Annotated in this window: 118 protein-coding genes and 5 tRNA genes (2 of these 123 cut by a window edge); 76 read left to right on the top strand and 47 right to left on the bottom strand. The window is 58.1% G+C overall.

Annotated elements, in window-relative coordinates; all coding sequences use genetic code 11:
• Positions 1–678, top strand: partial view of a CoA transferase subunit A gene (locus tag RVM27_RS00845; protein WP_039178046.1) — the 3' portion only. 21 nt of this gene lie to the left of the window's left edge; the window shows 678 of its 699 coding nt (coding positions 22–699); its start codon lies off the left edge, out of view; it ends in the stop codon at positions 676–678.
• 21 nt (positions 679–699) lie between these two features.
• Positions 700–1,362: a CoA transferase subunit B gene (locus RVM27_RS00840; protein ID WP_039178044.1), complete on the top strand. Its 663-nt coding sequence runs from the start codon at positions 700–702 to the stop codon at positions 1,360–1,362.
• A 25-nt stretch (positions 1,363–1,387) separates the two neighbouring features.
• Here the strand turns inward: RVM27_RS00840 and RVM27_RS00835 are convergent, their stop codons facing one another.
• Positions 1,388–2,155 (bottom strand): VOC family protein, encoded by a 768-nt coding sequence (locus RVM27_RS00835; protein ID WP_096923023.1) that lies wholly within the window; start codon positions 2,153–2,155, stop codon positions 1,388–1,390.
• 131 nt (positions 2,156–2,286) lie between these two features.
• Positions 2,287–2,550: a GrxA family glutaredoxin gene (locus RVM27_RS00830; RefSeq protein WP_039178039.1), complete on the bottom strand. Its 264-nt coding sequence runs from the start codon at positions 2,548–2,550 to the stop codon at positions 2,287–2,289.
• 149 nt (positions 2,551–2,699) lie between these two features.
• Here RVM27_RS00830 and hybE point away from each other — a divergent pair, with 149 nt between their 5' ends.
• Both hybE and RVM27_RS00820 read left to right on the top strand, forming a co-directional pair.
• Positions 2,700–3,131: a [NiFe]-hydrogenase assembly chaperone HybE gene (gene hybE / locus RVM27_RS00825; RefSeq protein ID WP_498957163.1), complete on the top strand. Its 432-nt coding sequence runs from the start codon at positions 2,700–2,702 to the stop codon at positions 3,129–3,131.
• A 93-nt stretch (positions 3,132–3,224) separates the two neighbouring features.
• A complete protein-coding gene (locus RVM27_RS00820; RefSeq protein ID WP_189463032.1) occupies positions 3,225–3,998 on the top strand; it encodes a 3-hydroxybutyrate dehydrogenase in 774 nt (257 codons plus the stop codon).
• On the opposite strand, the gene RVM27_RS00815 is transcribed toward RVM27_RS00820, so the two are convergent.
• The 3 genes from RVM27_RS00815 to RVM27_RS00805 are packed head-to-tail and all read right to left on the bottom strand — an operon-like array spanning position 3,995 to position 6,266.
• Positions 3,995–4,534, bottom strand: coding sequence for a response regulator transcription factor (locus RVM27_RS00815; protein WP_189463033.1), 540 nt, complete (start codon positions 4,532–4,534; stop codon positions 3,995–3,997). The genes RVM27_RS00820 and RVM27_RS00815 overlap by 4 nt on opposite strands.
• A gap of 37 nt (positions 4,535–4,571) precedes the next feature.
• The gene (locus tag RVM27_RS00810) at positions 4,572–5,843 is read right to left on the bottom strand and encodes an ATP-binding protein (protein WP_287808565.1); all 1,272 of its coding nucleotides are present in this window, start codon (positions 5,841–5,843) and stop codon (positions 4,572–4,574) included.
• Positions 5,844–5,849: 6 nt separating this feature from the next.
• Positions 5,850–6,266 (bottom strand): hypothetical protein, encoded by a 417-nt coding sequence (locus RVM27_RS00805; protein WP_498957162.1) that lies wholly within the window; start codon positions 6,264–6,266, stop codon positions 5,850–5,852.
• 150 nt (positions 6,267–6,416) lie between these two features.
• Between RVM27_RS00805 and pyrC the strand changes: the two genes are divergently transcribed.
• The gene (gene pyrC / locus RVM27_RS00800; protein WP_498957161.1) at positions 6,417–7,454 is read left to right on the top strand and encodes a dihydroorotase; all 1,038 of its coding nucleotides are present in this window, start codon (positions 6,417–6,419) and stop codon (positions 7,452–7,454) included.
• 42 nt (positions 7,455–7,496) lie between these two features.
• Here pyrC and mtnN read toward each other — a convergent pair whose 3' ends face one another.
• Positions 7,497–8,204: a 5'-methylthioadenosine/S-adenosylhomocysteine nucleosidase gene (gene mtnN / locus RVM27_RS00795; RefSeq protein WP_287808569.1), complete on the bottom strand. Its 708-nt coding sequence runs from the start codon at positions 8,202–8,204 to the stop codon at positions 7,497–7,499.
• A 61-nt stretch (positions 8,205–8,265) separates the two neighbouring features.
• A complete protein-coding gene (gene folD / locus RVM27_RS00790; protein WP_096923019.1) occupies positions 8,266–9,126 on the bottom strand; it encodes a bifunctional methylenetetrahydrofolate dehydrogenase/methenyltetrahydrofolate cyclohydrolase FolD in 861 nt (286 codons plus the stop codon).
• A gap of 205 nt (positions 9,127–9,331) precedes the next feature.
• Here folD and RVM27_RS00785 point away from each other — a divergent pair.
• The 4 genes from RVM27_RS00785 (at position 9,332) to RVM27_RS00770 (ending at position 9,820) form a co-directional block, all read left to right on the top strand.
• Positions 9,332–9,408 (top strand) — tRNA-Pro (locus RVM27_RS00785).
• Positions 9,409–9,504: 96 nt separating this feature from the next.
• Positions 9,505–9,581, top strand: a tRNA-Arg gene (locus RVM27_RS00780).
• Positions 9,582–9,638: 57 nt separating this feature from the next.
• Positions 9,639–9,713, top strand: a tRNA-His gene (locus RVM27_RS00775).
• Positions 9,714–9,745: 32 nt separating this feature from the next.
• Positions 9,746–9,820 (top strand) — tRNA-His (locus RVM27_RS00770).
• Between the two features lie 89 nt (positions 9,821–9,909).
• Here the strand turns inward: RVM27_RS00770 and amt are convergent.
• The gene (gene amt, locus RVM27_RS00765) at positions 9,910–13,284 is read right to left on the bottom strand and encodes an ammonium transporter (RefSeq protein ID WP_498957160.1); all 3,375 of its coding nucleotides are present in this window, start codon (positions 13,282–13,284) and stop codon (positions 9,910–9,912) included.
• Positions 13,285–13,632: 348 nt separating this feature from the next.
• Here amt and RVM27_RS00760 point away from each other — a divergent pair, with 348 nt between their 5' ends.
• The 4 genes from RVM27_RS00760 (at position 13,633) to RVM27_RS00745 (ending at position 17,732) form a co-directional block, all read left to right on the top strand.
• Positions 13,633–14,874, top strand: a complete 1,242-nt coding sequence (locus tag RVM27_RS00760) for an NAD(P)/FAD-dependent oxidoreductase (RefSeq protein ID WP_498957159.1) — start codon at positions 13,633–13,635, stop codon at positions 14,872–14,874.
• A gap of 87 nt (positions 14,875–14,961) precedes the next feature.
• Positions 14,962–15,171, top strand: a complete 210-nt coding sequence (locus RVM27_RS00755) for a putative motility protein (RefSeq protein ID WP_039178020.1) — start codon at positions 14,962–14,964, stop codon at positions 15,169–15,171.
• Positions 15,172–15,322: 151 nt separating this feature from the next.
• On the top strand, positions 15,323–16,912 hold the full coding sequence (locus RVM27_RS00750; protein WP_287804521.1) for a peptide chain release factor 3: 1,590 nt from the start codon (positions 15,323–15,325) through the stop codon (positions 16,910–16,912).
• 46 nt (positions 16,913–16,958) lie between these two features.
• Positions 16,959–17,732, top strand: a complete 774-nt coding sequence (locus RVM27_RS00745; protein WP_287804519.1) for a TatD family hydrolase — start codon at positions 16,959–16,961, stop codon at positions 17,730–17,732.
• Between the two features lie 17 nt (positions 17,733–17,749).
• Here RVM27_RS00745 and ygfZ read toward each other — a convergent pair whose 3' ends face one another.
• Positions 17,750–18,700 carry a YgfZ/GcvT domain-containing protein gene (gene ygfZ / locus RVM27_RS00740; RefSeq protein ID WP_498957158.1) on the bottom strand — a complete coding sequence of 317 codons (951 nt, stop codon included), beginning with the start codon at positions 18,698–18,700 and terminating at the stop codon, positions 17,750–17,752.
• A 221-nt stretch (positions 18,701–18,921) separates the two neighbouring features.
• On the opposite strand from ygfZ, the gene RVM27_RS00735 reads away from it, so the two are divergent.
• From RVM27_RS00735 to RVM27_RS00710, 6 genes are all read left to right on the top strand, one after another.
• Positions 18,922–19,119: a hypothetical protein gene (locus tag RVM27_RS00735; RefSeq protein ID WP_039178013.1), complete on the top strand. Its 198-nt coding sequence runs from the start codon at positions 18,922–18,924 to the stop codon at positions 19,117–19,119.
• Positions 19,120–19,545 carry an OsmC family protein gene (locus tag RVM27_RS00730; RefSeq protein WP_498957156.1) on the top strand — a complete coding sequence of 142 codons (426 nt, stop codon included), beginning with the start codon at positions 19,120–19,122 and terminating at the stop codon, positions 19,543–19,545.
• Positions 19,545–21,569 carry an excinuclease ABC subunit UvrB gene (gene uvrB / locus RVM27_RS00725; protein ID WP_498957155.1) on the top strand — a complete coding sequence of 675 codons (2,025 nt, stop codon included), beginning with the start codon at positions 19,545–19,547 and terminating at the stop codon, positions 21,567–21,569. Before RVM27_RS00730 ends, uvrB begins: the two co-directional genes overlap by 1 nt.
• Positions 21,570–21,798: 229 nt before the next feature.
• The gene (locus RVM27_RS00720) at positions 21,799–23,304 is read left to right on the top strand and encodes a fumarate hydratase (protein ID WP_039178005.1); all 1,506 of its coding nucleotides are present in this window, start codon (positions 21,799–21,801) and stop codon (positions 23,302–23,304) included.
• Between the two features lie 121 nt (positions 23,305–23,425).
• On the top strand, positions 23,426–24,844 hold the full coding sequence (gene cls, locus RVM27_RS00715; protein WP_144982777.1) for a cardiolipin synthase: 1,419 nt from the start codon (positions 23,426–23,428) through the stop codon (positions 24,842–24,844).
• A 51-nt stretch (positions 24,845–24,895) separates the two neighbouring features.
• Entirely contained in the window at positions 24,896–25,813 is a 918-nt protein-coding gene (locus RVM27_RS00710) for a LysR substrate-binding domain-containing protein (protein ID WP_144982780.1), read from the top strand.
• Here the strand turns inward: RVM27_RS00710 and RVM27_RS00705 are convergent.
• Positions 25,810–26,904: a bifunctional nicotinamide-nucleotide adenylyltransferase/Nudix hydroxylase gene (locus RVM27_RS00705; protein ID WP_227408030.1), complete on the bottom strand. Its 1,095-nt coding sequence runs from the start codon at positions 26,902–26,904 to the stop codon at positions 25,810–25,812. The genes RVM27_RS00710 and RVM27_RS00705 overlap by 4 nt on opposite strands.
• A 178-nt stretch (positions 26,905–27,082) precedes the next feature.
• Between RVM27_RS00705 and RVM27_RS00700 the strand changes: the two genes are divergently transcribed.
• The gene (locus RVM27_RS00700; protein WP_498957154.1) at positions 27,083–27,913 is read left to right on the top strand and encodes a YihY/virulence factor BrkB family protein; all 831 of its coding nucleotides are present in this window, start codon (positions 27,083–27,085) and stop codon (positions 27,911–27,913) included.
• A gap of 149 nt (positions 27,914–28,062) precedes the next feature.
• Here the strand turns inward: RVM27_RS00700 and RVM27_RS00695 are convergent, their stop codons facing one another.
• The gene (locus tag RVM27_RS00695) at positions 28,063–29,016 is read right to left on the bottom strand and encodes a D-2-hydroxyacid dehydrogenase (RefSeq protein WP_287808817.1); all 954 of its coding nucleotides are present in this window, start codon (positions 29,014–29,016) and stop codon (positions 28,063–28,065) included.
• A gap of 199 nt (positions 29,017–29,215) precedes the next feature.
• Here RVM27_RS00695 and RVM27_RS00690 point away from each other — a divergent pair, with 199 nt between their 5' ends.
• From RVM27_RS00690 to RVM27_RS00630, 13 genes are all read left to right on the top strand, one after another.
• A complete protein-coding gene (locus tag RVM27_RS00690; protein WP_016913811.1) occupies positions 29,216–29,491 on the top strand; it encodes an FmdB family zinc ribbon protein in 276 nt (91 codons plus the stop codon).
• Between the two features lie 65 nt (positions 29,492–29,556).
• Positions 29,557–31,338 (top strand): aspartate--tRNA ligase, encoded by a 1,782-nt coding sequence (gene aspS, locus RVM27_RS00685; RefSeq protein ID WP_039177993.1) that lies wholly within the window; start codon positions 29,557–29,559, stop codon positions 31,336–31,338.
• Between the two features lie 99 nt (positions 31,339–31,437).
• Positions 31,438–31,989, top strand: a complete 552-nt coding sequence (gene ruvC / locus RVM27_RS00680; protein ID WP_287808816.1) for a crossover junction endodeoxyribonuclease RuvC — start codon at positions 31,438–31,440, stop codon at positions 31,987–31,989.
• Between the two features lie 69 nt (positions 31,990–32,058).
• Positions 32,059–32,664 carry a Holliday junction branch migration protein RuvA gene (gene ruvA, locus RVM27_RS00675; RefSeq protein WP_287808815.1) on the top strand — a complete coding sequence of 202 codons (606 nt, stop codon included), beginning with the start codon at positions 32,059–32,061 and terminating at the stop codon, positions 32,662–32,664.
• A gap of 83 nt (positions 32,665–32,747) precedes the next feature.
• Positions 32,748–33,785, top strand: a complete 1,038-nt coding sequence (ruvB, locus tag RVM27_RS00670; RefSeq protein ID WP_498957153.1) for a Holliday junction branch migration DNA helicase RuvB — start codon at positions 32,748–32,750, stop codon at positions 33,783–33,785.
• Positions 33,782–34,183, top strand: coding sequence for a tol-pal system-associated acyl-CoA thioesterase (ybgC, locus tag RVM27_RS00665; protein WP_039177985.1), 402 nt, complete (start codon positions 33,782–33,784; stop codon positions 34,181–34,183). The genes ruvB and ybgC overlap by 4 nt, the downstream gene beginning before the upstream one ends.
• A 112-nt stretch (positions 34,184–34,295) precedes the next feature.
• Complete coding sequence (gene tolQ, locus RVM27_RS00660) at positions 34,296–34,976, top strand: protein TolQ (protein WP_498941416.1); 681 nt, start codon at positions 34,296–34,298, stop codon at positions 34,974–34,976.
• 11 nt (positions 34,977–34,987) lie between these two features.
• Positions 34,988–35,425, top strand: coding sequence for a protein TolR (tolR, locus tag RVM27_RS00655; protein WP_016913818.1), 438 nt, complete (start codon positions 34,988–34,990; stop codon positions 35,423–35,425).
• 13 nt (positions 35,426–35,438) lie between these two features.
• The gene (tolA, locus tag RVM27_RS00650; RefSeq protein ID WP_498957152.1) at positions 35,439–36,539 is read left to right on the top strand and encodes an energy transducer TonB; all 1,101 of its coding nucleotides are present in this window, start codon (positions 35,439–35,441) and stop codon (positions 36,537–36,539) included.
• Positions 36,539–37,825, top strand: a complete 1,287-nt coding sequence (tolB, locus tag RVM27_RS00645; RefSeq protein ID WP_498957151.1) for a Tol-Pal system protein TolB — start codon at positions 36,539–36,541, stop codon at positions 37,823–37,825. The genes tolA and tolB overlap by 1 nt, the downstream gene beginning before the upstream one ends.
• 45 nt (positions 37,826–37,870) lie before the next feature.
• On the top strand, positions 37,871–38,410 hold the full coding sequence (gene pal / locus RVM27_RS00640; RefSeq protein WP_039177975.1) for a peptidoglycan-associated lipoprotein Pal: 540 nt from the start codon (positions 37,871–37,873) through the stop codon (positions 38,408–38,410).
• A 52-nt stretch (positions 38,411–38,462) separates the two neighbouring features.
• Positions 38,463–39,269 carry a tol-pal system YbgF family protein gene (ybgF, locus tag RVM27_RS00635; protein WP_498957150.1) on the top strand — a complete coding sequence of 269 codons (807 nt, stop codon included), beginning with the start codon at positions 38,463–38,465 and terminating at the stop codon, positions 39,267–39,269.
• 27 nt (positions 39,270–39,296) lie between these two features.
• Entirely contained in the window at positions 39,297–40,058 is a 762-nt protein-coding gene (locus tag RVM27_RS00630; RefSeq protein ID WP_498957149.1) for an NAD(P)-dependent oxidoreductase, read from the top strand.
• Between the two features lie 55 nt (positions 40,059–40,113).
• On the opposite strand, the gene RVM27_RS00625 is transcribed toward RVM27_RS00630, so the two are convergent.
• Together RVM27_RS00625 and ubiG are read right to left on the bottom strand one after the other, a co-directional pair.
• Positions 40,114–40,785 carry an HAD family hydrolase gene (locus RVM27_RS00625; protein WP_498957147.1) on the bottom strand — a complete coding sequence of 224 codons (672 nt, stop codon included), beginning with the start codon at positions 40,783–40,785 and terminating at the stop codon, positions 40,114–40,116.
• Positions 40,786–41,529: a bifunctional 2-polyprenyl-6-hydroxyphenol methylase/3-demethylubiquinol 3-O-methyltransferase UbiG gene (ubiG, locus tag RVM27_RS00620; protein ID WP_287807299.1), complete on the bottom strand. Its 744-nt coding sequence runs from the start codon at positions 41,527–41,529 to the stop codon at positions 40,786–40,788.
• A 181-nt stretch (positions 41,530–41,710) separates the two neighbouring features.
• Between ubiG and RVM27_RS00615 the strand changes: the two genes are divergently transcribed.
• From RVM27_RS00615 to RVM27_RS00590, 6 genes are read left to right on the top strand one after another with little or no spacing between them, the layout of a single operon-like run.
• A complete protein-coding gene (locus RVM27_RS00615) occupies positions 41,711–43,003 on the top strand; it encodes a nucleotide sugar dehydrogenase (RefSeq protein ID WP_287807297.1) in 1,293 nt (430 codons plus the stop codon).
• 9 nt (positions 43,004–43,012) lie between these two features.
• Positions 43,013–43,840, top strand: a complete 828-nt coding sequence (locus tag RVM27_RS00610) for a hypothetical protein (protein WP_287807295.1) — start codon at positions 43,013–43,015, stop codon at positions 43,838–43,840.
• Positions 43,841–43,881: 41 nt separating this feature from the next.
• On the top strand, positions 43,882–45,726 hold the full coding sequence (gene tamA, locus RVM27_RS00605; RefSeq protein ID WP_498941420.1) for an autotransporter assembly complex protein TamA: 1,845 nt from the start codon (positions 43,882–43,884) through the stop codon (positions 45,724–45,726).
• 9 nt (positions 45,727–45,735) lie between these two features.
• Positions 45,736–49,734 carry an autotransporter assembly complex protein TamB gene (tamB, locus tag RVM27_RS00600; protein ID WP_498957145.1) on the top strand — a complete coding sequence of 1,333 codons (3,999 nt, stop codon included), beginning with the start codon at positions 45,736–45,738 and terminating at the stop codon, positions 49,732–49,734.
• Positions 49,735–49,744: 10 nt separating this feature from the next.
• Positions 49,745–50,365, top strand: a complete 621-nt coding sequence (gene msrA / locus RVM27_RS00595; RefSeq protein WP_016913830.1) for a peptide-methionine (S)-S-oxide reductase MsrA — start codon at positions 49,745–49,747, stop codon at positions 50,363–50,365.
• Between the two features lie 31 nt (positions 50,366–50,396).
• Positions 50,397–50,903, top strand: a complete 507-nt coding sequence (locus RVM27_RS00590; protein WP_287805336.1) for a c-type cytochrome — start codon at positions 50,397–50,399, stop codon at positions 50,901–50,903.
• A 15-nt stretch (positions 50,904–50,918) separates the two neighbouring features.
• On the opposite strand, the gene can is transcribed toward RVM27_RS00590, so the two are convergent.
• A complete protein-coding gene (gene can / locus RVM27_RS00585; protein WP_498957144.1) occupies positions 50,919–51,566 on the bottom strand; it encodes a carbonic anhydrase in 648 nt (215 codons plus the stop codon).
• Positions 51,567–51,722: 156 nt separating this feature from the next.
• Between can and gorA the strand changes: the two genes are divergently transcribed.
• From gorA to yidD, 10 genes are all read left to right on the top strand, one after another.
• Positions 51,723–53,132, top strand: a complete 1,410-nt coding sequence (gene gorA, locus RVM27_RS00580) for a glutathione-disulfide reductase (RefSeq protein WP_287805331.1) — start codon at positions 51,723–51,725, stop codon at positions 53,130–53,132.
• A gap of 252 nt (positions 53,133–53,384) precedes the next feature.
• On the top strand, positions 53,385–53,963 hold the full coding sequence (gene ectA, locus RVM27_RS00575; protein ID WP_039177953.1) for a diaminobutyrate acetyltransferase: 579 nt from the start codon (positions 53,385–53,387) through the stop codon (positions 53,961–53,963).
• A gap of 96 nt (positions 53,964–54,059) precedes the next feature.
• Positions 54,060–55,328 carry a diaminobutyrate--2-oxoglutarate transaminase gene (gene ectB / locus RVM27_RS00570; protein ID WP_016913835.1) on the top strand — a complete coding sequence of 423 codons (1,269 nt, stop codon included), beginning with the start codon at positions 54,060–54,062 and terminating at the stop codon, positions 55,326–55,328.
• Positions 55,329–55,371: 43 nt separating this feature from the next.
• Entirely contained in the window at positions 55,372–55,764 is a 393-nt protein-coding gene (locus RVM27_RS00565; RefSeq protein ID WP_016913836.1) for an ectoine synthase, read from the top strand.
• Positions 55,765–56,020: 256 nt separating this feature from the next.
• Positions 56,021–56,857, top strand: a complete 837-nt coding sequence (locus RVM27_RS00560) for an ATP-dependent zinc protease family protein (protein WP_498957143.1) — start codon at positions 56,021–56,023, stop codon at positions 56,855–56,857.
• Between the two features lie 38 nt (positions 56,858–56,895).
• Complete coding sequence (locus RVM27_RS00555) at positions 56,896–58,419, top strand: inactive transglutaminase family protein (protein WP_498957142.1); 1,524 nt, start codon at positions 56,896–56,898, stop codon at positions 58,417–58,419.
• Entirely contained in the window at positions 58,416–59,414 is a 999-nt protein-coding gene (locus RVM27_RS00550) for an alpha-L-glutamate ligase-like protein (RefSeq protein WP_039177944.1), read from the top strand. The genes RVM27_RS00555 and RVM27_RS00550 overlap by 4 nt, the downstream gene beginning before the upstream one ends.
• 31 nt (positions 59,415–59,445) lie before the next feature.
• Positions 59,446–59,895 carry a transcriptional repressor gene (locus tag RVM27_RS00545; RefSeq protein WP_039177943.1) on the top strand — a complete coding sequence of 150 codons (450 nt, stop codon included), beginning with the start codon at positions 59,446–59,448 and terminating at the stop codon, positions 59,893–59,895.
• Entirely contained in the window at positions 59,895–60,365 is a 471-nt protein-coding gene (gene hisI / locus RVM27_RS00540) for a phosphoribosyl-AMP cyclohydrolase (RefSeq protein WP_498957141.1), read from the top strand. Before RVM27_RS00545 ends, hisI begins: the two co-directional genes overlap by 1 nt.
• A 64-nt stretch (positions 60,366–60,429) precedes the next feature.
• On the top strand, positions 60,430–60,702 hold the full coding sequence (gene yidD / locus RVM27_RS00535) for a membrane protein insertion efficiency factor YidD (RefSeq protein ID WP_237718584.1): 273 nt from the start codon (positions 60,430–60,432) through the stop codon (positions 60,700–60,702).
• Positions 60,703–60,714: 12 nt separating this feature from the next.
• Here the strand turns inward: yidD and RVM27_RS00530 are convergent, their stop codons facing one another.
• Together RVM27_RS00530 and RVM27_RS00525 are read right to left on the bottom strand one after the other, a co-directional pair.
• On the bottom strand, positions 60,715–61,131 hold the full coding sequence (locus tag RVM27_RS00530; protein ID WP_016913843.1) for a SufE family protein: 417 nt from the start codon (positions 61,129–61,131) through the stop codon (positions 60,715–60,717).
• A gap of 49 nt (positions 61,132–61,180) precedes the next feature.
• Positions 61,181–62,395 carry a tyrosine-type recombinase/integrase gene (locus tag RVM27_RS00525; RefSeq protein ID WP_498274344.1) on the bottom strand — a complete coding sequence of 405 codons (1,215 nt, stop codon included), beginning with the start codon at positions 62,393–62,395 and terminating at the stop codon, positions 61,181–61,183.
• Positions 62,396–62,615: 220 nt separating this feature from the next.
• On the opposite strand from RVM27_RS00525, the gene RVM27_RS00520 reads away from it, so the two are divergent.
• Positions 62,616–63,632 carry a DNA-binding protein gene (locus tag RVM27_RS00520; RefSeq protein WP_498957140.1) on the top strand — a complete coding sequence of 339 codons (1,017 nt, stop codon included), beginning with the start codon at positions 62,616–62,618 and terminating at the stop codon, positions 63,630–63,632.
• A gap of 89 nt (positions 63,633–63,721) precedes the next feature.
• On the opposite strand, the gene nfuA is transcribed toward RVM27_RS00520, so the two are convergent.
• A complete protein-coding gene (gene nfuA, locus RVM27_RS00515) occupies positions 63,722–64,327 on the bottom strand; it encodes a Fe-S biogenesis protein NfuA (RefSeq protein ID WP_016913846.1) in 606 nt (201 codons plus the stop codon).
• 234 nt (positions 64,328–64,561) lie between these two features.
• Here nfuA and metH point away from each other — a divergent pair, with 234 nt between their 5' ends.
• The 4 genes from metH to RVM27_RS00495 all read left to right on the top strand — a co-directional run bounded on the left by metH (position 64,562) and on the right by RVM27_RS00495 (position 71,902).
• Entirely contained in the window at positions 64,562–68,257 is a 3,696-nt protein-coding gene (gene metH / locus RVM27_RS00510) for a methionine synthase (protein WP_498957139.1), read from the top strand.
• Between the two features lie 29 nt (positions 68,258–68,286).
• Positions 68,287–69,576, top strand: a complete 1,290-nt coding sequence (locus RVM27_RS00505) for an MATE family efflux transporter (protein ID WP_498957138.1) — start codon at positions 68,287–68,289, stop codon at positions 69,574–69,576.
• A gap of 138 nt (positions 69,577–69,714) precedes the next feature.
• Positions 69,715–71,373 carry a nitrite/sulfite reductase gene (locus RVM27_RS00500; RefSeq protein ID WP_498957137.1) on the top strand — a complete coding sequence of 553 codons (1,659 nt, stop codon included), beginning with the start codon at positions 69,715–69,717 and terminating at the stop codon, positions 71,371–71,373.
• The gene (locus RVM27_RS00495; protein WP_498957136.1) at positions 71,360–71,902 is read left to right on the top strand and encodes a DUF934 domain-containing protein; all 543 of its coding nucleotides are present in this window, start codon (positions 71,360–71,362) and stop codon (positions 71,900–71,902) included. The genes RVM27_RS00500 and RVM27_RS00495 overlap by 14 nt, the downstream gene beginning before the upstream one ends.
• Positions 71,903–71,959: 57 nt before the next feature.
• On the opposite strand, the gene smrA is transcribed toward RVM27_RS00495, so the two are convergent.
• Positions 71,960–72,550 (bottom strand): Smr/MutS family protein, encoded by a 591-nt coding sequence (smrA, locus tag RVM27_RS00490; protein WP_498957135.1) that lies wholly within the window; start codon positions 72,548–72,550, stop codon positions 71,960–71,962.
• Between the two features lie 137 nt (positions 72,551–72,687).
• Between smrA and RVM27_RS00485 the strand changes: the two genes are divergently transcribed.
• From RVM27_RS00485 to RVM27_RS00475, 3 genes are read left to right on the top strand one after another with little or no spacing between them, the layout of a single operon-like run.
• Complete coding sequence (locus tag RVM27_RS00485) at positions 72,688–73,233, top strand: gamma-glutamylcyclotransferase family protein (RefSeq protein ID WP_498957134.1); 546 nt, start codon at positions 72,688–72,690, stop codon at positions 73,231–73,233.
• On the top strand, positions 73,230–73,859 hold the full coding sequence (gene wrbA, locus RVM27_RS00480; protein ID WP_096922985.1) for an NAD(P)H:quinone oxidoreductase: 630 nt from the start codon (positions 73,230–73,232) through the stop codon (positions 73,857–73,859). The genes RVM27_RS00485 and wrbA overlap by 4 nt, the downstream gene beginning before the upstream one ends.
• The gene (locus RVM27_RS00475; RefSeq protein ID WP_039177918.1) at positions 73,856–74,251 is read left to right on the top strand and encodes a DUF2069 domain-containing protein; all 396 of its coding nucleotides are present in this window, start codon (positions 73,856–73,858) and stop codon (positions 74,249–74,251) included. Before wrbA ends, RVM27_RS00475 begins: the two co-directional genes overlap by 4 nt.
• 2 nt (positions 74,252–74,253) lie before the next feature.
• Here RVM27_RS00475 and RVM27_RS00470 read toward each other — a convergent pair whose 3' ends face one another.
• A complete protein-coding gene (locus RVM27_RS00470; RefSeq protein ID WP_096922984.1) occupies positions 74,254–74,946 on the bottom strand; it encodes a cytochrome b/b6 domain-containing protein in 693 nt (230 codons plus the stop codon).
• A 165-nt stretch (positions 74,947–75,111) separates the two neighbouring features.
• Between RVM27_RS00470 and pdxH the strand changes: the two genes are divergently transcribed.
• Positions 75,112–75,756: a pyridoxamine 5'-phosphate oxidase gene (gene pdxH, locus RVM27_RS00465; RefSeq protein ID WP_096922983.1), complete on the top strand. Its 645-nt coding sequence runs from the start codon at positions 75,112–75,114 to the stop codon at positions 75,754–75,756.
• Between the two features lie 56 nt (positions 75,757–75,812).
• On the opposite strand, the gene RVM27_RS00460 is transcribed toward pdxH, so the two are convergent.
• Positions 75,813–78,560 carry a bifunctional acetate--CoA ligase family protein/GNAT family N-acetyltransferase gene (locus tag RVM27_RS00460; RefSeq protein WP_498957132.1) on the bottom strand — a complete coding sequence of 916 codons (2,748 nt, stop codon included), beginning with the start codon at positions 78,558–78,560 and terminating at the stop codon, positions 75,813–75,815.
• 106 nt (positions 78,561–78,666) lie between these two features.
• On the opposite strand from RVM27_RS00460, the gene RVM27_RS00455 reads away from it, so the two are divergent.
• Positions 78,667–79,608 (top strand): histone deacetylase family protein, encoded by a 942-nt coding sequence (locus RVM27_RS00455; RefSeq protein ID WP_498957131.1) that lies wholly within the window; start codon positions 78,667–78,669, stop codon positions 79,606–79,608.
• Positions 79,609–79,693: 85 nt separating this feature from the next.
• Complete coding sequence (locus RVM27_RS00450) at positions 79,694–80,326, top strand: helix-turn-helix domain-containing protein (protein ID WP_039177909.1); 633 nt, start codon at positions 79,694–79,696, stop codon at positions 80,324–80,326.
• Positions 80,327–80,353: 27 nt separating this feature from the next.
• On the opposite strand, the gene RVM27_RS00445 is transcribed toward RVM27_RS00450, so the two are convergent.
• From RVM27_RS00445 to RVM27_RS00425, 5 genes are all read right to left on the bottom strand, one after another.
• Positions 80,354–80,704 (bottom strand): TusE/DsrC/DsvC family sulfur relay protein, encoded by a 351-nt coding sequence (locus RVM27_RS00445; protein WP_096922980.1) that lies wholly within the window; start codon positions 80,702–80,704, stop codon positions 80,354–80,356.
• Position 80,705: 1 nt separating this feature from the next.
• The gene (tusB, locus tag RVM27_RS00440; RefSeq protein WP_498957130.1) at positions 80,706–80,987 is read right to left on the bottom strand and encodes a DsrH/TusB family sulfur relay protein; all 282 of its coding nucleotides are present in this window, start codon (positions 80,985–80,987) and stop codon (positions 80,706–80,708) included.
• 13 nt (positions 80,988–81,000) lie between these two features.
• Positions 81,001–81,363, bottom strand: a complete 363-nt coding sequence (gene tusC, locus RVM27_RS00435; RefSeq protein ID WP_081135660.1) for a sulfurtransferase complex subunit TusC — start codon at positions 81,361–81,363, stop codon at positions 81,001–81,003.
• A gap of 9 nt (positions 81,364–81,372) precedes the next feature.
• A complete protein-coding gene (tusD, locus tag RVM27_RS00430) occupies positions 81,373–81,762 on the bottom strand; it encodes a sulfurtransferase complex subunit TusD (RefSeq protein WP_081193163.1) in 390 nt (129 codons plus the stop codon).
• A gap of 101 nt (positions 81,763–81,863) precedes the next feature.
• Positions 81,864–82,541: a Bax inhibitor-1/YccA family protein gene (locus RVM27_RS00425; protein WP_039177898.1), complete on the bottom strand. Its 678-nt coding sequence runs from the start codon at positions 82,539–82,541 to the stop codon at positions 81,864–81,866.
• A 161-nt stretch (positions 82,542–82,702) separates the two neighbouring features.
• On the opposite strand from RVM27_RS00425, the gene RVM27_RS00420 reads away from it, so the two are divergent.
• Complete coding sequence (locus RVM27_RS00420; protein WP_016913866.1) at positions 82,703–82,876, top strand: hypothetical protein; 174 nt, start codon at positions 82,703–82,705, stop codon at positions 82,874–82,876.
• 41 nt (positions 82,877–82,917) lie between these two features.
• Here the strand turns inward: RVM27_RS00420 and RVM27_RS00415 are convergent, their stop codons facing one another.
• The 3 genes from RVM27_RS00415 to RVM27_RS00405 form a co-directional block, all read right to left on the bottom strand.
• Positions 82,918–83,082: a hypothetical protein gene (locus tag RVM27_RS00415; RefSeq protein ID WP_498957129.1), complete on the bottom strand. Its 165-nt coding sequence runs from the start codon at positions 83,080–83,082 to the stop codon at positions 82,918–82,920.
• A gap of 104 nt (positions 83,083–83,186) precedes the next feature.
• Entirely contained in the window at positions 83,187–84,185 is a 999-nt protein-coding gene (locus RVM27_RS00410; RefSeq protein WP_498957128.1) for an aldo-keto reductase family protein, read from the bottom strand.
• Between the two features lie 29 nt (positions 84,186–84,214).
• Complete coding sequence (locus tag RVM27_RS00405) at positions 84,215–84,667, bottom strand: alpha/beta fold hydrolase family protein (protein WP_498957127.1); 453 nt, start codon at positions 84,665–84,667, stop codon at positions 84,215–84,217.
• Between the two features lie 223 nt (positions 84,668–84,890).
• Between RVM27_RS00405 and RVM27_RS00400 the strand changes: the two genes are divergently transcribed.
• Positions 84,891–85,085 (top strand): hypothetical protein, encoded by a 195-nt coding sequence (locus RVM27_RS00400; protein ID WP_287805269.1) that lies wholly within the window; start codon positions 84,891–84,893, stop codon positions 85,083–85,085.
• 2 nt (positions 85,086–85,087) lie between these two features.
• Here RVM27_RS00400 and RVM27_RS00395 read toward each other — a convergent pair whose 3' ends face one another.
• A complete protein-coding gene (locus tag RVM27_RS00395; protein WP_016913871.1) occupies positions 85,088–85,270 on the bottom strand; it encodes a hypothetical protein in 183 nt (60 codons plus the stop codon).
• A gap of 76 nt (positions 85,271–85,346) precedes the next feature.
• A complete protein-coding gene (locus RVM27_RS00390; RefSeq protein ID WP_287805266.1) occupies positions 85,347–86,066 on the bottom strand; it encodes a DUF6694 family lipoprotein in 720 nt (239 codons plus the stop codon).
• A 214-nt stretch (positions 86,067–86,280) separates the two neighbouring features.
• Between RVM27_RS00390 and RVM27_RS00385 the strand changes: the two genes are divergently transcribed.
• Together RVM27_RS00385 and RVM27_RS00380 are read left to right on the top strand one after the other, a co-directional pair.
• The gene (locus RVM27_RS00385; RefSeq protein ID WP_016913873.1) at positions 86,281–86,553 is read left to right on the top strand and encodes a type II toxin-antitoxin system Phd/YefM family antitoxin; all 273 of its coding nucleotides are present in this window, start codon (positions 86,281–86,283) and stop codon (positions 86,551–86,553) included.
• Entirely contained in the window at positions 86,534–86,806 is a 273-nt protein-coding gene (locus tag RVM27_RS00380; RefSeq protein WP_016913874.1) for a Txe/YoeB family addiction module toxin, read from the top strand. Before RVM27_RS00385 ends, RVM27_RS00380 begins: the two co-directional genes overlap by 20 nt.
• Before the next feature lie 193 nt (positions 86,807–86,999).
• Here RVM27_RS00380 and RVM27_RS00375 read toward each other — a convergent pair whose 3' ends face one another.
• From RVM27_RS00375 to RVM27_RS00365, 3 genes are read right to left on the bottom strand one after another with little or no spacing between them, the layout of a single operon-like run.
• Positions 87,000–87,236 (bottom strand): N-acetylmuramoyl-L-alanine amidase, encoded by a 237-nt coding sequence (locus tag RVM27_RS00375; RefSeq protein WP_498957126.1) that lies wholly within the window; start codon positions 87,234–87,236, stop codon positions 87,000–87,002.
• 47 nt (positions 87,237–87,283) lie between these two features.
• On the bottom strand, positions 87,284–87,958 hold the full coding sequence (locus RVM27_RS00370) for a hypothetical protein (RefSeq protein WP_498957125.1): 675 nt from the start codon (positions 87,956–87,958) through the stop codon (positions 87,284–87,286).
• Positions 87,959–87,967: 9 nt separating this feature from the next.
• Complete coding sequence (locus RVM27_RS00365) at positions 87,968–88,711, bottom strand: hypothetical protein (RefSeq protein ID WP_498957124.1); 744 nt, start codon at positions 88,709–88,711, stop codon at positions 87,968–87,970.
• A 420-nt stretch (positions 88,712–89,131) separates the two neighbouring features.
• Between RVM27_RS00365 and RVM27_RS00360 the strand changes: the two genes are divergently transcribed.
• The 6 genes from RVM27_RS00360 to RVM27_RS00335 all read left to right on the top strand — a co-directional run bounded on the left by RVM27_RS00360 (position 89,132) and on the right by RVM27_RS00335 (position 93,810).
• Positions 89,132–89,233 (top strand): tyrosine-type recombinase/integrase, encoded by a 102-nt coding sequence (locus tag RVM27_RS00360; RefSeq protein WP_498957123.1) that lies wholly within the window; start codon positions 89,132–89,134, stop codon positions 89,231–89,233.
• A gap of 324 nt (positions 89,234–89,557) precedes the next feature.
• Complete coding sequence (locus tag RVM27_RS00355) at positions 89,558–91,066, top strand: tyrosine-type recombinase/integrase (protein WP_498957122.1); 1,509 nt, start codon at positions 89,558–89,560, stop codon at positions 91,064–91,066.
• A gap of 137 nt (positions 91,067–91,203) precedes the next feature.
• Positions 91,204–91,569: a hypothetical protein gene (locus RVM27_RS00350; protein WP_498957121.1), complete on the top strand. Its 366-nt coding sequence runs from the start codon at positions 91,204–91,206 to the stop codon at positions 91,567–91,569.
• 1 nt (position 91,570) lies between these two features.
• A complete protein-coding gene (locus tag RVM27_RS00345) occupies positions 91,571–91,915 on the top strand; it encodes a hypothetical protein (RefSeq protein WP_498957120.1) in 345 nt (114 codons plus the stop codon).
• 181 nt (positions 91,916–92,096) lie between these two features.
• Positions 92,097–92,471: a plasmid mobilization protein gene (locus RVM27_RS00340; RefSeq protein WP_423622038.1), complete on the top strand. Its 375-nt coding sequence runs from the start codon at positions 92,097–92,099 to the stop codon at positions 92,469–92,471.
• The gene (locus RVM27_RS00335) at positions 92,461–93,810 is read left to right on the top strand and encodes a relaxase family protein (RefSeq protein ID WP_498957119.1); all 1,350 of its coding nucleotides are present in this window, start codon (positions 92,461–92,463) and stop codon (positions 93,808–93,810) included. Before RVM27_RS00340 ends, RVM27_RS00335 begins: the two co-directional genes overlap by 11 nt.
• Before the next feature lie 9 nt (positions 93,811–93,819).
• Here RVM27_RS00335 and RVM27_RS00330 read toward each other — a convergent pair whose 3' ends face one another.
• The 6 genes from RVM27_RS00330 to RVM27_RS00305 form a co-directional block, all read right to left on the bottom strand.
• Entirely contained in the window at positions 93,820–93,999 is a 180-nt protein-coding gene (locus RVM27_RS00330; protein ID WP_498957118.1) for a hypothetical protein, read from the bottom strand.
• Between the two features lie 8 nt (positions 94,000–94,007).
• The gene (locus RVM27_RS00325) at positions 94,008–94,568 is read right to left on the bottom strand and encodes a hypothetical protein (protein WP_498957117.1); all 561 of its coding nucleotides are present in this window, start codon (positions 94,566–94,568) and stop codon (positions 94,008–94,010) included.
• A gap of 118 nt (positions 94,569–94,686) precedes the next feature.
• Positions 94,687–96,048: an IS1380 family transposase gene (locus RVM27_RS00320; protein WP_498956793.1), complete on the bottom strand. Its 1,362-nt coding sequence runs from the start codon at positions 96,046–96,048 to the stop codon at positions 94,687–94,689.
• A gap of 87 nt (positions 96,049–96,135) precedes the next feature.
• Positions 96,136–96,264 carry a hypothetical protein gene (locus RVM27_RS00315; protein WP_498957116.1) on the bottom strand — a complete coding sequence of 43 codons (129 nt, stop codon included), beginning with the start codon at positions 96,262–96,264 and terminating at the stop codon, positions 96,136–96,138.
• Between the two features lie 596 nt (positions 96,265–96,860).
• Positions 96,861–96,951, bottom strand: a tRNA-Ser gene (locus RVM27_RS00310).
• Between the two features lie 58 nt (positions 96,952–97,009).
• Positions 97,010–98,716 (bottom strand): potassium/proton antiporter, encoded by a 1,707-nt coding sequence (locus tag RVM27_RS00305; protein WP_498957115.1) that lies wholly within the window; start codon positions 98,714–98,716, stop codon positions 97,010–97,012.
• A gap of 268 nt (positions 98,717–98,984) precedes the next feature.
• Here RVM27_RS00305 and RVM27_RS00300 point away from each other — a divergent pair, with 268 nt between their 5' ends.
• Together RVM27_RS00300 and RVM27_RS00295 are read left to right on the top strand one after the other, a co-directional pair.
• Positions 98,985–100,070, top strand: a complete 1,086-nt coding sequence (locus RVM27_RS00300) for a type 2 periplasmic-binding domain-containing protein (protein WP_498957114.1) — start codon at positions 98,985–98,987, stop codon at positions 100,068–100,070.
• A gap of 21 nt (positions 100,071–100,091) precedes the next feature.
• Positions 100,092–100,598 carry a 3'-5' exonuclease gene (locus RVM27_RS00295; protein ID WP_498941443.1) on the top strand — a complete coding sequence of 169 codons (507 nt, stop codon included), beginning with the start codon at positions 100,092–100,094 and terminating at the stop codon, positions 100,596–100,598.
• An 11-nt stretch (positions 100,599–100,609) separates the two neighbouring features.
• Here the strand turns inward: RVM27_RS00295 and RVM27_RS00290 are convergent, their stop codons facing one another.
• From RVM27_RS00290 to RVM27_RS00280, 3 genes are all read right to left on the bottom strand, one after another.
• Positions 100,610–101,416, bottom strand: coding sequence for an alpha/beta fold hydrolase (locus RVM27_RS00290; RefSeq protein ID WP_498941444.1), 807 nt, complete (start codon positions 101,414–101,416; stop codon positions 100,610–100,612).
• A gap of 17 nt (positions 101,417–101,433) precedes the next feature.
• A complete protein-coding gene (locus RVM27_RS00285; RefSeq protein WP_498941445.1) occupies positions 101,434–102,102 on the bottom strand; it encodes a 7-cyano-7-deazaguanine/7-aminomethyl-7-deazaguanine transporter in 669 nt (222 codons plus the stop codon).
• 138 nt (positions 102,103–102,240) lie between these two features.
• The gene (locus RVM27_RS00280; RefSeq protein ID WP_498957113.1) at positions 102,241–104,157 is read right to left on the bottom strand and encodes a propionyl-CoA synthetase; all 1,917 of its coding nucleotides are present in this window, start codon (positions 104,155–104,157) and stop codon (positions 102,241–102,243) included.
• A gap of 276 nt (positions 104,158–104,433) precedes the next feature.
• Here RVM27_RS00280 and RVM27_RS00275 point away from each other — a divergent pair, with 276 nt between their 5' ends.
• The gene (locus RVM27_RS00275) at positions 104,434–104,754 is read left to right on the top strand and encodes an ArsR/SmtB family transcription factor (RefSeq protein ID WP_016913881.1); all 321 of its coding nucleotides are present in this window, start codon (positions 104,434–104,436) and stop codon (positions 104,752–104,754) included.
• 10 nt (positions 104,755–104,764) lie between these two features.
• Here RVM27_RS00275 and sohB read toward each other — a convergent pair whose 3' ends face one another.
• Positions 104,765–105,811: a S49 family peptidase gene (gene sohB, locus RVM27_RS00270; RefSeq protein ID WP_498957112.1), complete on the bottom strand. Its 1,047-nt coding sequence runs from the start codon at positions 105,809–105,811 to the stop codon at positions 104,765–104,767.
• 162 nt (positions 105,812–105,973) lie between these two features.
• Here sohB and RVM27_RS00265 point away from each other — a divergent pair, with 162 nt between their 5' ends.
• A complete protein-coding gene (locus RVM27_RS00265) occupies positions 105,974–106,285 on the top strand; it encodes an SCP2 sterol-binding domain-containing protein (RefSeq protein WP_016913883.1) in 312 nt (103 codons plus the stop codon).
• Between the two features lie 4 nt (positions 106,286–106,289).
• On the opposite strand, the gene nudC is transcribed toward RVM27_RS00265, so the two are convergent.
• From nudC to RVM27_RS00245, 4 genes are read right to left on the bottom strand one after another with little or no spacing between them, the layout of a single operon-like run.
• A complete protein-coding gene (nudC, locus tag RVM27_RS00260; protein WP_081194282.1) occupies positions 106,290–107,063 on the bottom strand; it encodes an NAD(+) diphosphatase in 774 nt (257 codons plus the stop codon).
• The gene (dnaQ, locus tag RVM27_RS00255) at positions 107,056–107,805 is read right to left on the bottom strand and encodes a DNA polymerase III subunit epsilon (RefSeq protein WP_498957111.1); all 750 of its coding nucleotides are present in this window, start codon (positions 107,803–107,805) and stop codon (positions 107,056–107,058) included. Before dnaQ ends, nudC begins: the two co-directional genes overlap by 8 nt.
• On the bottom strand, positions 107,793–108,275 hold the full coding sequence (gene rnhA, locus RVM27_RS00250; RefSeq protein WP_498957110.1) for a ribonuclease H family protein: 483 nt from the start codon (positions 108,273–108,275) through the stop codon (positions 107,793–107,795). Before rnhA ends, dnaQ begins: the two co-directional genes overlap by 13 nt.
• A complete protein-coding gene (locus RVM27_RS00245) occupies positions 108,268–109,056 on the bottom strand; it encodes a class I SAM-dependent methyltransferase (RefSeq protein ID WP_287804263.1) in 789 nt (262 codons plus the stop codon). The genes rnhA and RVM27_RS00245 overlap by 8 nt, the downstream gene beginning before the upstream one ends.
• Before the next feature lie 110 nt (positions 109,057–109,166).
• On the opposite strand from RVM27_RS00245, the gene gloB reads away from it, so the two are divergent.
• Together gloB and RVM27_RS00235 are read left to right on the top strand one after the other, a co-directional pair.
• The gene (gene gloB / locus RVM27_RS00240) at positions 109,167–109,934 is read left to right on the top strand and encodes a hydroxyacylglutathione hydrolase (RefSeq protein ID WP_498941447.1); all 768 of its coding nucleotides are present in this window, start codon (positions 109,167–109,169) and stop codon (positions 109,932–109,934) included.
• Positions 109,935–109,963: 29 nt separating this feature from the next.
• Positions 109,964–110,186: the 5' portion of a lytic transglycosylase domain-containing protein gene (locus RVM27_RS00235; protein ID WP_498941448.1), read on the top strand. Its footprint extends 1,001 nt past the window's final position; the window shows 223 of its 1,224 coding nt (coding positions 1–223); it begins with the start codon at positions 109,964–109,966; its stop codon lies beyond the right edge, outside the window.

Here is a 110,186-nt window from a genome sequence, read left to right as displayed (position 1 = left end):
GTATCTTCCTATGAAGAAGCAATGGAAGGCCTGGAAAGCGGCATGACCGTGATTGCAGGTGGCTTTGGCCTGTGTGGCATTCCCGAGAACCTGATTGCCGAAATCAAACGCCGTGCGGTCAATGACCTGACCGTGGTGTCCAACAACTGTGGTGTCGATGGCTTTGGGCTGGGTATCCTCCTCGAAGACCGTCAGATCAGCAAGATCATCGCGTCCTATGTAGGCGAAAACGCATTGTTCGAGCAACAGATGCTGAACAATGAAATCGAAGTGGTGCTGACACCGCAAGGTACGCTGGCAGAGAAGATGCGCGCAGGCGGAGCGGGCATCCCGGCGTTCTTTACAGCCACCGGGTACGGTACGCCGATCGGTGAAGGCAAGGAAGTGCGTGAGTTCGACGGTCGTCACTATATCCTCGAAGAGGCTATCAAAGGTGACTTCGCCATCGTCAAAGGGTGGAAAGCCGATCGTTACGGCAACGTCATGTACCGCCACACCGCCCAGAACTTCAACCCCATGGCCGCTACTGCCGGCAAGATCACCGTGGTAGAAGTAGAGGAGATCGTTGAGCCAGGCGAACTGGAGCCCAGTCAGATCCATACGCCGGGTATTTATGTGGATCGCATCATTCAGGGCACGTTCGAGAAACGTATCGAGCAGCGCACCGTGCGCAGCTAATCAACGACAAGAGGTGGCACCATGGCTTTGACACGCGAACAAATGGCACAGCGAGTGGCTCGTGAACTCCAGGACGGGTTCTATGTGAATCTGGGAATCGGCATTCCCACGCTGGTGGCCAACTATATCCCCGACGGCATGGATGTCATGCTGCAGTCGGAAAACGGCTTGCTGGGCATGGGGCGCTTTCCTACCGAGGAAGAAGTCGACCCTGACATGATCAATGCGGGCAAGCAGACCGTGACAGCACGACCTGGCGCGGCCATTTTCTCTTCAGCCGAATCCTTTGCGATGATCCGTGGCGGGCACGTGGATTTGACCGTGCTCGGCGCTTTCGAGGTAGACCAGGAAGGCAATATCGCGTCCTGGATGATTCCGGGAAAGCTCATCAAAGGCATGGGCGGTGCCATGGACCTGGTGGCGGGTGCCGATAACATCATCTGTACCATGACCCACGCTTCCAAGCATGGTGAGTCCAAACTGCTGGAAAAATGCTCGCTGCCGTTGACCGGGGCTGGCTGCATCAATCGAGTGCTGACTGACCTGGCTTACCTTGAAATCAAGGACGGAGCGTTCATTCTCAAGGAGCGTGCGCCTGGCGTCAGCGTCGAGGAGATCGTCGAAAAAACGGCTGGCAAGCTGATCGTTCCCGATCATGTGCCTGAAATGACCTTCGACGCATGACATGGGTGGCGTGGGTCAGTGAGACTCACGCCATTTCGCAGCGGGCATGGAAGGGCAGCAGGATTTCCGCCAGCCGCTTGTGGTCGTCTTCCACATGGCGCTGTGTCAGCGACAGCCCTCCGAGGCAAAGGCGGTGTTCGTCCCCATCGCTGAACACGATTTTTTGTGGCATGGCGGGGTAGAAACGATGATTCAGCAGGCTGGAGACCGAGAAAACCCCGTTTTGCTGGCTATCGAGGGCGTACAGGCCGACATGCTCCAACTGCAGGCCCAGCGAGTCCAGCGAGGCATTCAGCGTGGCGCAATCGAACCCGGCGTGGTGAAGCCGTGGCCCCATTACCGCCAGCCAGGCGGCCAGTGGATGGGCGGTATGCAGCTGTTGGTAGAGCGTCCAGCTGGGCATGGGCCATGGGCGGCCGCGAGACAGCAGATTGTGGCCCTTGCAGTCGGTTGGATGGCTCTGCCGTATCAAGGCGGTGAGTGCTTCTCTGGGAGCTTTGGAGAGCGTGCCCACCTGGAGTTCGGCGAGCACTAGCCAACTGCTGTCATCGTTAGGTGCCAGCAAATGAATCAGGAGCCCTTTGTCTGCCATGGCATAGTGGCCAACGGAACGATAGCCCATCCGTGCCAAGGGTATGCTGAGGGCATTGATGGCAAAAGGCCCGTGGTTGATCGTCACCAGCGTCAGGTATTCGGCGCTGGCGCTGATGGGCCATAGTCGGAGCGCCCCGATATCCGGATGATTATGGATATAGTCCAGCCAAAGCTGTTGTAAAAACTCCTCGCGCTGCATCGCCATTCCTCGCCGCCTGCTGACCTGAGTGAATCGAACACGATCATCGAACGCTCAGTATAGGCAAGCGAGTAGACGCTGTTTCAACGCGGATTAACGGAGGTTTTAACGCCCGAAGCGGCGAGGCCGGGCTAAGAAGCCAGCAGCTGCTTGTCGCGGACGAACTGGTCGAACTCGGTGTAACCGCCGATGTGCTGTTGGTCGATGAAGACCTGCGGGACGGTATGAATGGGTTTGCCAGCCGTTTTGGCGATATCTTCCTTGGTGACGCCTTCGGATGGCATGTCGACGTAGCGATAGCCTTCGATCTTGCCGTTGCTCTCCAGGTGTTCGGCAAGATGTTTGGCGCGTACGCAAAAAGGGCAGGACATACGCCCAAAAATAACCACGAACATGGTAATGACTCCGTTGAATAAGGTATGACTTGTGCAGTAGCGCCCATTTTGGCGTAGCCCGGCGTGTTTCGCCAATAGCAGCACACTACGCTATCCATAAAGCCCTACAATGGACGTCACGCGATCCGTGCATTTACAGGAGCATTCTCATGCAAGTCTTGCAGGCCCACGACTATGGCTATCTGGCCGAGTTGGCGACCAGCTACCGAGACGCATCGTTATCGGCGCTGAAAAAGGAGGCCCATTACAACCCGCGATTGAGTGTGGATGCGCTGTGCTTTCAATACAGCGACCTGCGGATCAGCGGCGCCAGCACGCTGGTAGGCGCGCTGATCACCCCGTGTGCATTATGGATGCTGGTGGTGCCCGAACAGGCAATGCTGCCGGCCCCTCTGGAAGAGTCTCACGTGGTCTCCTTGCCATCGGGCCGTTATCGCATGACGCTCGAGCGCTTGCCGAATGGTATCGAGTTCTATCAGCGCTGCATTCTGGATGACCTGAGTGAGCTTGAGAGTCTGCAAGAGGCGTCTCGGCTTGCCCAGCGTATGATGGAGCAGTTGATGTCATCTGCCACTCTCTGAATTTACTTGGCAGAAGGCAGAAGCCCGAGACAGCACCTATAGTTTTAAGTGTTTATATCTTCATTTCAGACACATCGATAAAAGGAAGCCTGCATGTCAGCAGATAAAGCGTCAACGCCCCGTGTTGCAGTCGTCACCGGTACCAGCAGTGGTATCGGTGCCGCCGTGGTCAAGCATTTTTGCGAGCAGGGCCACCAGGTCTTGGCAGTGGATTTCAACGAGGCGGGTCAGGAGGTGGCCGACCAGGCCGGAGCGGCGTTCTACAAGGCCGATTTGACCGACCCGGACGCCTGCCGTGGTGCCATTGCCGACGCCGTGAAGCGCTTTGGTGGCGTGGATATCCTGGTGAACAATGCTGGCATCCAGCACGTCGCGGCCATCGAGTCGTTCCCCGAAGAGAAGTGGCGGCAAATCATCGACCTGATGTTGACCGCGCCTTTCCTGCTGACTCAGGCCGCCTGGCCGCACATGCGTCAGAGGGGGTGGGGGCGGGTCATCAATATCGCTTCTATCCATGCGCAGGTGGCGTCTCCTGGCAAGGCGGCCTACATCAGTGCCAAACATGGCATGATCGGTCTGACCAAGACGGCGGCCCTAGAAGGGGGCGAGCAGGGCATCACGGCCAATGCCATTTGCCCGGCCTACGTCAAGACGCCGCTGGTCGACAATCAGATTGCCGACCAGGCAAAGCTCAATAACATGGATGAGCAGGAAGTGATCGAGAAGATCATGTTGAAAAACGCGGCGGTGAAACGCCTGATCGAGCCTTCCGAAGTGGCCCAGCTAGTCGCTTATCTGGCGTCGGATGCCGCTGGCGCGGTGACCGGTGCCAGCTGGAACATCGACCTGGGCTGGACTGCCCACTAACGGCGTACCGGGCGCTTCTGCAGCTTGCGCTGAAGCGTCCGGCGATGCATGCCAAGGGCTCTTGCCGTAGCCGAAATGTTGCCATCGTGCTCCTGTAGCACTTTCTGGATGTGCTCCCAGGTAATGCGGTTGATCGAGGGTGGGTTGTCGGCCAGCTCCACGTTGGGGTCGGCCTCCGGGTGTTCGAAAGCCGCCATGACGTCATCGGCGTCGGCGGGTTTGCACAGGTAGTTGATGGCTCCCAGCTTGATGGCTTCGACGGCGGTGGCAATGCTGGAGTACCCGGTCAGTACAACGATACGGCAACCCGGCACGGTATTGAGCAGCTCAGGCAGCAATTTGAGCCCCGAGCTGTGCTCGAGCTTCAAATCCAGCGTGGCCATGGTGGGCAGGAACTGCGCGGCGGTCGCCATGGCCTGGTCGGCGTCATGGGCTACCATCACGTCGAAACCACGGCGCGTCAGCGCGCGGCTCAGTACGTGACAGAACATTTCATCATCATCCACGATCAACAGGCGCTGGTCTTGGTTCTGCATGGCATCCTCGATGGTCTGACTTGGCACTGATGGCAGGCTAGCCCGGTGCGGAGCAGCGTGGCAGCGTCACTTCCGTCAGTGTTCCCCCTTCCGGGTGATTATACAGGCTTACACCACCACCAAACCGATTGATCGTGGCGTGAGTCAGGAAAAGCCCGATGCCCATCCCCTTGCTCTTGGTCGATACGAAGGTATCACCCAGCTGGTCGGCTATCGACATCGCAATGCCGGGGCCATGGTCGCGGATATCGATCACGACGCTCTCGTCCTGCCAATCCAGGCGAATGGCGATGTGCTCGGGGTTGGCATCGGCGGCGTTGTTGAGCAGGTTGGTGAGGGCCTGGTCGAGGGTGGCATCTACCGCAATCCATGGTCGTCCCCGCCGCTCGGCCACGTCGAAATGGTGGTTGACGTCAGGACGGATCACCAGCCAGCGTTGGACCACGCCTGCCAGCCATACTTCGGCGTCGAGGATCTCCGGCTCGGCCATGCGCCGCCGGTCGGCGTTGTTGACCAGATGCTGCAGCCGCGATTTGCAGATGTCCACCTGCTGGCGCAGAAGCGCGATGTCATCGGCAAGCGCCGACTCCTGGGCTGTGTCAGCCTGCATCTCTTTCAGCAGCACGGCCATGGTCGACAGCGGAGTACCCAGCTCATGGGCCGTGCCGGCGGCCTGGGTGGCCACTGCCAGCACCTGCTCGTTGCGCAGTGCGGCTTCCCGGGTGCGCGATAGCGCTTTGTCTCGGCTGCGTAGGGCATGAGCCATCTTGTAGATAAAAAAGGTCACGAGCCCTGCCGACAGGCCAAAGTTGAGCCACATGCCCAGTACATGCAGGCTTAAAGGGCCGTCACTGCTGATATGCCCCAGCTGCGGTATGGGGTGGTAGAAAAACATCAGGAAGGTGTAGCCGCCCATGGCACAGGCGGCAATGATCCAGGCGTGTCGCCACGGCAGTGTGGCAGCGGCAATGGTCACCGGCACCAGGTAGTAGGTGATGAAAGGGTTGGTAGACCCCCCGGAAAAATAGAACAGCAGCGTCAGCCCGGTGATATCTGCCAGCAGGTGGGCCAGATACTCGATATGGGTGACCGCTCTGGGGCGGCCCAGCCGCCACCAGGTGGCAATGTTCAGCATGCCCATGGCGATGACTACGCTGACCACCGCTGTGACCGGCAGATTGAACGCCAGCAGTTCGATGCCGACGATGATCGCCATCAGAAAGCCCGTCCAGGTGATCCCCCGGACGATGGTCAGCCGGACCAGGTTGCGGTTGGGCGTGGAGAGCGGCAGGGGCAGAGCGGTAGCCATGGACGATTACTTGTTCGATGTCTTGACGCTATGAATCACGAACTTGATGAATAGCGTCATGACGAAGGTTAGCCAACCCGCCGTTGCCAGCAGGTTGAACAGCAGTATTTTGGGTGGTAGCCAGGCAGTGCCCAGCAGCGTTTCCAGCAGGATATGGAAAAACATGGCCAGCAACAGGGGCAGGGCCAATGTGTGCATCCACATGTCGGTGCGCCGCTTGCGAATGTGGTAGCGCATCAGCAGATAGCGCAGCGGTCGGTGTGCCCAACTGAACAGCAGCAGTGCGCCTACCACGAACAACATGGCCAGCGTAGGCTCGGTACTCTGCTGATACATGGAAATGGAGATCGACCAGGCAAGGCCTAGCCACACCAACCCCTCTATGCTGGCAATGACATCCGCATAGCGTCGTACGTTCTGCATAAACAACAGCATCCTTGATCTTACAACGTGGCGTCATGATACGACACTTGGCTAGGCCTGTGGGGGTCGTGTGCAGATTTATCCCACGGGGCGATTGGGTATACTGTGCAGCCGTGACACCCCTCTTTCACTTTCAAGACAGGACTTGCCGTGGACGCTATCACGATCACTCGCCCCGACGATTGGCACCTTCACCTTCGCGACGACGAGGCGCTGAATGCGGTGGTAGGCCATACCGCAGCCCAGATGGGGCGGGCCATCATCATGCCCAACCTCAAGCCGCCGGTGACGACGACCGAGCAGGCCATGGCCTATCGTGAACGTATCCTGGCGGCCTTGCCGGAAGGCAGCGCGTTCGAGCCGCTGATGGTGCTGTACCTCACCGACACGACGCCCGCAGAAGAGATCGAGCGAGCTGTTGCCAGCGGTGTGGTCAAAGCGGTCAAGCTCTATCCGGCGGGGGCAACGACCAACTCGGCTTCCGGCGTCACCGATGTCGCTCATTGCGACGCAGCCATTGCCACCATGGCGCGGCTGGGAATGCCGCTGCTGGTGCATGGCGAAGTGACCGACCACGACATCGACATCTTCGACCGTGAAGCCGTGTTCATCGAGCGCGTCATGAAACCTCTGTTGGCTCGTCACCCGACGTTGAAGGTCGTGTTCGAACACATCACGACGCAGCAAGCCGCTGAATTCGTCGCTGACGCGTCGGACAATGTCGCAGCGACCATCACCGCTCACCACCTGTTGTTCAATCGTAACCAGATGCTGGCCGGTGGTATTCGTCCTCACTACTACTGCCTGCCAATCCTGAAGCGTGAGCAGCACCGTCAGGCGCTGTTGAAAGCGGCCACCAGCGGCAGTGCGAAATTCTTTCTGGGAACCGACAGCGCTCCTCACGCCAAGGGCGACAAGGAATCAAGCTGCGGCTGCGCCGGCGCCTATACGGCACCTGCCGCTATCGAGCTTTACGCGATGGCGTTCGAGTCGGTTGGGGCACTGGACAAGCTGGAGGCATTCGCCAGCCTGAACGGGCCGCGTTTTTATGGGCTGGCGCCCAATGCCGATACGGTTACTCTGGTGCGCCGGGAGTGGCAGCTGCCGGAAAGCTACCCTTATGCTGCAGGGCAGACCATCGTGCCTTTGCAGGCGGGTGAAACCCTGGCGTGGCAAATGGAGGGGTAAGAGGTGAACCCCCATCGCCTGGCGGCGATGGGGTTTTCAGGGTCATTCGCTGGCCAGCTTCGACAGCATCTGATTGACCATGCGTGAAGAGTGGTCGGCGGCCACTTCCAGGAACTGCTCGAAGGAGAGGTGGTTGTCACCGCTGCCCGGGATATCGGACAGAGCGCGAATCACCACGAAGGGGCAGCCATACAGATGACAGGTCTGGGCAATGGCGGCACCTTCCATCTCGACCGCCAGCATGGTGGGGAACTGGGCGCGGGTCTTGGCTACCCGCTCCGGGTCGGCCATGAACGAATCGCCGGTGGCGACCATGCCTTCTTTCACTGTCACTTCGCCCAGGGCGGCAATGGCGCTGCGTGCCACGCTGCGCAGGTGTTCACTGGCCTGGTAGGCCTCGGGCATGCCGGGCACCTGTCCCAAGGCATAGCCAAAGACCGTGGCATCCACGTCATGGTGGCGCACTTCATCCGAAATGATCACATCACCAATGGCCAAGTCCGTGGCAAAACCGCCTGCAGACCCAGTGTTGATGATGGCCTCTGGCTGGTAGCGCTCCAGCAGAATGGCGGTACCGACGGCGGCGTTCACCTTGCCGATGCCGGATTGGAGAATGACGACTTCCAGCCCATGTAATGTGCCGGTGTGAAATACGAAGCCTGCGTGCTCGGCACGCTCAGCATCCGCCAGTTGGCTTGCCAGGATGTTCACTTCTTGCGCCATGGCGCCGATGATACCAATACGTTGCACCGTGATGTTCTCCGCAGGTCAATGAGGCAGGGAGCTGCCAGTGTCTAGAGCGTGTCCGGGTTCAGCGCTGCTGGTCGTGGCGTTCAGCGGCTTCCAGCGTGTTTTCGAGCAGAGTGGCCACCGTCATGGGGCCAACGCCGCCAGGCACGGGAGTGATGTGGCTGGCGCGCTCGGCTGCCGCGCTAAAGTCCACGTCGCCGACCAGGCTGCCATCCTCTTGGCGGTTGATGCCCACATCGATGACCACCGCGCCGGGTTTGATCCACTCACCCTTCACGATGCCGGGTTTGCCCACGGCGACGACCACCAGGTCTGCACGGCTGACGTGACTTGCCAGGTCGCGTGTGAAGCGGTGGCAGACCGTTGTCGTACAGCCTGCCAGCATCAGCTCCAGGGCCATGGGGCGGCCCACGATGTTTGATGCGCCAACGATCGTGGCGTCCATGCCGCGCACGGCAATGCCGCTTTGTGCCAGCATGGTCATGATGCCTTTGGGCGTGCAGGGGCGCAGGGAGGGCAGCCGCTGCGCCAAGCGTCCCAGGTTGTAGGGGTGGAAACCATCCACGTCCTTGTCGGGACGGATGCGCTCCAGGATGGGCCTGGCATCGAGGTGTGCCGGTAGCGGTAGCTGTACCAGAATGCCATCGACGCTGGGGTCGGCGTTGAGTTCGTCTACCAAGGCTTCCAGGGCAGATTGCGTAGTATCGGCGGGCAGGGCATGTTGAAACGAAAGAATGCCTGCCTGCTCACAGGCGCGGTGCTTGTTGTTGACATAGACATGTGAGGCAGGGTCCTCGCCGACCACGACCACGGCTAGTCCGGGTGCACGCACACCTTCCTGCTGACGCGCCTGGATTCGGGCGGCAACGCGTTGACGGACATGCGCGGCGATGGCTTTGCCATCGATGAGTTGGGCGGTCATGTAGTGAGATCCCTATTGAAGATGGAGAAGCTAATAAAGGATACGGCTCGGTAACCGAGCAATTCGGCTGCGCAATTTTCGCATGGCAGGGCGGTCAGGCAAAGCATCTATCGAATCAAACACTTTATGTGTTGACATTAGAATCAGAAATAGTAATATATGCCTCGCTTGAGACGGGACACGCAGCAGCGGTCAAGGCAAATATCGGGATGTAGCGCAGTCTGGTAGCGCGCCTGCTTTGGGAGCAGGATGTCGGGGGTTCGAATCCCTCCATCCCGACCATTTACTTGAAGCCGATTACTTGAAGTCAAAAGTAACACTGCCTTCCAAGCTTTGGTTGTGGTCAAGTGCTCATCGGTATCTCTGGATACATTATGTGCGCCTATAGCTCAACCGGATAGAGCAACGGCCTTCTAAGCCGTAGGTTGCGGGTTCGAGTCCTGCTGGGCGTGCCATCAAGAAGACGGTCTCGTTTTTTCCAGTCGGTATTATCAAGCATCTGTTTTGTCATGGTGGATGTAGCTCAGTGGTAGAGCCCCGGATTGTGGCTCCGGTGGTCGTGGGTTCGATCCCCATCATCCACCCCATCGACAAGACGTTCTGCAGTACCCAGGTTGTGGTGGATGTAGCTCAGTGGTAGAGCCCCGGATTGTGGCTCCGGTGGTCGTGGGTTCGATCCCCATCATCCACCCCATTAACCTGATTGTCTCTCCCTCGAAGTTCTACTCTCATATCAACTCTTTTATGTCTTTTGCCAATTCTCTATGGTCAAGCTGTACGTGATCATCTTGGCATGACTTTGATGTTGTTCCCTTCTGCACGTGTTATTTCCGTTGGCTTGCCCAGCAGATACCCTTGTGCATAGTCGATGCCCAGTGTGCGCAATTTATCCAGGGTCTCTTGCGTCTCCACGAATTCAGCGACCGTTTCGATATGCAGCGCTTTGCCTACCGCATGAATCGCTTCGACCATTGCGCAGTCGATGGGGTCGTGGTGCAGGTTGCGGATGAAGCGGCCATCGATCTTGAGATAGTCGACCGATAGCTGTTTGAGGTAGCCAAACGACGAGAGTCCCGTACCGAAATCATCCAGAGCGAATTGGCAGCCCAACGATTTCAGTGTCTGAATCAGCTCGCTGACTTTCGAGAGCTGGGCGATGGCGGCGCTTTCGGTAATTTCGAAACACAAGCTGCCTTCAGGCAGCTTGGCGGCACGTACCTGCCGAATCAAGTCGTTGCAGAAATCGCTATCGGATAACGAATCGCCCGACAGGTTGATGCCCCAGTGGCCAATGGCGTCGGGCTCCGCGCTGCGATAGCGGTCGCTCAGCCAGGCGAGCGTGTTGCGAATGACCCAGCGGTCGATACGTGGCATGAAGTGATAGCGTTGTGCCGCGGGTAAGAAGCTTCCGGGGGCAATCAACTGGCCATGCTCTTCCAGGCGTATCAAGATCTCCTGATAGCCTTTGTTTCGCGTGCATACCGGGTGAACCGGTTGCGCGAACAGACGGAAAGTGTCGTTATCCAGTGCATTTTGCAAGCGCTGTACCCACTGCAGCTCTCCGTGCCTCTCCAGCAGCAGGCGGTCGTCGGGCTGGTAGCAGTGAATCCGGTTGCGGCCTGCCTCCTTGGCGCTATAGCAGGCGGCATCGGCTGCGTGGAGTGTTTCCGCCAGACGCCGAGGTTGCGTCGGAGTAATGGCAACGAGCCCGATACTGACACCGATGCCGAAGGTGTGCTCTTGCCAGGCAAAGCGAAACTGCTCGATGTCGCTGCGCAGCGCTTCGCAAATCAATTTGGCTTTTTCCAGGGGGCAGTCGGGCAGCAGCAGCGCAAACTCGTCGCCTCCCAGGCGTGCCACGGTATCGCTGTTGCGGACATGCGCTTTCAGCTTGCGAGCCACTTGCCGGAGCAGTTCGTCACCCGCCTGATGACCACAGGTATCATTGACGATCTTGAATTGGTCGAGATCCAGGTAGCATAGGGCATGGTCGCTTTCCGTCTGTGTCAGCAGCTTGGCAAGGAGGGCCTCGAAGGCGCGTCGATTGACAAGCTCGGTCAGGTTGTCGTGGGAAGCTTGATAGCTGAGTTGTTCGGAGAGCTTGCGCGTCAGGCTGACATCCTGAAAGACCACGACGGCACCCAGAGTAATGCCGCTGCGCGAGCGAATAGGCGAGGCGCTGTGCTGGATGGGGTAGCGCTTTCCATTGCGGTTCAGCAGCATGCCGGGGTCGGTGTATTGCAGTGGGCGGTGCTGGGTCAGGACATGACGAGCCGGATTGTTGATTGGTTCGTCGCTATGTTCGTCACGCAGCTGATAGATACGGTGAATCGGTTTGTTCAAGGCTTCGCTGGCGTCCCAGCCGGTCAAGCGCTGCGCTTCGCTGTTCATGAAGGTAATGTTGCCACTGGCATCGCAGGTGATCACCCCGTCGCCAATGGAGGCGAGCGTGGTGCGAGCAAGGTCGCGCTCTCGATTCAGCTGCTCTTGCAGCAGTTTTCGCTCGGTGATGTCCCGCACCATGCCTGAACGTTCCGAGTGTGACCCCGCAGCCCCCTCGCTGACCTGGATTTCGAGATAGCGCACTTGCTGGTCTTCGGTACGTCGCTTGATTTCCAGACGTGTGCCGGGGGTCAATGGCCGATGAGGAAGCAGCGTGGTGATGGGTTGCCCGACGAGCTGCTGTGCCTGAACGCCGAACAGTGCTTCAGCGCCGGGGTTGAGGCTGGTGAGCGTGCCATCTGCCTGCCAGGTCAAGACGCCGTCACGCAAATTACGCAGCATGACCCGGGTATGGCCCACGGCGCGCTCAAGCGCGGCGGATACTCGATTGTAGCTGGCAGCGATTTCCCCTACCTCGGTAAACGGGTCGGCATCGATGCGCTGGCGCATGTCCCCCTGGCGCTCATGCTGGCGCATGTGTTCCAGAAGTTGATGCAGTTCGTTCCGGGCACCGTGTTCTGCCAGGTTGAGCCCCATTTTCTCTGCCTCCGGTGAAACCCGCAGAGGCATGATGTGCTTGCTCGCTTGCAGCAGGAGCCAGGCGACGCCAAAGCTCCATGCGCCGCACACGATCACGCCCATGAGCTGAACATTAAACTGCTCCCAGCGGCTCAAAGAGGTTCCCAGCGCCTCCAGGTTAGCCACCCAGGGCAGTGCCAGCGTGCCCCAGATGCCGGTGACCAGGTGGGCGGGAATGGCGCCTACGGCATCATCGATACGTTTTTTGAGCAGCCACTCACTGGCCGCCACCATCAGCACGCCGCTAATGCTGCCCAGCATGAAGGCCGCGTGTAGCGACAGGGCATGAGCGCCTGCCGTGACTGCGACAAGGCCGGCAATGGCACCGTTGATGGCATACATCACATCGGCATAGCGGCGAATGCGCCAGCCCATCAGCATGGACGACAGAATGCCGCCTGTCGCGCCCAGCAGGGTGTTGGCGATAATGCCAGGAATGGCACTGGTCAATGCCAGGGTACTGCCACCATTGAAGCCAAACCAGCCCAGAATCATGAACAGTGCGCCCAGCATGGCCAGCGGCAGGTTGCCCGCTGGAAAAGGGTTGGCGTTAACGCCGTCGCGAAAGCGCCCGGTGCGGGGGCCAATCACCAGAACGGCGGCCAGGGCCACCCAGCCGCCCACGCTATGCACTACCGTGGCTCCGGCAAAGTCGACGAACCCACGAGCGGCCAGCCAGCCGGGCGTGCCACCGAGTAAGCCCCCCCACGCCCAGTGGCCAAACACTGGGTAGATCAATAGTGCTATCCAGAAGGCTGTCCATAGGTAGCCCAGGAAAGGCATGCGTTCAGCCACTGCGCCCGCCACGATAGTGGCTGCGGTGGCGCAGAACATGGCTTGAAAGATGAACACGGTCATCAGCCAGGAGTTGCTGGTCTCCATCTCCCAGCCGAATAACGACAGCCCTAACCAACCCCCTTGGGAAACACCGAACATCATGCCAAAGCCAATCAGCCAGAAAACCGTCACCGAAACCGCAAAGTCGGCCAGGTTTTTCATGGCGACGTTAATGGCATTCTTGGTGCGGGTAGTGCCTGCCTCCAGGCACAGGAATCCCGCTTGCATGACGAACACCATGGCGGCGGCCCACAGCACCCATAAGGTATCGAGAAGCCTCATCTCCAGAATCATTGCCATGTGCGGGTCCTTGTTGATGCTTTTGTCGCTGCCTGGTGCAGGGTTTGCACTGCATTGGTGCTTCGGGGGTGGGTAAATGCGTCACTGTCGGGTGACGAGAGCAGGAATCCCCGTCGGCGTGACGAACGCTTTCAGCACTGCTAATGTGAATCAAGCAAATGTCATGCCGTGGCTAGTGAACTCCTCCTTATTTTGGTTTTTTACGTGATTAAAAACTGAAATATAGGTAAAAAACGGTATTTATGACTGTGCAATTGCTCTTTGAATGGTGATATTTTTCAATTCACTGAAGTGCTGCCGGGGAGAGTGCTGGTAGCACCATCATCTTTCGGAAAGGAGTGCATCAAAATGGCGCGTCAAACAGTGGTTTTAGGGGCAGGGATGGTCGGCGTCAGTGTCGCCTGGCAACTGCAAAAGCGCGGTTTTCAGGTCACCTTGATCGATCGCCGCCAGCCTGGTCGTGAAACCTCGTTCGGTAACGCGGGCATTATCCAGCGTGAGGCGGTACGGCCATATCCGTTTCCTCGCGATATGAAAACCATTTTGAGCGTGCTGCCTAACCGTCGTGTCGATATTCGCTACCGGCCCACCGGCATGATCAAGGCGGCCTCTCCGCTGCTCAGTTATTGGCACCACTCGTCGTCGCGGCTCTACAAGAAGATCGTCCCGGAGTACGCCTCGCTGATCCAGCTGTGTCTCGACGCCCACGCGCCGATGATCGAAGCGGCAGGTGCCGATGCGTTGGTACGTCGCGAGGGCTGGCTGGAGATCTATCGAACCCCCGAGAAGCTGGCCAAGCGTGTCAAGGAAGCAGAGGAAGCCCGCGATCTCTATGGTGTGCAGTTTGCGGTGCTCGACCGCCAGGGGGTTGCCGAAAAAGAGCCCCAACTGGGAGAGCAGATCATCGGGGCCATCCATTGGCTGGACCCCTGGACCGTTGCTGATCCCGGTGGTCTGGTAGCGGCCTACGCCGAGTCGTTCGTGGCTTTGGGTGGCCAGCTGGTACAAGCGGACATCACCGACGTCAGCCAGCAGGGGGCGCAGTGGCAGGTGAGCACCGCCACCGACACTTTCACGGCAGATGACGTAGTGATGGCGCTAGGGCCCTGGGCGGGAGAGTGGATGAAGCCGCTGGGCTACCACTTCCCGACATTCGTCAAGCGTGGCTACCATATGCACTACGCCACACAGCCCGATACCAAGCTGCATTACTGGCTGATGGATGCGGAAGTCGGTTATCTTCTGGCCCCCATGAATGCAGGCGTGCGGCTGACCACGGGAGCGGAGCTGGATCGTCTGGAATCGCCTGCCGACGAAGAGCAGCTAGGGGCGGCAGAGAGCGTGGCGCGAACCATTTTTCCGCTGGCCGATCGCAAGGACGAACGTGCCTGGAAGGGCGCGCGTCCTTGCCTGCCGGACATGAAGCCGGTAATTGGCCCTGCACCACGCCATCCTGGCCTGTGGCTGGCGTTCGGGCATGGTCACCAGGGCTTTACGCTGGGGCCTGCTACCGGCCAGCTGCTGGCCGACATGATGGAAAATAAACCGACAGCCATCGATATGGCACCGTTCCGCGCGGACCGCTTCTAGATGTCAGGTCGCTTTCCGGTTTGCTTGGCGTCTGGAAGGGATGTTTGCTAGGCTGTAGATGAAATTCCGCCAGATGGAGGTTCCGCAATGGATGTCGCGGTCAGTAATACGGTCAGCACTGCGCTTTACATGAACCAGGCGCAAACGGTCGAGCAGGCGCAGATGCAAATGTTCAGAGATGCGCTGGAGCAGCAAGCCGATCAGGTCACGGAAGTATTGGCTTCGGCCGATGCGGCAGCGCAGCCTGAGCTTGCTCAGGAAGGTAGCGTCGGTACGCAGATCAACACCTTCGCCTGAAGCTCTCGCTTTTTGATCCCCAAACGCCGACCTTGTCGGCGTTTTTTGCTTTGGTATGCCGCAGGCAGGGAGTTGCGTTACCATAGGCGCACCCCGTCACTTGTCTGGCGCTTATTTGGTTATTACGCAGTCCCCCTATTTAGAGAACTCCATGTCTGACGCTCAATTAGCGCGCGAAGCAGAGCTACGCCGCACCTTTGCCATTATTTCCCACCCTGACGCCGGTAAAACGACCATCACCGAAAAAATGCTGCTGTTCGGAAACGCCATTCAGATGGCCGGTTCGGTGAAAAGCAAGCGCAATGATCGCCATGCGACATCCGATTGGATGAAGATGGAGCAGGAGCGGGGCATTTCAGTGACGACGTCGGTCATGCAGTTCCCCTACGGCGGGCGAATCGTCAACCTGCTGGACACTCCAGGACACGAGGACTTCTCGGAAGACACGTACCGCACCCTGACCGCCGTCGACTCCGCACTGATGGTCATCGATGGGGCCAAGGGTGTCGAAGATCGCACCATCAAATTGATGGAAGTGTGTCGACTGCGTACCACGCCCATCCTCACCTTCGTGAACAAGATGGACCGCGATATTCGTGACCCCATCGAAGTCATGGATGAAGTGGAGACGGTGCTCAACATCCAGTGCGCCCCGATGACCTGGCCCATTGGCATGGGGCGGCACTTCAAGGGTGTCTATCATCTCTACAACGACGTGATTCACCTCTATACCCAGGGGCAGGGCAGCCGTATCCCTGACGACAAGCGTATCGAAGGGTTGGACAACCCGGAGGTGGATGCCTTTCTGGGCGAAGAGCAGGCCGAAGAGCTGCGCATGGAAGTCGATCTGGTGCGCGGCGCTTCCCATGAGTTCGACCTGGAAGCCTATCGTCGTGGCGAGCTGACCCCGGTCTATTTCGGTACCGCCATGGGTAACTTCGGCGTGCGTGAAATGCTGGACGGCTTCGTCGAGTACGCGCCATCGCCGCAGCCCCGCGAGACCGATACTCGAGAAGTCACGGCCAAGGACGATCGCTTTACCGGTTTCGTTTTCAAGATCCAGGCCAACATGGACCCGAACCACCGTGACCGCATTGCCTTTCTGCGGGTGTGTTCCGGCAAGTACGAAAAGAACATGAAGATGCGCCATGTGCGCATTGGCAAGGACGTCAAGATTGCCGATGCGCTGACCTTCATGGCCTCGGACCGCTCCCACGTGGAGGAGGCCTGGCCCGGCGATATCATCGGCTTGCACAACCACGGCACCATTCAGATTGGTGACACCTTTACCGTGGGTGAAGACATGCGCTTCATGGGCATCCCGCACTTTGCGCCGGAGCTGTTCAAGCGCGTGCGCCTGAAAGACCCGCTGAAGATGAAAGCACTTCAGAAAGGCCTGCAGCAGCTATCGGAGGAAGGGGCTACTCAGGTCTTCATGCCAGTGGATAACAATGACCTGATTCTTGGCGCAGTAGGTACGCTGCAGTTCGACGTCGTTGCACACCGCTTGAAGGAAGAGTACAAGGTCGACTGTCTCTACGAAGGCGTCAATGTGCAGACGGCTCGCTGGGTCTATTGTGACGATGCGAAGATGCTGGAAGAGTTCAAGCGCAAGGCAAGTGCCAACCTGGCAATCGACGGCGGTGGCTACCTGACCTATATCGCCCCGACCCGGGTCAATCTGCAAATGACCCAGGAGCGCTGGCCGGATATCCGTTTCCAGCCGACCCGAGAGCACTAACTTCAAGACTCGCCTCAAGACGCCTACCCAAACGAGAGCGCTTGCCATGCTCATTGACGCCCACTGCCACCTGGATGCCGCGGAGTTCGATGAAGACCGAAAGGCCGTCATCGCCGCAGCCAGGGCCGTGGGCGTCAAGGGTTTCATCGTGCCTGCCACGGTTCGCCAGCGCTGGCAGCAGGTGCTGGCGCTGGGCGAGAGCGAAGGGGTCAGCATCTGCCTCGGACTTCACCCCTATTTCATTGCCCAGCATCACGCCGATGACCTGGCGGCGCTGGAGGCGCTGGTCAAGCAGCAGCTGGCCTGCCCGGAAACCGCCCTGGTGGCGATTGGCGAGTGTGGTATCGATGGCCGCTTCAGCGAGAGTCTCTCGCAGCAGTGGGAATATTTCGATGCCCAGCTCGGTATCGCGAGCCGTTGTCAGCTTCCCCCCGTCGTGCACTGTGTGAAGGCCAACGATGACGTGGCCAAGCGGCTTCATCAATGGGCACTGGCGAGGCCCGGCATGATCCATGCCTTTGCCGGTTCCTACCAGCAGGCCGCAAGGCTTCTGGATGCGGGGTTTGTACTGGGGCTGGGAGGCGCCGTCACCTACGCTCGTGCTCAACGCCTGCATCGTGTGGTGGCCTCATTGCCGGATGACGGGTTCGTGCTGGAAACCGATAGCCCTGATATGCCGCTGAGTGGCTTCCAAGGGCAGCGCAATGAACCTTCGCGCGTGAAGCACGTCGCTGAGCAGGTGGCTAAGCTGCGTCAGCAATCGCTGGAACACGTCGCAGCGCTGAGCAGTGCCAACGCTGCGCGCATTTTTGGCCTGTGAGTGCCGTCTCGCTGGCGTTAGCTCAATTGAGCCGCTAGTGCCTCAGGGTCCAGGCGCTCAATGGGGTAAGGCAGCGCGTGCAGGCTCACTGGCTGCGCTTGCCAGTAGACGGAGATCTGTTCCTCCGCCACTTTGGTATTCATGACCGCCAGCAACTCTATCTGCTGCTCGTCACTGAACGCGCTGTTGACGACTTCACCCAAGGCTTTCCCTTCCTGATCCACCAGGCTGTCGCCTATCTGGGGTAATGCGCTGGCGCTCACGTGCGCATACACCAGGCGTTTTTTGACCTGGCCGCGAAAGTGCGCCCGAGCGACAACTTCTTGCCCGGTATAGCAGCCCTTTTTGAAGCTGATGCCGCCCAGTGCTTCCCAGTTGAGCATTTGTGGCAGGAAGTGATCCTGCTGTGCCGCCGTCAACCAGGCGAGGCCGCTACGGATATCCGCCAGCTGCCAGGCTTGCTGTTGCGCCTCTTGCGAAACATGCTCTGGGGGTGTGGTTTCCAGCATCAGCAGCCAGCGGGCAGTACCCGGCATGCGCAGGGCGGTGCCCGAAGGGCTGGTATGGTGGGCATAGGCTTGATCGGGCAACGTCACGCCTGCCTGCTCCAGTAGCGTGGCGTCGGGGGCGCTGCTGCCCACGAATGTCACGGACGTGGCAATCGTCAGCTCGGTCTTGTAGAAAGCAGCAAATTTTTTGAGGTGGTTGGCCAGAGACTCGGCCAGCGAGGCGTCGAGAATCAGGCGATAGTGCTGTGGCGCCAGGCGCAGCAGTTGGGCGTTGGCCAGCATGCGCCCCTTGGGAGTGCAAAAGCAGGTCAGGGGGGCGAAATGTCCATTGGCGAGGCCGACTTGGGCGCTGGTTTGACCCTGGAGAAATTTTTCGGCATCAGGGCCCGTGACGTCCAGCGCTGCCAGGTGCGTCAAATAAACGGTACCGGTGAAAGGGTGAGTCTCGGCGGTGGCCATGGTCTCTCCTGAAGATGAATGCTGCGCGGCATGGAGTGAAAGACGCGGCGCGGCGATAGGTTACGCTAGGTGCGGGCAGTGGGCTGCAATTGCAAGCGCACTTGCGCGTGCTAAACTTCAATTCCGCGTATCGGTCTTGCACAAGAATTTTGCGTCGTATCGCCGATCGATCCCGCTAGCATATACTTAACAAGACTCATTAACACATAAAAAGGCAACGCATGGCAGTGCAATCACTCAGTTTTCAAGGGGTTTCCAACGCTGATCAGGTCAACAAGATCACCACGGCATTGATGATGCTGGATGGGGTGGACAGCGCCGAAGTAGGGCGTCATGGCGCCGAAGTGGAAGGGCGTGCCAAGCGCGACGCGCTGATCCAGGCGGTCGAACGGCTCAAGCTACCCATCAAGGTGTCGTGAATGCATCCGCCTATCGTGGTGATCAGTGAGCGCAACCGGGCGTTTCGTCAGCGTATCGAGGTCAATGGCCTGGAAGACCTCTACGCAGACGTACCCGCAGTGGTGGGTGGCGATGAAAGTGCGCCGGACCCTCACGACTATTTCGATATCGCTTTGGGAACCTGCAAGGCCATTACCGTACAAATGTATGCCAAGCGCAAGCAGTGGCCGTTGGAAGGCATTACGGTCACGGTGCAGCGAGACGACCAGGATGAAAAGAAGGGCGTTTACCGGCTGGCCGTTCAGCTCGAACTGCACGGTATCAGCGACCCTGAGCAGAAAGCCAAGCTGGAAGAGATCAGCCACCGATGCCCCATTCAGCGGTTGATGACCCAGGCCACCATCGAGATCACCACTCGCACCGAGTGGCCATCCCAGGAGCCATGATGAGCAAGGAATTTCGTCTGCAGTCAAAATTCAAGCCTGCGGGCGACCAGCCCACCGCGATCCGCAGCCTGGTAAGCGGCCTGGAGTCGGGCCTTGCCCACCAGACGCTGCTGGGCGTTACCGGCTCCGGCAAGACCTTCACCATGGCCAACGTGGTGCAGCAGCTACAGCGGCCGACCATCGTCATGGCGCCCAACAAGACGCTGGCGGCCCAGCTGTATGGCGAATTCAAGTCGTTCTTTCCCGACAACGCCGTCGAATATTTCGTCTCCTACTACGACTACTATCAGCCGGAAGCATACGTGCCTTCCTCGGACACGTTCATTGAAAAAGATGCCTCGATCAATGATCACATCGAGCAGATGCGGCTGTCCGCCACCAAGGCGCTGCTGGAAAGGCGTGATGCCTTGATCGTCGTGTCGGTATCGGCGATCTATGGTCTGGGTGACCCGGATCAATACCTGAAAATGCGCCTGCACTTTACCCGCGGCGAGCTGATCGATCAGCGTGCCTTCCTGCGCCGATTGGCGGAGCTGCAGTACACGCGCAACGACATGGATTTTCGTCGCGGCACCTACCGTGTGCGTGGTGATGTAATCGATATCTTTCCGGCGGACGCCGACGAAGAGGCCGTACGGGTCGAGCTCTTCGACGACGAGATCGATTCCATCCGCCTGTTTGACCCGCTGACAGGGGATATACGTGGCCAGGTGCCGCGCATGACGATCTACCCGAAGTCGCACTATGTCACCCCCAGGGAAACCATCCTGGAGGCCATCGATGCCATCAAGGGGGAGCTGAAAGAGCGGCTCGAGTGGCTGAGAAAGCATGAGCGGCTGGTGGAAGCCCAGCGCCTGGAACAGCGCACTCTCTACGACATCGAAATGATGCTGGAGCTGGGTTACTGCAACGGCATCGAAAACTACTCGCGCTACTTGTCTGGCCGTGCTCCTGGCGAGCCGCCGCCGACATTTTTCGATTACCTGCCCGACGATGCGCTGCTCTTCATCGATGAGTCCCACGTCAGCGTGCCCCAGGTGGGTGGCATGTACAAAGGTGACCGCTCCCGCAAGGAAACGCTGGTGGAGTACGGCTTCCGCCTGCCTTCCGCGCTGGACAACCGGCCGATGAAGTTCGAAGAGTGGGAGTCGATTTCGCCACAGACCATCTTCGTCTCGGCCACCCCGGGGCCTTATGAAGCAGAGCATGCCGGTCAGGTGGTCGAGCAGGTGGTGCGCCCCACGGGGCTGCTCGATCCGCAAATCGAAGTGCGCCCTGCCAGCACCCAGGTCGACGATCTGCTGTCCGAAATCGGCTTGCGCACTGCAGTGGGCGAGCGCGTGCTGGTAACTACGCTGACCAAGCGTATGGCCGAGGATTTGACCGACTATCTCGATGAACACGATATTCGGGTGCGATATCTGCACTCCGATATCGATACTGTCGAGCGGGTGGAAATCATCCGCGATCTACGGCTGGGCAAGTTCGATGTGCTGGTGGGGATCAACCTGCTGCGTGAAGGGCTGGATATTCCGGAAGTATCGCTGGTCGCCATTCTGGATGCAGACAAGGAAGGTTTCCTGCGTGCCGAACGTTCGCTGATCCAGACCATTGGCCGCGCGGCGCGTAATGCCAACGGCAAAGCGATTCTCTACGGTGATCGGATTACCGACTCGATGCGTAAGGCCATCGATGAAACCGAGCGCCGCCGCGCCAAGCAGATGGCCCATAACGAAGAGCATGGCATCACGCCGACCACCGTGACGCGTTCGGTGGCCGACATTCTCGAAGCCGCCCAAACGCCCGGCAAGAAGAGCACCCGCCGACGTGGCAACGAGCGCAAGGTGGCCGAGCCTGAGGGTAGCTATGACGTGGCGTCCATGAGTCGCCAAGACCTGCTGGCGGCCATCAGCAAGTTGGAAGACGCCATGTTCGAGGCCGCCCAGAACCTGGAGTTCGAAGAGGCGGCGCGGTTGCGTGATCAGGTGCACCGCATGAAAGAACAGCAGCTGGCGCTGGGGTAGGCGATGCCTGAAGGTCCTGAAATCCGGCGAGCCGCGGATCGTATCGAGAAGCAGCTTGGTTATACCGTTATCTTGTCTGTTGATGATTCGTCAGACCAAAGCCTTACGCTCAGAGCAGTAGCGTGGGCCTGTATTGGCTGCCGTGGCTGTTTCAATACGGTATACTTCCCGCACACTTAGACGACCGAGAAGGTCGCGCTCAGCACGATAACCGAGGAGCTGTTCATCCATGACCGTGATTCGCCAGGACGACGTGATTCAAAGCGTTGCCGATGCTCTGCAGTACATCTCTTACTATCATCCCAAGGATTTCATCGATGCCATGGCAGCCGCTTATGAGCGCGAAGAGAATCCGGCGGCCAAGGATGCCATTGCTCAGATCCTGATCAACTCACGGATGTGCGCCACGGGCCATCGCCCCATCTGCCAGGACACCGGTATCGTGACGGTATTCGTGCATGTCGGCATGAACGTGACCTGGGAAGCGGACCTCAGCCTGGATGACATGATCAACGAAGGCGTGCGCCGGGCCTATCAATTGCCCGATAACGTTCTGCGTGCGTCGGTTCTGGCCGACCCGGATGGCAAACGCCAAAACACCAAGGACAATACGCCCGCCATCATCCATCACAAGATCGTGCCTGGCGACAAGGTCGATATTCACGTGGCAGCGAAGGGCGGCGGTAGCGAGGCAAAATCGAAGTTTGCCATGCTCAACCCTTCCGACAGCGTGGTGGATTGGGTCATGGAACAGTTGCCCAAGATGGGCGCTGGCTGGTGCCCGCCCGGCATGCTCGGTATCGGGATTGGTGGAACCGCCGAAAAGGCCATGGAAATCGCCAAGGAAGCGCTCCTCGATCCTATCGACATCCAAGACCTTCAGGCACGTGGCCCCAGCAACCGGGCAGAAGAGCTGCGTCTGGAGCTGTTCGACAAGATCAACAAGAGTGGTATCGGTGCCCAGGGGCTGGGCGGCTTGACCACGGTGCTGGATATCAAGGTCAAGGATTATCCCACCCATGCGGCCAACAAGCCGGTGGCCATCATTCCCAACTGTGCGGCGACGCGTCATGCACACTTCACTCTGGATGGTTCCGGTGCCGTCTCGTTGCCAGCTCCCAAGCTGGAAGATTGGCCGGAAATCACGCGTGAAGCGGGTGATAACGTCAAGCGCGTGAATCTCGATACGGTCACTCCCGAAGAGGTCAGCACCTGGCAGCCAGGCGACACGCTGCTGCTCAACGGTAAACTGCTGACCGGTCGCGATGCGGCGCACAAGCGTATGGTCGACATGATCTCCAAAGGTGAGCCGCTGCCGGTAGACATGAAAGGTCGCTTCATCTACTACGTCGGGCCAGTAGACCCGGTAGGTGATGAAGTCGTGGGGCCTGCAGGGCCAACGACCGCCACTCGTATGGACAAGTTCACCCGTACCATGCTGGAAGAGACCGGGCTGCTGGGGATGGTAGGCAAGGCCGAGCGTGGCCAGGCGGCCATCGACGCGATTCGCGACAACCAGGCCGTCTATCTGATGGCGGTCGGGGGCTCTGCCTATCTGGTGGCCCAGGCCATCAAGAAGTCTCGTGTAGTAGGCTTCGAGGATCTTGGAATGGAAGCCATCTATGAGTTCGAGGTGGAAGACATGCCGGTCACGGTCGCCGTCGATAGCCAGGGCACGTCGGTGCACCAGACGGGGCCTGCCAAGTGGAAAGAAATCATTGCCCAAAAGGCCTGATGGCCGATTGGCAACCTGTGTGACCAGATGAGTGATCGGAAGCCCCGTCCCAGGCGGGGCTTCTCCGCATGGTCGCTATAGAAAAACAGCAAGATGTCCTGATGATGACGAGGAAGCGTTAATGGCCTCATGGCTGCTAGGCACGGCGATCATGATGATCCACGTTCTGGGGATGGTCTCGGCAGTAATGGCGTTGATGTCCAGTCGGACATCCCAGGGTGCCGTCGCGTGGATCATTTCACTGCTGACCTTTCCCTATATCGCTTTACCCGCCTACTGGTTTTTTGGACGCCCCCGCTTCTATGGCTATGTGACCGCACGCGGTGCAAGAGATACGGTGCTGCGCAGAGTCTTGGTGCGCTATCGTCACAACATCAAGCCCCACGTGGTCGAGTCCACCAATACCGATATCAAGGCCGTTGAGCAGCTGGCGATGATGCCGCTGACCCGAGGCAATCACCCGCAGCTGCTGATCGATGGGCAAGCAACGTTCGACAGCTTGTTCGAAGGCATCGCGCAGGCTCGGCACTATCTGTTGCTGCAGTTCTTCATCGTGCGGGATGATGCGCTGGGACGTGAGTTGCAGCAGCATCTCGTAGGCGCGGCCCAGCGCGGTGTGCGTGTCTATTTTCTCTACGATGAAATTGGCAGCCGCAAGCTGCGAGACGGTTATTTCAAAGAGCTGAAACAGGCAGGTGTCGAAGTGACCCCGTTTCGATCGTCGCGTGGCATCAAACACCGCTTCCAGCTCAACTTCCGCAACCACCGCAAGATTGCCGTGGTGGATGGGGAGCAGGGGTGGGTAGGCGGCTTCAATGTCGGCACAGAGTATCTGGGGCAGAGCAAGAAGCATGGCCCTTGGCGCGATACTCATCTGTTACTGCACGGTCCTAGCGTTCTCGGCCTCCAGGAAGCGTTCTGGGAGGATTGGCACTGGGCCACAGGGGAAGTGATTACGCTGAACTGGCACGCGGCACCCGCCGCGGGGCATGACCAACAAGTGGTCATCGTGCCGTCGGGGCCTGCGGACAAGCAGGACACGGCAGGGCTGCTGGTGCAGCAGCTGATTCACAGTGCCAACGAACGTTTCTGGGTCACCAGCCCGTATTTCGTGCCGGACCAGGGCGTTCAGGATTCATTGAGACTGGCGGCCATGCGCGGTGTAGATGTGCGTGTGATGATCCCGGAGCGGCCGGATCACTTGCTGGTTTTCCTGTCGGCGTTCTCGTTCTTGCCCGACATGCTCAAGGCAGGTGTGAAAATATACCGTTATCAGCCTGGCTTTTTACACCAAAAAGTCATGCTTATCGACAACAGCTCGTCTGCCGTCGGTACGGTCAATCTGGATAATCGCTCGTTCAGATTGAATTTCGAGATTACCGCCTTCATACCCAGCGCTGATTTTACCCGACAGGTGGCCGAGATGCTGGAAGCCGATTTCGCCCAGTGTCGACGCGTTACCCTCGATGAAGTCAGCCAGCGGCCAATGTGGAAAAAAGTCGTATCCCGCGCCGCGTACCTGATGTCACCCGTCCAGTAGCCGCTGGGCCAGCCGCGATCACAAAGAACCAATAAACAAAGGGAGTGTTGGGTGAATCTTGAAACAAAATGGTTAGAAGATTTTGTGGCACTGGCCAACACGCGCAGTTTTTCTGCGTCTGCCAGGCAGCGCCATGTGACCCAACCTGCCTTTAGTCGTCGCATCAGGGCGCTGGAACAAGCGGTGGGAGTCACCTTGGTGGACCGCTCGACGACACCCATAGGGCTCACCTCGGAAGGCCAGCTTTTTTTGGTCACTGCGCGCAACCTGGTAGAGCAACTCAATGAATCACTCAGCCATTTGCGTGGCCTCTCGATTGCCAACGAGGCGCTGGATATCGTGGCCGCGCACTCCTTGGCGTTGAGTTTTTATCCGCCCTGGATCTCGCGGCTGCAGAAGGGTTTGGGCGAACTGCCGACGCGGTTGGTGGCCATGAATGTGGGCGAGGCGATTCACGTTCTGCGGGAAGGCAACTGTGACCTCATGTTGGCTTACTATGACCCGTTTGCCACCATGCAGCTGGACGCCGAAGTGTTCCCGTCTTTTTCGATTGGCAAGGTCAAGATGTTGCCCGTGTCGCTCCCTGATGAGCAGGGCAAGCCGCTGTTCTCGCTGCTGCGTGATCAGTCGATTCCCTACCTGGCCTACACACAGGGTGCTTTCCTGGGGCGTAGCGTGCGCATGCTGCTGAAGAACGATCCGCTACGCATGAAGCTGCGCACGGTGTACGAAACGGCCATGGCCGAGGGCCTGAAGGGCATGGTGTTGCAAGGAGTCGGCGTGGCCTGGATTCCCGATTTCTGCATCCGTGAAGAGCTGAAGAGCGGTCGGCTGGTTCGGGCAGGAGATGAGGGGTGGGATATTCCTCTGGAAATCCGTTTGTATCGTTGCTCGCTGGTGCACAAGCCCGGGGTAGAGCGCCTATGGCGGCAAATGATGAAGCTGCCGCGCGATTTTCTGCAGGGCTAAACGCCGCCCAGGTTGGCCGGTAGCCCTAGAAAGTTTTGAATGATGAAGAAGTGGTCTTCAAACAGACTTTCCGGCTCCAGGTCGGCCAACGCCACCCAGCGGGCATGCTCGCCGCCTTTGACCGGCTTCAGGCGAGGTAGCTGCTGGTCGGGGGTCAGCGCAAAATAGAAAGCTTCGGCGAGCGTTCGCCCTCGCCAACTGCGGTGTGGCTCATCGAACAGACGCTGGCCGCGTAGCGAGCCCTTCAGCACCGGTTCCGGCACTTTGAGCCGCAAGCGTTCGCGCAGCTCGCGCAGGCAGGCATCCAGCAAGCGTTCGTGAGGGTTGATGAAGCCGCCGGGCAGCGCGAACAGCCCCTTGCCAGGGGCGGCAGTGCGCTTCACCAGCAATACATGGCCAGATTGCACCACCACGGCATTTACCGTCACGAAGATGGGCGGGTAAGGGGCTTTTGCCCAGGCCTGGCGATACTGGTCCAGCAAATGCTGCTCCTCCAGCAACTGATGATAAGCATCACCCTTGCAGAACTGTCCTACGCTTCTGACCACCCCCGGGGGAAGATCATGATAAGCGCCAGTGCTCAGATAGTCGCCGGTGGCGTCCGGGGAGCGAAACAGCCGTTCTCGAATCTGGCTGGCTGAAATGCCTTCCACCAGCGGAACGCTGACCGATTCCCACTGAGGAAACAGCGAAAGATAGTAGCTCGATTGGCCACGGCTGGCTCCGATCAGTCCGATACGTGGCAGACGAGCCTTGGCGGGGGTAGCCAGGTCACGCACCTTGCGTTGCACATCCCGCACCCAGACATCGTCATTGTAAAGGGCATCCAGCAGGGGCGTGATTTCCAGGCGGCGGTTCTCGGCTTCGTCGAATCCCGAGCGGATCATGGCTTGGCGTTCATTGAAGTGCCAGGGATTGCGTAACGAACGCGCTTGCCATGAAGAGCCGACCATGACGATGACCTGACGCGCCTGTTTGAGCGCTTCGCGGATGATGGCCAAATGCCCCAGATGTGGCGGCTGAAAACGACCAATGAAGACTAGGCAGTCAAACTCATGGTTCGAAGGGGGGAGGGCAGCATCCGGTGTCATGGGGTGTCCTTGCGCGCTGGTCAGTTGGCCATCAGGCGTGGCCATTATGGTCAGTGAGTCACTTCTGTGCAATGCATCAAACCCTGCGCTCAACGGTTTCATTCGGTATGCTTACCTATTGATAGTGATAGTGGCGTTATAAAAAAGGACGCTGGGAATGGTTTTAAAGGGAATAACTATGCTGAAGCGCACGCTCGTTTTCTGGTGGAACGTGGTACAAGATGCAATCTCTCTATGGCTGGAGCGCAATGCCTTCAGCTACGCTGGTTCGCTGGCGTTCTATACGCTTTTTTCGCTGGCTCCGACGATCATCATTGCCGTCACCGTGATCGGGGTGGTGCTGGGGGAAGATGCTGCTCAAGGGCAAATCGTGGCACAGCTTCAAGGCACGTTAGGGGCCGAGGCTGCCCAGGCGGTGGAACAGGCGGTTGCCACCACGGTCTTTGCTCAGATGCAGTTTTCACTCAATACCATCTGGGGCGTCACGGCCAAGCCTACCAGCAACAGCGCCTTCATTTTCATCAAGACGCGCCTGCTGTCGCTGACCGTCGTGCTTTCGATTGGCTTCATTCTGCTCGTCTCTCTGGTGCTGGGCGTTTTCCTGCGCAGCATGCTGCACGCCACCAGTGACCTGCTGCCCATCGCGACCATCGTCACTACCACTGCCGAGTCGCTCATTTCGCTGGCCATGGTGACCTTGCTGTTTGCCACTATCTTCAAAGTGCTGCCCGATGTGGTATTGCGTTGGCAGGACGTGCTGATCGGCGCGCTGGTGACGGCGATTCTGTTCACGATAGGCCGCAGCCTGATCGCCATCTATCTGGCCTATACGGCCACCGCATCTACCTATGGTGCCGCGGGCTCGGTAGTGATGATCCTGCTGTGGGTCTACTACAGTTCCTTGATACTGTTGTTCGGTGCATCGTTTACCCGTTCGCTGCTGCTGCGCCGAGGGCGCCCTCTGGTGCCCCGCAACAGTGCGGTATTAGTACGCCAAGAATTGCTTTGATGAACAGGAGGTTGCCATTGTCGCAGTGCTGTCTGCGTGGAATGGTGCCTGGGAAGGTTCAAGGGGCCAGGGTGACCCACGTATCAATGGAACCCCTGGCCCTACATCACGCTTCTGGTCATTTTGCGACGTTTTGACGTATTGCCGCCTCAGGCGGACTGCTCTGCCTGCCAGTCAGTGATGTTTTTCGCCGACAGCAAGACGATGTTCTGACGCGCTTCGGGGGTGATCCAGGCGTTATGCGGCGTGACGATCAAATTGAGCGGCTCTCCTGTTGCCAAGGCATCCAGCAACGCATGCCCCTGGCGGGGGGGCTCGGCGGGCAGCACGTCAACGGCCAGCCCGCCCAGCGCTCCTTTGCGCAGCGCCTCCAGAGCGGCCTCTTCGTCGATGATGCCGCCGCGCGCGCAGTTGACCAGCAGCAGTGAAGGCTTGGCCTTGGCCAAACGCGCTTGATTGATCAAATGTCGTGTGTCGTCGTTCAGGGGACAGTGCAGGCTGATGACATCGGCGTTGGGCAGCAGGTCGTCCAGAGCCGGGCGCTTATCGGCGGCTTCGTTGCCAGGACGCGCGGCGAAGGTTACTTGCATGCCGAAGGCCTCGGCCAGACGAGCGACTTCCGAGCCCAGTTCGCCACTGCCTACCATGACCAGTTGCTTGCCAGCCAGCTGCAGCGTCGGGTGGTTCTGAAGGCAGAAGAAATCACTTTTCTGCCAAGCTCCTGCGGCGATATCTGCCTGATAGCGCGGCAGGCGATTGGCCAGCGACAGCATCAGCATTAGAGTGTGCTGAGAGACACTGGCCGTGCCGTAGGCGGAGACGTTCTTGACGACGATGCCATGAGCTTTGGCTGCGTCAAGATCGATATTGTTCAATCCCGTGGCCAGGACGCAGATCAGCCGTAGCGAAGGCAACTGCGACAACGTGTCGGCGTCCAGTGTGACCTTGTTGACGATGGCAATATCCGCGTTTTTCAGGCGCTCGCGGGCCTGCTCTGGGGTGCTTTGTTGATAGGTTTCCAGGTGATCGACGGCCTCACGAATCGGCGTCAGGTCGATATGGGGGCCCAGGCTTTCTGCATCCAGCATTACCGCATGAGGCATGTTGTTTTCTCCATTGGCTGCCAAGTGGCGCTTGGCCTTGCCCGGCAGGGGGCACAAAAGGGTATAATGTTCGCGCTATCAACCGCAGTCTTGGAATTTATCCCAGCAGGCCACATATTGTCAGCTCGGCGGCCTAGTCGTTCGCCACTTTTCTGTAAATATCAGTCTGTTGACGTTGTGCTTTTCAGGAGCCCTCAACATGCCTATCTATGAGTACGAGTGCAAGGCCTGCGGCCATCGCATGGAAAAACTACAGAAGGTCAGCGCTGATCCGCTGACTCAATGCCCCGCTTGCCAGCAGGATGACCTCGAACGGCTGGTGTCTGCGGCAGGCTTTCGTCTGGCCGGTGGCGGCTGGTACGAAACCGATTTCAAAACCGGTAGCAAAAAGAACCTTGCTGCTGGCGGTGGCTCGGCTGGCTCTTCGTCCAGCGACACCAGCACGCCATCCCCCAGCAAAGGCGCCGCGGCTTAGCCGCGGCGGTCAGCCGAGGTAGTTGGCGACCCCTTACATAGTCACGCAACAGAACAGGAAGAGACATGCGCAGCCATTATTGCGGCCAGCTGAACGAAACATTGGTGGATCAAACGGTCACCGTCTGCGGTTGGGTACATCGCCGTCGTGATCACGGTGGGGTTATCTTTCTCGACATGCGCGACCGCGATGGGATTGCGCAATTCGTCGTCGACCCCGATACCGCCGAGGCGTTTGCTAATGCCGACCGTGCGCGCAGTGAATATGTTCTGCGTATTACAGGGCGTGTTCGCCTGCGTCCCGAAGGCACTCAGAACCCCAACATGCCGACTGGCATGATCGAAGTGCTGGCCAAGGAAGTCGAGGTGCTCAACACTGCCCTCACGCCGCCTTTCCAGCTGGACGAGCATGGCAAGGTGGGTGAAGAGGTGCGCTTGAAGCATCGTTACATCGACCTGCGCCGGCCGGACATGATCGAGAAGCTGCGCCTGCGTTCACGTATTTCGCACAGCGTTCGTGCGTTTCTCGAAGGCCAGGGGTTTCTGGACATCGAAACGCCCATCCTGACCCGCGCGACACCCGAAGGTGCCCGCGACTACCTGGTGCCGAGCCGCACCCATGCGGGTAGCTTTTTTGCACTGCCGCAGTCGCCGCAGCTGTTCAAGCAGCTGCTGATGGTGGCGGGCTTTGACCGCTACTACCAGATTGCCAAGTGCTTCCGTGACGAAGACCTGCGTGCCGACCGTCAGCCAGAGTTTACCCAGATCGATATCGAGGCCTCGTTCGTCGAGGAAAACGATATCATGGGCATCACCGAAGCCATGATCCGCCAGCTGTTCCAGGAAGTGCTGGATGTCGAGCTGCCGGAGTTCCCGCGCATGACTTGGCAGGAAGCCATGGATCGCTTCGGCTCCGACAAACCGGACCTGCGCATTCCGTTGGAGCTGACGGATGTCGATGACCTGATGCAGCAGGTGGATTTCAAGGTGTTCTCTGGTCCTGCCAGCGCAGAAGATGGCCGTGTAGCTGCCTTGCGTGTGCCGGGTGGAGCGAAGCTGTCGCGCAAAGAGATCGACGAATACACCAAATTCGTCGGTATCTACGGCGCCAAGGGCCTGGCCTGGATCAAAGTCAACGAGCGCGCCAAAGGGCTGGAAGGCCTGCAGTCGCCCATCGTCAAGTTCATGGAGAACGTCGTCGAGGAACTGCTCGATCGCGTGGGTGCAGAAGATGGCGACATCATCTTCTTCGGTGCCGACAAAACGCGCATCGTCAACGAAGCCATCGGCGCACTGCGTGTCAAGCTGGGCGCTGATCTGGCCATGTATACCCAGCCCTGGGCGCCGCTCTGGGTGGTCGATTTCCCGATGTTCGAAGCCGATGATCAAGGCCGCCTGAGCCCGCTGCACCATCCCTTCACGGCGCCTTCCTGCACGCCGGAAGAGCTCAAGGCCAACCCGGCCGCCGCACTATCGCGTGCTTACGACATGGTATTGAACGGTACCGAGCTGGGCGGTGGTTCCATTCGTATCCACGATCAGTCCATGCAAAGCACCGTGTTCGACATTCTCGGGATTGGCCAGGAGGAAGCGCAGGAGAAATTCGGCTTCCTGCTGGATGCCTTGCAGTACGGTGCACCGCCCCATGGTGGTTTGGCTTTCGGTCTGGATCGCCTGGTCATGCTGATGGTCGGTGCCAAAACCATCCGTGAAGTGATCGCCTTCCCGAAAACGCAAAGCGCTGGCTGCTTGATGACCGACGCCCCCGGCGAAGTCAGCCCCGAGCAGCTCAAGGAGCTGAGCATTCGACTGCGCCAAAAGGCCAAGGCAGAGACCACAGGCGAGTAAACGCTCTGTCGTCTGCCAGAGGTAGCCAACACCGACGCTCTGCGTCGGTGTTTTGTTATGTGTCACCTTATCTGCCATCGCGTTACCAGGAGTCAGTACATGGAAGGACATCAGTCCGTGGCAGTCGTTCGGATCATGGGTATCGACCCTGGGTCACGGATTACCGGCTACGGCGTCATTGACCTGATCGGCATGAAGCCTCGCTATGTGGCCAGCGGCTGTATACGTACCTCTGATGGGGTGCTGGAGCAGCGTTTGGCGCAGATCTATGCCGGGCTCGGGGAAGTGATCGGCCTGTATCGACCTGAAGCAGTCGCGGTAGAGCGTGTGTTCATGGCCAAGAATGCCGACTCGGCGCTAAAGCTGGGCCAAGCCCGAGGCGCCGCGCTGGTATGCCTGGCCAACCATGGGCTGAGTATTTCCGAGTATGCGGCTCGGCATATCAAGCAGGCCGTCACAGGGCATGGGGGTGCCGAGAAAACACAGGTACAGCACATGGTGACGACGCTGTTGCAGTTGACCGCCACGCCTCAAGCCGATGCGGCCGACGCGCTGGCCATTGCCTTGACCCACGCGTTCGCCGGAAGTGGTCGAGTGCCCCCCGCGGCCAAGCAGGGCAAACGGCGCTCTACGGGGCGTTGGCGGTTATAGTCGTTACTGGTCATCTGTACAGAGTCGCTTTATAGTGGCTTACCGTTTTCACTACCCGCGAGCACCCCTATGATTGGTCGGTTAACTGGTTTATTGATCGAGAAGCATCCCCCCTGGATCGTGGTGGATGTCCAAGGCGTTGGCTACGAACTGGAAGCCTCCATGAACACGCTGGTGGCGCTGCCTGCGCCAGGTGAAAACGTCTCGTTATATACGCACTTGACCATTCGCGACGATGCCCATTTGCTGTATGGCTTCGGCCGTGAGCATGAGCGTGCGCTGTTTCGCGCCTTGATCAAGGTCAGTGGTGTAGGCCCCAAACTGGCGCTGGCGATTCTTTCGGGGATGGATGAGGACGCCTTCATGCGCTGCGTGCGTGACGATGACAGCAAGGCATTGACCCGTTTGCCTGGGGTGGGCAAAAAGACGGCCGAACGGCTGATCATCGACATGCGTGATCGCTTTCCCGACTGGGAGCAGAGCCACGCCCCGTTGGCCCTGGAGGCCACCAGTGGCCGTCCAGCCCCGCGCGACAGTTTGGCCGATGCAGAGGCAGCGCTGGTCAGCCTCGGCTACAAGCTGACCGAAGCTGCTAAAATGCTGGCCGATGTAGATCCTAATCAATCCACCGAAGCGTTGGTCAAGGCGGCGCTGACTCAGCGCATGAGTGGCTGAGCGCAACGCAAACCCCACTTGATACACCGCGTGCCGGACCTTGTGTCTCTCCGGCGTTGATCAGATCCAGTAGAAGAGTTGCCATGCTAGAACATGACCGATTGATCGCCGCTGAACCGGAGCATGGGGAAGTGCGCATCGATCACGCCATTCGGCCCAAGCGCCTTCGGGACTACATTGGCCAGCCCCGAGTCCGTGAGCAGCTGGAAATCTTTATTGGCGCGGCCAGATTGCGGGAAGAGAGCCTCGACCACACGCTGGTGTTTGGCCCACCAGGCCTTGGCAAGACCACGCTGGCCAATATCATCGCCACCGAAATGGGGGTCGGCCTGAAGTCGACTTCCGGGCCGGTGCTCGAGCGGGCCGGGGATCTGGCTGCGATGCTGACCAACCTGGAGCCGGGTGACGTTCTGTTCATCGATGAGATACATCGCCTATCCCCCGTGGTGGAAGAAGTCCTCTATCCCGCCATGGAAGATTTTCAGCTCGACATCATGATTGGTGAAGGGCCTGCGGCGCGCTCCATCAAGCTCGACCTGCCGCGCTTTACGCTGGTGGGAGCGACCACGCGAGCAGGGCTGCTGACCTCGCCGCTGCGCGATCGCTTCGGTATCGTCCAGCGTCTGGAGTTCTACAACCTCGAAGAGCTGACGGAAATCGTCGCTCGTTCGGCACGCCTGCTAGGCGTGGAAACCAGTCGAGAAGGTGCGGTGGAGGTTGCCCGTCGCTCGCGGGGGACGCCTCGCATCGCCAATCGCCTGCTGCGCCGCGTCCGTGACTATGCCGAGATCAAGGGCAACGGGGTGGTCGATGTGACCCTTGCCGATGCCGCCTTGAACATGCTCAACGTCGACCATCATGGCCTGGACCATATGGATCGCCGCCTGCTGCTGGCCATGATCGACAAGTTCGACGGTGGGCCTGTCGGGGTCGATTCGCTGTCGGCGGCGATTGGCGAGGAGCGCGATACCATCGAGGACGTGATCGAGCCTTACCTGATTCAGCAGGGCCTGATGATGCGTACGCCACGTGGTCGGGTGGTGACGCGCCAGGCGTGGCAACATTTCGAGCGTATAGTGCCCGACAGTGCCATGAATGCAGAAGGGGAGCGGCGGCCATGACCGATGGTTTTGCGATGCCAGTGCGCGTTTACATAGAAGATACTGACGCGGGCGGTATTGTCTACTACGTTAACTATCTGAAGTTTATGGAACGCGCCCGCAGTGAATGGTTGAGAGAATTGGGGCTGAATCAGCAAACGCTGCTAGACGAAGGGACGCAGCTAGTGGTATACCGCATTGCCTGCCGCTATGCCAAGCCAGCACGTCTCGACGATGCGCTGACCGTAACGGCCACCATGGCCAATCAAGGCCGTTGTCGAATGACATTCGAGCAGCAGGTGTGGCGAGACAAGGAACTCTTGTGCTCCGCCACAGTCGAGATAGCCTGTTTGAGCGCTGATACCTTACGGCCCAAAGCGTGGCCTGCATCGCTCGATCTTTCTGTGTCGGCTCACTAGCCGACCCTCAGTGTGATCTCGTGCTAGCTAAACCCGGTGAAATGACCACCGCTACCCATGTCGCCATGTCGACGCCAATAGATTGAAGAGGGCAACTGTGAACGATAACACCATGTCCATACCCCACTTGATAATGAGTGCCAGCACCGTCGTGCAGCTCGTCATGTTACTGCTGGTGGTGGGGTCGATCCTCTCTTGGGTGGTGATTTTCCAGCGCAGCATGGCATTGCGTCGTGCCAAGCAGGAGTACAATCAATTCGAAGAGTCATTCTGGTCGGGTGTCGACCTCAATGAGCTGTACCGCGAAATTCCTGCCGATGACCCACGCCACGGCGCGGAGCATATCTTCCAGTCCGGCTTTCGCGAGTTCAACCGTCTGATGCCCAAGACGCGTAACGTCGACACGATCCTCGAAGGCGTTCAGCGCAGCATGCGCGTTGCCTGGTCGCGGGAAGAGGATCGCCTTACCCAACACCTGATTTTTCTGGCCACCGTGGCATCGGTCAGCCCTTACGTCGGCCTGTTTGGTACTGTGTGGGGCATCATGGGCTCCTTCCAGTCGCTTTCCATGACCCAGCAAGCCACTTTGGCCACCGTGGCGCCCTGGATTGCTGAAGCCCTGATCGCCACCGCCATGGGCCTTCTGGCAGCGATTCCTGCTGTTATCTTCTATAATCGCCTTTCCAACGAAGCCTCTCGCCTGTTGGGCAAGTACGAAAATTTTGCTGAAGAATTCCATGCGATCCTGCATCGCAACTTGCAAGGTCGTGACGGCAAGCCCGATGCCCGCTAAAGGAGTTCGTCATGCAAGGTTCGTTTAATCGCGGCGGCAAGAAAAAGCCCATGGGGGAGATCAATGTCGTCCCCTTCATCGATGTCATGCTGGTGCTGCTGGTCATTTTCATGATCACGGCGCCCATGTTGACGCAAGGCGTACAGGTGGATTTGCCGCAGGTCACTTCGGAACCTATCGAGACTCAAGAAGACAGTGATCCGATCATCATTTCGGTGGATCGTGACGGTGGCTACTTCATCACCTTGGGTGAAGACACCAGCAATGTCTCTTTGGAGCAGATTTCCGAACGCGTCATTGCCATTCTCCAACGGCGACCTGGCACCCCTGTCATGGTCAGGGGCGACCGTAGCGTGCCTTATGGCCAGGTCGTCATGTTGATGAGCACCCTGCAACGCTCTGGTGTGGCGAACGTTGGGCTGCTCTCAGAGCCGCCGCAAGATGGCTAAGGGCGAGTCACCGATGGCAGTGAAACCACCACGCGACCCCCAGGATGTCGGCTACACATTGCCGACGGTTCTGGCGATTGGCGTGCATCTCGTCGTGATTGCGTTCACGCTGATTCGGCTACCCAGCACGCCTGCAGAGCCCGACTCCTCATCGATCGTGCAGGCCACTTTTGTCAGCACGGAAACCTTTACCGATCAGGCGCAGCAGGTCACCGAGCAGCAGGCCGCGCTGAACAGTGCGACCGAGCCGGCCGAGAGCGAGCCAGCACCTGAAGCACCTAGCCCCGCAGAGCAGGCAGCTGAAGCAGAGGCTGCCGCGGCGGCACAGCGCGAGGCAGAAGCCGCAGCCCGTGCAGAGCAGCAAGCCCGTGAGCTGGCCGAAGCCCAGGCTGAGGCCGAAGCAGAAGCCCAGCGGCGTGAGCAGGAAGCTCAGCGGGCAGCAGAAGAGCAGGCTGCTGAGCAGCGCGCCCGGGAAGAAGCAGAAGCCCAACGCCAAGCCGAGGCGGAAGCCCAGCGGGAAGCCGAAGCAGAAGCCCAGCGCCAGCGGGAAGCCGAAGCAGAAGCCCAGCGCCAACGGGAAGCCGAAGCAGAAGCCCAACGCCAGCGGGAAGCCGAAGCAGAAGCCCAGCGCCAGCGGGAAGCCGAAGCAGAAGCCCAACGCCAGCGGGAGGCTGAAGCAGAAGCCCAGCGTCAGCGGGAAGCCGAAGCCCAGCGTCAGCGTGAGGCTGAGGAGAGACGTGCTGCCGAAGCGGCAGAAGCGGCCATGCAGCGCCAGTTGGCGGGTGAAGCCGAAGCGGCTGCCAATGCTCAGCAGGCCCAGCAGGCGGCAAACAGCTTTATCAACATCGTGCGGCGAGCCGTTGAGCAGGCCTGGGTCATTCCGCCGGGAGCAAGCAACTCGATGAGTGCTACCATACAGGTAAGGCTTGGACCATCGGGCGAACTGCTTGCCACATCGGTGGTCACTTCAAGTGGCGACAGTGCCTTTGACCGGTCGGCAATGCAGGCGGTCGAACATGCAGCACCGTTTGGCGAGTTACGCGACTTGCCAGCGGATCAGCAGCGCAATTTACGTCAATTTAATCTGCGATTTACCCCGGGGGATGTTCGCTGATGCAAACGTTGAGCAAAGTGTGGCTTTTTTGCGTACTGCTGTTGATCAGCAGTGTGGCAAGCGCAAACCTGACCATTGAAATAACCCGTGGCAGTGACCGTGCGCTGCCCATTGGCGTGGTCCCGTTCGAGGGAGGCGAAGACTTCCCGGAAGACGTGGCTCAGATCATCCAGGACAACCTCGAGCGCAGCGGCTTCTTTTCACCGCTGGATAGAGGCGCCATGTTCGAGCGCCCCAGCCAGGCCAGCGACGTTCAGTTCGGCACCTGGCGTTCCTTGGATGTCCGCTATCTGGTAGTAGGCCGAGCGCGCCAATCGGGCAGTGGCTATGAGCTGCAGTTCGACCTGATGGATATCAGTGGTCAGCGTCCTATCCTGAGTGAAACCGTCACCGCCAACAGTAATGATCTGCGTGGTGCGGCGCACTATATCAGCGATGAGATCTTCGAAGCGATCACGGATATTCGTGGCGCATTCTCCACGCGCATTGCCTATGTGACTGCGCAAGGCGTGGGCGACAACATGCAGTTCGGCCTCTACGTGGCCGATGCCGATGGCCGCAGAAGCCAGCAAGTGCTGACCTCTGACCAGCCCATCATGTCGCCAGCATGGTCACCGGATGGACGTAAACTGGCGTATGTGTCTTTCGAGTCTGGCCAGGCCGCCATCTACATTCAGGACGTGGCCACCGGCCAGCGTGTGCAGGCGACGTCGTTCGACGGCATCAATGGCGCGCCTACCTGGTCGCCCGATGGCCGTCGCATTGCCATGTCGCTGTCAAAGGATGGTCAGCCTGAAATCTACATTCTGGATGTGGCCAACCGCTCCGTTGAGCGTGTCACTCAAAGCAACAGTATCGATACCGAGCCCGCATGGTCACCCGATGGCCGCAGTCTGATTTTCACTTCTGACCGCAGCGGTGGGCCGCAGATTTATCAATATTCGCTGGGTAGTGGCGAAACTAATCGCATTACGTTCACAGGTAACTATAATGCCCGTGCCCGCTTCTCTCCCGACGGTGAAGAGATCTTCTTCATCCATCGTTCAAGCCGGGGTTATCAGGTTGCCAAGCAGGATCTTGGGGGTGGTCGCTTAGTGGTCTTGAGCGAATCGACAAGAGATGAATCTCCTAGTGTTGCACCGAACGGTACCATGGTAATCTTCGCTACCCAGCAGGGTAGTGCGGGTGTGCTCAGTGCCGTTTCAGCCGATGGCCGTTCATCGTTCAGGCTGCCAGCAGCACAAGGCGAAGTGCGTGACCCTGCATGGTCACCTTTTTTAAATTAACGAATGAACAGCACTAAACTCTGTTTTCAGGCAAGGAGTCTGATTATGCAACTTAAGCCGTTGGCTCGCTCATTGGCAGTAGCGTTATCTATCGTAGTTATCGCTGGCTGTTCCAGCACCGGCGGATCCCAGGACGGGGACGCCTACGGCAGCCAGTCTGGCAGCAGCGTAGGGTCTGGCACGTCGGGCGCAGGTGCGGGTGGTCAGTATGGTTCCACCACTGGCTCGGGTGCTGGTCAGCAAGCCGACTCGCGTATTCCCGAAGTGCGTACCATCTACTTCGATTTTGACCGCGATACCATCAAGAGCGAGTACGAGTCGGTCGTCATGGCCCACGCTCGCTACCTGCGTGCCAACCCGAACGCGCGCGTCGTTCTGCATGGTCATACCGACGAGCGCGGTACGCGTGAATACAACATGGCCCTCGGCGAGCGTCGTGCCGGAGCCGTGCAGCGCTTCCTGAACATTCAGGGCGTTTCTCCTTCACAGATGAGCGTTGTCAGTTACGGTGAAGAGCGTCCGGCGGTAAGCGGTCAGAGCGAAAGCGCTTACTCTCAGAACCGTCGTGTAGTCTTCAACTACTGATAGCGTTGGCGTGCCTGTTATCAGGCATGCCAATGGCCCTTCGGAGCTATCAATGAATCACAGTCTCAAACGCTATTTTGAGAGGCTGTGCGGTGCGGGAGCCTTGGTGCTCCCGCTGTCCGTATTGCCCTTATCCCTGCTCTCTGCTTCAGCCGTTGCCCAACAGCCGCTGGTGCAAGACCTCTCTTCCGGTTCCTCGGGTTTCTACCAGCAGACGCAGCGTCAGGAGGCGTCGGGTGGCAATCTGGTGCTGTTCAATCAGGTGCAAGAGCACCAGCAGGAAATCCAGCAGTTGCGAGGCCAGATCGAAGAGCTGCGCCACCAGTTGGAACAGCTGCGTAGGCAGTCTCAGCAGCAGTATCTGGATATCGAAGACCGCCTGATGAGTAGCGGCCCCAGTCAGATCGAGCAGTCCACGCCTCAGGTCGAACCGGAAATTGCCGAGCAGGTGGCCCAGGCCCCATCGGCCCGTAATGTCAGTGACGACGCTCAGGCCGATTACCAGGCTGCTTTTGCTCATGTGCAGGCGCGCCAGTTCGGCGATGCCATTGCGGCTTTCGAATCGTTCGTGGCCGACCACCCGGACAGCAGCCTGACTGCCAATGGCCATTACTGGCTGGGCGAACTGTACGCGGCAGAAGGTGAGTTGGACGCGGCAGATCAGGCCTTTACACGTGTCATCGAGCAATACAGTGGCAGCTCCAAAGTGCCTGATGCGCTTTACAAGCTGGGACTGGTCAAGGCGCGTAAAGGGGAAGCGGCACGCAGTCGTGAGCTGTTGGAGCAAGTGCGTGACGACTACCCGCAAAGCAGCGCTGCTGGCCTTGCCAATGATTTTCTCCGTCAATCAGCCGGTTAATCGGCTTTCTTGGATCAAGGAATCCTCATGAACTGCAAAATCGACTATCAACCAGCGCTTGGCTTGCTTGAAAACCGCGTCGTGTTGGTAACCGGTGCGGGCGATGGCATAGGGCGTGTTGCAGCGCTTGAGTATGCCAAACATGGGGCAACCGTGATTTTGCTTGGTCGTACCATTGCCAAGCTGGAGCGCGTTTACGATGAAATCGAAGCTCAAGGCGGTCCTCAGCCAGCCATTTTCCCGTTGAACTTCGAAGGCGCTACGTTAAAAGACTTCCACGACATGGCCGAGACGTTGAACAACGAGTTCGGTCGGCTGGATGGTTTGTTGCACAATGCAGGGCTGTTGGGCCGTATCACCCCCTTCGACCAGTACAATCCCGAGCTGTGGGAACAGGTCATGCAGGTGAACATCAACGGCCCCATCTGGATGACGCAGGCGCTGTTGCCGCTGCTGCAGGCGTCTGATGACGCGTCGGTGATCTTTACCTCCTCTAGCGTCGGTCGTAAAGGTCGTGCTTATTGGGGCGCCTACTCAGTCTCCAAGTTTGCCACCGAAGGGTTCATGGAAGTGCTGGCAGACGAGCTCGAAAATCAGCCGCATGTGCGGGTGAACACGCTCAATCCTGGTGCCACGCGAACCCAGATGCGGCGTTCGGCCTATCCTGGCGAAGACCCGCTGACGCTGCGCACGCCAGAAGAGATCATGCCCACCTACCTATGGCTGATGGGCCCGGACAGCCAAGGGGTCAGCGGCCAGAAGTACGATGCCCAGCCGCCGCGTAGTTGATTTGCCTGAAGGGATGCAGCAAGTGCGCCACCGGCCCCATGGGCCGATGAGCATGTCACTGGGAGTGGTGGTCGTCTAACGCGGCCACCAGCTCCTCGCACGTCGCAAACCAAACATCGGCAGGCCACTGCTGGTAGTCGTCCTCTTCGCTGATGTAGCCATAGCCCACCGCTACGGCCAGCATGCCAGCCGCTCGCGCTGCCTGCATGTCCCTGACATGATCGCCTATGTACCAACAACGCTCGGGTGCTACGCCCAACCGCTTGGCAGCTTCCCATAGAGGCTCGGGGGCGGGTTTCTTGACGCTCAAGTCATCGGCACACAGCAGTGCCCCAGGTGTGAGTTCCAAGGCATCCAATAACGGAACGGTATAGCGCCGTGGCTTGTTGGTGACGATTCCCCAAGGGCGAGCGTGTTCTTGCCAGGCATGCAGCCACACGTCCAGTGGAGAAAACAGGCGGCTGTGTACGGCGACTTTCTGCTCGTAGGCATCGAGTAGAAAGTCACGCGCCTGCTCATGCTCGTCACTGCCGCTGTCAAGACCCAGAGCCAGCGTGACCAGAGCACTGCCACCATTGGAGACCTGCCCGCGAATCTGTTCGAAGGGCAGGGCCGTGAGGCCATGATGGGCTCTCAAGGCATTGGTGGCGGCGGCCAGATCCGGCGCTGTGTCCACCAGCGTGCCATCCAGGTCGAAGATCACGGCGTGGGGGGCAGTAGGGCGCATCTATTCGCTCACCTTGCGACAGTGCATCATGTAGTTGACCGATACGTCATGGGCCACCAGGCGGTAGTGTCGTGTCAGCGGGTTATAGGTCAAACCGCTCTGCTCACGCACTTCCAGCGAGGCGCTACGCGCCCAGTGGGCCATTTCGGAGGGGCGAATGAATTTTGCATAGTCGTGGGTGCCACGGGGAAGTAGCTTGAGCAGGTATTCGGCACCGACGATAGCGAAGGCGTAGGACTTGGGCGTACGGTTCAGCGTAGAAAAGAAAACGTGGCCGCCTGGCCGTACCAGTCGACTGCAGGCACGGATGATAGAAGCCGGGTCTGGCACGTGCTCCAGCATCTCCATGCAGGTGACCACATCGAACGTGTCAGGCTGCTGGGCAGCCAGTGCTTCGACACTGATGTGCTGGTAGTCGATAGCCACACCACTCTCTTCAGCGTGCAGTCTGGCCACTCCCAGCGGTGCTTCGCCCATGTCGATACCGGTCACGCGTGCGCCACGGTGCGCCATGGCTTCGCTCAAGATGCCGCCCCCGCAACCTACATCCAGCACTTGTTTGCCTGCCAGGCCAGCGCGAGCATCAATGAAATCCAGCCGCAAAGGGTTGATGTCGTGCAGTGGCTTGAACTCACTGTGAGGGTCCCACCAGCGGCTGGCAAGTGCTTCAAATTTGGCAACTTCTGCCGCATCAACGTTGCCCTGTAGGCGGTCAGTGGTGCTATCCTGAAGAGTCGATGACATGGTATGGCTCCCTGAGCAAGTCGGCAATAAAGCGGAGAGGGCAATGCCTTGCCCATCACCCTTCTATCGTTGAGTATGGGAGTATTCTAACCACTCTCGGAGCGGAACGCATGAAAAGGAGCGAGGCATGATGCCCAACCCCCTATTTTATCGACGGTTGTTTGCCATGGAGAGCCTTTGAATGCGGGTATTACTGCACGGTAGCGAGCTGAGTGCCGCCACGGCGGCTGCCGCCCTCGCCTGGGTAGGTCATCAGGTGGACTGGCTGTTGCACGAAGACATGCCCTGGTCATCGTTGGCTCAGGTCGACTGGCTGCGCCGTGAGCCTTCGCTCATGGCGCAGCTGGAACAGGCTTTGGCGTCGGGGCAACTGCGCGTCATCGAAACACTCGACTCGTCTCACGCGCCCGATGTGGTCTGGCTGGCTCTGTCACCTAGCCAACGTGATTCTGCGCGCCATCTGCTCAACAGTTCCACGTTTGCGGATTATCAAGGCGGCGTGCTGATCAATAACTCGACTTTCCCTGTGGGTGAAACCGAGCGCCTTCATGCGTTGATGGGCCATCAGCATAGCCGTGTGGCGCTGCCTGACACGTTGGAAGAAGGCCGGGCATGGTCCGCTTTCACTCGGCCGGTGCGTTGGCTACTGGGCTGTGATGATGCTCACGGTGAGCAGGTCACGCGTGAGTTGTTGCGGGCCTTCAATCGCCGCACCGAAGTGTTTCAGCGTATGCCCTGTCGAGCGGCTGAACTGACCAAGCTGGCCATCAATGGTATGTTGGCCACGCGTATCAGCTACATGAATGAAGTTGCTGGCTTGGCGGATACCTTGGGTGTGGACGTGGAGCATGTGCGCCAGGGGATGGGGGCGGATAGCCGAATCGGTTTCGAATATCTCTATCCCGGCTGTGGTTTTGGTGGCCCCAATTTCTCCCGTGATCTGATGGGCCTGGCCGATGTTCAATCGGCGCATGGCCGTTACTCTGCTTTGCTGGAGCAGGTCATGGATATCAACGAGCAAAAGAAAGAGACCTTGTTCAGAAAATTGTGGGCGTTTTTCGATGGTAACCTGGCGGGCAAGACGATTGCCGTGTGGGGGGCTGCCTTCAAGCCGGGAACGGCACGAATCGACCACGCCCCTGTGCTGACACTGCTGGAAGCCCTTTGGGCGCAGGGCGTAACGGTCAAGGTGCATGACCCGGCAGCGCTGCCGGCCCTGCATGAAGCCGTCGGCCAGCGCGATGACTTGATTACCGTCCAAGGCGACCCTTACCTGGCGTGCCAAGGGGCAGATGCCTTGATGCTGGTGACGGAATGGAAGACCTACTGGAACCCGGATTGGCATCGCCTGGCGACGCTGCTGGGCGAAAAACTGGTACTGGATGGCCGCAATATTTATGACCCTGCTTTTGTTGCCAGCTGTGGCCTACACTACCGGGGAATTGGACGTCGCGCCGACCCGATGTTGCCCTAAGGAAAAATCATGTCTGACGCCACCTCATCACCTCGTATCGTGCCGGATGTCGACCAGAGCTTCACTGCGCAGCACTTGCGGCATCGCAAAGGCCCCAGGCTCTGGCCGTTATGGTGTTTCCTGATGTTGCTCGTCGTGGCCTTGGCTGGGGCATCGGTGCTGTTGTGGTACGAGCGTGAAGAGCTCCTGCGACAAGTCAACCGGGTGAGTGGCGAGGTCTCCAATCTTCATGCAAGATTGGACTCGGGTGACACCGATACCCAGGATGAGATAGCCTTTGTACAGGCTCAAATGGCCACACTGTTCCAGGAGCAGGAGCAACTTGCCATTGCGCTCTCCACCACGCGTGAAGAGTTGTATGGCCTGCTCACTGACCATGAGGCCAGTGCCTCCAGTGATGCGCTGAACTCCGTCGCTCAGCAGTTCGAGCGTCTGGAGGAGCAAGCTGCCATGCGAGACAACCAACTGGCAGCGATTCGTGCCTCGCTGAATGCGCTGGAGCAGGTAGGGACTTCCGGTAGACAAAATCTGCTTGAAGAGGTGTCTTATCTGGAACAGTCCTTCGGCCAACGACTCGAGCAGCTGGAGCAGCAACTGGCCAGCGAGCAGGCTGTCTTGGCCGAGCAGCAGCAGTGGCGTGATACCATGGAGCAACAGCTTGCCCAGCTCTCTGAAGCGCTGGAGGATGACACCACCGCCACGTTTGCAAGCCAGTCCGAGCTGGCGTCACTGGAAGCCGAGTGGTCGCAGCGGTTGGCGACCCTCGAAAGCGATGTGCGACAGGTGCGGCAAGCCCAACTGGCCTTTAGCGCACAAATGGAGATGCTGCGTAACTAGCACGCCACACGCCGATAATTTGGGGTTAGGGATAAAGACGCATGGGAAGACAACGGCAATGGCCTGGCATGGTGCGCATGGCTTGTGCACTACCGTTATTGGCGGCTTCGGTGTCGGTATGGGGGCTGGAAGCCAACATCAGCGGTGTCGATCAGCAAGTGCGTAACAATATCGATGCCTATCTGGAAAACATCGACGCCGAGCAGTACACCGATGTGCGCTTGGAAGGTGAAATTCGCCAGCGCACTCAGGAAGCCATGCGGGTATATGGCTATTACCAGCCCGAGGTGCGTGTCTCTCTCGAAGAGACTCCGATTGCCGTTCGTATCGAGCCTGGGCCACGGGTGAAGATAGACGTACTCGAGATCAACGTCACTGGCGATGCGGCGGATGACCCCCCCTTCCAGGAAGCGCTAGACGACTTCCCGCTCAAAGTGGGAGACCCTTTGCGTCACGCACCCTGGGATCGACTGCGCAACCAGTTTTCCGGGCTGGCCATCGAGCGTGGCTATTTCGACTGGGGGTTTTCGGACCGCCGTATGGAAGTACGTCCCTACCTGGAAAGTGCCAGACTCTACATGGGGTTCGATAGCGGGCCTCGCTACCAGTTCGGCAACACGCTGATTACCGGTAGTCACATCGACCCTGAACGCCTGCGACAGATGCAGACATTCGACGAAGGCGACCCTTACCTGGCGGAGTCCCTGGCCCTCTACAACCAGCGCCTGGCCGAAACCGGCTGGTTCAGCTCGGTGTCGGTGCGACCACGCCTTGAAACCGCTCGGGAACTGATCATTGCGCCGCCAACGGGAGGCTCCCCCTGGTGGAGCGAAGCCGTGGCCTCACAGCCTGTTCGGCCGCGTATCAGCGGTGCGGCACTGGCCAGCGCGCTGAGTCTTCATAGCCGCGACGATACGCGCCTTCCTGTTGATGTCAACGTGCAACCCGCCGACCGCCATCAGTACGAGGTGGGGATAGGGTTTGCCACCGATGTAGGCCCCAGGCTGCGCTTTGGCTGGCGTCAGCCGTGGATCAATCCGTTGGGCCACAGTCTGGAACACAATCTCTACCTCTCAGCGCCGGAACAGCGCTTCACCGGGGTGTATAACATCCCGCTAGAAGACCCGATCCGCGATAACTATCGCCTCCAGTACGGCGTGCGCAATATCGATGACAGCGATACCCGCTCACTGCAGGGTACGGTCGAGGTAGCGCGTCGCTGGGAGTTCGAGAACCGCTGGGTGCAAACGCTTTACTTCAGAACCACCTATGAGGACTTTACCCAAGGGGGCCAGGCCGACCAGGTATGGCTTTTCTATCCCGGCATTCAATGGTCGCGCACACGGACTCGCCCCCAGCGCTTTCCCCTCTGGGGGGATCGCCAGCAGCTGTCACTGGAATACTCCGACAGTGCCTGGGGCTCCGATGCCGACTTTGCCCGTCTGACGGGAGACACCGAATGGATTCGTATGCTGGGCAGCGACAACCGCTTCGTGGCTCGCCTGAGCATCGGGGCTATCGAAACCGATGACTTCGACAAGCTGCCCCCATCGCTGCGCTTTTTTGCCGGTGGGGATCGCAGCGTGCGCGGTTACTCCTACGAAAGCCTATCGCCCCGTAATGAGCAGGGTCGTTTGCGCGGCGGTCAGCAGATACTGACGTCCACCCTGGAATATCAGCGCCGTGTGACAGGCGACTGGTGGGGCGCTACCTTCATCGACAGCGGTGATGCATTCGATAACTGGGGCCCCGAAGAGCTGAAAACCGGGGCAGGGGTAGGTGTGCGCTGGGTATCGCCGGTGGGCCCAATACGTTTTGATGTTGCGCACCCGTTCGACAACGACGATGACTACCGAGTGCACTTTTCGATCGGACCAGAATTCTAGGAGAGCTCTTTGGCCAAGGTTGATGTAACGACACCCCCAAACCGCGAGATGCTCTCTAGTCGGCGTCGCCTATGGCTGACGCTATGGAGTCTGCTGCGTTTAATGATTCTGTTGCCCCTTTGGGTGCTGGGCCTGGCCGCCCTGTTGCTGGGTGTGGCGCTGTCCCCCTGGGGCACGGCACAGCTGTTCTCACAAGGGGAACAGCGCGGCTGGTTCAGCTATGAACAGCAGGAAGGGGCGCTGCTGGAGAGCTTTCGGCTTCAGGGCTTTCACTTGGCCATGGGGGGCACGCAGGTGACCCTGGATGAGGTAGAGCTTGCCTGGGCCGACGATTGTCTGCTGTCAGGTAGGCTGTGCCTGGAAAGATTGCACCTCTCGGGCGCCGATATCCGCCTGTCTGCCAGCGATGCACCTGAAGAGCCCGACAGCGAATCCACGCCCCTTTCGCGTATTCACCTGCCATTCCCTATCGAGCTGCGTGATATCGATCTCAGTGACGTTCAACTGCACCTGGCCGATGGCACCCATGTGGCCTGGGAACGCTTTACCACCTCCCTCTCTGGCGCACAGCAGCAGCTCATCATCGAGCCGACGCGCCTTGAACGCCTTGCCGTTTATCTGCCGCTTTCACCGGGTGGGCAGCTCACAGAGGATATCGACACGCCGCTCACCGCCGTCGGTATCGATAGTGCCATCCAAGTGAATCAGCCCCACGACGAGGAGCCAATAGCGGGTTCCCCGGCACCGCGTGAACGGCTGTCGCTGCCTGCCATCGAGCTACCCATCGATGTGGCGATCACGTCGCTGTTGGTCACCGATGTCAGCGTGGCCGGTGCGTTCACCTATGACGTGGAGCGAGTACTGCTGGCCGGACATGCTGAGCGTGACAACGTGGTGCTTTCTGCGCTTGAAGTGGATACCCAAGATGCCACGGCACGATTGATGGCGGAGGTAACGCTGGCAGACGATTACCCGTTGGAGGCCGAGTTGCAAAGCGTACTCCTGTTGCCGGAACTCTTCCCGGCCTTGAGCGGAGAAACGCTGACGCTAAGGCTTTCTGGCTCGCTGGCGGACCTGTCGGCGGAGCTGGATGTGTCTGGGCAGATCAACGCGACCCTGGCGGCCGAGGCAGATGTCCTCGCGCCTGATGTGCCCTTTACCGCGCGTTTGCAAAGCGAACGCGTCGAGTGGCCGTTGGAAAGCATGGAGCGTGATGCAGATAACACCTACGTGGCGCAGGCGTTGGATTTGACCATCAACGGCAACTTGGATGCCTACGACGTCAGACTGCTGGTCGATACCCAGGCACCTCAAGTGCCGGGTACCTCCATCGACTTGACCGGCGAGGGTGACATGACTTCCTTTCGCTGGGCGCCTTTGAATCTGCGTATCGAAGAGAGCCGCTTGACCAGCGAGGGCCAAGTGAACTGGGCCGACGCACTGCGCATCGATGCCAATGTGCAATTGAGTAACCTGGATCCCTCGCTATTCGTCGATCAGCTGGAAGGCAACCTGAATGGGCGCATTACTGCCAGTGTTCAGCAGCAGGGAGAGCGTTGGGACATCGCTCTCCCTGAGCTGGCCATCGACGGTGAGCTGCAAGAGTATCCGCTGACGCTGACGGCCGCGCTGGAGGCCAATAGCGATCTGGAAGTCGATATCGAACGACTGCTGTTCACCCAGGGTAACAACCGCTTGACGGCTTCCGGCCAAGTGAGTGAACAAGCCATGTCGCTGCAGGCGGATATTGCGCTCACCGAACTGCAAACGCTGCATCCGGAGCTGGCAGGGCGCCTCAATGGTGATCTGCGTGCCACCGGTAGCTTCAGCGCACCCGCGCTGGTCGCAAGGCTGACCGGCAACCAGCTGAGATTTGTAGAGAATCGTATCGACAACCTGGGTCTGGCAGCCAATGTACAAGGGATAGATGATCCCTCCTTGCGTATCGAACTCGATGCTCAAAACGTCAATGCTGGTGGTCAGGCCTTATCCAATCTGGCCATCAATCTGAACGGGCGCTTGTCCCAGCACACCCTGAACGTCACTGTCGACGGTGCGCCAGGCAACGTGCTCAGCGCCGCATCGCTCGCCCTGAGCGGGCGCTTCAATCAGGCCGCCGAGCAGTATCAAGCCCGGCTGATGCCGCTGGAGCTGGACAGTGAGGCGGGCAGTATTCGCCTCGAAGCGCCGCTGGATATCGGCTACAACCTGGCCAATGGCCAGGCGCGGCTGTCGCCATTCTGCTTGCGGCGGCTGGAAGGTGGCCTGATCTGCTCGGATGACCCCATGACAGCGTCGGCAGAGCAAGGGCAGGCCAGCCTCCGGCTCAGCGAAGTTCCCATGGAAATGCTCGAGCCTTTCCTGCCCGAAGAGTGGAGCTTCGAAGGTGCCACGACCGCTGAGCTGGCGGCCAGCTGGCGTCAGGGTGGCGCGCGCTGGCAAGCCAACGTGCAGGTACTCAGTGAGCTGGCGATCACCGCCATCAACGATTACGGCCAGCCGGTGGCCCTGCCGGTGTTGAGTCTGGATACCCAAATCGAGGCCAATCAATCACAGGCCGATGCCAACCTGCTGCTCTCGCTGTCCGAAGCCGGAGAAATAACCCTCGATCTTTCCGTCAACGACCCCTTGGATCAAGGAGCCTTGGCAGGCGAACTGCGTGCCAACAATGTCTCCCTGGAACCCTATCGTCCGATGATGCTGGGTATGGACCGCCTCGAGGGGGCGTTGAACGGCAGCGTCCAAATTGGCGGTAGCACACAGCAGCCCGACCTGCAGGGGCAGCTCGCCTTGCGTGGCCTGCGAGTACATGGCCCGGACATCCCGGTGGGTGTTCAGGACGGTGAATTCGGCATCACCTTCGATGGCGAGCAGGGGGATATCGACGGCTTCGTAGCCGCCGAAAGAGGCCGGTTGAACATCAGCGGCGAAGCTTACTGGCCAGCCAGCGATGCCTGGCGGATCGGGATAGATCTCAATGCCACTCAGGAGCCCCTGCTGGTGGTACTGCCCCAGTTCGGCCGCCTGGAAGCCGCACCAGACATTCGTGTACGCATTACTCCAGAGCGTTTGCAGGTCAGGGGCAATGTCGACCTGCCCTGGGCGCGGCTGGAAATAGGCGATTTGCCCTCGTCGGCCACCTCGCCCAGCCCCGATGAGATCATCATTACCGAGCGTGATGATCGAGAAGCCGAACAGGCGCGCCAGCGCGCCATCGAGGCGGGTGAAGATCCCAGCGCCGCACAGGAATTGGCGGCCACGGGCATGGCCATCGATGTCCTGATTACCTTGACCCTGGGTCGCGACATGCAGATTTCCGCCTACGGCCTCGAGTCTGGTTTAGGGGGTAGCCTGGAAATACGCCAGGAGAGCGGGGTGCTGCAGCTGTTTGGTGACGTAAACTTGGTGGATGGCCGCTTCCAGGCCTTTGGGCAGGACTTGCTGATTCGGCGTGGACAACTGCTGTTTAGCGGTCCGCCTGGCTTGCCAGTGCTGGATTTCGAAGCGATTCGTAATCCGGACATTACCGAAGACGAAGTCATTGCCGGGCTGCGGGTCTCGGGCAACGCCGAAGAGCCGAACGTCATGATCTTTTCCGAACCCTCCATGGACGAGACCCGCGCGCTTTCGTATCTGTTACGTGGTCGTGCCCCTGACGCTTCGGGTGGCGGCATCGATAGTGCCCTGACCACGGCACTGATCGGCATGTCATTGGGTCGTACCGGAGGGGCCGTCGGCTCGCTGGGACAAGCCTTCGGGATCGATGACCTGACGCTGGATACCACTGGTGCGGGCGATGAAAGCCAAGTGGCGGTGAGTGGCCAGCTGACCGATGACTTGCGCATCAGTTACGGGGTAGGCATTTTCTCACCCATCGCTGAGCTGACGCTGCGCTACACCCTGTGGCGGAACTTGTACCTCCAGGCGGTGTCTGGTGCGAATCAAGCGGTTGACCTGATTTACACCTTTACCCGCTCGGGCGATCCTTACGTCTATCCGCAGCAATAGGAGAACATCGATGTCGTTTTTTACATCTCGCCAGACGGCACCCGAAGGCCGCAGCACGCCTATCGAGACCAGTGAGGTGCATACCGTGACGGGGGCGTCGCTGCATCCGCCATTTCCGGCTGGCTGCGAGGAAATCGTGCTGGGGATGGGCTGCTTCTGGGGCGTGGAGCGCCTTTTCTGGCGTCAGCCCGGTGTGGTCGTCACAGCTGCCGGTTATGCGGGCGGTACCACTCCCAACCCTACTTATCAGGAGACCTGTACCGGGCTTACCGGGCACACGGAAGTCGTGCGGGTCGTTTATGATCCGAGTGTGATTGGTCTGGAAAAGCTGCTGCAGATTTTCTGGGAAGAGCACGACCCTACTCAGGGAGACCGTCAGGGCAACGATATCGGCAGCCAGTACCGTTCAGCGATCTTCACCACCACGGCGCAGCAGTTGGCGCGTGCCCAGCAGAGTGCCGCTGAGTTTCAACAAGCGCTGGAAGCGGCGGGCAAAGGGCGTATCACCACGGAAATCAAACCGCTGGACACGTTCTACTATGCCGAGGCGTACCACCAGCAGTACCTCGATAAAAATCCCGGTGGCTATTGCGGGTTGAAGGGCACGGGCGTGACCTGTGCGATTGGCTAACAACGATGACCGTTTGAACAGGATAACAACGATGTGGCGACGTGGACGTGACTATCCATGGCTGATTAACATGGCGGGGTGTGCGCTGTTGACGCTGGGGTCGACGACTCAGGCCAGCACGCCGGACATGCCGACAACGGTAGAAGATACGCCGTTTGCCAGTGAACGAGAAGCCGTGATATGGCGCCAGGATGAGTTGAAAGACCTGGAGCGGTTGCTGCGCCAGCTGCGTTTTGACCTGGTCAATAATCGTGATGCTCGTGGGGCCGAACCTCGCCTGGAGGAGCTGCAGCAGAAAGCCACGCAAGCGCACTTCCTGCCTGCCTTCATCGAAGGCACCCATGGGCGTGGTTCCGATGCTCGGCCGGAAATATGGCAGGAGTGGGAAGACTTCTCGGCGGGTTTCGTTGACCTGGAAGAAAAAGTAGCCGACCTGGTGGAGGCCGCACAGCAGGAGGATTACCGTGCCGCTACGCGGGCCTTTTCGGACGTGAGTCTCAGCTGCCGGAGCTGCCACCGCGCTTATCGCTACAACTAGCGCGATGGCCTATGCTCAATCGCCCGACTGAACGCGGTCGATGCGGTAGAGGGTTTCGACCTGTTCGAGCCCGCTTATGGTGCAATCGAGGTCTTTCACCCGGCCATCGTCCAGGCCATATACCCAACCATGCACCGAGATCTCCTGGCCACGCTGCCAGGCGCGCTGGAGGATCTTGGTGCGACACAGGCTGTTCACTTGCGCCTGTACGTTGAGTTCACACATTCGATCGATTTGCGCGTCGATAGGCAGGGCTTCCAGCGTTGGGCGGTGCTGGTTGTACTGCTCACGCACCGAGTGCAGCCAGTAGTCTACGACGCCGCACTCGCCTCCGGTGACGGCGGCCTTGATGCCCCCGCAGCCGTAGTGGCCAACGATCATGATATGACTGACCTTGAGGACGTCGACGGCATACTGCACCACCGACAGGGCGTTCATGTCGGTATGGTGCAAAAGATTCGCGACGTTGCGGTGAACGAACACTTCGCCAGGCGGCAACGCGATGATCTGATTGGCCGGTACGCGGCTATCGGAGCAGCCAATCCACAAGTAGTCTGGCTTTTGTTGGCTCGAGAGGCGCTTGAAATAATCAGGGTCTTCCTGACACATCCGCTCGGCCCAGGCGCGGTTGTTTTCCAGCAGCGTGGCAATTTTATCGGACAATTGAGTCTCCCAGGAGCACGAGTTCCATCGTAGAAGCAGCATGCCGATGCTGCCGAGGGCGTACAGAGTAACGAGTTTTATGCGTCTCGTCAGTTCCAGATCAATCGGGGGTTGCCTATCAAGTGCGGCAGCTTCAAGCAAGGAGTAGAAGCAACCATGTCAGAAACGATGTCAGACACCGGGTCAGCCAAAACGGCGCATGATTACGATTTACTGGTGATTGGGGCGGGATCGGGGGGGGTGCGTGCCGCGCGCATGGCCGCCGCGACGGGCGCTCGGGTAGCGGTAGCTGAGGATCGTTACCTGGGTGGCACCTGCGTCAACGTGGGCTGTGTGCCCAAGAAGCTTTACTCCTACGCTGCGCATTTTCACGATAGCTTTGACGATGCGGCAGGTTTTGGCTGGCAAATGAGTGCGCCACCGACCTTTGACTGGGCCACCTTGCGCGACAACAAGACCAGCGAAATCAAGCGTCTCAATGGCATTTACCAGCGTATGCTGGAAGGTGCGGGCGTCACGCTGCTCAATGGCCGTGCACGGTTGGCAGGGCCGCACCAGGTTGTGTTGACCCAAGAGGGTCAGGAAACCACTTACAGTGCCGAGAAGATCCTGCTGGCGACGGGCGGTTGGCCATGGGTGCCCGAGTTTCCGGGCAGCGAACTGGCGCTCACCTCCAATCAGGTGTTTGATCTCGAACGCTTCCCTGAGCGTTTCCTGGTGCTGGGGGGCGGCTATATCGCGGTGGAGTTTGCCAGCATCTTCAATGGGCTGGGGAGCGACACCCACCTCATTTATCGCGGTGAGATGTTCCTGAAAGGGTTCGATCAGGAAGTCCGGGAGTTCACCCGCGCGGAAATGGCCAAGAAAGGCGTCAATCTTCATTTTGGTGTCAACATCGCTCGTATCGATGCGCTGGAGTGTGGCGCGCTCCGAGTGGAGCTGACCAACAGAGACGTATTGGAAGTCGATGCCGTGCTGGCAGCGACGGGTCGAAAGTCCAATACGGCAGGACTGGGACTCGAGGCGCTGCAGATCGAGCTTGATGCAGACGGCAAAGTACCGGTAGACGCTCGATTCCAGACCCGTGTGCCCTCCGTTCTAGCGCTGGGAGATTTGACCGCGGGCCCAGAACTGACGCCTGTCGCGCTGGCAGAAGCCATGCAGCTGGTCGACATCCACTTCCATCAGCGGCCCCCGCGGCCACTGGATTACCACACGATACCGACCGCTGTTTTCTGTCATCCCAATATCGGCACGGTAGGGCTCTCCGAAGAAGCCGCCAGAGAGCAGTTCGACGGCATTCGAGTCTATCGCACCGATTTCAAGCCCATGAAGCACACGCTTTCGGGGAGCGATGAGCGTGTGTTGATGAAGTTGATCGTCGACGATGCGACTGACGTCGTGGTGGGGGCTCATATGGTAGGTGAAGAGGCGGGGGAGCTGATCCAGGGTGTTGCCATTGCCGTGCGCGCAGGGCTGACCAAGGAAGACTTCGATCGTACCGTGGGCATTCACCCCACGGCGGCAGAAGAGTTCGTCACGCTAAGGACTCCCTCACGCTACTGAGCGTCGGCTTGGCCAGGGGCATTAGTGTCAAAAAAAGAGGCGAGCGGAAGCTTGCCTCTTTTTTTGTCTCGCGCATACGCGTGGGTGTTCTAGACTCAGTGAATCGTGATCGTGCAGGCCAGTCCTGTGAGCGGCAGGGCCACTTTGATAATCCTGGATTATGGAAAACCTTCGGATAAATAATATGATTTTTGAATTGCTCATAATCAGCTGTTATAATGAAGCTCAAATTCGCTACAGCGAAGCATAACCATGAGTACGCCTATCAAGCCTTTTACACCCTCAGCAGAGCTCGCCAGACCCACCGTGGCCGATGCCGTCGTGGGCCATGCCGAAGCGCCGCTGTTCATTCGCAAGCCCAATGCCGATGACGGTTGGGGCATCTACGAGCTGGTCAAGGCGTGCCCGCCGCTGGATGTCAATTCCGCATATGCCTATCTTTTGCTGGCAACCCAGTTTCGAGATACCTGTGCGGTGGCCACCAACGAAGAGGGTGAGATCGTCGGCTTCGTCTCAGGTTATGTGAAAGACAATGCCCCTGATACCTACTTCCTGTGGCAAGTTGCCGTAGGCGAGAAAGCGCGTGGTACAGGGCTTGCACGGCGGCTGGTAGAGGCGATCATGTCGCGTCCTGAACTGGATGACGTGCACCACCTCGAAACCACCATCACCCCTGACAATCAGGCATCCTGGGGGCTCTTTCGCCGCTTGGCTGCCCGCTGGCAGGCCCCGTTGAACAGCCGTGAATACTTTTCGACCGAGCAGCTCGGTGGAGAGCACGATCCGGAAAACCTGGTAAGAATCGGCCCGTTTCAAACTGGCAGTCTCTGACAGCTTTCAAGGTTAACGGTTTTCCCGCTTGTGTTGCCCCGGCTGCCACTTTTTGCCGATCAGGCCAACCAGACCCGACTGATAAGGAGGTCGCTTATGCAGACCCAGACGCTCGAACGCATGGAATCCAATGTTCGTACCTATTCACGTTCTTTTCCTGTCGTCTTCAAAAAGGCCCAGAACGCACGCCTGACCGATGAGAATGGGCGTGAGTACATCGATTTTCTTGCCGGTGCCGGAACGCTCAACTACGGTCATAACAACCCGCACTTGAAGCAGGCAATGATCGACTATCTGGCTACGGATGGCGTCGTACATGGCCTGGACATGTGGACCAGCGCCAAGCGTGACTACCTCGAAACGCTGGAAAACGTGATCCTCAAGCCACGTGGTCTGGACTACAAGGTGCATCTGCCTGGGCCTACCGGCACCAACGCAGTGGAAGCGGCCATTCGCCTGGCCCGTGTTGCTAAAGGTCGCCATAACATTGTGACCTTCACCAACGGCTTCCACGGTGTCACCATGGGCGCACTGGCCACCACCGGTAATCGCAAGTTCCGCGAAGCCACCGGCGGTATTCCCACTCAGGGCGCCAGCTTCCTGCCGTTCGATGGCTACATGGGCGAGCACGCCGATACGCTGGATTACTTCGAGAAGCTGCTCAACGACAAGTCGGGTGGTCTCGATGTTCCGGCCGGCGTCATCGTCGAGACCGTGCAGGGGGAGGGCGGTATCAACGTGGCGGGCCTGGAGTGGCTCAAGCGCCTGGAACAGATTTGCCGTGCCCACGACATTCTTCTCATCGTGGACGACATTCAGGCAGGCTGTGGCCGTACCGGCAAATTCTTCAGCTTCGAGCATGCAGGCATCACGCCAGACATCGTGACCAACTCCAAGTCGCTGTCAGGTTTTGGCTTGCCGTTCGCCCACGTATTGATGCGCCCGGAGCTCGACAAGTGGAAGCCAGGCCAATACAACGGTACGTTCCGTGGTTTCAATCTCGCCATGGTGACTGCCACGGCGGCGCTGAAAAAATACTGGTCCAACGATACCTTCGAACGCGACGTTCAGCGTAAAGCACGTATCGTCGAAGAACGTTTCAAGGCCTTGGCAGCGCTGCTCAGCGAGAACGGCATGCCTGCTACAGAGCGCGGTCGTGGCCTGATGCGTGGTATCGATGTGGTCTCGGGTGAGATTGCCGACAAGATCACCAGCACGGCTTTCGAGGAGGGTCTGATCATCGAAACCAGTGGCCAGGATGGCGAAGTGGTCAAATGTCTGTGCCCGCTGACCATTCCAGATGCCGACCTGCTCGAAGCGCTGGATATTCTGGAAGCGTCGGTCAAGAAAGTCATCAACGCTTAATGGAACGGCAGCCGCCTTGGCTGCCACGTTATGGAGTACGCCCATGATCGTTCGTAATATCGAAGAAGCTCGCAAGACCGACCGTCTCGTCACGGCCGAAAACGGCAACTGGGATAGCACGCGCCTGGTATTGGCCAATGACGGCGGCAATTTCTCGTTCCATATCACGCGCATCTTTGAAGGGACCGAGACTCATATTCACTACAAGCACCACTACGAATCCGTCTACTGCATCGAAGGCGAAGGCGAAGTGGAAACCCTGGCAGATGGCAAGATCTGGCCCATCAAGCCAGGTGACATCTACATCCTCGACCAGCACGATGAGCACTTGCTGCGTGCCCACAAGACCATGCACTTGGCCTGTGTGTTCACGCCGCCGATTACCGGCAACGAAGTGCACCGTGAAGATGGATCCTACGCACCCGCTGACGACTGATCGTCGGACGTAGGTGTTTGCGGCCTGGCCTGGTGCCAGGCCGCTTTGCGTCAGTCGTCGGTTGGCGCCACTTGCAGTTCTGCCTATGAGCGTTCATCCACGTCTTTTCAGACACATAAGTTCGCATAATATATATTATGTTAAATAGTGTGCCACAAACACCTTGCGAGCCCATGAAAAGCCGCCGTGACGTTGGACAAGCAGATACCCTTCTCCTTATCATTCGTGCTCTTATTGTTTAAGGATATCCCTCGTTATGCGCTCAGGTGTTTTATGGCTAATGGCCGGTTTGTCGATGTCGCTTGCAGGCTGTGCAGTGACGCAGCCCGAATCGAATGAGCCCCCGCCACTAAGCGAGGCGTCGTTCAACACGCGTATCCTTGAACTCGAATCCAGCTTGCAGCAACAGTGTCAGGCTTCTTCGGCGCTCAATGAACAGCAGCTTGCCCAGCAGCGCACGCTGACCGCCGACGTGCGCGAAGTGGGAAGCCTCCTGCGCCTGCTGCGTGACGATGTCGCCAATCTCGAAGCTCGTGGTGAGGAGCCCGTGATCATTCGTGAAGAGTGTCCGACAGAAGCCGTCGAAGACGGCAAGACGCTGCTTGGGCGCAGCGAATGGGTCGGCTTTCCCGGCATCGGTACGTACCTCAAGGCCCGAGTGGATTCTGGCGCCAATACTTCCTCGCTGTCCGCCTCGGACATCACGCGCTTTGAGCGTGACGGTGAAAACTGGGTGCGCTTCAAGCTGGCACTCAATGAAGACGATGTGGTCGTAGATCGCGTTCGGGACGAGTGGATCGAGGCGCCCATCCAGCGTCGTGTCAGAATCGTGCAAGCTTCTGGCGAAGAGTCGCGTCCGGTGATCTCGCTGCTGATGACTCTGGGGCCGATCCGCGAGAACGTCGAGTTCACCCTGAACGACCGTACCCATCTGGATTTTCCGGTGCTGCTGGGTCGCCGCTTCATGATGGACATTGCCACCATCGACGTGGCGGAAACCTACCTTCATGAACGCCCCGAATTTCCAGGCGGTGAACCTTCTGAGCAGGCGGCTGACGATGAAGCGGCCGATCAAGACGATACCGAAGAGTAATATCACTCCCCTGCCGCTTTACGCTGAAAGGAATCATCATGTCCCGGTTACCATTTTATTTTATCGTTGGGTTGCTGCTGTTGGCAGGTATTGCCACCAGTGTGCATAGGCATCTGCAGTTCGAAATACCCTGGTTTCCGGGTGAACAGCGGCAGGTATGGGAAATCGAAGCCGTCATCAATTTCAATGCGCAGAACGGGCCGGTGCAGGTAGACTTCGCGCTGCCTTCTCATCAGGCGGGTTACCGCGTATTGACTGAAAATACTGCGTCTTCCGGCTATGGATTGGCGTACCAGGCCGATGAGATGGGTCGTCAGGCGCAGTGGACCATTCGTGACGCGGCCGGTAGTCAGCAGCTTTACTACTCCGTGCAGATGCTGGTATCCCCCGACGCTCGCTCTCCCATTCAAACGCCACCAGGGATCCCCAGCATTACCCCTTGGGAAAGCCCCTATGACACGGCCGCCAGCCAGCTCATCGAGCGTGCCTGGGCGCGTAGCGCCAACAACGCGACCTTTGCCCGCGAGCTCATCCTCGACATTACTGGCGAACGCCAGGGGGAAAATGCCCGTCTATTGCTGACCCAGATGCAGCCCTCTGCGCTGATCGTGCGCCTGCTCAACCAGGCGGGCGTTCAGGCCCGTGAAGTGAGTGGCCTGCTGCTCGAGGATGGACGGCGTCGCCAGAACCTGAGTAGCTGGATCCAGGTATTCGACCAGGCCGCCGAAGAGTGGGCGTTGTTCAATCCTGCCACCGGCGAGCGCGGTCGCCCTGAGAACCTGCTGCTCTGGGAAACCGGCGGGCGTGCCGTGCTCGAAGTACAGGGCGGTACCAACTCGCGAGTATCGTTCTCCATGCTGACCCACAATCAGCCTGCATCAGCGGCGGTTCGCAACCACTACTCCGATGATACGCTGCTCAACTTCTCGATTCACAGCCTGCCCCTGGAAGAGCAAGCGCTGTTCCAGACGATTCTGCTGATCCCGATTGGCGCGCTGGTGGTGGTCTTCTTGCGCGTGCTGGTGGGCGTGAAAACGTCGGGCACCTTCATGCCCGTACTGATTGCCCTGGCCTTTATCCAGACCACCCTGTTGACCGGTCTGATCGGTTTCCTGCTGATCGTCAGCGTTGGTCTGATCATCCGCAACTACCTTTCCTACCTCAACCTGCTGCTGGTGGCGAGGGTGTCGGCGGTGATCATCACGGTCATCGCGATCATCTCCATCTTTACGGTACTCGCCTACCGCATGGGCCTGAGTGCGGGCCTGACGGTGACCTTCTTCCCGATGATCATTCTTGCCTGGACCATCGAACGCATGTCGATCCTCTGGGAAGAGGAAGGCCCCAAGCAAGTACTGATCCAGGGCGGCGGCAGCCTGCTCACGGCGGTGCTGGCTTACCTGGCCATGAACAACCCCTGGGTGCGCCACATCACCTTCAACTTCCTTGGCGTACAGCTGATCCTGATGGCGTTCATTCTGCTGCTGGGCAACTACACCGGCTATCGCCTGCTGGAACTGCGTCGCTTCAAACCCATCACCGATGACGAGAAGCCCTCATGAGTTGGTTCGAAAACTGGACCTGGCCGACCAGGCTGAGGGATAAAGGCATCATTGGCATGAATCGGCGCAATATTCGTTATATCGGCCGATATAACGCGCGCCATCTTTATCCGCTGGTGGATGACAAGCTCAAGACCAAGCTGCTGGCCGAGCAGTACGGCATTACCACGCCCAAACTGATCGGTACCGTGACCACGCAATTCGGCGTCAAGCACATGAGCGAGATGCTGGTAGGTCACCATGGTTTCGTCATCAAGCCCGCCAAAGGCAGCGGCGGCAAGGGAATCCTGGTGATCGAGCGGGTCGAGGATGGCCTGTTCTTCAAGCCCAGCGGTGCTTCCTTGACCATGGAAGATATCGAGCGACATGTCTCGAACCTACTTTCGGGGCTCTATTCGTTGGGGGGCTCCCCTGACGTCGCGGTCATCGAAACGCTGATCAACTTCGACGAGAGCCTGCTGGAGTATACCTACGAAGGCGTGCCGGACATTCGCGTCATCGTGTTCAAGGGGTATCCGGTCATGGCCATGATGCGCCTGTCCACGGCGGCCTCGGATGGCAAGGCCAACCTCCACCAGGGAGCAGTGGGTGTAGGGCTGAACATCGCCACGGGAGCCGCGCTGCGCGGTGTGCAGTTCGACCGCCCCTGCTTCAGCCACCCGGACACCGGGCATGATCTGGCTAGCCTGGTGGTACCTCAGTGGGAAACGCTGCTGCACCTCGCAGCGGGCTGCTATGAAATGACCGGGCTGGGGTACCTCGGCACCGATATGGTGCTGGATCGGGAGCATGGCCCCATGCTTCTGGAGCTGAACGCGCGCCCTGGCCTGGCCATCCAGATGACCAATGGCGAAGGCCTGCGCCGCCGCCTGGACTTGATCGAACGGCAGCCAGATAACGTTCCCGTTGCCAAGCGGGTTGCGTTTGCCCAGCATCACTTTGCGCGGCGAAGCGAGCTGGTGGAAACGCCTGACACCTCTTCGGCAAGCGCGTAGACTAGGCCCATGATGTTCAACGAGCTGTCCAATGACTGAAGCCAACACGTTACTGCAACAAGCCGAGTCTCAGTGCCACACTCGCGGTGTACGCTTTACCCCTATCCGCCGCCGGGTGCTGGAGTTGATCGCCGAAAATGGTGGCGGCCTGAAAGCCTACGACCTGCTGGATCAGCTCTCCACGGAGCATGCCGCCGCACGGCCACCGACGGTGTATCGGGCGCTGGAGTTCCTGATCGACCAGGGGCTGGTGCATCGCATCGAGTCGCAGAACGCTTACGTTGCCTGCGCCTGCCCGGAGCACGTCCACGGCTTTCAGCTGTTGATTTGCCGTCAGTGTGGTTATGTGGAAGAGCTTCATCTGGACGAAATCAGCGACCAGCTGGCTGCGCTGGCCAAGCGCCAGGGCTTTCATGTAGAGCGCCAGACCATCGAGCTTCAGGGCTTGTGCCAGGCGTGCCGACCTGCGAGTAACGCGTGATGTCCATAGTCAACCAGTACGACGGCGATCTGTTCAAGTCGCTGGAGTCCGCCTCCCCTTCAGACACGCTGCCCGATGTGGCGACCATCCTGGCCTCGGTGCGCTTCAATTCGGATGGCCTGCTGCCTGCCATAGCACAGCAGCACGACAGCGGCGAAGTGCTCATGATGGCCTGGATGAACCGGGAAGCGCTGGAAGAAACGCTCACTACCCAACGAGTATGCTACTACTCTCGCTCTCGTCAGGCGCTCTGGCGCAAGGGTGAGACGTCCGGCCAGCAGCAGCATCTGAAAAGCGCTGCGCTGGATTGCGATGGCGATACGCTGCTGCTGCAGGTAGACCAGACGGGGCCCGCGTGTCATACCGGCAGGCGCAGCTGTTTTTACGTGGCGGTGGATGCCCACAAGGCCGCCATCACCAGCGAGCCCTTGATCGACCCCGCCACGCTGTATGGCAAAAAAAGCCCTTGAAGGCACCCTCTTGAAAGCGCTGAAGGTGGTAAAGAACGCGTTGATCAAGGGAGTGTCACTATTGATGGTCGGCCTGGTTCGGCTTTATCAATATACGATCAGCCCGCTCTTGGGCCCCCGCTGTCGCTACTGGCCCAGCTGCTCGTCCTATGCCATCGAAGCCATCCAGGTGCATGGCCCTTTCAAAGGGGGCTGGATGGCGCTCAAGCGCATCCTGCGTTGCCACCCCGGCAGCGCGGGGGGCATGGACCCGGTGCCGGGCGGCCGCAGCGAGCAGCTTTGCAAGGAAGATGATGGCTGCTGCTCAGGCCCCTCCTCCAAACCTTCAGAGCATTAGCAAATTGCTTATCTAATGCTGTTTAGCCACCTGATAGATGCGCTCCAGCATGGCATGCAGGCCGTTGCTCCGGGTGGGTGACAGGTGCTTGTCCAATCCCAGATCTGCCAGAAAATGCGGCTCCGTCTGCTGGATTTCCTCTGCCGTGCGCTCGCTATAAATGCGCAGCAGCACCGCGATAAGCCCCGAGACGATGGCAGCGTCGGACTTGGCCTTGAAGATCAAGCGGCCGCCCTGCTCTTCATGGCACATCCACACGTTTGACTGGCAGCCTTGAATCTTGAATTCGTCGGTGATTTTGTCAGCGGGAAACGCCGGGAGCTGCTTCCCCATATCGATGATGTACTGGTAGCGATCCATCCAGTTATCGAACATTTCAAACTCTTCGACCAGCTCTTGTTGGGCGAGCTCGGCACCGGAAGTGGTCATGGTGGTTCCTTTTCAGGGTAAGTGCGTTGAAGGCCAACATTATAACGGTTCAAGGCTGTTCTAGGGGTGCTGTTTTCAAGCGATGCCGCTGCTGCTGCTCATGCCACTCATGGGCTTCGGTGTGCAGGTAGCGGCTGGTGGTATCCAGTCTTGAGTGGCGGGCGTTTTCTGCCAGGTAGCGCAGGCTGACACCCGCCTGGGCTTGATGGGTAATCGAAGTGTGGCGTAGCCAGTGGGGCGTAGCCATGCGTAGCGCATCGATATACTCCCTCTTGCCCCCTTCTGCTTCAAGGGCCATAGCAGCATCACCGAAGGCCTCCTTGATCAAACGATAGAGCTGGTTGTCGCTGATGCCGCGCTGCTTGTCCAGCGCGCGGATCAGCGGGCCATGTTCGCTAACACCGGGCAGGCCCGCTAAGCCCAGCGCCTGCCGCCACTGTTGCAGGCACGCCTGCATGTCCTCGGGCAGCGGTATGCGCGCTTGCTTGCCGCCCTTGCCAATCACATGCCACCACCAGCGCCCTTCACTGACCCGAAAATCGGCCATGGTGGCGTTGGCCATCTCATAGATACGCGGCGCCAATAGGTAGGCAAAGCCGAAAATGAAGCGATGCCGCGCATGCTCATAGCGGCCGCGTGCATCCGCGGGCATAGGCCGTGTATTCAGCCACGTCCATAGCCAGTCCCATAGCGGTCGCTCCAGGTAGCGTTCGATACGTTGGGTCTGATTATTGAGGCGGCGCGATTTGTCGCGCATCAGCACGAATGGGTTGTGGCCTACCCACCCTGCTTCCACTAGCCAGCCAAACAGCCCTTGCAGGATGACGAGGGTTTGACGTCGACTGGCCGGTGACAGCCCGCCGCGAAACGGTCGCCAAGCCGTATGGTGGCGTGGTTTGGAAGGTCCTACCCACATCTCCCTGGGCTGCGGGTTTTCCAGAAATGCCTCGAAGTCCCGCAACGTTTCACGGTTCACCTCCCTTAGCCCGCGCCCCTGACTGCCCAACCAGAGCAACAGCCGCTCCGCTTCACGGCGATAGCTCTTCAGGGTTTGCGGGCTGTCCTGGTACTCCGCCAGCCATTGCGCAACGGCCTGATAGTCGGTGTCGGCCGCCACATGGGGCGTTGCTGAATCGGTGGTTGTTAGCCTGCCCCCTATGTCGGAAAACACGTCGGCACTGCCCTTCCGCTCGGCCATCTCCAGCCCGTTGGCGAAGGTCGCAAGGTGCGTTGAGTCGTAGAGCGGCACAGGTGGCTGGGTCATGGTGGTAACTCGCGCTATCAGAGCGCTCAGCATCGCCTTTTTGACACATAAATTCAAGATAATATGGGTAATCTTGAATTTATAGGTTTTAAAATAAATAATATTACGTTTTATGTAATACGTAATAATTGAGTTGAGTCCGTTTTTACACGACAATGGCGCACAGCAAATATCCATCCTGAACACTTCAGGCGCGACTCACTTCAAGGATCAAACAGGCATGGCTCGGAACGGCATTCAGTACGGTGATGTGCAGCAGGCAATCGATACCTTGCTGTCACGTGGCGACACGCCAAGCGTGCAGCGCATACGCGATGTGCTGGGGACCGGCAGCTTCACCACCATCAGCGAACACTTCCGCACCTGGCGGGCGGCGCGTGAGCAGAATCGTGACGTGCCCCCACCCAAGGGCGTCCCGGAAGTGGTGGCCAATGTGGCCAGTGAACTATGGAGTGAAGCGCAGGAGCTGGCCAACGAGGCACTGTCGCACTATCGCGAAGAGGCCAACAGGCAAGTAGAAAGTGCTCAGCAGGACGCCGCCGAAGCACGCCAGCAGGCCGCCAATGCCGAGCAGCGAGAAAGCGCCCTGGCGGAGCACCTGCGCCACACCGAGCAGCGCCTGGAGCAGCTGCATCGTGAGTTGGCCGAGTGTCAGGCCCGCGAGCGGCACTGGCAGCAGCAGGCGCAGCAGGCCACAGAGCATGCCGAGCAGCATCTGGCAGACCTGCAAGAAGCCCAGCGGTTGCTGACGGCCACTCAACAAGAGTGTACTGCGCAGCTGGAGACTCGGCAGCAGGCATGGGAGGAGCGCCTCGCACAGGAGGAGCAGCGTAACGAAGCCGCCGAGGCGCGTTTGATGGCGCTACTGGACACTCTGCGCCAAGAGCGTGCCAACGAAGAGAAAGCGCTGCAGAAACGCCTGCAGCAGTGGGAAAAGCGTAGCCAAACACTGGAGCAGGAGTTGCGCAATAAAAGCGATACGGTCAGCCGTTTGCAGGTGGACAACGGCAAGCTCGAGCAGCAGCTGCAAACGCATCAGGGGCATCAGGAGACACTCAAAGCCGCACTGGAAACCGCTCAGCGTAATCTCGATCAGGCAAGGCAGGCGTTAGAGGTCGAGCAGCAGCAGTCGACAGCGCGTGAAGAGTGGCAGCAGCAGCTATGGCAGCGGATGGAAGCCATGCAGGCACAGCTGGCATCACTGCCGGAGGCCATGGCCCCTAAATCGCAGGAGTGAGCAGATACAACAACGCCCGGCAGCGTGGCTGCCGGGCGTTGTTCATGGAAAGTGCTAAATAACAGCGTTGCTGCCAAGCATGGCCGCCATTAACGATAGTAGGCGTTGCTGGTATCGGTGTGGTCGGTGACGTCACGAATACCCGCCAGCTCGGGGATGCGCTCCAGCAGCGTTTTTTCGACGCCATCCTTGAGGGTCAGGTCGACCGCGGCACAGCCTTGGCAACCGCCACCAAAGGCCAGGATGGCCATTTTATCTTCGGTCAGCTCGACCAGCTTGATCTCACCGCCGTGGGCCGCCAGCCCGGGATTGATCTCGCTGTACAGGATATAGTTGATGCGATCTTCCAGCGGGCTGTCCGCATTGACCTTGGGCATCTTGGCGTTGGGTGCCTTGATGGTCAGCTGCCCACCCATACGGTCGGCATTGAAGTCCACCACGGCCTCTTCAAGAAACGCCAGGCTGTTCTTGTCGAGAAACACGTTGATCTTGTCAAGCTCGAGCTTGACGTCGGTGGGCTCTTCTTCACCCGGGCGGCAGTATGCCAGGCAGGTTTCTGCATAAGGCGTGCCCGGTTGGGTAATGAAAATACGCACGGCAATGCCTTCGACGTTCTGCTTTTCCAGCAGCTCGGCGAGGTAGCCCTGTGCGCTATCAGTGATGTCAATGCCCGGCGCTTCGATAGTCGTGGTCATAAGGGATGTTATCCTCCCGTGGTAGTGGCGTTGCCACTTCACATGTCATTTGTGCCTATGGTAAGCAAAACCACGTTGCGACACAATCCCGACCGTTTTAGTCGGCTATTGGGCGAGCGGCATGGCTTACTTGCTGCCCTTGCGAGCACCCTTTGGTATGATAAGCCCGCTCACTCATGACGACGACAACAAGAATATCCTTTTCGACCGAGACGCTGGAGAACTTCCCCTGCCATGGCCGCTAGTGATTTGACTGCATCCCTTACCCAACGCCTGACCCAACGCATCCTGATTCTGGATGGCGGCATGGGTACCATGCTGCAGAATGCCCAGCTCAGTGAAGAGGATTTTCGTGGCGAGCGTTTTCACGACTGGCCTTCAGATCTCAAGGGCAACAACGACCTGCTGGCCCTGACCTGCCCCGACGTGGTGGCCCGTATCCACCGCGACTACCTGCTGGCAGGCGCCGATATTCTCGAAACCAACACCTTCAACAGCACACGACTTTCCCAGGCCGACTATGGCATGGAAGACTTGGTGCCCGAGCTGAACAGGGAGTCTGCCCGGCTGGCCAGAGAGGTGTGTGATGCCGTGGCCGCGGAAACCGACATCCCCCGCTACGTGGCAGGCGTGCTGGGGCCTACCTCGCGTACCGCATCGCTGTCGCCGGACGTCAACGACCCCGCCAAGCGCAACGTGACCTTCGACGAGCTGCGTGAGAATTATTACGAAGCCGCCAACGCGCTGATCGAGGGTGGTGCCGATCTGATCATGATCGAGACCATTTTCGACACGCTCAATGCCAAGGCCGCCATTTACGCCCTTGAAGAGCTTTACGAAGATCTGGGCCGTCGTTTGCCGATCATGATTTCGGGGACCATCACCGATGCGTCCGGGCGCACCCTGTCAGGGCAGACCACCGAAGCCTTCTGGAACTCCATTCGTCATGCCCAGCCCCTCTCGGTGGGCCTCAACTGTGCGCTGGGGGCCGAAGAGCTGCGCCCTTACCTGGAAGAGCTGGCCACCAAGGCCGATACCTTCGTGTCGGCACACCCCAATGCGGGCTTGCCGAACGAGTTCGGCGAGTACGACCAGACGCCAGAAGAGATGGCGGCCATCGTGGGCGAGTTTGCCCAGAGCGGTCTGGTCAACATCATTGGCGGCTGCTGTGGCTCGACGCCGGAACATATCCGCGCCATTGCCGAGGCCGTTCACAGCATGGCGCCCCGTCAGGTGCCCGAGCGCCGTCGTGCCTGCCGCCTGGCGGGCCTGGAGCCTTACAACATCGAGGCCGACTCGCTGTTCGTCAACGTGGGTGAGCGTACCAACGTGACCGGCTCGGCCCGCTTCAAACGCCTGATCGTCGAAGAGGACTTCACCACGGCGCTGGAAGTGGCGCTGGAGCAGGTCGAGAGTGGCGCGCAAATCATCGACATCAACATGGACGAAGGCATGTTGGAGTCGCAGGAAGCCATGGTGCGCTTCCTCAACCTGATTGCCGGGGAGCCTGACATTGCCCGGGTGCCCATCATGATCGACTCCTCCAAGTGGGACATCATCGAGGCGGGCTTGAAGTGCGTGCAAGGCAAGGCGGTGGTCAACTCCATCTCGCTCAAAGAGGGTGAAGCGGCGTTCCGCGAACAGGCCACCAAATGTCGTCGTTTTGGTGCGGCGATCGTCGTGATGGCCTTCGACGAAGAGGGCCAGGCCGATACCTTCGCCCGCAAGGTGGAAATCTGTGAACGCGCCTACCGCCTGCTGGTGGACGAGATAGGCTTCCCGGCGGAAGACATCATCTTCGACCCGAACATCTTCGCCATCGCCACCGGCATCGAGGAGCACAACAACTACGCCGTCGATTTCATCGAGGCCACCCAGTGGATCCGTGAGCACCTGCCCCATGCGATGATTTCAGGTGGCGTCTCCAACGTGTCGTTCTCGTTCCGTGGCAACAACCCGGTGCGGGAAGCCATCCACTCGGTGTTCCTCTACCACGCGATTCGCGCCGGGCTCACCATGGGCATCGTCAACGCCGGCCAGCTGGCGGTTTATGATGACCTGCCCGCCGAACTGCGTGACGCCGTCGAAGACGTGGTGCTCAACCGCCGTGATGATGGCACCGAGCGGTTGCTGGACATTGCCGACAAGTACAAGGGAGATGGCAGCGGCGCAGCCAAGAAGGAAGATCTGGAGTGGCGCAGCTGGCCGGTCAACAAGCGCATCGAGCATGCGCTGGTCAAAGGCGTGACGGCGTTCATCGAGGAAGATACCGAAGAGGCCCGCGCCCAGGCTGAACGCCCCATCGAGGTCATCGAAGGACCGCTGATGGATGGCATGAACGTGGTCGGCGACCTGTTTGGCGCGGGCAAGATGTTCCTGCCCCAGGTGGTCAAGTCGGCCCGCGTCATGAAGCAGGCGGTGGCCTATCTGATCCCGTTCATCGAAGCGGAGAAAAGCGCCGAGACCCAGGCCAAGGGCAAGATCGTGATGGCCACGGTCAAGGGCGATGTCCACGATATCGGCAAGAACATCGTCGGCGTGGTGCTGCAGTGTAACAACTACGAAGTGATCGACCTGGGCGTCATGGTGCCCACCGAGAAAATTCTCCAGGCCGCCATTGACCACAATGCCGATATCATCGGCCTATCGGGTCTGATCACGCCTTCGCTGGATGAGATGGTCCATGTGGCCAAAGAGATGCAGCGACGCGGCATGAACCTGCCGCTGCTGATCGGCGGTGCGACGACCTCCAAGGCGCATACCGCCGTCAAGATAGAGCCCCAGTACGACCACCCGGTCATCTACGTCACCGACGCCTCCCGCGCCGTGGGCGTGGCCGGCAAGCTGCTGGCGCCCAACCTCAAGGCGGCCTACGTCGCCGAGATTCGTGAAGAGTACGAAAAGGTCCGCGAGCGCAACGCCAAGCGTCGTCCCAAAGCCGCCGACCTGGACTACACCCAGGCTCGCAAGCGGCGCTTCCGCACCGACTGGGCTACGCATACCCCTGTGGCCCCCCGGCAGCCGGGTTTGATGACCTTCGACGATTACGACCTGAACGAGCTGGTGGAGCGCATCGACTGGACGCCCTTCTTCATGAGCTGGCAACTGGCCGGCAAATACCCGAAGATTCTCGACGACGAGATCGTGGGTGAAGCGGCGCGCAGCCTGTTTGCCGATGCGCAGGTGATGCTGCGCAAGCTGATCGATGAAAAACGCGTGCAGGCGCGGGGTGTGATTGGCCTGTGGCCTGCCAACAGCGTGGACGACGATGTCATCGAAGTCTATGCCGACGAATCCCGCACCCAGGTCGTCGAGCGTCTGCATCATATACGTCAACAGACCACCAAAGGCCGTGACGGCATCTGTTACAGCCTGGCTGATTTCATCGCCCCCAAGGAGAGCGGCAAGGCTGACTGGATCGGGGGCTTTGCGGTCACCACGGGCCATGGTGTGGATGAGCTTTCCAAAGCCTATGAAGCGGCGGGAGATGACTACAATGCCATCCTGGTACAGGCCCTGACCGATCGTTTGGCGGAGGCCTTTGCCGAGCGTATCCATGAGCGGGTACGCAAGGAGTTCTGGGGCTACGTGCCGGAAGAGACGCTGGACAACGAGGCCTTGATCGCCGAGAAGTACCAAGGCATCCGCCCTGCCCCCGGCTATCCTGCCTGCCCTGATCACACCGAAAAAGCCACGCTGTTCCGGCTGTTGGAAGCCGAAAAGAATACCGGGCTCGTGCTGACCGAGAATTTTGCCATGTGGCCAGCGGCAGCGGTGTCCGGATGGTACTTTGCCCATCCGCAGTCGAAGTACTTCTCCACCGGCAAGATTACCCGTGACCAGGTCGATGCGCTGGCGCAGCGCAAACAGATGTCGCTGGAAGAAATGGAGCGCTGGTTGGCGCCCGTGCTCTCCTACGATCTGAGCTGATGTCGCCGGTTCGTCGTCAGAGCAAGGTCATGCGCCTTGCTCTCCCGGTCATGCTGGGCATGCTGTCTCAGAGTGTGCTCAACCTGGTGGATGCCGCGCTGGTGGGCCACTTGGGGGAGGAGGCTCTGGCGGGCGTGGGGCTGGGTGGCTACGCCATGTTCATGATGACGGCACTGGTGTTCGGCCTCTCGTCAAGCGTGCAATCTCAGACCGCTCACGCTTTCGGAGAAGGCCGCACCGCGCCCACGGCCTTGCAGGCCGGGCTGCTCATCAGCCTGGGGATAGGGGTTCCCTTGACCGCCTTGGCGTGGTGGCAAGCCCCCTGGTGGATACAGCTGATCGCTCCCGCCGATGATGTCTCGCAGGTAGCCGTCGACTACTTTCGCTGGCGAGTGCTGTCGCTTGCGGTGATCGCCATGACCCTCTGCCTGAGGGGCTACTGGAACGGGCTTCAGCACACCCACCTGTATTTGCGTATTGTCGTGGCGGTGCATCTGGTCAACGTGCTGCTCAGCGCAGGGCTGATTTACGGGTTGGCAGGTTTGCCTGCGCTGGGCACCAACGGCGCGGCCATGGGCACCAGCCTTTCACTGCTGCTGGGCCTGCTGGCCTGGGCCTGGGTAACGCTGCGGGCGCGCATTACGTGGCAGCCCTTGCCGTTGGCGGCCCTACTGCAAACCGTCCGGCTGGCCTTCCCCCACTCCCTTCAACAGCTCTGGTTTGCCGCGGGCTATGTGGTGCTGTTCTGGCTGCTGGGGCGGTTGGGTACCTCCAGCGTGGCGGTAGGCCATGTGCTGGTGAACCTCTCTCTGCTGCTGATTCTGCCTGGCGTAGGTATTGGCGTGGCTGCCATGAGCCTGGTGGGCGAAGCCCTAGGGCGTGACGATCAGCGCGAGGCACATCGCTGGGGGCTGGACGCCCTTCGCGTCGCGGCCATGATGTTGAGTATACTGGCGCTCCCCATGCTGCTGTTTCCCGCGCAGATGCTGGGGATCTTTTTTACAGATCCGGCGCTGCTCGAACTTGGGACACTGCCGCTACGCATTACCGCTGTGATGATCGTGCTGGATGCGGCTGCCCTGGTGCTGGCCCAGGCGTTGATGGGAGCGGGCGCACAACGTACCGTGATGCTGTTGACGCTGGGCATGCAGTGGCTGGTATTTCTGCCCTTGGCCTGGTGGGTCGGCATTGTCATGGGCTACGGGCTGGTCGGCGTATGGCTGAGTCAGCTATGCTACCGGCTGCTCAATTCCGGCAGTTTTTTATGGGTATGGCAGCGGCGACGCTGGCTGGCCCACGGCCTCAAGGCGAATGCCTGAGCGCAAACGCATTAATAGCATTTAACGATAAAAAGATAATTATATATTCTTTTGTAGAATATGACGCCCGCGTTAAGGTGGCGGCACAATACCGTCCGTCCCGACGTGACCATTTCGCTTTTAGCAGGATCGTGCCACATGTACCGTTATGATATTCATGACCAGACGCTGGTCGATGAGCGCGTCGCTCAGTTCCGCGACCAGATGGAACGCTACCGCGCAGGGCGTTTGGGAGAAGAAGAGTTCCGCCCCCTGCGGTTGCAGAACGGGCTCTACATTCAAAAGCATGCCCCGATGCTGCGCATTGCCATTCCCTACGGCATGCTGGCGGGCTATCAGCTGCGCGCGCTGGCGGAGATCACCCGTCGCTACGACCGCGGCTATGGCCACTTCACCACGCGTCAGAACCTTCAACTGAACTGGCCCGCCCTGGAAGACGTGCCGGACATCCTGGCAGAACTGGCCAAGGTGCAGATGCACGCCATCCAGACCAGTGGCAACTGTATCCGTAATACCACCAGCGACCAGTTTGCGGGTATCGCCAACGATGAAGTTGAAGACCCGCGCCCTTGGTGCGAGCTGATTCGCCAATGGTCGACGCTGCACCCCGAATTCGCTTACCTGCCGCGTAAGTTCAAGATCGCCGTCACCGGCGCCGCTCAGGACCGTGCAGCCATTCAAGTGCATGATATTGGGCTGCGCCTGTGGCGCAACGATGAAGGTGAGCTGCGCATTTCGGTACTGGCAGGCGGTGGCCTGGGACGTACGCCGATGATTGGTGACGTGGTCCGCCATGACCTGCCCTGGCAGCACCTGCTGACCTACCTGGAAGCCTGCGTGCGGGTGTACAACCAGTTTGGCCGCCGCGACAACAAGTTCAAGGCGCGCATCAAGATCCTGGTCAAGGCGCTGGGTATCGAAGAGTTCCGTCGCCGCGTCGATGAAGAGTGGGCCCACCTGAAGGATGGCCCGCAAACGCTGAACCAGGCCGCCGTGGATGCCGCCAAGGTGCACTTCCCGGAGCCCGAGCGCCGCCCTGTCAGCGAGAGCGCCATCGAAGCCTACGAACAGCTGCGCGGTGAAAACCGCAGTTTTGCGCGTTTCGTCACCAACAACGTGACCGACCACAAAGTGCCGGGCTACAAGGCCGTGACGCTGTCGCTCAAGCGCCGTGAGCACGCGCCTGGCGACGTGACCGCCGACCAGATGGACGCCGTTGCCGACCTGGCAGACCGTTACAGCTTCGGTGAAGTACGTGTTACCCATGAGCAGAACCTGGTGCTCTCGGACGTGCCCGTCGACGAGATCGAAGCACTCTGGAACGAGCTGGACGCGCTGGGCATGGCCAACCCCACGGTAGGCACGCTCAACGACATCATCTGCTGCCCCGGCGGTGATTACTGTGGCCTTGCCAATGCGGTGTCGATCCCCATCGCCCAGGCGCTCCAGGAGCGTTTCGAGGACCTCGACTTCCTTTACGACCTGGGGCCGCTGGACCTGAACATCTCCGGCTGCATGAACGCTTGTGGTCACCACCACGTTGGCCATATCGGCATTCTGGGCGTCGACAAGAAAGGCGAAGAGTATTACCAGATCTCGATTGGCGGTAACGCCACCGATGATGCTTCGTTAGGCAAGATTCTCGGCCCCTCCTTCTTCCGCGAAGACGTGCCGGGTGTGGTCGAGAAAGTGCTGGAAGTGTACGTGGCCGAACGCCACGAAGACGAGCGCTTCCTGGATACCTACCGTCGCATTGGCCTGAAACCCTTCAAGGAGCGTGTTTATGCCCAGCAATGACACTCAAGCCGAAGCGCTGCCACAGACGCCGGTGCACGTGGATCACCTGATCGAAGAGGGTGAGTTGGCCGCAGAGAATGCCTGGTGCGTTTCCTACGATGCCGACGCGCTGCCCGAGCAGCGCCCTGCGTTCGTGCCGCTGGCGCTCTGGCAGGCAAACAAGGAAGATGCGGAACTGGCCCCTCTGTTGGCCAGTGATACCGAGCTGAATGCCAAGCTGGCCAGCACGCTCGATAAAGCACCTGCCGTTGCCGTCGATTTTCCTGCCTTTACCGATGGCCGTGGTTACACCATTGCCCGCCTGCTGCGGGAGCGTTACGGCTTCACGGGGGAAATTCGTGCAGTGGGTGACGTGCTGGTCGACCAGCTCGATTACATGCGCCGCTGCGGGTTTTCGACCATGGCCCTGCGGGATGATCAGCACCCCGAAGACGCCCTGCGTGCCCTCAACGCCTTCAGCGTTCGCTACCAGACGGACGTCGAAGAGCGTCAGGCGCTGTTCGAGAAGCGTTTGACCGCCAGCCACTAGGCGCGGCCATACGTTAAAAAACGCCGACCGGGGCAGCCCCTGTCGGCGTTTTTGCGTTCAGCCTCGCCGTTTCTGCTGGCGCTCTCGATTGTGGGCCTTGGCGCGATCGCTCTTGCGCAGCATCACCCAGGTGGCGCCCAACCCGCCCTCCGACGGTTGGGCGGAGACATACGCCTGCACTTCGTCGAACTGGGTCACCCACTTGGCGATATAAGAGCGTAATACGTTGGCTGGGCTATCCAGCTCGCGGCCACGGCCATGCACGATCAGCACCGAGCGCAAGTCGTGGGCATAGGCCTCCTGAATGAACGGAAACAGCATGCGCCGGCACTCCGCCAAAGGTCTGCGCAGCAGGTGAAGCTGAGCTTGAACGCTGTAACCGCCGTGCTTCAACTTATCGACCACGCCTTGCTGGGTCCCCTCGCGGCGAAACTCGATGGGGTCGAAAGGAGGCAGCAGATCGACAAAATCATCGGACAGAAAATTGCGCTCATCGAAGCGCTGAGCGGCGCTCTCACGTCTGGCCAGCTGCGCCTCGGAGGGCGTTTGCCGCCGAGGGCCTGTATCGGCACGGTTTCGCTTGGCCAGCGGCGTTACCTCGCCGACCAGCGAACGGAAATCCAACTCATCCCGAAGTGACTGACTCATATCAGGCTCCTTTCGTCAGCTATAGAGTGCCACGCTATCTTCTACTATCGTAGCAAACCCCACGATACTGCTTAAGACTTGTCTTGTGTCGTCACGCCGTTCAAGCTGAGAGATTTGCAACCTGAGGAGTCATGCCCATGGTTTGGGTCAAACGCGGGCTGTGGCTCATAGCGCTACTGCTGATCGGCATGGCCGGGTGGCTGTGGCTGACCATGCTGAGCCCCTGGTTTTATGAGCGCCCCGATACCGTGGCCGAGGTCGAGCCGCGCACGCATCAGGTGTTCGTCTACGGCACGCTGCGCTACTGGCCGGTGCGCTGGGTGGTCATGGGTGCGTCCGGCAATCCAAGCGAAGCACGGCTACCGGGCTTCGAACGCCGGGGCCTCGACCTGTCGCCCAACCCGGCGGCCCACGTGGAGGGGCTGCTGTTGACCGTGACGGCAGATCAGTTGGAAAGGCTGGATCGCTACGAACGGCTGGGGGTGCGCTATAACCGCATCAAACAGCCGCTGGCCAACGGGCAGCAGGCCTGGGTATATGTGCGCTTGCCAACCCTCGGGCAGCGTTGGCTTGCCCCTCCTGTCGACCTGGCCGCTCTGGTAACATACCCCACATCTTTGACGACGCCGCCAACCCCAGGCAGCGTCCTTGCCTACTTCAGGCCCCTTCAGGAGCGACCATGAGCAGCGATGCTACCCCTTATGTATTGATTCTCTACTACTCTCGCTCAGGCGCGACGGCAGAGATGGCACGACAGCTGGCCGCAGGCGTGGAAAGCGTGGCAGGTATCGAAGCGCGCCTGCGCACGGTGCCGCCAGTATCGACCACCTGCGAGGCCGTCGACCCCGAGATTCCGGAAGAAGGCGCGGTTTACGCCACGCTGGACGATGTACGCCACTGCAGCGCGCTGGCATTGGGCAGCCCGACCCGCTTTGGCAACATGGCCGCCCCTTTGAAGTACTTCCTGGACAGCACCAGCAACCTCTGGATGAATGGTGCACTGATCGATAAACCCGCCTGTGCCTTCACCTCGACCTCCAGCCTTCACGGTGGCCAGGAGAGCACGCTGCTGAGTATGCTGGTGCCCCTGCTGCACCATGGCATGGTGTACGCAGGCGTACCCTACAGCGAAACCGAGCTGCTGAGCACCCAAACCGGCGGAACCCCCTACGGGGCGAGCCACGTGGCTGGGGCTCGCAGTGACCGTCCGGTGGATGCCGACGAACGTGCGCTGTGCCAAGCACAAGGCAAGCGCATTGCCCGTCTGGCCCTGGCACTCGAAGCAATGCGCCGCAAGGAGGCATCATGAGACAGTGGCTGGATGGTTTGGAACAGCGCCATGGGCTGGATACGTTGACCCGTTACTCTCGCCAGCTGGTACTGGGGAGTTTCGCGCTACTGCTGCTGTTGGTCATCTATCGCGGTTTTTTCATTCAAGGGGACGACTTCAACTGGCGGCCGGTGGTGGCATTCATTCTGCCGCTGATACTGTTTCTGCCCTCGATCATTGGCCAGCGTGCGCGCGGCCATGCCTGGTTGGCCTTCGTCAGTCTGCTCTATTTCACCCAAGGGGTCATGCTGGCCACGCTGCCAGGGCAAGGTCTGCGCGGCGTGCTGGAAGCCATCGTGGCACTGGCGCTATTCACCGGCTGCATGGGCTACGCGCGTTTCCGTAGCCGTCAGCAGCACCTGAAAGGCTGATCTTACGCAAACCACAGCCAACCACTGACACCCGCCGCCACCAGCAGCGCACCAACGGCACACAGCCGTTGAGTAGTCGCCGAGTGAACGGCGGGTGCTTCATCCACAGGCGGCCGGGCAAAGCGTTTCACGCCGGTGACCATGGCCGCCATCAGCCCTTCCCCCTTGGCACCATGCAGCGCCACCCCCGCCACATGCACGCCGATCAATATCAACAGCAGATCACTGTTCAAGGCGTGTAGCCTGGCGAGATCGCGGCTCAGGTCACGTTCGACCCAGCCGTTCAGCGGCCCCTGAAAAAAGATGTCGTCACTCAGGAACAGGCCGCTGAGGGCTTGAAATCCCAGACTCAACAGCAGCAGCACGACCATCCAGCCGCCCAACGGGTTGTGGCTGGCATAGCGAGGCTCCTGGCGCTTCATCAGCGCACGGACATAGTCGGTGGTGCGCGTCGGTGAGTAGAGAAAGGTCGAGAAACGAGCGTAGCGGCTGCCCACCAGGCCCCACAGTACGCGGAAGACGACCAGCCCCAGAATCACGTAGCCCGCCTGCGCATGCACCTCGATGGGAAACAGAAACGGCGCTCCGTCGGTTTTGGTCGTGTAAAAGGCCAAGGCGACGGCGACCAGCAAGGCCAAGTGGCACAGGCGTATCAGCACATCCCACACTGCAATGCGTCTTGTCTGCTTCTGCATTCCCCGTTCCTCTGTCATGGCGCTGGCAAGGTGTCTCATTATCCACGTTGGTATCACAGTCACAAGCGTCGGCATCGGAGCGAGCCATGATCAATGCTTGAGCTTTACGCACAGACCAGCGAACATAACCTGCATACAACTGATGAAAGCAAGGGAGATCCGCTCATGACACGTAACATTGCCGATGTCAGGCGCGACTATGAAGGTGGACGTCTGGAAGAGGCTGCCGCCCCCAGCGACCCGTTTGTGCTGTTCGATGAGTGGTTCAGCCTTGCCCTGGAACAGGAAGGCCAGGATGGCAACGCCATGACCCTGGCCACGGTAGACAGCCAGGGACGCCCCCATGCTCGCGTGGTACTGCTCAAGGGCTTCGATGCCCAGGGCATGGTGTTTTTTACCAACTACCACAGCCACAAAGGCAGCGAGCTCAACAATGTGCCTTACGCGGCACTCACCTTCTGGTGGCCGTCGCTGTCACGGCAGGTGCGTATCGAAGGGCCTGTCCAGCAGGTTCCCGCGGCAGAGTCAGACGAGTATTTTGCCAGCCGACCTCGCGGCAGCCAGCTGGGCGCCTGGATCGCTACCCAGAGCGTGGTGATTCCTGACCGCAACTGGATCGAGGAGCGTCAGAAGCGTTTCGAGCAGGCGTATGAGGGCCAGACGATTCCACGCCCGATTCACTGGGGAGGTTATCGAGTCAATCCTGAAATGATCGAGTTCTGGCAAGGCCAGCCAAGCCGCCTGCACGACCGCCTGCGCTACGAGCGCCGCGACGGTGGCGAGTGGAGCCGCTTCCGCCTGGCGCCCTGACGTTGCTTTCCATGTAACCTTGCCTGAGGAGGCCGCTCCTCAGGCAGTACCCGCCCTTAATCCGGCAGGCTCTCCAGGCGGTGGCGCTGCCATTCGCTATCTGGCTCGTTGAGTCTCAGCACGGCATCGATTACCTGCTCTTCCATGTTATAGCGGCAGCGGAACCCCAGGTGCTTCATCAGCGCCCGCATGGGGTGGTTGTCCACCATGATCTTGCCGATCATTTCCAGGGTGCCAATGCTGGTGCAGTAATCGATCATTTTCTTCATCAGCAGGCTACCGATCCCCAGGCCCTGCAAATCATCGCGAATGATGATCGAGAACTCGGTGCGAATGTTGTCGGGATCGTTCCACACCCGCACCACCCCCAACATCTCCTTGCTGCCATCGTCGTGCTGATGTTCGGCAATGAAGGCCATCTGCCGATCATAATTGATATGCGAGAGAATCGAGAGGTCACGCTGTGTCAGGCTGGACTTGTTGTGAAAATAGCGAAAACGGATGCTCTCCTCCGACAGCTGCCGGTGAAAGGCGGTGATCAGCGGAGCATCTTCTGCGCGAATTGGCCGCACTTCCACCTGCCAACCGTTTTTCAGGGAGACCCATTCCCGCAGCTCTTCCGGGTACGGCATGATGGCGAACCGGGCGGGAGTGCCCAAATCCATGGCAAAATCCACCGCCAGCATGCCGTCACGGTTGAGCAACAGCGGGTTGAGCTCCAGGCCGCGCAGATCGGTCAGGTCGGAGGCCATCTGTGACAGCTTGACCAGCAGCTGGCAGAGCCGCTGGATGTCCCGCTCGGGGTCGGCAGAGTGTTCACGGATCAGCGAGGCAGCATGGGTGCGGCCAACCACATCCGAGGCCAAACTCATGTTCAGCGGTGGCAGCGCCACCTGCCTGTCCGCCAGCACGTTGACCTTGTAGCCCCCGATACCAAACACGATCAGCGGGCCGAACACCGGGTCTCGGGTGATGCCGGCACATATCTGCATGGAGTGCTTGCCCCGCTGCATGGGCTGAAGGCAGTACTCACGCACGCTGTGCTCGGGAAATTTCTCGCGGACCTTGTCTCCCAATTGGCGCACGCCATCGGCCACCTGCTGAGCGCTTTCGAGGTCCTGCAGCAGGCCTGCCGAAATCTTGTGGGGATGCTTTCGATAACGATAGGGCCGACAGTTGCCGTCGTGAATCACTTTCAACGCCTTGGGGCCCGGGAAGCGCTCTGCTACCTGCAAGGCTTCTTCCGGCGACTGAAGGTAGACACTTTCTGCCGTGGGGATGCCGTAGGCTTCCAGTACCCGGGCGGTTTCCGAGTGGGTCAGCGTTTGCCGCCCCTGCTCCTTAGCGTGTTTGATCAGGGCACGGCACTCGGCGCGAATCGCCGGACTGGTGGAAAACGGCAGGCTGGGCGGAATTTCATGCAGCAGCGCCTGCACCCGCTGATAGTCGACCATGTGCATGAAAGCCTTGACCGCTTTTTCCGGTGACGTATAGGTAGGAATCCCCGCCAGATTACAGACATGGCGGGCGTTGAGAGCTTCCTTGAGCCCCATCCAACTGGTCAGCAGGTTGCGCTTGAAGGATTTGCGGTGATCGATCAGCGCCTGGGCAGTGGTCACCGAAGGTGCAAGCCGAGTGGGGGCGTGAACCACCAGTACCGCATCGACATTGGGGTCTGCAGTGACGATTTGCAGCGCCTCGACGAAGCGCTCCGGTGTGGCGTTGCCCCCCAGGTCTACCGGGTTTTCCCCCGGCTTGCTCATGTCGACCTGGCTCTTGTGCAGAGCCGCCTGGGTGTCGGCGTCGAACTCGGCCAGCGTTCCTCCGGCACTGATCAGCTTGTCGATGGCCAGCATGGCAGGGCCCAGGCCGTTGGACACGATGGCCAGGCGGTCTCCCCGCAGTGGTTTCATGCGTGACAGCGTTTCCAGCGCATCCAGCATCTCGTCCGAATCATTCACCCGTACCACCCCCGCTCTGGCAAAGGCAGCGTCGAACACTACGTCACGGTTCGCGATTCCTGGCGTCGGCGGCATGCCGGAAATATCCGATTGCGGGGTTCGGCCACTCTTGATGGCCACCACCAGTCGATTGCGCGAGGCATCCCGCACGGAGGTCATGAAATGCTGGGCGTCGGTGACCCGTTCGAGGTGCAGCAGGATGGCCTGGGCCGGCGAGTACTGGTTCACGTAGTCGATCAAATCGGGCAGCAGCACATCGACGCTGTCACCCACGGTAATCAGATGGGAAAAGCCCACGTCCCGCCCCGCCGCCCAGTCGATCATCGCATTGGCCAGCATGCCGGACTGGCCCAGATACGCGACTCGCCCGGCCTTGATGGGTTGGCTGGCATAAGAGGCATTGAGTTTTTTACCTGGCACGATCAGGCCCATGCACTCCGGGCCCAGCACTCGGATGCCAGATTCCCGAGCGGCCTGCAGCATGCGTTGACGAATCGACCCCTTTTCGCCCTCCTCGCGGTCCAGATAGGCACCGCCTGACAGCACCAGCGCGGCCTTGGCGCCGAACTTGCCCAGCTTGCGGATCAAGCGAGGCACGCCCTCGATAGGCGAGCAGATGACACACAGATCAGGGACTTCCGGCAGCTCGTCGACATTTCTGACGCATTTGACCCCAAACACGCTGTCGTAGCCCCTCAGGTTCACCGCCCATAGCGCACCTTTGAAGCCCGCCTCCTGCACGTTGCCCAACACGAGCCCACCCAGCGATTCAGGCTTTTCAGACGCCCCAAACACGGCAATGGAGCGAGGCTCGAAAAAATGGTGCAGAAAGCGTGTGCTCACGAAGGCATCTCCTCTGACATGGGTCCCTACTGTGTACGACTTATTGACACTGTCGCGCAAGCCCCCGGGGCGATTAAGGTGGCTTTACCGTCACCGGAGCACTTGCATGATTACCGCCTACCTTACCCACCCCCATTGCGTATTGCACCACATGGGGCCGGAACATCCCGAAAGCCCTGAGCGATTGGAAGCCATTCGTGCACGCCTGTCGTTGAGCGGATTGCTGCAACAAACCATGCAGGGGGATGCCAAGGAAGCGGATGATGAAGCACTTGCGCGGGTGCACCCCCTGCGCCACCTGAAAGCGCTGGAAAAGTGCGTGCCCAATGAAGGTATCGTGACGCTGGACAGCGATACCATGATGAACCCGGAGAGCCTGAAAGCGGCCAGAGTGGCGGCCGGAGCGGTGATTCGTGGTGTCGATCAGGTTTACAAACGGCAGGCAGACAACGTGTTTTGTGCGGTCCGCCCCCCTGGGCACCATGCGGAAGCTGCCGACGCCATGGGCTTCTGCTTCTACAACAACGTGGCGGTGGGCGCTGCCCATGCCCGCGCAAAATATGGCGCTCGGCGTATCGCCATACTCGATTTCGATGTCCATCAGTGCAACGGCACCATCGATATTTTCAAGAATGACCCCGATGTGCTGGTCTGTACCAGCTTCCAGTACCCCTTCTATCCATGGCGTTACCTGCGTAGCGAGTGGCAGAACGTGGTCAACACCCCGCTGGAGGCCGGTACCAACAGCGCGGCGTTTCGCAGCGCCATCGAACGTCAGTGGCTACCGGCGCTGCATGCGTTCAAACCAGACCTGGTGATGCTCTCGGCGGGGTTCGATGCTCACCGCGAGGACCCCATGGGCGACCTATGCCTGGAGGACGAGGACTTTTACTGGGTGACGCACCTGGCCATGGAGATAGCGGCCCTGTATGCCGACAACCGAGTGGTGTCCGTGCTGGAAGGCGGCTATAACCTGACTTCATTGGCCAGTAGCAGTGAAGCACATCTCAAGGCCCTGTTGGGGTTACCTTTCACCGATACGCCCTAGGGCGCCACCGCGCCCCTTTTGCCTGTGGTACCATGCGGCTTTCGTTGACGTTCTCTCTCATTGACGCTCTCACTACGTGACCTTTATGACCGCGACTTCCGAAGAGCATGCCGCGCTGCGCATTGCCTCAGGGCGAAAACCTTTTGTCGAACCGCTGCGCCTGGGTGAGCGGTTGAAGCAGATTCGTCTGGCCAACCAGTGGACCCTGGAAGATGTGAGCCAACGTACCGGCATTGCCCGTTCGACGCTGTCCAAGATCGAAAATGATCAGGTTTCGCCTACGTTCGGGGTGGTTCAGAAGCTGATCAGCGGTTTGAATATCGACCTGCCGCAGCTGTTTACGCCGCCCAAGCGTGAGCGTTACACCATGGGGCGTCGCGATCTTACTCGCAAAGGCAAAGGGCAGCTGCACCCCACCCCCACCTACGAACACGAGCTACTGGGGCATCAGTTGGCTCAAAAGCGCATGATCCCGTTCAAGACCATCGTGCGCGCCCGCAGCTTTGACGAATATCATCAGTGGGTGCGTCACGACGGCGAAGAGTTTTTGATGGTATTGCACGGCGATATCATGCTGTACACCGAGTTTTATGCCCCGTTGGTACTGGCAGAGGGTGACAGCATCTATTTCGATAGCGACATGGGCCACGCGCTGGTGTCGACCAGCCAGGACGATGCCGTGGTGCTCTCGGTCTGTACGCGTGGAGATCTGGTATAGCGCCTGCCATGGTCAGCAGGCGCATGCTCATAGGCAGTTGGTGGGCTTGGGCAAGCCGGCAATCCGCGCAATACGTTTCGGCGGGCTGCCAGGAAAGAGCGTCATCAGATAGATCGAGCGCCCTTTTTCTGCCCCCAGCGCCTGCGTGGTGGCCTTGACCAACGGTCGCATGGCAGGTGCCATCTCGTAACGAGCGTAGAAGTCTCGTACCACGTGAATGATTTCCCAGTGTTCCGCTGTCAACGACATGCCTTCGTCGTTAGCCAGCCACTCCGCTACTTCTTCTGACCACTGTCCTTGCTCTACCAGATAGCCCTCAGGGTCGAGTTGGATTGTTTTAGCCGAATCAAGATAACGGTATAAATCTTCATTACTCATATCAATACCAGGTCAAGATCTGCAGGTGCTGCTCGGTCAAGCTGACAAACATTGGCATATCCGCCAACGGCTTGTCAGATACATATCCACTCAACCCGCGGGCTACCACATCGTCATGCAGCGCCAGCACCTCCACGCCTTCCATGCACCAGCCCTGCCAGGCATCGTGCAGCACGGCCTGAACGGCGTCTTCGATGAGCAGTACCGTGTCACCCGGGGAAACGACCGCCAGCATCTGGTGTGCGGCGCTGTGCTCAGGTGGTTTGTTGACTATATGCAGCATCGTATGTCGCCCATTAAAAGGTGAGTACCTGTTCATGACGTGCCAACAGCGCAGGCAGCTCCGCTGCTGGCAAGCACTTGACCCCTTCCCGCAGGTGATCGGGCGTCAGGCTCAGCTCGTCCAGCGCTTCTTGGGGCACCCACAGATCGTTGATGTCGTACATTTCCAGCATGTTCATCGTCGGCAGCGTCGCTTTCTGGCCCGGCGCACCAGCCCCCTGCTCCTTGAGCAGCGCAAACACCCCCTGCCCCATGAACAGCAGACCCACCTCTTCACCAAATGCCGCCGCCACAAGGGCCACATCCAGCCCTTCACGCAAGGCGTTGGACGCATGGGGCCCATGACGAATGATCACCAGACGTTGAGAAGTGCTCATCAATGGCTCCTAGGCAAAGGTGATCAGGCGATCACACTGCTGCTGTAACGTTAAAAGCTGGCCAAGCCCGGTCAGCGAGAACGGAGCCTCCAGGTTGGCCACGCTCTTGCCATGGCGTTTCGCCTCGGACTCATCGAGCAACCCCCGACGCAAGGCCGCAGCCACGCATACATCGAGCATCACGCCGTGGGTCTGGTGAAGGTCTATCCACGCCTCGCGCAGGTTGAGCTCATCCTGAGGCGGCGTCATCAACGACGACGCATTATGAACGCCGTCGCGGTAGAAGAACACACCGGCAACCCGATGACCACTCGCAATGACCTGATGGGCAAAGCGCAGCGCTGAATGAGGAGCGGCACTTGAATACGGAGCGCCCATCACTAACAGGCCATACTGCATGGCTCACCTCTCGTTTTAGCGAAGCCAAAAAAACAGACCCTACTGGGTAGGGTCTGTTGGTACTTGCATGATGCTCTCATTCAGTGAGCATCCCTGCTACATCAATCGTTGCTCATGATGCCCAGAATGGACAGCAGGCTGATGAACAGGTTGTAGATCGATACGTAGAGAGTGACGGTCGCCAGAATGTAGTTGGTCTCGCCAGCCCGGTGAACGATCTCACTGGTTTGGTACAGGATTGCCGCCGAAGCGAACAGCACAAAGCCAGCGGACACCATCAAGGAAAGCGCCGGAATGTTGAAGATCAGCCCGGCGACCATGGCCAGCACCAGCACGATCGCGCCAGCCAGCAGGAAGTTGCCCAGGAAGCTGAAGTCTTTCTTGGTCGTCAGCGCAACGGCCGACAGACCAATGAACGTCAGCCCCGTCATGGCCAGCGCGTTCATGATCAGCGCGCCACCGTTGGGCAGTGTCAGATAGGCCGAAATGATGGGGCCCAGCGTAAAGCCCATGAAACCGGTGAACGCGAAGGTTGCCAGCAGGCCCGCGGCTGAATTGGCAGTCTTGTGCACCAGGAACATCAGGCCGTAGGCGCCGATGAAGAACACGAAAATGTTCAGCTGCTGAATGCCCATGGCCACAGACACCCCTGCCATGACGGCAGAGAACAGTAGCGTCATTGCCAGCAGCGCGTAGGTGTTTCGCAGAACCTTGTTGGCACTGGCACCACTGACCGTGGTGGTCTGTGCTCTTGCCAGGTTGGAATCGTTAAAAGCCATTATCAGTGCTCCCTATATGGTCATACTCACAACGGACAAGAATGCCGTCCTCAGGTTCCAGACGCAAGTTTTTGTCTTTAAACGCAACGAGTGTCTTGCGCTGTCGCCTCGAGTGGCGATTCCACTATGCTGATATTTTCCAACGTACATTGGACACGACAATGCGCCACAAGATCCCAGTTATCATCTCTTCCGTGGGTTGTTTCGCCTTGGCGGCCACACGCTATGAGGTCGATGGTGTGGCCTTCAGCGTATTCGGCAGCGACCGCTATCACGAACGCGCCGACCAGCAGTCCTGGGCCACGTTTCAACAGTGGCTGGCAGAGATGCTTTAATCAGCACCCAAAAAACGACGGCCAACGAACAACCCTGACCCTTACACGGACGATTCGCTATCGCCCTCTTCGTTCCGATGCGGTGTCACCACGGTAGAAGCAGACTGGCGGGCATCCTGAGCGCTGTAGAGACGCGCATCGATCACGTTCAGTACCGCCAACTGGGCAAACAGTGCAGCGAAGCAGATAACCAGACCTTTCAACATGGCGGTATTCCTTAGGGGGCTAACAGCCTGTTAGCATAATTTGGATGTTAGCCAAATGCTGAAAGAATGCAACGGCACCGAAAAAACAAAATGCCCCAGGCGCGTCAGAACTCTTCGGTATCGATATCCGCCTGCTGTGCATCGCTGTAACGGCTGCCTGCTACCGTCTCTGAGCCCATCATCTGGCGGAGGCTGACCAATACATCCGCATCGAGGCGAAGGTTCTCTGCCGCCAGGTTCTCACGCATGTGCTGGGTAGAACAGCTGCCCGGTATCGGTACGACGTTCTCCCCCTGTGCACAGACCCAGGCCAGCGCCAACTGGGCAGGCGTCCACCCTTGGCGTGCGGCCAGCGCCTTGAAATCAGCCAGTGCTTGTACATTCTGCACCAGGTTATCGCCCGTGAAGCGTGGCATGTTGGCCCGCATGTCGCCCTGAGGGAACGTCGTATGCGTGTCCATCGTTCCCGTCAGGAAGCCTCTGCCCAGGGGGCTGAAGGCTACCAACGTCACTCCAAGCGCTTCACAGGCCTGCTTGAGGGCAATTTCGGGGTTGCGGGTCCACAGCGAATACTCGGACTGAACGGCCGCAATGGGATACTCGGCATGAGCCCTGCGTAACGTCGCTGCTGAAATCTCCGATAGCCCCACCGCGCCCAGCTTGCCCTCCTCTACCAGGCGCCCCAGCGCGCCCACGCTCTCTTCGATCGGCACCTGACGGTCAAGGCGATGCAAATAGTAGATATCGAGATGATCGGTTTTCAGACGCGCCAAGCTCTCTTCACACTGTCTGCGCAAGGTAGCGGGACGACCGTCGATCACCCGTTGGCCGCGCTCCATGTCCATGGCCATTCCGCCTTTACTGGCCAGCAGCAGCGCGTGACGTTTGTTGGCCAGGGCGCTCCCCAGCAGCCGCTCGTTGGCCGTACCGCCATACAGCGTGGCGGTATCGAAATGGCGATATCCCATCTCGAAGGCTTCTTCCAGGGCACGGATGGCCTCGGCGTCCGATACGCGTTGGCCATACCCATGGGACAGGTTCATGCAGCCCAGGCCAATGAGGGGTGACCCGACCTCGTTCAACCGCTTCAGAAATGCAGACATGAATAACCTCGACTTGCCTATTCAAGTGATCAGGACACGGCGCCGTGTACGGCTATTTGTGCAGCGAGCCAGTGTGGCACGCGGTGTTCGAGATAATAGCGTGGCCGCCATGGCGTGCCTTCGATAAATCCCACATGGCCCCCCTGTGCATGCAGCTCTAGCGTGACGCAAGACGCCCACTCACCGCTCGGCGGCACGCTATGAGGATAAACGAAAGGGTCATCCGACGAATGAATCACCAGCGTGGGTCTTGCGATGCGGCCAATGAAGTAAGCACTGCTACAACGCCGATAATACTCGGCCGCACTGGCAAACCCATGCAAAGGCGCCGTCACGCGACCATCGAAGTCCCAGAAGGTGCGCATTCCCTCCAGACTTTGCAAAGCGCTCAAACGCGCCAACTCTTCCGTGCGGCCCTGGGCTTCGAACGCGTGACTGTTGCCCTTCAGGCCCATACCCATCCAGGTCGATGAAATCCCCATCCTGCAGGGTCAGGCGTTCACGGTGGCGCGACAGGGCCGCACGGCGACGTAACAGCGGGCTATAAACAGTTTGAAGATGGCCATTGACCAGCCAGCGGGACGGCTGAAACACAGGCAGGGCTCCTGTTACACGCTCAAGTGGCCGATAAGCTTAACAAACTTTCGGCAACCGCTGCCGATATGCGCTAGGGTTAACGTACCCATCAAGACCAAGGAGAGGATAATGGAACGTTTTGCCGTCTACCGTGCAGTAAAAGAAGGTGCCGAAATCGACGACCAGCCCGAGTGGTGGGTGGTCGACACGAGGGATGAAAACGAACGCGACGGCAAGCTGGTTCGCCACCGGGGCGCCACCAAGCCCGAGGCCGACGATGTGGCCAATACCCTCAACGAGCAAACACACGACGAGCAGCCATAAGGCTACTCGTCAACATCGACCTTGCGCAGGTCTTCCACGGCCACGCCTTCCGGCAAATCGTCGGGCTGAGCAGCCAGCCACACGGGCGACAGGTCACTATCCTCTCGCCCATCGTCATGACGATGCCCCGGTATTCGATAGACCACCCGCTCTCGGCGATGATCCCAGGCAAACACTTTATCCATGGTGCGCTCCTGCGCAAGTGATACCTCGATCAAAACCCGCCTTGGCGGGTTTTGATGCGTCATGTCAGGCGCTTTCTCAAGGCCTTTCCCACAGCATGTCACCGGTGGGGCCATCCAGGCGCAGAACCTCGATACTCAGCTGCGCATCGTCGCTGATCGACGGATTCCCCCATGCTCCGGTGCTATCCGGGGCCAGGCTCCACTCCAGCGTTTCACCGGGCTCGATGCCCCCGGAAATGGTATAGAAGAAGGTTTCATCCACCCAAGGCGTCGACCGCCCCGGGCTTTGCAGTACGCCTCGAAAATGGGCCTGAGCCACCGGTTCGCCCGTGTTGTTGGTCACTCGCAATTCGATCACCGGCGTGCTGCCAGCCCCCCCTTCATCGCTTAACCGATACTCGGCACTTTCCACCACGAACCGGCTCAGCATTTCTTGAGCAATGGGCTCTTCCAGCTCATGGCCTTCCTTGTCTTTCTCGGGCAAGTCCCCTGCCAGGGCCAGCACTTGCGGCCCACTCAACCCGTGCAAGCTGCGCCGGGCCTCGGTCGCGAGGGCTTCCAGCTCGTCATCACGCAGCTCACTGAGCTGAACGATGGTCAACCCCTGCTGGGAACGGCGCATCAGCAGCGTATTCACGGCCTCGTCGAAGCGTTCAGCCTCGCTGTCATCCAGTGAAGCACGAATTTCATCGAGGGACCGGTCAAAGTATCGTGGGTTGGAAGCATCGATGGTCGGGTCTGCAAAAGTAACGCCCGCCATGGCCATCGTCATCGCTACCGCTAATATCCGTTTCATAGAGTCACCATCCTGTTGGTTGATATAACAACATAAGCTATCTGGTGGCGCTTTGGAAATAGCACTTCGTGGGCGTAGAGCGCTCCAACACCGCAATGATCTCGGTGATGAGTCAGGGTTGAGAGGATAGCTTCGTTGGGTGGGTTTTGGGCTTGGTCTTGTTAGAACCATTGGCCTATAATCGTACGGAAAACCCGTACACCAAGAGGTGGCTATGGATACCATCAGTGTCAACAAATTCAGAGATAATCTGAAAAGCGTCGTAGAGCAAGTGGTGAGCAGGCATGAGCCTCTCAAGGTAACGCGACGAGCCGGAGAAGCCTTTATTGTGATGAGCGCCGACGACTGGGAACAGGAACAGGAAACGCTTCACGTTCTCCAAAGCAAACATCTCATGCAGCAGATTGCCGACTCCCTTGAGACCCACACACGTGGCAAAGGCTATCAACCGACTGTCGAGCAGATGAATGAGATCACTGGTCTTTGAGGGCAACACCTGGGAAGCGTATGAGGCCATGCGCGAAAAGGACAAACGATTACACAAGGCCTTGTGCAAACTACTCAAGGAGATGCTGCGATCTGAGGATCCGTCTTCCGGCTTTGGCAAGCCTGAACCACTGAAACACAACCTCGCTGGGCTATGGTCTAAGCGCATATCGCAAAAGGATCGTTTGATCTATCGGTTCGACGAACGGTCCATTTATATTTTCGCTATTGGTGGTCACTACGATCAGTTTTGATGCCTGGCTTATGGGCCCCACGTCTTCGTCCAGCCCAGAAAGTGCAACCCAAAGGCAAGAGCGGCAAGGCAGACTGAAAGCTGAACCAGATCCGCAAGCTGTATGGCGTGGAAAAGCTGGCGAAGGCCCTGCACTATAGCGGTCGCTGTGTGGTCGGGCTCTCTGGGCTACGTGTTCTATCGGCAGGAGTTCATCACGGAAGGCGTATGGCGCTTGTCACCGGATGGTAAGCTGGCGTGCGTCCATCTTGAACGACGCCACCCACAATGCAGGTGCCAATGTTGCCAACATTGTGTCCACCAACATGAGCGCCCGTCACATGCTCTGGGTGCCCAGTCTCGACAATGCCGTCGCGCTTGATGATGTAGTGATAGCCAATATCGCGGAATCCGAGCTCAAGATGCCAGCGGCGGATTTCAGCCGCATCCACGCCCTGGCTTGCCCGTGTTGCCGAGCAATGGTGGGGCTTTACATTTGTTAGAGCTTTAGACAGGCGATTAACTCCTCTCTAAGCTCTTTTAATCTAGAAATAACGTCAAGCGCTGACTTTTGAATTGTCAAGCATTCCTCTTCAAAAGGCTTACTGCCTAACGAGCTTGCTTGAGATTTAATCCTAAAAAGAAGCACATGCAAAACATTTGCATTATAGAAAAGACTTTTACCATCATAAACCTTAAGCAAAACCTTGAGGCGATGCACTTCTTCAAGGTTGATACTTTGACCAAGCTTTCTAAGCTTATCTACTTTGCCTGGCTTCCAGCCTTCTGAAACTGCCACCATCGAGACCACGTGCGATAAAGGACCTGCCTGGCTCTCGATATCGAATACCAGCGCCAGAGCTTCCTCGAGTTTTTGCCGCTTGATTGCAGCATTCTGAGCCTTGAAGGTGTTCTTGTATGCTGACCTCCCACCATACAAGGCGCCCAAGAATGCCCCCAGCAGCGTAAAGAGGCCTGCTGCAATTAGGGCACTCCAATCAGTAGAAGTAGACTCCACCACAATCTGAACCGTCTTTGGCAAATACTCTGGCAGCAACGGCGGCACGCGCAGGGCCTCATAGCAAAACGCCCCGGCAATGCCGAGGCGTAAATGGGATAATGTATATATACTAGCTACTTCAGGCACAGCGATCAAGAACTCAGCACCATTCAATGTTCTGCCTCATTCATAACCCTGTTCAACATCGAACGTTGCGGGCATACCGACCTCTTTAAGCAGCATCCGACCGAGCTGAGAAATTTCCACACGATGAGAAAAGTCACCTGCCCTTGGATCAAAATCAGGTAGCTGACCTCTCTTAACGGTACCGTAATTTTTTCTCAATAGGCCCATGCGGAGCAGATGATTCGGACCGCTCTCATAGAGATGTTCCTGTTCAATATCCTCCATGCTTGAATTAATGTGAGTCGGATGAGGCCGCCTTACATCAGCGAAAGGATCATCATGACAGTGACCATACGCGCGACCGTGGGCATTGAGCAGTATCATCTCATCCTCGTCCAATTCGCCCAATATGGTTAACAAGCGCTTCCTGCGTACCAGATCAGCATCATCAAGCGAAAGGCCTCTAGCAACCGCCTCAACAATCATTTCAATACGTTCATTTGAAGTGGCTCTGGCTGCTTGATACCCCCCCTCCTCAATGAGATCAACCTTTTCCGGATCACGCAAAAGCGCTTCCTGAACGTCGGCCTCAAGTTGTTCAACTCTACTAGAAAGCGCACGAAGGTATTTGGCGATGCGGTCGGCTCGTTGCCCAGGAATAACATTGCCAATTACCTCAGCTAAAGGGCCTCCAACCAGTGGAATTAAACCTGCAGCCCCTTTTCCTAAAGAAACAAGCTTATCAATTAACTGGTCATCAAGAGTTTCTTGGTTTGTCTGAGACTCAGAATATTTCTTCATGCAAAAAATCTCCTTTGGGGCTCTGCTTTATTAAACCGCCCTAGGCACCAACTCTGCCACAGGAGCAGGCGCAAACACACTCCCAGCGATCCAGCGTATCAAGCAGCCGTCCCACACGCCCTTCCAGCAAGTGCGTCCGCTGGCGGCCCAGCGCCTGACGTCCAGCACCTCCCCATGCTCAAGCTTAATCTACGACGCTATGCGCCGAGGGGTGTGCAGAAACCTAAGGGGCATTACACAGGAGATAAAGGCCAACGATCTGGTCCGTGGCAAGCAAGGTCCTACCCTTTTCTGCAAGCGGGACGGCATGCCCTACAACAATGACAAGTTTCATAGCCGCTGGCAGTACGGAATGCGAATGAGCAAGGGTTCAAAAGTGCGTGCAGCACTGCCTGGGTCACGAACTTCCGCATCCACGACTTGAGGCACACGTGCGCCAGCTGGATGATCAGCGAAGGCGCGCCCCTCATGTACGTCAAAGAAGTGCTCGGGCACTCCACCGTGAAGATGACCAAGAAATAGGCGCACTTGGCGCCGCATCGGTCACGCGATGCAGTAAACCAGCTGGGCAAACGTATAAAAGGAGGCTCCCCGCCCGAGGTGGCTCAGGATTTACAGACACAATCAGGACACAGTGAAAGACCGGTGCATTTTATAGAGGGCTTACCAGGGAGGAAGCGCAGGGCTTAAAACGAAAAAAGCCCCTGACGAATCAGGAGCTTTTTCAAATAAGTGGCGGAGGGACAGGGACTATCCGATTCGTCGCTTAACCCGTTGAAATAATTGATATACGGTGGTTTTCTGCTATTTTGGGACAAATCCTTGGGACAAATTGGCGGGAACCACATGGCAGACAACCTGATTTTGAAGGGCTCGACTTGGCACGTTCGTTTAGAGATACCCGTGGACGTTCGCCATGCCTTTGGCAATCGTCGGAAGCTTACGAAATCATTGAAGACAGGAAACAAAGCGGAAGCACACATCAGAAAGCTACCTGTGCTGACAGAGTGGAAGGCACGGGTTCGCCAAGCAAGGCGAGGTGTTGAACATGACGATTTTGAGAATGAGTTGCATATTCATCACCAGGGAGGGCTGGGGCTCAAGAAAGTATATCAAGATATACTGATGAACCACGTTTATGGTTCTTCCGAGTTTACAAAAAAAATCGTCATAAGCAACAATCAACTATACAAAAAACACCTAGCCTATATTTTCGAGAATGATGCGGATGGACTGAAAAAATGGAACGATAAACTGGACGATATAGAGAACCGCTTTCCTGACGACACAAGAGCAAGTGCCGAGCTTGTGCTTGAGTTTCAGCAAATCAGCCAAGACATTGGCAACCTCATCAACCACTGGGGCTTTAAAGATAGGGGCTTCAGTGAGAAACAGGCTGACGAGTTAATTAACACGATAAAAAACCCAGAAGATTTTAAGCCAAAATCCCCCTTCACATCTCAACGGCTTGAAGCCTTCGCTAAGCACCAAGTGGAAATCAAAGGCTTGGCTCAAAAAACCGTTGACACTTTCACATCAAAACTGAAAGTGCTTAAAAATTACCTTGAAAGCGAAGGGCTTGAATTATCATTTGAAAGCTACCAGCAGTTTTTAGATAGCTTGAAGGTAAGCACAAAAACAAAGAAAAACCACATACATGCTGGCTCAAGCTTTCACAAATGGGCAAGCAAGTATGACTCGGACTATAAAAGCAGATATGACACAAGAGACAATCCCTTCCTTGGCCACGAGTTGCCTAATGACAAGAAGAAAGGCAAGAAAAAGGAAGAGAAGCGACTAGCTTTCAAGGCGGAAGAAGTTAAAAAGCTGTATGAGTTCGCTATATCGAAGCGAAAACATCAAGTCGCTTATGCTATCAAAATAGCGGGTTTAACGGGCTGTCGTATCGAAGAAGTATGTAGACTCAAGAAAAGCCATATTGTCGCTGAAAACGGCATTCAGAGCTTATATGTCGAGGAAGGCAAGACAGATGCGAGCATTAGAAAAATTCCGATTCATTCAAGCTTGAAACCGCTTGTTGAGCAGTTGTTGAAGAATGCCGACTCCGATGGCTATTTAATACATACATCGGGTGGGAATAAGTATGGCATCCGGTCGGACTCAATTAGCAAAGCATTTGGACGAATCAAACGAGAACTTGGCTTTGATGCTCGCTATGTATTTCACAGCATCAGAAAAACTGTCATCACGTCATTACAACACAATGATGTCAAGCCGTTAGTTATAGCATCAATCGTTGGGCATGAGACTGGAACAGTGACATTCGACATATACAGCGAGGGTGCTAGTGCAATACAGAAATACAATGCCATAAATAGCCTGCCAGCAATATGATTCACCTAAAGCCATGCCTTGGGTTAGATTAAAGCTGGAACTATCGTTACTTATAACCTAAAAACTATATTTCAATTTTAGGATATTACTGCTAAAATCTCTAAACAAGCCACAAGGAGAACATAATGAGACTAATAATGTTTATTGCACTGTTTTCAGTTAGCATTTTTTCAGGAAAGGCACAGGCCATAGAGCTCAACATTTCTTCATTTGAAGAAATGGATCGCCTCGTATCAGCAGAAAGCTCAACTCGCGAATACTTGTGGTGTGCTGTAGCTTCTAGCAAAATCGACATGATGGATATGCATAATTTATTTATGCGGAAAGTGGCTAGAGAGACTGAAAATCAGACTGCACTACTGATGGCTTACACCTACATGATGGGTTTCTTTGAGAGTGAAGTGCTAAACATTGAGCCAGAAGTTAATGAGGGCGAAGTAATAGGAATGCTATACAGCAATCATTGCATGAAGCATATACTCCCAAGCCGTGAAGGTGATTAAAATGCTAGTTTGGATAACCGAAACATTCGGCATGTTTTTTCAAGGTGCTAACTACTTACTTACGGCATTACTAAGAATAGCAATGGTGGTTGCTACAGTTGGCATATTAGCTGGTATTATATTCTCAATATTTAAACATCCGAAAAAGCACTTGAAAACAATTTCTGGAATTATCATTTTAGTAGGCGGTGGCTTTGGGGGGAATATTACTGCCTCTCATATCTTACCTGATGTCAATTGGGTTGTAGCCATATTTGTTTATGTGCTGATCTGGATTATAGCATACAAGCTTTCCAAGCCATTCTTTGTAGAAAAAGAAGAATCAGACCCCTCATCCAATAGCTGACAAAACTCAATCCAGCCTTAATATTAGACTTATGTTATAATGTAACTATTGAAAGGTGATTTTAAGCCAGCATATTGTTCCGGGCCCTTCGGTCCCTACACAAGCTGGTGAGGGGGCAAGCCCCCTTCAATCCCCCTTTGCTGATGACAACACGGAGATCCAAAATTATAAGGAGATAAAAATGGATATTGAGAAGCAAAATGAAAACAAAAACAGAACCACAATCGTAAAAGTTAGGGTCAACGATAGCGAGTTAAATAAGCTCCGTGAGCTTTCCGAAATGTATGGAAAGCCTATGGCTGGCATACTGCGAGAATCGACCCTAGGGGCTTCTAAAAAGCTATCTAAGGGCAATGGTCGATTCAAGGCAAACCAACCCCTTGTCAGAGCCATTAACAGGGTAGGAAACAATTTAAATCAGATTTCAAAAACAGTTAACACTGTCGCCAAGTCTGATGATTTTTTAGATGTGATGGCCGTTCATAGTGAAGTTAAAAAAATAAGAAAAGCAACCGAAGCCCTGATGCCTGGAAAGGAGGTGGACGATGTTAGTTAGTTTCCGTGGCACCAGCCGAAAACCACCTAAAAACCCCCTTAGAGCCGCGAAAGGTGCCACTGGCTACCTGCTTGGCAATAAAGACCATAAAGGGCAGGAGCGAGCTTTTAAGCCCGTTCTACTCAGTGGTTCACCGGAAGCCTTCGAACAGATCGTTGGATATGGCAATCAAGCAGGAAAATACACCAGCGGGGGGCTTTACTTTGAAGAAACAAGATCCGAACTAATAAGCAAGTTTGGCAGTGAAAGAGCAGTCAATGAAAAACTCCAAGAGATAATGGATGGTTTTGAAGAAACTCTTTTCCCAGGTCTCGACAAGGACCAGTATTGCGGGGTTTGGATACTTCACGAAGATAAAGAAAATATTGAATTAAACTTCTTATTCGCTAAGGAAGAACTACGAAGCGGGAAAGGATTAACACCTTATTTTCACAAGGCCGACTATTCAAGAGTTAATGCTTGGAAAGATATTGTTAATTTTGAGAATGGACTTTCAGACCCCAGCTCACCTGACAAAAAAAGGGATTTTATCCCAGAGTTTTTTAATGAGTATAAACCCATTGATTTTAACAGCAATGAAGCAAAAAGAAGAGATTTCAAAAAAGATTTAACGGAAGAAATAGAGATAATGGCTTCAAACGAGCAGTTTAGTGATAGAAATGACTTGGTTAAATATTTAGAAGAACAAAAAGGGCTGGAAGTTTCAAGACAAACCAAAACGGCTATATCAGTTATAAATCCGCTTACAAATAAGCCCGCAAGATTAAAAGGTGCTCTTTTTGAAGAAGAGGCAGATTATAAGAAGTTTTCAAATGATGATTATAGACAAGAGCTAATGGAAAAATACGAAAGTGAAAGGTATGAAAAAATTAAAGAACAAAAAGAAAAATATAAAGATCATATGGAGTATAAAAAAGAAAAGCTAACAAATAAATATAATAAGGAGATTGAAAATGGACCAATTTATGAAGGAAGCGATTTCAAACTTTATGGAAGAACAAAAGAAGAAGATGGAATCAATAGAGAAGAAGATGGAATCAACAGAGAAAGAAAACCAGTTGTTGAAAGAAAAGATGGAAGCCATAGAAGAGAAACAAGAGTGGGCCAGGAAGAAGAGAAAGAGAATATTCAATACAATGAGGAAAATTATCGAAGATCAAGAGAGGCTAGAAAAAAATATTTCAATAGACTTTGCGGAGAAGACGGAATCATTAGAAAAATTGTTGACGAGGTTAATAACAGAATAGCCAACAGATTAACCGCGAAAATGGAAAAGTTCCATAGGCAACCAAAAGCTAAGAAGAAAAGCCTAAAAAACGACCGGGGCTTTTCAATGTGAAAGGGGGCATTACTCGCCCCCTATATTAAGCATTTCTTCTTTCAATAACTCATTTTTACTTTCAAGAATGGCTTGCTTGTTATAATACACGAAGCCATCCCCTTCCACCTTTAACACAATACCGCCCTCAACAACCCTGGCGGTATCGCTTGGTTTTTCACTGAATAAATCGCAGAGCATATTTTCCATATCGCCCCCTATGCTGCTTTAAGCTTTGTTTCGAAGGGAATCCCTCTAAACTCTTCTTTAAGCTCTTTCATTAGCTTGTAGTGAGCTCCAGCTTTCCCCCTCCATAAAATAAATGGCGACACCCAGACTTTCTCTAGAGCATGTCCTGACTTCGAGAAGCTGATTAAATTAAGCTCCTTCAATTTTTTGAAAGCTCTTGATACTTCTGCATTGTCTAAACACAACTCATCTGCTATTGCCTTTTGTGTCTTTTTTACTTTATCCATATCAACTTTGTTGTCGTAGTCAATATGCTCGATGAAGTAATAAAGAACAGCATTGTCTGTATTGTTCAGCAACTTCCCTTTCAAGCTCTTTATTTCTTTTTCAATACTCGCAAGAGTGTTTGTATTCGAAACCATTTTTTTGTCTTCTCTGAGCTGTTTTATTCTTCTTCTGATTGCTGTTTCATATTTTCCTGAATCCGTGAAGCCGGCGCCGACACTTTCCCTATCACCGCCAGCGAGCACTTTTTGATCATTCGCCCCGTGCAAGTTGGCTTTCGCAAGCCCGTTATTGCCAAAACCCACCGTGCTGATCGGTGCTGACGGCCCGTTTTGTCATGCCTTTCCACCCGCCAGGCACGACATATCTGGCGATCGCGTGTCGCTTGGAACTGCTTGTGGATAGAGTGTCGCCGATTGACGGTCAGCATGGCGTTCCTCGTGGATAACGCACTCGGCTCCGCAGCGTCTTGAGCACCGTCATGCGCCCGATATCCTGCCCGAAGTCGAGGATGATCTGCCGTGCCTTGTGAATCACGAGAGCCGCACGGTGCACCAGCTCTTGTAGCACGGTGCGCAGCCGGCGCCGCTTGGCCGGGTGGCGAACCGGGCTCAGCTCGCCGGTCATGCCCAGCTGTCCCATCAGGCGCAGGATGTTGTAGGCCAACTGGGCGAGATGCAGGATCAGATCGTTGGTGGCGAACTTGCCGGACGGCAAGCGCTCCAGGTCGAGATCGGTCTTGATCTCGCTGTGAAACTGCTCATGGGTGGCATGCGCCTGGTAGCGTTTGATCACCGCCTCCGGCGCCTCGTCCAGGCTGGTCCACCAGCCTTCCAACTCATAGTCCGGTTCGAGCAGCAACTGGCCATCGCGATCGGCGGTGCGCTCTACCAGGCGCATCACGCGTTGGACGACGTATTCGGTCTTGTTGTCGTCGTGGATCGAGACGGTCTGCGACCACAGCGCCTGGCGCTTGCCAGGACGCAGCTCTTCCCAGTAGTCCGCCGCCACCGCCAGCCAGGTATCTCGATCAGCCGTGGCCGAGCCACGCGGGTTCCATTTGACGACATAGTCGAGCCGGCGCCCCTCGTCGGCAAAGACCTGGCGTTGCTGTTCGAGAAGCGCCAGGTGCGCCTGGCTGTCGAAGCCGCTGTCCTCGCGTAACAGGATCGGTTGCTTGGTCAAGCATTGGGCGCGAGGCAGTACCCGCTCCAGGAAGGCGTTGCTCTCCTTCATGGTGTGCTGCTTGCCAGGCCGCAGTTCCAGACCCAGGCACCACCCTTCGTTGCCCAGATAGGCGGCGATCGGGGTGTAGCCATCGACCTTCTGGTAGGTCCGCGAGACGCCTTCCTTCTTCGAGTTGCTGTTGTCCATGACGAAGGTGTCGATGTCCAGGCAGACGTGCGTCGTCTCGGCGGTGATCGGTGCTTCGATCAGTGACAGCAGGGTCGTGGACCAGGTGGCGGTGCGCGCCTGCAGGTCGTTGGCGGCAAGTTTTTCCAGCCGCTGTCGCAGTGTCGCCGCGCTCGGCACCTTCTGCAGGGTCAGCAGTTGTTGGAAGGGCTTGTCGCGGCGGAAGTTCTCGACAGCGTCATAGTCGCTCATGCCCAGACACAGCAGGCCCAGGTAGCTCTTGATCACGTCACTGGTGCGCATGCCCAGCGTGGTGGGGAAGCGGCTGTCGATGCTGTCGACGCCAGCGATCTCGAAGCATTGCCCGATGATGGACAGCCCGGCGTGGCTGGTGAGGGTGCGGCAACTGGCGCGGAACTTTATGTTGGGCATGGCACTGTCTGGGTGAATGGCGATAATGGCTATATTGCCATGCAGGTCAGTGGGTTAGAAGTGCTTCCGGGGGCCGGTCTCACGGATTCAGGATTTTCTTAGTCTCATGACATACCCCTCTTTATCGAAGCTAAAAAAAGCGAACTTTTGGAATCCAACTTTTGTTTTGAAGTCTTCTTTTTGATCTTTTTTGTTTTTTGTGTTATTATCATCCATAACTTATTCTCCTGATTAAGTGAAATCTCTAAAAAATCCAAGGCACTCTGACAAGTGCCTTTTAAGTTCAATGATTATATCATAGTTTGGATATTATCACAAAGACTTTGGATATTATCCAAACTCTATTTTCCACATTTCCAGCTCTTTTCCTTTAAAAATACATTTAATTTTTTTTTGCTTATAGAGTATTAGTCAGTGGGCTGGTGATTTTGTCAAAAACCAAGCATTTTTTTATTGAAAACGACACCAAGCCCGCTCTCGCGGGCATTTTTTTGTTTTCGACCCTACCGCCCTGCGGGCTCTCGTTCGCTTCGCTCACTCACCTCCCGCCCTTCGGTTGGGGTTATTGAGCAAGCAGGGATTGGCTTTCTCTATCGTTAGTCTTTCAGTCTCGTGGTAGTAGCGACCGACTAGAAGGCTCCAGAAGCTCGCCTGAGAGGTTTCGTGTGCTATGGCAAGGCCAAGGGCAGGGTTGGGCTAAAAAACGGCTTAGAACCGCTTTTTGGGGCGGGATGGTTTTGGGACAAAACGTTGGGACAAATCGGAAAAGAAAAAGCCCCGCAAACTGTTGATTTGCGGGGCTTTTTTGATAATGGCGGAGGGACAGGGATTCGAACCCTGGATAGGCTATTAACCTATGCCGGTTTTCAAGACCGGTGCATTCAACCGCTCTGCCATCCCTCCGGCTTATGGGTGCGTATAATAACAGCTTTCCCTTGGAAGTCAACGCCTTTTGAATCAATTAGTAGAGTCTTAAGCCTACCCGGGTAATGTCGCCGCCTTCCATCTCGCTGACCACCCAGTGAATGCCGTGCCAGTCCACGTCGTCCCCCACCACTGGGTGGCCGCCTACCCGCAGGGAGACGAACTCGGCCAAGGTCATCTCCTGCTCGCCGGGGCTCAGGGTCAGGCCGTAGGCCTGAGCAATGTCTTGCATCTGAGCGGTGCCGTCCAGGGTAAAGGTACCGAAGAACGCCCGCTCCTGCTTGAGCTTGGCATCGCCATTGAACAGGCGGTTGAGCGCGACCAGGTCTTCACTGCGACCAATCACGCAGATCACATCCCCCAGTTTCAGTCGGGTGCTGCCTTTGGGGTGGAGCATGACGTGGTTGCGGAACAACGCCGAGATCAAGGCGCCGGAGGGAAACCGCAGCAGCCGGATAGGCACATCGTCCAGGTCCTGGTTTTCCACCGTATAGACGAACATTTCAAAATCGTTTTCCGGCAGGATGCCCAACGGGCCGCGCCGATTGGGGGTGGTGCCCACAGGCACCTGCACCTTCAACCAGCGGGCCATCAGATTGAGCGAACCGCCCTGAATCAGCAACGACATCAGCACCACCGCGAAGGCAACGTTGAAGTAGAGCGAAGCATTTTCGACGCCGCCAATGACCGGGAAAATGGCCAGCACGATAGGCACGGCACCCCGCAAGCCAACCCAGGCAATAAAGAAGGTCTCGCGCCAGCGGAACTTGAAGAACGGCTTGATGGTGATCAGCACCGCCAGCGGGCGGGCAATAAAGATCAAGGCCAATGCCACCAGACTGGCCGGCAACGCGACTTCCCAGAGCTGGCTGGGCGCAACCAGCAGGCCCAGCACCAGAAACAGGCCGATCTGGCTTAACCAGGCCAGTCCGTCGTGCACCGGCAGAATGAAGTTGAGGTGCCTGCCCGGCTGATTGCCGATCATCAGCCCAGCCAGGTAAATGGCCAGGAAGCCACTGCCGCCCAGCACGCTGGTAAGGCCAAAGACACTGAACCCCAGGGCAAGCGCCAGCATGGAGTAGAGGCCAGGCGCCAGGTCCAGCCAGCGCAACAACTTGGCGCTGCCCCAGCCGCCCGCCACGCCCACCAGCAGGCCGATGCCGAACTGAGAAACGAAAAACAGCAGCGTCTCGCTGATGCCACCAATATCCCCCACCAGCATCTCGACCAGCATCAGCGTCAGGAAAATAGCCATCGGGTCGTTGGTGCCTGACTCGATCTCCAGCGTTGCCCCAACCCGCTCGTTCAGGTTCACTCCACGACCACTGAGCATCGAGAACACGGCCGCCGCATCGGTGGAGCCGACGATGGCCCCCACCAGCAGCCCCTGGATCAAGGTGAGATCGAAGACCCACATGGCAATCACGCCAACGATGGCGCTGGTGATGAACACCCCAAGCGTTGCCAGCGATAGGGCTGGACGAAACCCCACGCGAAACGTTTTAAGACGGGTACGCAACCCACCATCCAGCAGAATCATGGCCAGCGCTAGGTGGCCGATGGTGAAGGCCATGGAGTAGTCATCGAACTCGAGACCCAATAAGCCCTCCTCCCCGGCAAGCATACCCAACCCCAGGAAGATCAGCAGCAGCGGCACACCCATCATGGAAGACAAGCGGCTCGCCAGGATGCTGAGCGCCATGAGGGTACCGCCTACCAGAAAGAAGGTATAAATTGTGTCCATGAGTCTCCGTCTCTACATCAATGCCGTTCTATTATTGCATGCCCAGGCTGATTTTACTGGGCGAGTTGGCCAGATGGCCCCAGGGCTAGCCAGAGACTTCCCCAGACAGCTAAACTCCGCCGTCGTACCCTCTGGAGTTCAGGTTATGTTGAACGCATTATTGCGTGCCCGTTCCATACTTACCCTAGTCTTAGCGTTTTTTTTATTATTTTCAATTTCAGCCACTTACGCAAATGATACAGAAACACCCGACACTCGCTCCGCGCCCTTGCAGCTTGAAAGTGATCTGGTGCTGCCTGAAGGGCTGTGGCCAAGCACTCCCCCCCCCGAGGTAGAAGCGGCGCCCGTCGGAAGCGACAAGCCTGAGACATCTTCCCCGGAACAAGCATCCAGTGAAGACGATGCTCCCAGTATGGCGCTGGTACCACCGCCTCCTCTGGACCCACCGCCCATGAAGCGTCTCAGCCTGATGCTGGATTGGTACCTGAGCCCCCAGCATGCTCCCCTGGTCGTTGCCAAGGAGCGCGGGCTGTTTGCGCTGCAAGGCCTGGAGGTGGAACTACAGACGCCTGCAGACCCGACCATCGCCATCAAACTGTTGGCGGCTGGAGAAGTGGATCTGGCGCTGTCGCGCCAGCCGCTGCTACACCTGAATGTGCATGATGGTGCCCCCATCGTGCGGATTGCCACGCTGGTCGAAACCCCGTTGAATGCCGTGGTCGTGGCAGGCACCGCCACTTCGCCCGACCCCCTCCAGGGATTGGGCAGAGTCCATTATGGCTTTTCGACCCGCGAAGGGCGCGACCTGCTGGCGGAACCGCTGGTGCCCCTGTCGCTGCGGCAAATCGATGAATTTTCGCCCGCCGAAAACGTCCACTTCGATGCGGCCGGCGCCCTGCGCGAAGGGCGCGTCGACGCCATTGCCGACGGCTTTTATCTCACCCTGCCGGAAGAACTGGCTTCAGATGGTATCGTCACCCACACGGTGCGTTATCAAGCGCTCGACATTCCCCGTCATGATGGCCTGATTCTGCTGGCCAACAGCGATTCTGTCGCGCGGCGGGCAGCCACCTGGTCGCGTCTCGTGACGGCCCTGGAAGAGGCCAGCAACTGGATCGTCGACCACCCCGACGAGGCCTGGCAACTGATGATCAACACTCAGCCAGTGCTCGACAACTCGGTCAACCAGGGCGCCTGGGCAAATATCGTGCGCCGCCTGGCGCTGAGCCCGGCCGCCCTGGATGAGCGTCGTTACAGCGCCTTCGAACGTTACTTGCTGGCCTCCGGCACGATAGACGCCACGCTGCCTGCCTCGCGGCTGGCACTCAATCCGCATACCTTGGCCGAGCCATAAGCGCGCCCAGGCGGGAGCCGCATGAACGATACGCCACTGATTTTCATCGACATAGAAACCACCGGCACACGCGCTACCCGTGACCGCATCACGGAAATTGCCGCCTTGAAAATCAACGGCGGTCACGTCGTGGAGCGCTGGGTCAGCCTGATTCAGCCCACAACGGGAGTACCGGCCCATATCAGCCGACTGACAGGAGATGCACCGACCTGGCAGACGGCGTTGGCTGACGAGCAGCGTCACCGCAGCCTGCCCGCACACCTTCCCAGCGAGCAGCTGGCGGGCCTGCAGATCAGCGCCTGGCCGTGGCCGGGCCGTATCATTCTCCGCGAGCAGAGCCGCCCAACGGGCCCGGCGGCCTATCACTTGATCGATCACTGGTGCTATCTGGGCAGCGCCCCATCGCGGCAGGCTGCGATGGCGTTGAAAACACCTGCCGGGCAGTTCGATATGGATACCTACCGCATTCTCAACCGCTTCATCCGCGACGCCGATCAGCACGGGCTGTCGATCGAGCCGCTGGATTGAGTGGGCCAGCGTCAGGAGTGCGCCGCAATAAAAGCGTCGACCCCCTGTTGAAACGCTTCGGGCTGGTCGGCATGCAGCCAATGCCCAGCATTCTTCAGCGTCACCAGGCGGGCCCGTGGCAGCACTTCGCGTAGCCTGGGCAGCATCTCATCCGTCACGTAGTGAGAGTTGGCTCCACGCAGCACCAGCGCTGGCCCCTCATAGGCAGCCTCTCCTTCCGGCTCACCTATGATGTGCTCATAGCCACGCTGAATCTCGTCCAGCCCCACGCGAATGCTCATCCCCCCCTGCTCGTCTCGTACCAGGTTGGTGGCCAGGAACAGTCGCGTGGGACGCTCGCTGACATGCTCCGCCAATAGCGCATCGGCTTCTCGGCGGTTTGCAGGCTTGGCGTCTCTGACGCGATTCAGCGCCGCGAACACATCGTCATGACCATGCTGGTAGGCCACCGGAGCGATATCGGCCACCATCAGCGACAGGCAGCGCTCGGGGGCTTGCCGAGCCAGCGTCATGGCCACTTTTCCGCCCATGGAGTGGCCAAGAATATGCGCGTCCTCGATGGAGAGCTTGTTCATTACGGCCAGCACGTCATCACTCATGGCGGTGTAGCGCATGCCTTCGGCATGGGGCGAGCGGCCATGATTACGCAGATCCACCGCCACCACCCGGCGCTTGCGCTGCCACACCTTGAGATGCGAGCGCCAGTTGTCGGCACTTCCCAACAATCCATGAATGACGATCAGCGGCGCTTGCTGAGGTGCTTCCACCTCGGCGGGCAGATCGATCACGTGCAGGTCGACAGTGGCCTGTTCGGTCATGGGGGCTCCTTTGATGATTAAGCGGTGCGTGGTTCGACATCTGCCTGGCCGGTCCATACCACCAGCCTGCGCGTCAGCCACGCCAGCAATAAGCCGTACAGCGGCAGGAAGAACAGCAGGCTGATCGCAAGTTTGATGACGTAGTCCACCGTGGCAATTTCCACCCAGTGGGCGGCCATGAACGGATCGGGGCTGTTGTAAAAGGCGGTCGCAAAAAAGGCAAAGGTATCCGCCAGGTTACCCAGGATGGTGGAGCAGACCGGCGCTACCCACCAGGCCCATTGGCGCAGTCGGTCAAAGACCTGCACATCCAGCAATTGGCCCAGCACGTAGGCCAGGAAACTGGCCAAGGCAATCCGCGCCACGAACAGGTTCCACTCGCCCAGCGCTTCCAGGCCCGCGAAACTGCCACGGGGAAACACCACCGACACCACATAGGATACCAGCAGCGCGGGAAGCATGACCCGTAATACGATAGTGCGTGCAGGCCCTTTACCAAACAGGCGCACGGTCAGGTCGGTAGCCAGAAAGATGAACGGAAAGCTGAAGGCTCCCCAGGTGGTGTGAAAGCCGAACAGCGTAAAGGGAAGCTGCACCAGATAGTTACTGGCGGCAATGATAGCAATATGGAAAAGGACCATTACCGTCAGGCAACGGCGATGCTGAAGATCGGTGAGCGCAAACATGGAGCGAGACCTTTTTTTGGTGGCAAGAGGGGTTAGGGAACCCTCGTGAACAGCGTAATAACGCTACTGGGGCGCGCATTATACGCCTTCTCGCTGGTAATGAAAGCCGCCCAGGCTCTCCGGGCGGCCAACCTGATTTCAGTCCTGCTGCGGCTTCGCTTGCTCAGCGGCACCGATCTGACGCTGGCACATGGCTTCATGCACGTCATCGAGACTGGTAGGGTCATCGATGGTCGATGGAATACCGTAGGACTTGCCATCGGCGATATTGCGCAGCAGCTTGCGCAATATCTTGCCCGAACGGGTTTTCGGTAGCCGATTGACCACCAGCACCTGCTTGAAGCAGGCAATCGGGCCGATATGTTCACGCACCCGCTCGATGAGTTCGGCTTCCAGCGTCGCTTCGTCGCCCTGGAAGCCATCCTTGGGGATGACCAGTCCTATCGGGAGCTGCCCTTTTAACTCGTCATGAATGCCAATCACCGCGCATTCGGCCACCGCCGGGTGAGCACCCACCACTTCCTCCATTTCACCGGTAGAGAGGCGATGCCCCGCCACATTGATCACGTCATCGGTGCGCCCCATGATGAACAGGTAGCCCTCCTCATCGAAATAGCCACCATCTCCGGTCAGGTAAAAACCTGGGAAAGCCGCCATGTAGGCACTGTGGAAACGCTGCGGGTCCTGCCATACGCCGATCAAACAGCCTGGCGGCAGCGGCTGCTTGATCACCACGCTGCCCTGCTGCATGGCCTCGGCCTGCTCGCCGTCGCGATCCAGAATGCGTACGTCGAAGCCGGGCACGGGATACGTGGCCGAACCGGCCTTGGTGGGCACGGCTTCGATGCCGGGCAAGTTGGCGGCAATCGGCCAGCCGGTTTCGGTTTGCCACCAATGATCGATCACCGGTACGTCCAGCAGGTCATCCAGCCAATGGAACGTGGGTGGATCGAGCCGCTCCCCCGCCACATACAGATGTTTCAGGCTGCTGATATCGTATTGTGAGAGTAGCCTGGCATCCGGATCCTCTTTCTTGATGGCACGGAATGCCGTGGGCGCTGTAAAGAAGCTCTTGACGCGGTACTCCTCGATCAGCCGCCAGAACGCCCCGGCATCCGGCGTGCGCACGGGCTTGCCTTCGTATACCACCGTGGTGCAGCCACGTAGCAGCGGCGCGTAAACGATATAGGAGTGCCCGACGACCCACCCCACATCCGAAGCCGTGAACATCACATCGCCCGGCGCCAGGTCGTAAATGGCCTCCATGGAGTAGTGCAGCGCCACGGCGTAACCACCCGTATCGCGTACCACGCCCTTGGGCTTGCCCGTGGTGCCGGAGGTGTAGAGGATATACAGCGGATCGGTCGCCTTGACGGGCACACAGTCAGCGGCCTGGGCACTGGCTTCGAGCGTTGCCCAATCGTGATCCTCCGGCTGCAGCTCGGCCTGGTGGGCGTCGCGCTGGAACACCACGCACGCTTGGGGTTTGAAGCTACTCAGCTCGATGGCGCGCTCCACGATGGGCTTGTAAGGCAGCACCTTGTCGACCTCCACCCCGCAAGAAGCCGCAATGACTACCCTTGGCTCGGCATCTTCGATGCGTACCGCCAGCTCGTGGGGGGCAAAGCCGCCAAAGACCACGGAGTGCACCGCGCCCAGGCGGGCACAGGCGTACATGGCAATCAGCGCCTCTGGTACCATGGGCATGTAAATGACCACCCGGTCACCCTTGGTGACGCCCAATTGCGCCAGGCCTCCGGCTACCTTGGCGACCCGGTCGCGCAGCTGGCGGTAAGTGAGCGTCTGTTTGCCGCGGGTAACCGGCGAGTCCCAGAAAATGGCCGCCTGTTCGCCGCGGCCCTGCTCTACGTGTACATCGATGGCAGCGTGGCAGATATTGAGCACGCCATCACCAAACCAGCGGGCATGCCGCTGTTCGTCATAGCTGAGGATAGTACTGGGGGGCGTATACCAGGGCAGTTTGCGAGCCTGTGCGGCCCAGAACGCTTCTGGCTGTTCAACCGACTGCTGGTAGATGGAGTGGTAACGGTTCATGGCGGCCTTGTCATTGTTGTGAACTTGATTGTTGACACTCTACAAAGCAAAGCGCGCTTTCACCCTCATACTATGGGCTTAAATTCGACCAAAGCGAATATGGAAAAGAGAGATTGTCGACAAAAAATCGACGCTTACCATTGATAGAACGTTAATCGCGCATTTGGACAAAAAGCGCTAAATTAATGATCATTCAACAACCCAATCCTCGCGACGCGACGATGGCTACATAATCAATAACAACGCTGTCACTACAGTGTAGGCAAGGAGAGTTTCATGTCTGCTTCTACTAGCGCCGCTGCACGCCTTCTGGAACACAATGGGCTCGCCATCGAGGCTGGCACCCAGCTGCTCAAGGCTCTGGCCAATGAAAAACGGCTGCAAATTCTTTGCTTGCTGGCAGAGACGGAGCTCTCTGTCACGCAGATCAATCAACAGCTGTCGCTGAGCCAGTCTGCGCTTTCCCAGCACCTGGCCATTTTGCGCCGAGACAAGCTGGTCGATACGCGCCGTGAATCGCAAACCATCTATTACTCGCTCAACAGTGACAGCGCCAGGGCGATCATCAGTACCCTGGCACAGCACTATGCGGCCTGACGCTGTCAGGTCAACGACGCAACCAACCGGCTGACTCGACCACCCCCAGCGCTTTCACCAGCGCATTCTCGATGCCCGCCGACACCGCAAGGCCAAACCGGCGCCCCATGGTCTTCGGCGGTTCCAGCTTCACCCGGTATACCTGCGCATCGGCCATGCGCTCGACCAGGTAGGCTTCGCTGGTGCCCACGCTGTCTATCAGCTTGTGTTCCAGCGCTTCGCTGCCGTACCAGACCTCTCCCGTCGCCAGCTGCTCGATATCCATGTCGGGTCGGTGACTAGCCACAAAAGACTTGAACAAACGATGGGTATTCTCGAGGTCGTCGATGAACTTCTCGCGCCCTTCCTCGGTGTTTTCTCCCAGTATGGTCAAGGTGCGCTTGTACTTGCCAGCGGTGAGCAGCTCCACGTCGATATCGTTGCGTTTAAGTAAACGGTGGATGTTGGGCACCTGAGCCACGACCCCAATGGAGCCAATGACCGCAAATGGGGCCGCTTTGATGTGGTGAGCGGTACACGCCATCATATAGCCACCGCTGGCCGCGACTTTATCGATACACACCGTGGTGGTCAGCCCCGCTTCCCGCAGCCGGTCCAACTGAGCCGACGCCAGCCCATAGGCGTGCACCAATCCGCCCGCCGACTCCAGACGCACCACCACTTCGTCACTGGCGCTGGCCACATCGATCACCGCCGACACTTCCTGGGCAAAGGTTTCAGCCTGGGAGGCCTTGATATCGCCATGGAAATCCAGCACCCATAGTTTTTGAACAGCGTCAGAAGGACTCTTACCCTGCTTGGCCGCCTTTTGCCGCGCCTTCTCTTCCTGGCGGAAGGCCTTGATCAGCTTCTTGCGGGCGCCCTGCTCGGTCGTGTTGACCCGCAGCCGCCGGCCACGGGCTCGACGCTGGTCGTTCAGGGATTCTACCTGTAGCCTCAATCCCGATGACGGGGACTCCTTGCTTCGCATCACCAGCATCAGCAACGCTGCCGCTGCTGCCAGCACCAGCGTGGTTTGCAGCAGGAAGGTGCCCATTTCCACCAACCATTCCGCCATGACTCATCTCCTCAGGTATTTTTAAACGCTGGAAAGTATTAGTGTACGGGCTTTATCCGCAGATTGTGAGGAAGTGTCAACGAGGCTTGATTAAAACAACTGTTTGAAATACTCTCGTGAGATAACGTCAATCCGCATCAACTCGTTACGTGAGCATACCTTATGTCATCCAATACTCTTGAAAAACTGCAGTCCCGCTTCGACCCCGAAGCAGCCAAAGGCATGAACGAAGTTTTCCAGTTTCATTTTTCCGATGCTGGCAGCCACTATCTCTCGGTTCAGGACGGTAGCCTGGGAGTGCATGAAGGCGAACACGACGACCCTTCAGTGAGCTTGAGCCTGAGCACCGATACCCTCAAGGGCATCATGAGTGGCGACATCAACGGCATGACCGCGTTCATGACCGGCAAGCTCAAGGCGACCGGCAACGTCATGCTGGCCACCAAGCTGACCAGCCTGTTTCCGGCCAGGTAAGCCCTCAGCGCCAGCGGGCCAGGTGCGTTTCGATCAGGTCCCGTGAAATAGAGTAAGGCGGCGGCAGCGCAGGCAGCTGCCGCGGCGAAAACCAGGCAGCATCGCTGATTTCGACCCCGTCGATCATGATCCGCTGAGTGGTCGCTTCCGCAAAATAGCCCAGCATCAGCGAATGCGGGAAAGGCCATGCCTGGCTGTGGTGATAGCGCAGTTGATCCACATGCACCCCCACCTCTTCGAACACTTCCCGGTGCACCGCCTCCTCTGCTGATTCCCCCGGCTCGATGAACCCAGCCAGGGTAGAGTAGCGCCCGGGCGGAAAGCGCGGGCTGCGGGCCAGCAGCATGGCTTCCCCCCGGGTCACCAGCGTGATGATACAGGGTGAAATTCGCGGGTAGTTGCGATGCCCGCACGCATAGCAGTGCATGGCGAATTCGGCTTCCAGCTTGGAGGCTCGCTCACCGCAGCGGCTGCAAAAACGGTGGTTTTCCAGCCAGGCACCGACCTGCAAGGCCGTGGCCAGCAGGCTAAACCATGAGGCTGGCAGTTCTGATAGCCACTGGCGCCCCTCTATCCAGCCATCCCCCGGCGCACTTTCGACCTGCAAGGCCACGGGCTCATCATGCCAGTAGCACAGGGGCTGCATGTGCTCGTCCCAGGGCTGATGGGGCTGAAGCGGAGACAGCTCACCCACCAGCGGTGCCGGTGCTATATGGCTGCGCGCGACGCGAATCACTCGGCCTTCACGCGCATGGTGCGGAATTTCACGTCTAAGCATCGGCCGTACCACTCTCGCCGTTTGCCGACAGCCAACGCAGTTGATGCGCCTGACACTTTGCCTGATGAGCGGCCTGCTCTTCTGCGCTGGGGCGAATCACTCGTAGCTGACCTGGCGCCAACGACAGCCGCTGAACCGACAGCCCTTCGTTGGCCTGGCGCTCTTCGCGCTGGTCATTGCCACTCTCGGCATCCAGGGTCAACGCCGTTTGCCCACCGGTCATCGCCAGGTAGACATCGGCCAGAATTTCCGCATCCAGCAAGGCCCCGTGAAGCACTCGGTGGCCATTATCGATGTCGTACCGTTTGCAGAGTGCGTCCAGATTGTTGCGTTGGCCAGGGTGCATTTCGCGGGCCATGACCAGCGTATCCAGGATACGGCAGTGCTCCCTGACCGGCCCCAGTATCGGCGACTTGCGCCGCTTGTTGAGCATGTTCAGCTCGTGGTCGATGAAGCCCACGTCGAACGGCGCGTTGTGAATGACCAGCTCGGCCCCATCGATGAAGGCCCAAAAATCGTCGGCAATCTGAGCAAATACCGGCTCGTTGGCTACTTTGGCATTATCGATACCGTGGACGGCCACCACCTCGGCATCGATATGACGCTCGGGGTTGATGTATTGGTGGTAGGTGCGCCCGGTGAACCGCCGATTGACCATCTCGACGGCGCCGATCTCTACCAGACGGTGGCCATCCTTGGGGTCGATACCTGTCGTTTCAGTATCCAGAATTACCTGGCGCATGGGGTCTTGCTCCTCTGATGCTCATCGATGGCTTCGTTGGCTAGGGCGTCGGCGCGCTCGTTACCGGGGTGGCCACTATGCCCTTTGATCCAGTGCCACTCGACACGATGGCGCTGGGTCTCTTCGTGCAGGGATTTCCAGAGCTCGGCATTTTTCACCGGCTGCTTGGAGGCGGTTTTCCAGCCACGTTTCATCCAGTTGTGAATCCACTGGGTAATGCCTTGGCGAACGTACTGCGAATCGGTCCACAACGCCACATCACAGGGCTTGTTGAGCGTGCGCAGTGCCATGATGGCCGCCATCAATTCCATACGATTATTGGTGGTGTTCGCTTCGAAGCCTTTCAAGGTCTTCTCATGGGTACCGCTGACCAGCAGCACTCCCCATCCGCCGGGGCCAGGATTGCCACGACACGCCCCATCGGTATACACCGTGACACGGGGCAGCCCATTGGCTACTTGGTTACTCACGCTCACTATCCTTTTCTATACAACGTTTTCCAGCGGGTAGCCGGGCGGCTGCGCTGGTGCGTGTGGCACCGATCGATGACGAAACCGGCGTACGCAAACCGAACTTGACGCGTTGAATGGGAGCATGACGCTGCCGACGCTGCGCCTGAATCATGTAACTCTCACCCAGCGGCATGTTGTGGCGTCGGCCAAGCCGCTCCCAGCGTTCGCGACAAGTGGTGCTCATGGGGCCACGAAAACAGCAGTAGTCTACGCGCTCCACCTCGAAATCGACAAACGCGAGCCAGTCCCGCAAGCGGTTCACCGTGCGCCACTGGCCTTGCCAAGGATACTCGGCCTTGCGCCACCGGCGACTGAGCCCGTTGAGGCCCACTGGATTGAAGCCAAACAGCACCAGCACGCCGTTGTCTGCCGTGACCCGCGCGGCTTCCTGAAGCGTGTGGTGCGCATCCGGCAAATATTCGAGCCAATGATGAATCACCATGACGTCCAGACAGCGGTCCGGGAGTGCCAGCTGTTCCGGGGGGCAAATCAGGGTGGATTCACTATGGGCGGCCTCTCTGCTGGGCGCCCAGACCACTTGATGAACAATGCCGGACATGGTCATCAATGGCGGGGCCATGCCCATCTCAAGGCTATGCCCACCTTTTCTGCCTTCCACCACGGGACCAAGGCAAGCACGCTGCGCATCCCACAAAGCGCGCCCAGCGTCTGTCTGCCAGTAGGCTCGCGCCTCTGCAAGCGAGTGGGCAAGGCGCGGTGCATTGGGCGAATTTGACATGAACGGCACTTGCCTCCACAGTATTGGGCTTTTGAGGGGCGCGCTGCCACGCTACGCAGCGCACGGCAAATTTTTCAAGCAGGTCTGACAAACTCCGAGGGATCTCGCCCATGATGAGCGTGACACCGATACCCGCCTTAAGCGACAACTATATTTGGCTGATAAGACAGGATAACAGTCAAGGCGTCTGCGTGGTGGACCCCGGTGAAGCGCCCCCCGTGATCGATTTCCTCGAGCGGGAATCCCTGACCCTCGATACGATCCTGATCACCCATCACCATCATGACCACACCGGCGGGCTGGCGGAACTGAAAGCGCGCTACTCGCCCATGGTGATTGGCCCGCACAACCCGGATATTCAGGGTATCGACCAGCGCGTCGGCGAGGGCGACCAGGTAAGAGTACTGGGCCGCGCCTTCGAAGTGATGGAAACCCCAGGCCATACGCTCGATCATATCAGCTACTTTACGCCGGGTATCCCCGCCCTTCTTTTCTGTGGCGACACGTTGTTTCATGCCGGCTGTGGCCGCCTTTTCGAAGGCACACCAGAGCAGATGCTGACTTCATTGCGTCGTTTTGCGGAACTCCCCCAGGAAACGCTGGTCTTTGCAGCGCATGAATATACTCAGGCAAATCTGAGCTTTGCACGTGCTGCGGATCCTGAAAACGATGCTGTAACACGCGCACAACAGGAGTGTGAAAAGGCCCGGGCGCTAGGCAGGCCCACCTTACCCAGCACGATAGGACGCGAGCTGAGGATCAACCCCTATCTGCGTGTCGGTACCGAGAGTGTGCGCCAAGCCGCAGGCATGCAAGGGGCAAATGACGACGAACTCGCTACGTTCACCACTCTGCGTGAGTGGAAGAACCGTTTTTAAGAACGCTATCGAATAGAAACGAACACACTATGACTTATCGAACGCTTCGCCAGCGCTTGCTATTGAGCGCCGGCAGTACGGTTATTATGGGCCTTTTTTTGGCCGCCGCTGCGAATACTCAAGCCTCTGCCACGGATCCCCAATGGGGCTCCCACACCAGCAATACCGACTCCTCTGCGCTAGGTGAAGCCGAGGATGCCTTGACGGCCCGACCCACTGCGTTTCAGCACCACTTCTGGGAAGCCCTCGAAC

Source organism: Halomonas sp. KM007 (assembly GCF_050709225.1).
Lineage (GTDB): Bacteria > Pseudomonadota > Gammaproteobacteria > Pseudomonadales > Halomonadaceae > Vreelandella > Vreelandella hamiltonii.
This window is presented reverse-complemented; position numbering and strand designations above follow the sequence as displayed.

Excerpts from the sequence above, each read along its gene's own strand:
- RVM27_RS00565 (WP_016913836.1), top strand. The coding sequence starts at position 55,372 with ATGATCGTTCGTAATATCGAAGAAGCTCGCAAGACCGACCGTCTCGTC.
- RVM27_RS00315 (WP_498957116.1), bottom strand. The coding sequence starts at position 96,264 with ATGGATGATAATAACACAAAAAACAAAAAAGATCAAAAAGAAGACTTC.
- RVM27_RS00805 (WP_498957162.1), bottom strand. The coding sequence starts at position 6,266 with ATGCAGAACGTACGACGCTATGCGGATGTCATTGCCAGCATAGAGGGG.
- RVM27_RS00815 (WP_189463033.1), bottom strand. The coding sequence starts at position 4,534 with ATGCAGAACCAAGACCAGCGCCTGTTGATCGTGGATGATGATGAAATG.
- RVM27_RS00345 (WP_498957120.1), top strand. The coding sequence starts at position 91,571 with ATGCTAGTTTGGATAACCGAAACATTCGGCATGTTTTTTCAAGGTGCT.
- nfuA (WP_016913846.1), bottom strand. The coding sequence starts at position 64,327 with ATGACCACGACTATCGAAGCGCCGGGCATTGACATCACTGATAGCGCA.
- ruvC (WP_287808816.1), top strand. The coding sequence starts at position 31,438 with ATGGAAGGACATCAGTCCGTGGCAGTCGTTCGGATCATGGGTATCGAC.
- smrA (WP_498957135.1), bottom strand. The coding sequence starts at position 72,550 with ATGAGTCAGTCACTTCGGGATGAGTTGGATTTCCGTTCGCTGGTCGGC.
- RVM27_RS00525 (WP_498274344.1), bottom strand. The coding sequence starts at position 62,395 with ATGACCCAGCCACCTGTGCCGCTCTACGACTCAACGCACCTTGCGACC.
- RVM27_RS00550 (WP_039177944.1), top strand. The coding sequence starts at position 58,416 with ATGAGTTGGTTCGAAAACTGGACCTGGCCGACCAGGCTGAGGGATAAA.
- ruvB (WP_498957153.1), top strand. The coding sequence starts at position 32,748 with ATGCTAGAACATGACCGATTGATCGCCGCTGAACCGGAGCATGGGGAA.
- RVM27_RS00275 (WP_016913881.1), top strand. The coding sequence starts at position 104,434 with ATGTCTGCTTCTACTAGCGCCGCTGCACGCCTTCTGGAACACAATGGG.
- nudC (WP_081194282.1), bottom strand. The coding sequence starts at position 107,063 with ATGCTTAGACGTGAAATTCCGCACCATGCGCGTGAAGGCCGAGTGATT.
- RVM27_RS00810 (WP_287808565.1), bottom strand. The coding sequence starts at position 5,843 with ATGGCTACCGCTCTGCCCCTGCCGCTCTCCACGCCCAACCGCAACCTG.
- RVM27_RS00520 (WP_498957140.1), top strand. The coding sequence starts at position 62,616 with ATGGCTCGGAACGGCATTCAGTACGGTGATGTGCAGCAGGCAATCGAT.
- amt (WP_498957160.1), bottom strand. The coding sequence starts at position 13,284 with ATGGCAATGATTCTGGAGATGAGGCTTCTCGATACCTTATGGGTGCTG.
- tolR (WP_016913818.1), top strand. The coding sequence starts at position 34,988 with ATGCAAGGTTCGTTTAATCGCGGCGGCAAGAAAAAGCCCATGGGGGAG.
- RVM27_RS00755 (WP_039178020.1), top strand. The coding sequence starts at position 14,962 with ATGGATGTCGCGGTCAGTAATACGGTCAGCACTGCGCTTTACATGAAC.
- RVM27_RS00590 (WP_287805336.1), top strand. The coding sequence starts at position 50,397 with ATGTGGCGACGTGGACGTGACTATCCATGGCTGATTAACATGGCGGGG.
- pal (WP_039177975.1), top strand. The coding sequence starts at position 37,871 with ATGCAACTTAAGCCGTTGGCTCGCTCATTGGCAGTAGCGTTATCTATC.
- RVM27_RS00245 (WP_287804263.1), bottom strand. The coding sequence starts at position 109,056 with ATGTCAAATTCGCCCAATGCACCGCGCCTTGCCCACTCGCTTGCAGAG.
- tamA (WP_498941420.1), top strand. The coding sequence starts at position 43,882 with ATGGGAAGACAACGGCAATGGCCTGGCATGGTGCGCATGGCTTGTGCA.
- RVM27_RS00615 (WP_287807297.1), top strand. The coding sequence starts at position 41,711 with ATGCGGGTATTACTGCACGGTAGCGAGCTGAGTGCCGCCACGGCGGCT.
- RVM27_RS00400 (WP_287805269.1), top strand. The coding sequence starts at position 84,891 with ATGGAACGTTTTGCCGTCTACCGTGCAGTAAAAGAAGGTGCCGAAATC.
- RVM27_RS00425 (WP_039177898.1), bottom strand. The coding sequence starts at position 82,541 with ATGGCTTTTAACGATTCCAACCTGGCAAGAGCACAGACCACCACGGTC.
- hisI (WP_498957141.1), top strand. The coding sequence starts at position 59,895 with ATGTCCATAGTCAACCAGTACGACGGCGATCTGTTCAAGTCGCTGGAG.
- metH (WP_498957139.1), top strand. The coding sequence starts at position 64,562 with ATGGCCGCTAGTGATTTGACTGCATCCCTTACCCAACGCCTGACCCAA.
- RVM27_RS00630 (WP_498957149.1), top strand. The coding sequence starts at position 39,297 with ATGAACTGCAAAATCGACTATCAACCAGCGCTTGGCTTGCTTGAAAAC.
- gloB (WP_498941447.1), top strand. The coding sequence starts at position 109,167 with ATGATGAGCGTGACACCGATACCCGCCTTAAGCGACAACTATATTTGG.
- RVM27_RS00415 (WP_498957129.1), bottom strand. The coding sequence starts at position 83,082 with ATGTTGAAAGGTCTGGTTATCTGCTTCGCTGCACTGTTTGCCCAGTTG.
- tusD (WP_081193163.1), bottom strand. The coding sequence starts at position 81,762 with ATGCAGTATGGCCTGTTAGTGATGGGCGCTCCGTATTCAAGTGCCGCT.
- RVM27_RS00265 (WP_016913883.1), top strand. The coding sequence starts at position 105,974 with ATGTCATCCAATACTCTTGAAAAACTGCAGTCCCGCTTCGACCCCGAA.
- RVM27_RS00470 (WP_096922984.1), bottom strand. The coding sequence starts at position 74,946 with ATGCAGAAGCAGACAAGACGCATTGCAGTGTGGGATGTGCTGATACGC.
- cls (WP_144982777.1), top strand. The coding sequence starts at position 23,426 with ATGGCCTCATGGCTGCTAGGCACGGCGATCATGATGATCCACGTTCTG.
- tolA (WP_498957152.1), top strand. The coding sequence starts at position 35,439 with ATGGCAGTGAAACCACCACGCGACCCCCAGGATGTCGGCTACACATTG.
- RVM27_RS00530 (WP_016913843.1), bottom strand. The coding sequence starts at position 61,131 with ATGACCACTTCCGGTGCCGAGCTCGCCCAACAAGAGCTGGTCGAAGAG.
- RVM27_RS00555 (WP_498957142.1), top strand. The coding sequence starts at position 56,896 with ATGTCCCGGTTACCATTTTATTTTATCGTTGGGTTGCTGCTGTTGGCA.
- wrbA (WP_096922985.1), top strand. The coding sequence starts at position 73,230 with ATGAGCAGCGATGCTACCCCTTATGTATTGATTCTCTACTACTCTCGC.
- RVM27_RS00305 (WP_498957115.1), bottom strand. The coding sequence starts at position 98,716 with ATGGACACAATTTATACCTTCTTTCTGGTAGGCGGTACCCTCATGGCG.
- gorA (WP_287805331.1), top strand. The coding sequence starts at position 51,723 with ATGTCAGAAACGATGTCAGACACCGGGTCAGCCAAAACGGCGCATGAT.
- RVM27_RS00545 (WP_039177943.1), top strand. The coding sequence starts at position 59,446 with ATGACTGAAGCCAACACGTTACTGCAACAAGCCGAGTCTCAGTGCCAC.
- RVM27_RS00395 (WP_016913871.1), bottom strand. The coding sequence starts at position 85,270 with ATGGATAAAGTGTTTGCCTGGGATCATCGCCGAGAGCGGGTGGTCTAT.
- RVM27_RS00750 (WP_287804521.1), top strand. The coding sequence starts at position 15,323 with ATGTCTGACGCTCAATTAGCGCGCGAAGCAGAGCTACGCCGCACCTTT.
- RVM27_RS00355 (WP_498957122.1), top strand. The coding sequence starts at position 89,558 with ATGGCAGACAACCTGATTTTGAAGGGCTCGACTTGGCACGTTCGTTTA.
- RVM27_RS00380 (WP_016913874.1), top strand. The coding sequence starts at position 86,534 with ATGAGATCACTGGTCTTTGAGGGCAACACCTGGGAAGCGTATGAGGCC.
- RVM27_RS00735 (WP_039178013.1), top strand. The coding sequence starts at position 18,922 with ATGGCAGTGCAATCACTCAGTTTTCAAGGGGTTTCCAACGCTGATCAG.
- msrA (WP_016913830.1), top strand. The coding sequence starts at position 49,745 with ATGTCGTTTTTTACATCTCGCCAGACGGCACCCGAAGGCCGCAGCACG.
- RVM27_RS00830 (WP_039178039.1), bottom strand. The coding sequence starts at position 2,550 with ATGTTCGTGGTTATTTTTGGGCGTATGTCCTGCCCTTTTTGCGTACGC.
- RVM27_RS00475 (WP_039177918.1), top strand. The coding sequence starts at position 73,856 with ATGAGACAGTGGCTGGATGGTTTGGAACAGCGCCATGGGCTGGATACG.
- ruvA (WP_287808815.1), top strand. The coding sequence starts at position 32,059 with ATGATTGGTCGGTTAACTGGTTTATTGATCGAGAAGCATCCCCCCTGG.
- hybE (WP_498957163.1), top strand. The coding sequence starts at position 2,700 with ATGCAAGTCTTGCAGGCCCACGACTATGGCTATCTGGCCGAGTTGGCG.
- RVM27_RS00335 (WP_498957119.1), top strand. The coding sequence starts at position 92,461 with ATGTTAGTTAGTTTCCGTGGCACCAGCCGAAAACCACCTAAAAACCCC.
- folD (WP_096923019.1), bottom strand. The coding sequence starts at position 9,126 with ATGACCGCCCAACTCATCGATGGCAAAGCCATCGCCGCGCATGTCCGT.
- RVM27_RS00485 (WP_498957134.1), top strand. The coding sequence starts at position 72,688 with ATGGTTTGGGTCAAACGCGGGCTGTGGCTCATAGCGCTACTGCTGATC.
- RVM27_RS00295 (WP_498941443.1), top strand. The coding sequence starts at position 100,092 with ATGAACGATACGCCACTGATTTTCATCGACATAGAAACCACCGGCACA.
- dnaQ (WP_498957111.1), bottom strand. The coding sequence starts at position 107,805 with ATGCGCCAGGTAATTCTGGATACTGAAACGACAGGTATCGACCCCAAG.
- RVM27_RS00835 (WP_096923023.1), bottom strand. The coding sequence starts at position 2,155 with ATGCAGCGCGAGGAGTTTTTACAACAGCTTTGGCTGGACTATATCCAT.
- RVM27_RS00690 (WP_016913811.1), top strand. The coding sequence starts at position 29,216 with ATGCCTATCTATGAGTACGAGTGCAAGGCCTGCGGCCATCGCATGGAA.
- tusC (WP_081135660.1), bottom strand. The coding sequence starts at position 81,363 with ATGAGCACTTCTCAACGTCTGGTGATCATTCGTCATGGGCCCCATGCG.
- sohB (WP_498957112.1), bottom strand. The coding sequence starts at position 105,811 with ATGGCGGAATGGTTGGTGGAAATGGGCACCTTCCTGCTGCAAACCACG.
- ubiG (WP_287807299.1), bottom strand. The coding sequence starts at position 41,529 with ATGTCATCGACTCTTCAGGATAGCACCACTGACCGCCTACAGGGCAAC.
- RVM27_RS00700 (WP_498957154.1), top strand. The coding sequence starts at position 27,083 with ATGCTGAAGCGCACGCTCGTTTTCTGGTGGAACGTGGTACAAGATGCA.
- tolQ (WP_498941416.1), top strand. The coding sequence starts at position 34,296 with ATGTCCATACCCCACTTGATAATGAGTGCCAGCACCGTCGTGCAGCTC.
- RVM27_RS00560 (WP_498957143.1), top strand. The coding sequence starts at position 56,021 with ATGCGCTCAGGTGTTTTATGGCTAATGGCCGGTTTGTCGATGTCGCTT.
- RVM27_RS00350 (WP_498957121.1), top strand. The coding sequence starts at position 91,204 with ATGTTTATTGCACTGTTTTCAGTTAGCATTTTTTCAGGAAAGGCACAG.
- ectA (WP_039177953.1), top strand. The coding sequence starts at position 53,385 with ATGAGTACGCCTATCAAGCCTTTTACACCCTCAGCAGAGCTCGCCAGA.
- tolB (WP_498957151.1), top strand. The coding sequence starts at position 36,539 with ATGCAAACGTTGAGCAAAGTGTGGCTTTTTTGCGTACTGCTGTTGATC.
- RVM27_RS00290 (WP_498941444.1), bottom strand. The coding sequence starts at position 101,416 with ATGACCGAACAGGCCACTGTCGACCTGCACGTGATCGATCTGCCCGCC.
- RVM27_RS00285 (WP_498941445.1), bottom strand. The coding sequence starts at position 102,102 with ATGTTTGCGCTCACCGATCTTCAGCATCGCCGTTGCCTGACGGTAATG.
- RVM27_RS00730 (WP_498957156.1), top strand. The coding sequence starts at position 19,120 with ATGCATCCGCCTATCGTGGTGATCAGTGAGCGCAACCGGGCGTTTCGT.
- yidD (WP_237718584.1), top strand. The coding sequence starts at position 60,430 with ATGGTCGGCCTGGTTCGGCTTTATCAATATACGATCAGCCCGCTCTTG.
- ybgC (WP_039177985.1), top strand. The coding sequence starts at position 33,782 with ATGACCGATGGTTTTGCGATGCCAGTGCGCGTTTACATAGAAGATACT.
- RVM27_RS00705 (WP_227408030.1), bottom strand. The coding sequence starts at position 26,904 with ATGACACCGGATGCTGCCCTCCCCCCTTCGAACCATGAGTTTGACTGC.
- tusB (WP_498957130.1), bottom strand. The coding sequence starts at position 80,987 with ATGCTGCATATAGTCAACAAACCACCTGAGCACAGCGCCGCACACCAG.
- RVM27_RS00280 (WP_498957113.1), bottom strand. The coding sequence starts at position 104,157 with ATGAACCGTTACCACTCCATCTACCAGCAGTCGGTTGAACAGCCAGAA.
- RVM27_RS00625 (WP_498957147.1), bottom strand. The coding sequence starts at position 40,785 with ATGCGCCCTACTGCCCCCCACGCCGTGATCTTCGACCTGGATGGCACG.
- RVM27_RS00505 (WP_498957138.1), top strand. The coding sequence starts at position 68,287 with ATGCGCCTTGCTCTCCCGGTCATGCTGGGCATGCTGTCTCAGAGTGTG.
- pdxH (WP_096922983.1), top strand. The coding sequence starts at position 75,112 with ATGACACGTAACATTGCCGATGTCAGGCGCGACTATGAAGGTGGACGT.
- RVM27_RS00320 (WP_498956793.1), bottom strand. The coding sequence starts at position 96,048 with ATGCCCAACATAAAGTTCCGCGCCAGTTGCCGCACCCTCACCAGCCAC.
- RVM27_RS00840 (WP_039178044.1), top strand. The coding sequence starts at position 700 with ATGGCTTTGACACGCGAACAAATGGCACAGCGAGTGGCTCGTGAACTC.
- RVM27_RS00450 (WP_039177909.1), top strand. The coding sequence starts at position 79,694 with ATGACCGCGACTTCCGAAGAGCATGCCGCGCTGCGCATTGCCTCAGGG.
- RVM27_RS00365 (WP_498957124.1), bottom strand. The coding sequence starts at position 88,711 with ATGAAGAAATATTCTGAGTCTCAGACAAACCAAGAAACTCTTGATGAC.
- RVM27_RS00695 (WP_287808817.1), bottom strand. The coding sequence starts at position 29,016 with ATGCCTCATGCGGTAATGCTGGATGCAGAAAGCCTGGGCCCCCATATC.
- RVM27_RS00495 (WP_498957136.1), top strand. The coding sequence starts at position 71,360 with ATGCCCAGCAATGACACTCAAGCCGAAGCGCTGCCACAGACGCCGGTG.
- ybgF (WP_498957150.1), top strand. The coding sequence starts at position 38,463 with ATGAATCACAGTCTCAAACGCTATTTTGAGAGGCTGTGCGGTGCGGGA.
- RVM27_RS00610 (WP_287807295.1), top strand. The coding sequence starts at position 43,013 with ATGTCTGACGCCACCTCATCACCTCGTATCGTGCCGGATGTCGACCAG.
- ygfZ (WP_498957158.1), bottom strand. The coding sequence starts at position 18,700 with ATGGCCACCGCCGAGACTCACCCTTTCACCGGTACCGTTTATTTGACG.
- RVM27_RS00385 (WP_016913873.1), top strand. The coding sequence starts at position 86,281 with ATGGATACCATCAGTGTCAACAAATTCAGAGATAATCTGAAAAGCGTC.
- RVM27_RS00340 (WP_423622038.1), top strand. The coding sequence starts at position 92,097 with ATGGATATTGAGAAGCAAAATGAAAACAAAAACAGAACCACAATCGTA.
- RVM27_RS00745 (WP_287804519.1), top strand. The coding sequence starts at position 16,959 with ATGCTCATTGACGCCCACTGCCACCTGGATGCCGCGGAGTTCGATGAA.
- RVM27_RS00420 (WP_016913866.1), top strand. The coding sequence starts at position 82,703 with ATGCGCCACAAGATCCCAGTTATCATCTCTTCCGTGGGTTGTTTCGCC.
- RVM27_RS00820 (WP_189463032.1), top strand. The coding sequence starts at position 3,225 with ATGTCAGCAGATAAAGCGTCAACGCCCCGTGTTGCAGTCGTCACCGGT.
- RVM27_RS00410 (WP_498957128.1), bottom strand. The coding sequence starts at position 84,185 with ATGTCTGCATTTCTGAAGCGGTTGAACGAGGTCGGGTCACCCCTCATT.
- uvrB (WP_498957155.1), top strand. The coding sequence starts at position 19,545 with ATGAGCAAGGAATTTCGTCTGCAGTCAAAATTCAAGCCTGCGGGCGAC.
- ectB (WP_016913835.1), top strand. The coding sequence starts at position 54,060 with ATGCAGACCCAGACGCTCGAACGCATGGAATCCAATGTTCGTACCTAT.
- aspS (WP_039177993.1), top strand. The coding sequence starts at position 29,557 with ATGCGCAGCCATTATTGCGGCCAGCTGAACGAAACATTGGTGGATCAA.
- RVM27_RS00445 (WP_096922980.1), bottom strand. The coding sequence starts at position 80,704 with ATGAGTAATGAAGATTTATACCGTTATCTTGATTCGGCTAAAACAATC.
- RVM27_RS00330 (WP_498957118.1), bottom strand. The coding sequence starts at position 93,999 with ATGGAAAATATGCTCTGCGATTTATTCAGTGAAAAACCAAGCGATACC.
- RVM27_RS00720 (WP_039178005.1), top strand. The coding sequence starts at position 21,799 with ATGACCGTGATTCGCCAGGACGACGTGATTCAAAGCGTTGCCGATGCT.
- RVM27_RS00760 (WP_498957159.1), top strand. The coding sequence starts at position 13,633 with ATGGCGCGTCAAACAGTGGTTTTAGGGGCAGGGATGGTCGGCGTCAGT.
- RVM27_RS00500 (WP_498957137.1), top strand. The coding sequence starts at position 69,715 with ATGTACCGTTATGATATTCATGACCAGACGCTGGTCGATGAGCGCGTC.
- RVM27_RS00405 (WP_498957127.1), bottom strand. The coding sequence starts at position 84,667 with ATGGGGATTTCATCGACCTGGATGGGTATGGGCCTGAAGGGCAACAGT.
- RVM27_RS00390 (WP_287805266.1), bottom strand. The coding sequence starts at position 86,066 with ATGAAACGGATATTAGCGGTAGCGATGACGATGGCCATGGCGGGCGTT.
- RVM27_RS00455 (WP_498957131.1), top strand. The coding sequence starts at position 78,667 with ATGATTACCGCCTACCTTACCCACCCCCATTGCGTATTGCACCACATG.